Source organism: Myxococcales bacterium (assembly GCA_016706225.1).
In the GTDB taxonomy this organism is placed as follows: domain Bacteria; phylum Myxococcota_A; class Polyangia; order Polyangiales; family Polyangiaceae; genus JADJKB01.
The window spans coordinates 286,842-401,593 of sequence record JADJKB010000024.1 but is presented as its reverse complement, the minus strand read 5'-3'; the positions used below and the strand labels follow the sequence as shown (position 1 = coordinate 401,593).

Annotated in this window: 108 protein-coding genes and 4 pseudogenes (2 of these 112 cut by a window edge); 55 read left to right on the top strand and 57 right to left on the bottom strand. The window is 66.5% G+C overall.

Features of this window, described 5'->3' with window-relative positions:
- The 7 genes in view from hypF to hypB are tightly spaced (at most 9 nt apart) and all read left to right on the top strand, a layout consistent with a single transcriptional unit that may run on beyond the window.
- Positions 1-883, top strand: the 3' portion of a protein-coding gene (gene hypF / locus IPI67_37670; GenBank protein MBK7585903.1) for a carbamoyltransferase HypF. Its footprint begins 1,403 nt before the window's first position; the window shows 883 of its 2,286 coding nt (coding positions 1,404-2,286); its start codon lies beyond the left edge, outside the window; it ends in the stop codon at positions 881-883.
- 1 nt (position 884) lies between these two features.
- Positions 885-1,172, top strand: coding sequence for a HypC/HybG/HupF family hydrogenase formation chaperone (locus tag IPI67_37665; protein MBK7585902.1), 288 nt, complete (start codon positions 885-887; stop codon positions 1,170-1,172).
- Positions 1,147-2,295: a hydrogenase formation protein HypD gene (gene hypD, locus IPI67_37660; protein MBK7585901.1), complete on the top strand. Its 1,149-nt coding sequence runs from the start codon at positions 1,147-1,149 to the stop codon at positions 2,293-2,295. The genes IPI67_37665 and hypD overlap by 26 nt, the downstream gene beginning before the upstream one ends.
- A complete protein-coding gene (gene hypE, locus IPI67_37655; protein ID MBK7585900.1) occupies positions 2,292-3,326 on the top strand; it encodes a hydrogenase expression/formation protein HypE in 1,035 nt (344 codons plus the stop codon). The genes hypD and hypE overlap by 4 nt, the downstream gene beginning before the upstream one ends.
- A gap of 9 nt (positions 3,327-3,335) precedes the next feature.
- The gene (locus IPI67_37650; protein MBK7585899.1) at positions 3,336-4,163 is read left to right on the top strand and encodes an enoyl-CoA hydratase/isomerase family protein; all 828 of its coding nucleotides are present in this window, start codon (positions 3,336-3,338) and stop codon (positions 4,161-4,163) included.
- A gap of 3 nt (positions 4,164-4,166) precedes the next feature.
- On the top strand, positions 4,167-4,514 hold the full coding sequence (gene hypA, locus IPI67_37645; GenBank protein MBK7585898.1) for a hydrogenase maturation nickel metallochaperone HypA: 348 nt from the start codon (positions 4,167-4,169) through the stop codon (positions 4,512-4,514).
- On the top strand, positions 4,507-5,259 hold the full coding sequence (hypB, locus tag IPI67_37640) for a hydrogenase nickel incorporation protein HypB (protein MBK7585897.1): 753 nt from the start codon (positions 4,507-4,509) through the stop codon (positions 5,257-5,259). Before hypA ends, hypB begins: the two co-directional genes overlap by 8 nt.
- Here hypB and IPI67_37635 read toward each other — a convergent pair.
- The 6 genes from IPI67_37635 to IPI67_37610 form a co-directional block, all read right to left on the bottom strand.
- Positions 5,201-6,820: a TIM44-like domain-containing protein gene (locus tag IPI67_37635; protein MBK7585896.1), complete on the bottom strand. Its 1,620-nt coding sequence runs from the start codon at positions 6,818-6,820 to the stop codon at positions 5,201-5,203. The genes hypB and IPI67_37635 overlap by 59 nt on opposite strands.
- Positions 6,817-7,434 (bottom strand): hypothetical protein, encoded by a 618-nt coding sequence (locus tag IPI67_37630; GenBank protein ID MBK7585895.1) that lies wholly within the window; start codon positions 7,432-7,434, stop codon positions 6,817-6,819. The genes IPI67_37635 and IPI67_37630 overlap by 4 nt, the downstream gene beginning before the upstream one ends.
- 76 nt (positions 7,435-7,510) lie before the next feature.
- Complete coding sequence (locus IPI67_37625; protein MBK7585894.1) at positions 7,511-8,599, bottom strand: alpha/beta hydrolase; 1,089 nt, start codon at positions 8,597-8,599, stop codon at positions 7,511-7,513.
- A 65-nt stretch (positions 8,600-8,664) separates the two neighbouring features.
- Complete coding sequence (locus tag IPI67_37620) at positions 8,665-9,384, bottom strand: hypothetical protein (protein MBK7585893.1); 720 nt, start codon at positions 9,382-9,384, stop codon at positions 8,665-8,667.
- Complete coding sequence (locus IPI67_37615) at positions 9,384-10,727, bottom strand: hypothetical protein (GenBank protein MBK7585892.1); 1,344 nt, start codon at positions 10,725-10,727, stop codon at positions 9,384-9,386. Before IPI67_37615 ends, IPI67_37620 begins: the two co-directional genes overlap by 1 nt.
- Positions 10,727-11,863 (bottom strand): hypothetical protein, encoded by a 1,137-nt coding sequence (locus tag IPI67_37610; GenBank protein ID MBK7585891.1) that lies wholly within the window; start codon positions 11,861-11,863, stop codon positions 10,727-10,729. Before IPI67_37610 ends, IPI67_37615 begins: the two co-directional genes overlap by 1 nt.
- Positions 11,864-11,964: 101 nt before the next feature.
- Here IPI67_37610 and IPI67_37605 point away from each other — a divergent pair, with 101 nt between their 5' ends.
- The 3 genes from IPI67_37605 to IPI67_37595 all read left to right on the top strand — a co-directional run bounded on the left by IPI67_37605 (position 11,965) and on the right by IPI67_37595 (position 14,601).
- Positions 11,965-12,585, top strand: a complete 621-nt coding sequence (locus IPI67_37605) for a hypothetical protein (GenBank protein ID MBK7585890.1) — start codon at positions 11,965-11,967, stop codon at positions 12,583-12,585.
- A 505-nt stretch (positions 12,586-13,090) separates the two neighbouring features.
- Positions 13,091-13,960 (top strand): putative metal-binding motif-containing protein, encoded by an 870-nt coding sequence (locus tag IPI67_37600; protein ID MBK7585889.1) that lies wholly within the window; start codon positions 13,091-13,093, stop codon positions 13,958-13,960.
- Between the two features lie 350 nt (positions 13,961-14,310).
- Positions 14,311-14,601 carry a hypothetical protein gene (locus IPI67_37595; GenBank protein ID MBK7585888.1) on the top strand — a complete coding sequence of 97 codons (291 nt, stop codon included), beginning with the start codon at positions 14,311-14,313 and terminating at the stop codon, positions 14,599-14,601.
- 62 nt (positions 14,602-14,663) lie between these two features.
- Here the strand turns inward: IPI67_37595 and IPI67_37590 are convergent, their stop codons facing one another.
- Positions 14,664-15,623 (bottom strand): GGDEF domain-containing protein, encoded by a 960-nt coding sequence (locus tag IPI67_37590; GenBank protein ID MBK7585887.1) that lies wholly within the window; start codon positions 15,621-15,623, stop codon positions 14,664-14,666.
- A 256-nt stretch (positions 15,624-15,879) separates the two neighbouring features.
- Positions 15,880-18,063 (bottom strand): hypothetical protein, encoded by a 2,184-nt coding sequence (locus IPI67_37585; GenBank protein ID MBK7585886.1) that lies wholly within the window; start codon positions 18,061-18,063, stop codon positions 15,880-15,882.
- Positions 18,064-18,438: 375 nt separating this feature from the next.
- Between IPI67_37585 and IPI67_37580 the strand changes: the two genes are divergently transcribed.
- The 5 genes from IPI67_37580 (at position 18,439) to arsH (ending at position 22,316) form a co-directional block, all read left to right on the top strand.
- Positions 18,439-19,641 carry a hypothetical protein gene (locus IPI67_37580; protein ID MBK7585885.1) on the top strand — a complete coding sequence of 401 codons (1,203 nt, stop codon included), beginning with the start codon at positions 18,439-18,441 and terminating at the stop codon, positions 19,639-19,641.
- A 102-nt stretch (positions 19,642-19,743) separates the two neighbouring features.
- Positions 19,744-20,334: a hypothetical protein gene (locus tag IPI67_37575; protein MBK7585884.1), complete on the top strand. Its 591-nt coding sequence runs from the start codon at positions 19,744-19,746 to the stop codon at positions 20,332-20,334.
- 71 nt (positions 20,335-20,405) lie between these two features.
- Positions 20,406-20,840, top strand: a complete 435-nt coding sequence (locus IPI67_37570) for a hypothetical protein (protein ID MBK7585883.1) — start codon at positions 20,406-20,408, stop codon at positions 20,838-20,840.
- A 2-nt stretch (positions 20,841-20,842) separates the two neighbouring features.
- The gene (locus IPI67_37565) at positions 20,843-21,568 is read left to right on the top strand and encodes a hypothetical protein (GenBank protein MBK7585882.1); all 726 of its coding nucleotides are present in this window, start codon (positions 20,843-20,845) and stop codon (positions 21,566-21,568) included.
- A gap of 55 nt (positions 21,569-21,623) precedes the next feature.
- Positions 21,624-22,316, top strand: a complete 693-nt coding sequence (gene arsH / locus IPI67_37560) for an arsenical resistance protein ArsH (protein ID MBK7585881.1) — start codon at positions 21,624-21,626, stop codon at positions 22,314-22,316.
- Here the strand turns inward: arsH and IPI67_37555 are convergent.
- Positions 22,297-23,061, bottom strand: a complete 765-nt coding sequence (locus IPI67_37555; protein ID MBK7585880.1) for a hypothetical protein — start codon at positions 23,059-23,061, stop codon at positions 22,297-22,299. The two genes, arsH and IPI67_37555, sit on opposite strands and share 20 nt — an antisense overlap.
- Between IPI67_37555 and IPI67_37550 the strand changes: the two genes are divergently transcribed.
- A complete protein-coding gene (locus IPI67_37550) occupies positions 23,060-23,791 on the top strand; it encodes a transcriptional regulator (GenBank protein ID MBK7585879.1) in 732 nt (243 codons plus the stop codon). The genes IPI67_37555 and IPI67_37550 overlap by 2 nt on opposite strands.
- Before the next feature lie 9 nt (positions 23,792-23,800).
- Here IPI67_37550 and IPI67_37545 read toward each other — a convergent pair whose 3' ends face one another.
- On the bottom strand, positions 23,801-24,166 hold the full coding sequence (locus tag IPI67_37545) for an antibiotic biosynthesis monooxygenase (protein MBK7585878.1): 366 nt from the start codon (positions 24,164-24,166) through the stop codon (positions 23,801-23,803).
- Between the two features lie 332 nt (positions 24,167-24,498).
- Here IPI67_37545 and IPI67_37540 point away from each other — a divergent pair, with 332 nt between their 5' ends.
- The gene (locus IPI67_37540) at positions 24,499-26,595 is read left to right on the top strand and encodes a right-handed parallel beta-helix repeat-containing protein (protein MBK7585877.1); all 2,097 of its coding nucleotides are present in this window, start codon (positions 24,499-24,501) and stop codon (positions 26,593-26,595) included.
- A 27-nt stretch (positions 26,596-26,622) separates the two neighbouring features.
- Entirely contained in the window at positions 26,623-27,315 is a 693-nt protein-coding gene (locus tag IPI67_37535; protein MBK7585876.1) for a hypothetical protein, read from the top strand.
- A gap of 168 nt (positions 27,316-27,483) precedes the next feature.
- Here IPI67_37535 and IPI67_37530 read toward each other — a convergent pair whose 3' ends face one another.
- From IPI67_37530 to IPI67_37515, 4 genes are read right to left on the bottom strand one after another with little or no spacing between them, the layout of a single operon-like run.
- Complete coding sequence (locus tag IPI67_37530; GenBank protein MBK7585875.1) at positions 27,484-28,893, bottom strand: hypothetical protein; 1,410 nt, start codon at positions 28,891-28,893, stop codon at positions 27,484-27,486.
- A 60-nt stretch (positions 28,894-28,953) separates the two neighbouring features.
- Positions 28,954-30,363: an amidase gene (locus IPI67_37525; GenBank protein ID MBK7585874.1), complete on the bottom strand. Its 1,410-nt coding sequence runs from the start codon at positions 30,361-30,363 to the stop codon at positions 28,954-28,956.
- A gap of 4 nt (positions 30,364-30,367) precedes the next feature.
- A complete protein-coding gene (locus IPI67_37520; protein ID MBK7585873.1) occupies positions 30,368-30,859 on the bottom strand; it encodes a hypothetical protein in 492 nt (163 codons plus the stop codon).
- Positions 30,860-30,899: 40 nt separating this feature from the next.
- Positions 30,900-35,279, bottom strand: a complete 4,380-nt coding sequence (locus tag IPI67_37515) for a CoA activase (GenBank protein ID MBK7585872.1) — start codon at positions 35,277-35,279, stop codon at positions 30,900-30,902.
- Positions 35,280-35,661: 382 nt separating this feature from the next.
- Between IPI67_37515 and IPI67_37510 the strand changes: the two genes are divergently transcribed.
- Entirely contained in the window at positions 35,662-36,114 is a 453-nt protein-coding gene (locus IPI67_37510; GenBank protein ID MBK7585871.1) for a VOC family protein, read from the top strand.
- A 26-nt stretch (positions 36,115-36,140) separates the two neighbouring features.
- Entirely contained in the window at positions 36,141-37,292 is a 1,152-nt protein-coding gene (locus tag IPI67_37505; GenBank protein MBK7585870.1) for a hypothetical protein, read from the top strand.
- 16 nt (positions 37,293-37,308) lie between these two features.
- Here the strand turns inward: IPI67_37505 and IPI67_37500 are convergent, their stop codons facing one another.
- Entirely contained in the window at positions 37,309-37,839 is a 531-nt protein-coding gene (locus tag IPI67_37500) for a hypothetical protein (GenBank protein ID MBK7585869.1), read from the bottom strand.
- A 333-nt stretch (positions 37,840-38,172) separates the two neighbouring features.
- Here IPI67_37500 and IPI67_37495 point away from each other — a divergent pair, with 333 nt between their 5' ends.
- From IPI67_37495 to IPI67_37475, 5 genes are all read left to right on the top strand, one after another.
- On the top strand, positions 38,173-40,215 hold the full coding sequence (locus IPI67_37495) for a beta-propeller domain-containing protein (GenBank protein MBK7585868.1): 2,043 nt from the start codon (positions 38,173-38,175) through the stop codon (positions 40,213-40,215).
- Between the two features lie 112 nt (positions 40,216-40,327).
- Entirely contained in the window at positions 40,328-41,017 is a 690-nt protein-coding gene (locus IPI67_37490) for a hypothetical protein (GenBank protein ID MBK7585867.1), read from the top strand.
- A gap of 49 nt (positions 41,018-41,066) precedes the next feature.
- Complete coding sequence (locus IPI67_37485; protein MBK7585866.1) at positions 41,067-42,011, top strand: SUMF1/EgtB/PvdO family nonheme iron enzyme; 945 nt, start codon at positions 41,067-41,069, stop codon at positions 42,009-42,011.
- A 220-nt stretch (positions 42,012-42,231) separates the two neighbouring features.
- Positions 42,232-42,825 carry a DedA family protein gene (locus tag IPI67_37480; protein ID MBK7585865.1) on the top strand — a complete coding sequence of 198 codons (594 nt, stop codon included), beginning with the start codon at positions 42,232-42,234 and terminating at the stop codon, positions 42,823-42,825.
- Positions 42,826-42,869: 44 nt separating this feature from the next.
- Positions 42,870-47,855: a hypothetical protein gene (locus tag IPI67_37475; protein ID MBK7585864.1), complete on the top strand. Its 4,986-nt coding sequence runs from the start codon at positions 42,870-42,872 to the stop codon at positions 47,853-47,855.
- A 19-nt stretch (positions 47,856-47,874) separates the two neighbouring features.
- Here IPI67_37475 and IPI67_37470 read toward each other — a convergent pair whose 3' ends face one another.
- A complete protein-coding gene (locus IPI67_37470; protein MBK7585863.1) occupies positions 47,875-48,588 on the bottom strand; it encodes a hypothetical protein in 714 nt (237 codons plus the stop codon).
- 113 nt (positions 48,589-48,701) lie between these two features.
- Between IPI67_37470 and IPI67_37465 the strand changes: the two genes are divergently transcribed.
- Positions 48,702-50,018, top strand: a complete 1,317-nt coding sequence (locus IPI67_37465; GenBank protein MBK7585862.1) for a hypothetical protein — start codon at positions 48,702-48,704, stop codon at positions 50,016-50,018.
- An 18-nt stretch (positions 50,019-50,036) separates the two neighbouring features.
- On the opposite strand, the gene IPI67_37460 is transcribed toward IPI67_37465, so the two are convergent.
- The 5 genes from IPI67_37460 to IPI67_37440 all read right to left on the bottom strand — a co-directional run bounded on the left by IPI67_37460 (position 50,037) and on the right by IPI67_37440 (position 53,921).
- Positions 50,037-50,873 carry a hypothetical protein gene (locus IPI67_37460; GenBank protein ID MBK7585861.1) on the bottom strand — a complete coding sequence of 279 codons (837 nt, stop codon included), beginning with the start codon at positions 50,871-50,873 and terminating at the stop codon, positions 50,037-50,039.
- A gap of 76 nt (positions 50,874-50,949) precedes the next feature.
- On the bottom strand, positions 50,950-51,672 hold the full coding sequence (locus IPI67_37455) for an ATP-binding cassette domain-containing protein (GenBank protein ID MBK7585860.1): 723 nt from the start codon (positions 51,670-51,672) through the stop codon (positions 50,950-50,952).
- A 22-nt stretch (positions 51,673-51,694) separates the two neighbouring features.
- Entirely contained in the window at positions 51,695-52,546 is an 852-nt protein-coding gene (locus tag IPI67_37450; protein ID MBK7585859.1) for an ABC transporter permease, read from the bottom strand.
- A gap of 104 nt (positions 52,547-52,650) precedes the next feature.
- Positions 52,651-52,941, bottom strand: coding sequence for a hypothetical protein (locus tag IPI67_37445; GenBank protein ID MBK7585858.1), 291 nt, complete (start codon positions 52,939-52,941; stop codon positions 52,651-52,653).
- 53 nt (positions 52,942-52,994) lie between these two features.
- Entirely contained in the window at positions 52,995-53,921 is a 927-nt protein-coding gene (locus IPI67_37440) for an autotransporter domain-containing protein (protein ID MBK7585857.1), read from the bottom strand.
- A 161-nt stretch (positions 53,922-54,082) separates the two neighbouring features.
- Between IPI67_37440 and IPI67_37435 the strand changes: the two genes are divergently transcribed.
- The 4 genes from IPI67_37435 to IPI67_37420 all read left to right on the top strand — a co-directional run bounded on the left by IPI67_37435 (position 54,083) and on the right by IPI67_37420 (position 57,811).
- Complete coding sequence (locus IPI67_37435) at positions 54,083-56,302, top strand: hypothetical protein (protein ID MBK7585856.1); 2,220 nt, start codon at positions 54,083-54,085, stop codon at positions 56,300-56,302.
- 66 nt (positions 56,303-56,368) lie between these two features.
- On the top strand, positions 56,369-56,704 hold the full coding sequence (locus IPI67_37430; GenBank protein MBK7585855.1) for a hypothetical protein: 336 nt from the start codon (positions 56,369-56,371) through the stop codon (positions 56,702-56,704).
- 33 nt (positions 56,705-56,737) lie between these two features.
- Positions 56,738-57,193, top strand: a complete 456-nt coding sequence (locus IPI67_37425; GenBank protein MBK7585854.1) for a hypothetical protein — start codon at positions 56,738-56,740, stop codon at positions 57,191-57,193.
- 258 nt (positions 57,194-57,451) lie between these two features.
- A complete protein-coding gene (locus IPI67_37420; GenBank protein MBK7585853.1) occupies positions 57,452-57,811 on the top strand; it encodes a hypothetical protein in 360 nt (119 codons plus the stop codon).
- A 58-nt stretch (positions 57,812-57,869) separates the two neighbouring features.
- On the opposite strand, the gene IPI67_37415 is transcribed toward IPI67_37420, so the two are convergent.
- The 4 genes from IPI67_37415 to IPI67_37400 all read right to left on the bottom strand — a co-directional run bounded on the left by IPI67_37415 (position 57,870) and on the right by IPI67_37400 (position 63,585).
- The gene (locus IPI67_37415; GenBank protein ID MBK7585852.1) at positions 57,870-58,616 is read right to left on the bottom strand and encodes an ABC transporter permease subunit; all 747 of its coding nucleotides are present in this window, start codon (positions 58,614-58,616) and stop codon (positions 57,870-57,872) included.
- Positions 58,613-60,334, bottom strand: a complete 1,722-nt coding sequence (locus tag IPI67_37410) for a YhfC family intramembrane metalloprotease (protein MBK7585851.1) — start codon at positions 60,332-60,334, stop codon at positions 58,613-58,615. The genes IPI67_37415 and IPI67_37410 overlap by 4 nt, the downstream gene beginning before the upstream one ends.
- 241 nt (positions 60,335-60,575) lie before the next feature.
- Positions 60,576-61,436 carry a dioxygenase gene (locus IPI67_37405; protein MBK7585850.1) on the bottom strand — a complete coding sequence of 287 codons (861 nt, stop codon included), beginning with the start codon at positions 61,434-61,436 and terminating at the stop codon, positions 60,576-60,578.
- Positions 61,437-61,707: 271 nt separating this feature from the next.
- On the bottom strand, positions 61,708-63,585 hold the full coding sequence (locus IPI67_37400; GenBank protein MBK7585849.1) for a proprotein convertase P-domain-containing protein: 1,878 nt from the start codon (positions 63,583-63,585) through the stop codon (positions 61,708-61,710).
- A gap of 188 nt (positions 63,586-63,773) precedes the next feature.
- Between IPI67_37400 and IPI67_37395 the strand changes: the two genes are divergently transcribed.
- The 3 genes from IPI67_37395 to IPI67_37385 all read left to right on the top strand — a co-directional run bounded on the left by IPI67_37395 (position 63,774) and on the right by IPI67_37385 (position 65,497).
- Positions 63,774-64,040 (top strand): ribbon-helix-helix protein, CopG family, encoded by a 267-nt coding sequence (locus IPI67_37395; protein MBK7585848.1) that lies wholly within the window; start codon positions 63,774-63,776, stop codon positions 64,038-64,040.
- Positions 64,037-64,345, top strand: coding sequence for a type II toxin-antitoxin system PemK/MazF family toxin (locus IPI67_37390; protein MBK7585847.1), 309 nt, complete (start codon positions 64,037-64,039; stop codon positions 64,343-64,345). The genes IPI67_37395 and IPI67_37390 overlap by 4 nt, the downstream gene beginning before the upstream one ends.
- 129 nt (positions 64,346-64,474) lie before the next feature.
- Positions 64,475-65,497: a transposase gene (locus IPI67_37385; protein MBK7585846.1), complete on the top strand. Its 1,023-nt coding sequence runs from the start codon at positions 64,475-64,477 to the stop codon at positions 65,495-65,497.
- Between the two features lie 173 nt (positions 65,498-65,670).
- Here the strand turns inward: IPI67_37385 and IPI67_37380 are convergent, their stop codons facing one another.
- Positions 65,671-66,183, bottom strand: coding sequence for a hypothetical protein (locus tag IPI67_37380; GenBank protein ID MBK7585845.1), 513 nt, complete (start codon positions 66,181-66,183; stop codon positions 65,671-65,673).
- A 526-nt stretch (positions 66,184-66,709) separates the two neighbouring features.
- Positions 66,710-66,928: a hypothetical protein gene (locus IPI67_37375; GenBank protein MBK7585844.1), complete on the bottom strand. Its 219-nt coding sequence runs from the start codon at positions 66,926-66,928 to the stop codon at positions 66,710-66,712.
- Between the two features lie 229 nt (positions 66,929-67,157).
- Between IPI67_37375 and IPI67_37370 the strand changes: the two genes are divergently transcribed.
- Positions 67,158-67,523 (top strand): hypothetical protein, encoded by a 366-nt coding sequence (locus IPI67_37370; protein MBK7585843.1) that lies wholly within the window; start codon positions 67,158-67,160, stop codon positions 67,521-67,523.
- A gap of 42 nt (positions 67,524-67,565) precedes the next feature.
- Complete coding sequence (locus IPI67_37365) at positions 67,566-68,012, top strand: hypothetical protein (GenBank protein ID MBK7585842.1); 447 nt, start codon at positions 67,566-67,568, stop codon at positions 68,010-68,012.
- A 46-nt stretch (positions 68,013-68,058) separates the two neighbouring features.
- Here IPI67_37365 and IPI67_37360 read toward each other — a convergent pair whose 3' ends face one another.
- The 9 genes from IPI67_37360 to IPI67_37320 all read right to left on the bottom strand — a co-directional run bounded on the left by IPI67_37360 (position 68,059) and on the right by IPI67_37320 (position 77,712).
- On the bottom strand, positions 68,059-68,208 hold the full coding sequence (locus tag IPI67_37360) for a hypothetical protein (GenBank protein MBK7585841.1): 150 nt from the start codon (positions 68,206-68,208) through the stop codon (positions 68,059-68,061).
- Between the two features lie 321 nt (positions 68,209-68,529).
- Positions 68,530-68,886 (bottom strand): DUF559 domain-containing protein, encoded by a 357-nt coding sequence (locus IPI67_37355; GenBank protein MBK7585840.1) that lies wholly within the window; start codon positions 68,884-68,886, stop codon positions 68,530-68,532.
- A gap of 394 nt (positions 68,887-69,280) precedes the next feature.
- Positions 69,281-69,628, bottom strand: coding sequence for a hypothetical protein (locus tag IPI67_37350; protein ID MBK7585839.1), 348 nt, complete (start codon positions 69,626-69,628; stop codon positions 69,281-69,283).
- A 29-nt stretch (positions 69,629-69,657) separates the two neighbouring features.
- Positions 69,658-69,921 carry a hypothetical protein gene (locus IPI67_37345; GenBank protein MBK7585838.1) on the bottom strand — a complete coding sequence of 88 codons (264 nt, stop codon included), beginning with the start codon at positions 69,919-69,921 and terminating at the stop codon, positions 69,658-69,660.
- Between the two features lie 188 nt (positions 69,922-70,109).
- Positions 70,110-71,186: a DDE-type integrase/transposase/recombinase gene (locus IPI67_37340; protein MBK7585837.1), complete on the bottom strand. Its 1,077-nt coding sequence runs from the start codon at positions 71,184-71,186 to the stop codon at positions 70,110-70,112.
- A 453-nt stretch (positions 71,187-71,639) separates the two neighbouring features.
- Entirely contained in the window at positions 71,640-72,899 is a 1,260-nt protein-coding gene (locus IPI67_37335; protein MBK7585836.1) for a hypothetical protein, read from the bottom strand.
- Positions 72,896-76,894 (bottom strand): hypothetical protein, encoded by a 3,999-nt coding sequence (locus IPI67_37330; protein MBK7585835.1) that lies wholly within the window; start codon positions 76,892-76,894, stop codon positions 72,896-72,898. The genes IPI67_37335 and IPI67_37330 overlap by 4 nt, the downstream gene beginning before the upstream one ends.
- Positions 76,895-77,164: 270 nt before the next feature.
- Entirely contained in the window at positions 77,165-77,512 is a 348-nt protein-coding gene (locus tag IPI67_37325) for a hypothetical protein (protein MBK7585834.1), read from the bottom strand.
- Positions 77,458-77,712 carry a sulfatase-like hydrolase/transferase gene (locus IPI67_37320; protein MBK7585833.1) on the bottom strand — a complete coding sequence of 85 codons (255 nt, stop codon included), beginning with the start codon at positions 77,710-77,712 and terminating at the stop codon, positions 77,458-77,460. Before IPI67_37320 ends, IPI67_37325 begins: the two co-directional genes overlap by 55 nt.
- 326 nt (positions 77,713-78,038) lie before the next feature.
- Between IPI67_37320 and IPI67_37315 the strand changes: the two are divergent.
- A pseudogene (locus IPI67_37315) lies at positions 78,039-78,304 on the top strand (YdeI/OmpD-associated family protein).
- A 65-nt stretch (positions 78,305-78,369) separates the two neighbouring features.
- Here the strand turns inward: IPI67_37315 and IPI67_37310 are convergent.
- A complete protein-coding gene (locus IPI67_37310) occupies positions 78,370-79,077 on the bottom strand; it encodes a TetR/AcrR family transcriptional regulator (GenBank protein MBK7585832.1) in 708 nt (235 codons plus the stop codon).
- Between the two features lie 134 nt (positions 79,078-79,211).
- Here IPI67_37310 and IPI67_37305 point away from each other — a divergent pair, with 134 nt between their 5' ends.
- Positions 79,212-79,556 (top strand): hypothetical protein, encoded by a 345-nt coding sequence (locus IPI67_37305; protein MBK7585831.1) that lies wholly within the window; start codon positions 79,212-79,214, stop codon positions 79,554-79,556.
- 320 nt (positions 79,557-79,876) lie between these two features.
- Positions 79,877-80,233, top strand: coding sequence for a hypothetical protein (locus IPI67_37300; protein MBK7585830.1), 357 nt, complete (start codon positions 79,877-79,879; stop codon positions 80,231-80,233).
- Positions 80,234-80,906: 673 nt separating this feature from the next.
- On the opposite strand, the gene IPI67_37295 is transcribed toward IPI67_37300, so the two are convergent.
- The 6 genes from IPI67_37295 to IPI67_37270 all read right to left on the bottom strand — a co-directional run bounded on the left by IPI67_37295 (position 80,907) and on the right by IPI67_37270 (position 85,396).
- Complete coding sequence (locus IPI67_37295) at positions 80,907-81,317, bottom strand: hypothetical protein (GenBank protein MBK7585829.1); 411 nt, start codon at positions 81,315-81,317, stop codon at positions 80,907-80,909.
- Positions 81,314-81,841, bottom strand: coding sequence for a toll/interleukin-1 receptor domain-containing protein (locus IPI67_37290; GenBank protein MBK7585828.1), 528 nt, complete (start codon positions 81,839-81,841; stop codon positions 81,314-81,316). The genes IPI67_37295 and IPI67_37290 overlap by 4 nt, the downstream gene beginning before the upstream one ends.
- 69 nt (positions 81,842-81,910) lie before the next feature.
- Positions 81,911-82,453, bottom strand: coding sequence for a TIR domain-containing protein (locus IPI67_37285; protein MBK7585827.1), 543 nt, complete (start codon positions 82,451-82,453; stop codon positions 81,911-81,913).
- 2 nt (positions 82,454-82,455) lie between these two features.
- Positions 82,456-84,096, bottom strand: a complete 1,641-nt coding sequence (locus IPI67_37280; protein MBK7585826.1) for a TIR domain-containing protein — start codon at positions 84,094-84,096, stop codon at positions 82,456-82,458.
- Positions 83,985-84,551, bottom strand: coding sequence for a hypothetical protein (locus tag IPI67_37275; GenBank protein MBK7585825.1), 567 nt, complete (start codon positions 84,549-84,551; stop codon positions 83,985-83,987). The genes IPI67_37280 and IPI67_37275 overlap by 112 nt, the downstream gene beginning before the upstream one ends.
- Entirely contained in the window at positions 84,548-85,396 is an 849-nt protein-coding gene (locus tag IPI67_37270) for a TIR domain-containing protein (protein ID MBK7585824.1), read from the bottom strand. The genes IPI67_37275 and IPI67_37270 overlap by 4 nt, the downstream gene beginning before the upstream one ends.
- 130 nt (positions 85,397-85,526) lie before the next feature.
- On the opposite strand from IPI67_37270, the gene IPI67_37265 reads away from it, so the two are divergent.
- The 6 genes and pseudogenes from IPI67_37265 to IPI67_37240 all read left to right on the top strand — a co-directional run bounded on the left by IPI67_37265 (position 85,527) and on the right by IPI67_37240 (position 92,528).
- A complete protein-coding gene (locus IPI67_37265) occupies positions 85,527-85,907 on the top strand; it encodes a hypothetical protein (GenBank protein MBK7585823.1) in 381 nt (126 codons plus the stop codon).
- A 72-nt stretch (positions 85,908-85,979) separates the two neighbouring features.
- A pseudogene (locus IPI67_37260) lies at positions 85,980-87,495 on the top strand (SAM-dependent DNA methyltransferase).
- Between the two features lie 85 nt (positions 87,496-87,580).
- Complete coding sequence (locus tag IPI67_37255; GenBank protein MBK7585822.1) at positions 87,581-88,504, top strand: restriction endonuclease subunit S; 924 nt, start codon at positions 87,581-87,583, stop codon at positions 88,502-88,504.
- A gap of 305 nt (positions 88,505-88,809) precedes the next feature.
- Positions 88,810-91,798: pseudogene (locus IPI67_37250) on the top strand (type I restriction endonuclease subunit R).
- A complete protein-coding gene (locus IPI67_37245; GenBank protein ID MBK7585821.1) occupies positions 91,795-92,361 on the top strand; it encodes a DUF45 domain-containing protein in 567 nt (188 codons plus the stop codon). Before IPI67_37250 ends, IPI67_37245 begins: the two are co-directional and overlap by 4 nt.
- Positions 92,313-92,528 (top strand): M48 family metallopeptidase, encoded by a 216-nt coding sequence (locus IPI67_37240; protein ID MBK7585820.1) that lies wholly within the window; start codon positions 92,313-92,315, stop codon positions 92,526-92,528. Before IPI67_37245 ends, IPI67_37240 begins: the two co-directional genes overlap by 49 nt.
- Before the next feature lie 53 nt (positions 92,529-92,581).
- On the opposite strand, the gene IPI67_37235 is transcribed toward IPI67_37240, so the two are convergent.
- Complete coding sequence (locus IPI67_37235; protein MBK7585819.1) at positions 92,582-92,848, bottom strand: hypothetical protein; 267 nt, start codon at positions 92,846-92,848, stop codon at positions 92,582-92,584.
- 1,116 nt (positions 92,849-93,964) lie between these two features.
- Between IPI67_37235 and IPI67_37230 the strand changes: the two genes are divergently transcribed.
- Together IPI67_37230 and IPI67_37225 are read left to right on the top strand one after the other, a co-directional pair.
- Complete coding sequence (locus IPI67_37230) at positions 93,965-94,174, top strand: hypothetical protein (protein ID MBK7585818.1); 210 nt, start codon at positions 93,965-93,967, stop codon at positions 94,172-94,174.
- 338 nt (positions 94,175-94,512) lie between these two features.
- Complete coding sequence (locus tag IPI67_37225) at positions 94,513-94,767, top strand: hypothetical protein (protein ID MBK7585817.1); 255 nt, start codon at positions 94,513-94,515, stop codon at positions 94,765-94,767.
- 257 nt (positions 94,768-95,024) lie between these two features.
- Here IPI67_37225 and IPI67_37220 read toward each other — a convergent pair whose 3' ends face one another.
- Positions 95,025-95,606: a sel1 repeat family protein gene (locus IPI67_37220; protein MBK7585816.1), complete on the bottom strand. Its 582-nt coding sequence runs from the start codon at positions 95,604-95,606 to the stop codon at positions 95,025-95,027.
- A gap of 359 nt (positions 95,607-95,965) precedes the next feature.
- Here IPI67_37220 and IPI67_37215 point away from each other — a divergent pair, with 359 nt between their 5' ends.
- The 5 genes from IPI67_37215 (at position 95,966) to IPI67_37195 (ending at position 99,581) form a co-directional block, all read left to right on the top strand.
- Positions 95,966-97,054: a hypothetical protein gene (locus IPI67_37215; protein ID MBK7585815.1), complete on the top strand. Its 1,089-nt coding sequence runs from the start codon at positions 95,966-95,968 to the stop codon at positions 97,052-97,054.
- On the top strand, positions 97,051-97,413 hold the full coding sequence (locus IPI67_37210) for a hypothetical protein (protein ID MBK7585814.1): 363 nt from the start codon (positions 97,051-97,053) through the stop codon (positions 97,411-97,413). The genes IPI67_37215 and IPI67_37210 overlap by 4 nt, the downstream gene beginning before the upstream one ends.
- Before the next feature lie 557 nt (positions 97,414-97,970).
- Entirely contained in the window at positions 97,971-98,363 is a 393-nt protein-coding gene (locus IPI67_37205) for a hypothetical protein (protein MBK7585813.1), read from the top strand.
- Positions 98,364-98,527: 164 nt separating this feature from the next.
- Positions 98,528-99,049 (top strand): SUMF1/EgtB/PvdO family nonheme iron enzyme, encoded by a 522-nt coding sequence (locus IPI67_37200; protein ID MBK7585812.1) that lies wholly within the window; start codon positions 98,528-98,530, stop codon positions 99,047-99,049.
- Between the two features lie 217 nt (positions 99,050-99,266).
- Positions 99,267-99,581 carry a hypothetical protein gene (locus IPI67_37195; GenBank protein MBK7585811.1) on the top strand — a complete coding sequence of 105 codons (315 nt, stop codon included), beginning with the start codon at positions 99,267-99,269 and terminating at the stop codon, positions 99,579-99,581.
- Positions 99,582-100,214: 633 nt separating this feature from the next.
- Here the strand turns inward: IPI67_37195 and IPI67_37190 are convergent.
- The 9 genes from IPI67_37190 to IPI67_37150 form a co-directional block, all read right to left on the bottom strand.
- The gene (locus IPI67_37190) at positions 100,215-100,841 is read right to left on the bottom strand and encodes a tyrosine-type recombinase/integrase (protein MBK7585810.1); all 627 of its coding nucleotides are present in this window, start codon (positions 100,839-100,841) and stop codon (positions 100,215-100,217) included.
- A 30-nt stretch (positions 100,842-100,871) separates the two neighbouring features.
- The gene (locus IPI67_37185) at positions 100,872-101,060 is read right to left on the bottom strand and encodes a hypothetical protein (protein ID MBK7585809.1); all 189 of its coding nucleotides are present in this window, start codon (positions 101,058-101,060) and stop codon (positions 100,872-100,874) included.
- A 1,281-nt stretch (positions 101,061-102,341) separates the two neighbouring features.
- Positions 102,342-102,521 (bottom strand): hypothetical protein, encoded by a 180-nt coding sequence (locus IPI67_37180; GenBank protein ID MBK7585808.1) that lies wholly within the window; start codon positions 102,519-102,521, stop codon positions 102,342-102,344.
- A complete protein-coding gene (locus IPI67_37175; GenBank protein ID MBK7585807.1) occupies positions 102,518-102,703 on the bottom strand; it encodes a hypothetical protein in 186 nt (61 codons plus the stop codon). The genes IPI67_37180 and IPI67_37175 overlap by 4 nt, the downstream gene beginning before the upstream one ends.
- A 144-nt stretch (positions 102,704-102,847) precedes the next feature.
- Positions 102,848-103,906 carry a transposase zinc-binding domain-containing protein gene (locus IPI67_37170; GenBank protein MBK7585806.1) on the bottom strand — a complete coding sequence of 353 codons (1,059 nt, stop codon included), beginning with the start codon at positions 103,904-103,906 and terminating at the stop codon, positions 102,848-102,850.
- 357 nt (positions 103,907-104,263) lie between these two features.
- Positions 104,264-104,620, bottom strand: coding sequence for a DUF559 domain-containing protein (locus IPI67_37165; GenBank protein MBK7585805.1), 357 nt, complete (start codon positions 104,618-104,620; stop codon positions 104,264-104,266).
- A gap of 370 nt (positions 104,621-104,990) precedes the next feature.
- Positions 104,991-105,239, bottom strand: coding sequence for a hypothetical protein (locus tag IPI67_37160; protein ID MBK7585804.1), 249 nt, complete (start codon positions 105,237-105,239; stop codon positions 104,991-104,993).
- Entirely contained in the window at positions 105,229-105,504 is a 276-nt protein-coding gene (locus IPI67_37155) for a hypothetical protein (GenBank protein ID MBK7585803.1), read from the bottom strand. The genes IPI67_37160 and IPI67_37155 overlap by 11 nt, the downstream gene beginning before the upstream one ends.
- A 556-nt stretch (positions 105,505-106,060) precedes the next feature.
- Positions 106,061-106,438 carry a hypothetical protein gene (locus IPI67_37150; GenBank protein ID MBK7585802.1) on the bottom strand — a complete coding sequence of 126 codons (378 nt, stop codon included), beginning with the start codon at positions 106,436-106,438 and terminating at the stop codon, positions 106,061-106,063.
- Between the two features lie 145 nt (positions 106,439-106,583).
- Here IPI67_37150 and IPI67_37145 point away from each other — a divergent pair, with 145 nt between their 5' ends.
- On the top strand, positions 106,584-107,081 hold the full coding sequence (locus tag IPI67_37145; GenBank protein MBK7585801.1) for a hypothetical protein: 498 nt from the start codon (positions 106,584-106,586) through the stop codon (positions 107,079-107,081).
- Between the two features lie 121 nt (positions 107,082-107,202).
- On the opposite strand, the gene IPI67_37140 is transcribed toward IPI67_37145, so the two are convergent.
- On the bottom strand, positions 107,203-107,913 hold the full coding sequence (locus IPI67_37140; GenBank protein MBK7585800.1) for a transposase: 711 nt from the start codon (positions 107,911-107,913) through the stop codon (positions 107,203-107,205).
- Positions 107,914-108,149: 236 nt separating this feature from the next.
- On the opposite strand from IPI67_37140, the gene IPI67_37135 reads away from it, so the two are divergent.
- Positions 108,150-108,965: a hypothetical protein gene (locus tag IPI67_37135; protein MBK7585799.1), complete on the top strand. Its 816-nt coding sequence runs from the start codon at positions 108,150-108,152 to the stop codon at positions 108,963-108,965.
- A 350-nt stretch (positions 108,966-109,315) separates the two neighbouring features.
- Here IPI67_37135 and IPI67_37130 read toward each other — a convergent pair.
- Positions 109,316-109,564 (bottom strand): annotated as a pseudogene (locus IPI67_37130) (DUF559 domain-containing protein).
- A 383-nt stretch (positions 109,565-109,947) separates the two neighbouring features.
- A complete protein-coding gene (locus IPI67_37125) occupies positions 109,948-111,720 on the bottom strand; it encodes an IgGFc-binding protein (protein ID MBK7585798.1) in 1,773 nt (590 codons plus the stop codon).
- Positions 111,721-112,013: 293 nt separating this feature from the next.
- Here IPI67_37125 and IPI67_37120 point away from each other — a divergent pair, with 293 nt between their 5' ends.
- Together IPI67_37120 and IPI67_37115 are read left to right on the top strand one after the other, a co-directional pair.
- Positions 112,014-114,209 (top strand): hypothetical protein, encoded by a 2,196-nt coding sequence (locus IPI67_37120; GenBank protein ID MBK7585797.1) that lies wholly within the window; start codon positions 112,014-112,016, stop codon positions 114,207-114,209.
- A gap of 7 nt (positions 114,210-114,216) precedes the next feature.
- Positions 114,217-114,752: the 5' end (the start) of a cystathionine gamma-synthase family protein gene (locus tag IPI67_37115; GenBank protein MBK7585796.1), read on the top strand. It continues 745 nt past the right edge of the window; 536 of the gene's 1,281 nt are visible here — the first part of the coding sequence; the start codon lies at positions 114,217-114,219; the stop codon falls past the right edge of the window.

Genomic DNA, 114,752 nt, shown 5'->3' with positions numbered 1-114,752 from the left:
TTCGACACGCTACGCGCTGGCGCGCCCGGCAGCAGCGAAGGTGGGCGTGCAACACCACCACGCCCATGTGGTGAGTGCGATGGCGGAGCATGGACTCTCGGGTCCGGTGCTGGGCGTGGCCTACGACGGAACGGGTTGGGGAACCGACGGCACTGCCTGGGGCGGAGAGCTTTTGTTCACCCGCCTCGACGGGTTCGAGCGCCTGGCGACGTTCCGCCCGATCCGCCTGGCCGGCGGAGAGCGCGCTATCCGTGACGTCTGGCGCATCGCCCTCGCGGTGTTGCTCGATGCCTACGCGGACGACGCCCCCATCGGAGAGCTCGCGCTATTTTCCGCGGTAGCTCCCCAGGAGCTCCGCGTCGTGCGCCAGATGCTCTCGCGGGACCTGAATGCACCCCAAGCCCGCGGCGTGGGTCGTTTGTTCGACGCCGTCGGCTCCTTGCTGCTCAGCCGCCCGACCGCGAGCTACGAGGGTCAGGTCGCGGTCCTCTGCGACGAGCTTGCTGTCGGCCCGAGAGCGGTGAGCTACCCGTTCTCGCTGTCGAACGAGATGCCCCGGGAGCTCGATACACGACCCATCGTCCGCGGCGTGGTGGCTGATCTGCTCGCCGGTCGTTCCAGAGAGCTGATCGCAACCCGCTTCGTCGACACGCTCGTCTCGGCGACCGTCGCGATGGTGCGAGCCGCGCTCCGTGAAGTCGGTCGCATGCCCATCGTGCTCACCGGCGGCGTCTTCCAGAACGCCCGTTTGGCTGAGGGTGTGCTAGCCGAGCTGAGCCCCGAGTTCGACGTCCTTCTGCACAGCGAAGTGCCCTGCGGTGACGGCGGCGTCGCTCTGGGACAGGTGCTCGTGGCGGACGCAGTCTTGCGAGGGAGGAGCTGAGATGTGCCTCGGAGTCCCCGGTCGTGTCGTCAGCATCGATGGCCTCGTTGCCAGGGTGGATTTTTGGGGCGTGCAGAAGGACATCCGGCTGGACGTCGTCGATCAGAGTGTCTCCCCGGGAGACTACGTGCTCAACCACGTCGGCTACGCGATCCGGCGCATTCCGGCCGAAGAAGCCGAGCAGACCCTGGCGCTCTACGACGAGCTGCTCCGCGCCGAGGACCAGGACTTGATGAGCGCGGACGTGAAGAGCGAGCTCGAAGCTGCAGGAGGTCGCCGTGGACGCTGAGCTCACGTTCCGCGATCCGGCGCGCGCGCGCGCACTCTCGGCGCGCCTCGAAGAGGAGGTGCACGCCTTGGGGCGGGACCCCGTGACGGTGATGCACGTCTGCGGCAGCCACGAGCAGGCCATCGCTCGCTTCGGTCTGCGCGCGGCATTTCCCGAGGGGCTGGACGTGATCATGGGCCCCGGCTGTCCCGTGTGTGTGACGGACGTGCCAGAGGTGGACGAAGCCGTGGCCCTGGCGCGCTCGGGCATCCGAGTCTCGACCTACGGCGACATGCTGCGGGTGCGCGGCACGGTGCAGTCTCTCGGGGACGCGCGCGCCGACGGAGCCAAGGTGGACGTCGTGTACGGCGTGAGCCAAGCGGTCGCGCTCGCGCGGGAGATCCGGGAGCCCGTCGTCTTCTTCGCGTCGGGGTTCGAGACCACCGCCGTCGCAACCGCGGCGGCGCTGCTCGACGACCCTCCGGCGAACTTCAGCGTGCTCTCCGCGCACAAATACATCCCGCCCGTGATGGAGATCGTGGCGGAGATGCCCGGGGCAAAGGTCGAAGGATTCCTGGCCGCGGGACACGCCGCGACCATCACCGGTTACGGGGTGTTCGAGCCCTTCGTGGAGCGGCACCGAATGCCGGTGGTCGTAGCGGGGTTCGAACCGCTCGACGTGCTCGCCGGGCTGCTCGAGCTCGTGCGGGCGATTCGCTCGGGAGTGCCGAAGGTCGTGAACACCTATCCCCGCTGTGTGACGCGCGAGGGAAACCGGCGAGCGCAGGAGCTCTTGTGGCGAGTCTTTCGGCCCATCGGCGGCCGCTGGCGCGGGATCGCTCATGTGCCGAACGGCAACCTCCGGCTCAGGGACGACTTCGCAGACTTCGACGCCCGGCGACGCTTCGACATCGATGTTTCGTCGCTCTGGGACTACGCACCGCCCAAGCTGGTGCAGAAGTGTCAGTGCGGTGACATCATGGCGGGCATCGCCTCGCCGACGGACTGTGAGCTGTTCGGCAAGGAGTGCACTTCGGACGCGCCGGTGGGGGCGTGCATGGTGAGCTCCGAGGGCACCTGCAAGATCTGGCTCACCTACGGCGGACACCCGGATCTGCGAAACATCCGGCGGAGGGCGTCATGACCCGCAATCAGGGTCTCGTCGAAGAGCGCATCACACTCAGCTACGGCGCGGGCGGCAACGCCATGCGCAGCCTGATCGAACAAATCTTCGTCCCCGGGTTCGCTCGCATCGACGGCATCGGCCTCGAGGCCATGGATGACGGCGCGGCGCTCCGCCTCGGTGATCAGTGGCTCGTCATCACCACCGACTCCCACGTCGTGCACCCGATCGAGTTCCCCGGCGGGGACATCGGCCGGCTGGCCATCGCCGGCACCGTCAACGATCTGGCCATGATGGGCGTGACGACACCGCTCGCGCTGACCTCGGCCGTGGTGATCGAAGAGGGGTTTCAGCGGGTCGTGCTCGAGCGCATCTGGGCCTCGATGCGGGCGGCATGCGAGAGCGCGGGCACCACCATCGTCACGGGTGACACCAAGGTGATGGGCAAGGGTGAAATCGACGGCATCGTGATCAACACCACGGGGGTGGGGCTCACACGGCGGGTCGTCCCAGACTCCGGGCTCTCAGCCGGCGACCGCATCTTGGTCACGGGCAGCATGGGGGACCACGGACTCGCGATCATGGCTGCGCGCAACCAGCTGGACCTCGAAGCCCCGATCTTCTCCGACGTGGCGCCGCTGAACGATCTCGTCCGGCGCGTGCTCGAGGTTGGTGGGGAGGGAGTCGTCGCGCTCAAGGATCCCACCCGCGGCGGGCTCTCGAGCGCGCTCCACGAAATGGCCGAAAAGAGCGGGGTCGGCATGCTGATCGACGAGCCGGCGATCCCGGTGCGACGCGAGGTCCGCGCGGTCGCCGAGCTCTTGGGCATCGACCCGCTCTTGGTCGCCAACGAAGGCAAGGCGGTCATCGGCCTCTCTGCAAACGTGGCCGATGCCGTGCTCGACGCGGTGCGCTCCCATCCCCTCGGGCGTGACGCCGCGCTGATCGGCGAGTGTGTGAGCGAGAAACCCGGCCGTGTCGTGCTCGACACCGGTTTTGGACGACGCCTGCTCTCGGAGCCCGACGGCGTGCTCCTGCCCCGCATCTGTTGAGGTTCACGCATGAGTCACATCCACATCGAGCGAGACGGCAGCTTGGCGGTGCTGACCATTGCCCGCCGCGAGCGCATGAACTCCCTCGACGTGGAGACGGCGCGGGACTTTCGCAAGGCCGGCCTGGAGCTCGCACGCGACAAGGCCGTGCGCGCCGTGATCCTGACCGGTGAAGGCGGCATGTTCTCGAGCGGTGCAGACCTGAAGTACATCTTCGCTGGCGGCGCCGAAGCCGATCTCGACTACCTCGCTCCCGGCGCACACGGCGGCGGCTACGGCCCGATCTTCAAACAAATCCTCGAGTACATCCACAGCACCATCTCCGAGATCCGCCGCGCGCCCAAACCCTTCATCGCGGCCGTCGACGGCGCAGCGGCCGCCGGGGGGCTCGGCATCGCGCTTTCATGCGACCTGGTCATCGCGTCGGAGCGGGCGTGGTTCGAGTGGGCCTACTTCAAGACCGGCCTGTCCGGCGCCGAGAGCTCGACGTTCTTCCTGCCGCGCCTGGTAGGTTTTCACAAGGCGATGGAGCTCGCGCTCACGAGCCCACGGCTGTCGGCCCGCGAGGCGCTCGCGCTCGGCTTGATCAACGACGTCGTACCGGACGCCGAGCTCGACACAAAAGTACGCGAGCTCGGTCAACGCCTGGCCGCAGCGCCCACGGCGGCGATCGCCTCCGCCAAGGCACTGATCAACCGCGCCTCCGGTATGGACCGTCTGGATCAACACCTGGATGCGGAGCTCGCAGAGCTGGAGCGCAGCGCCAACGGGGCAAACTTCGCCGAGGGCATCAGTGCGTTCTTCGAAAAACGCCCACCCCAATTCGAGAGCGAGTGAGCGATGCACGAATACTCGATCGTCTCCGCGCTGATTCGACAGGTAGAGCTGGAAGCAGCCAACCACCGGGCGAATCGCGTCGGCCGCGTGCACCTCGGCATCGGCGAGCTGTCCGGCGTCGACCCGGAGTTGCTCGCGCTCGCCTTCGAGACTTTTCGCGCGCAGACTGTCTGCGCCGACGCCGAGCTCAGCATCCGCGCGGTGCCGGCGCTCTGGCGCTGCCCCAACTGCACCCAAGATCTGGTCGCTGGGAGCCGGCTGCAGTGTGAGGGCTGCGGGCACCCAGCGGAGCTGCGCCAGGGTGACGAGATCATGCTCGAACGACTCGAGATGGAGGTACCCGATGTGTGAGACCTGCGGCTGTGGAGATCCCGAGTTGGTTCCGGTGGAGCTGAGTCGGCAACTCTTGGCGGAAAATGATCGGACCGCACGCCACAACCGCGAGCACTTCGAAGAAGCGGGCGTGCTCGCCATCAACCTGATGGGCTCCCCGGGCTCGGGCAAGACCGCGCTGCTCGAGGCGTTGGCGCGGGCGGTGGGCACGTCGGTCAGGCTCGGCGCGGTGAGTGGAGACCTCGCCACGGACCGCGACGCGGAGCGCCTGCGGGCGGCCGGCATCCCGTCGGTTGGCATCACGACGGGCTCCGCCTGTCATCTCGACGCGCGGCTCGTGCACCGCGCGCTGCACGATTTTCCCTGGCGGGACACCGATCTGTTCTTCATCGAGAACGTCGGCAATCTGGTGTGTCCGGCCATTTACGACCTGGGGCAAGCCGCCAACGTGGTGGTGCTCTCGGTCACCGAGGGCGAGGACAAACCGTTGAAGTACCCGGTCATGTTCCTGAAGGCGGACCTGGTGGTCCTCACCAAGGTGGACTTGTTGCCCCACCTCGAGTTCGACCTGACCGCGCTCCAGGACGCCCTCGAGAAGGTCATGCCTGCACCGATGATGATCGCGGTCTCGGCTCGGAATGGCATGGGCATCGTCGAGCTCTTGTCCTGGCTCCGCGACCGACGCGGCGCGACCTCGGCCCCGCTCAGTACGATTCGTCCTGCTCGACCCGTGAAAGCACCCAGTCGAAGTCACCGCTCGTGACCTTGACCCGGCAGTGACTGCAGTGGCCCGTCATCTCGATCGCGAGCGGGGCGCCGCAGCTCGGGCACTCCGGATCGGTGCGCGGCGCGCCGCGCTTGCCGGCGCCGCGGATCAGAGTCCAGTACTCGCTGTATTGCCGCTCCCGATCACGACTGCCGCCGACCACGTTGCCCTCGCCGTCCAGGGTGAAGTCGAAGCCGGTCGCGAACACTCGCACCGTCACGGCGTCGTAGACTGCGTCGCCGGTCACTCGCGCCATCTGCACCGAGACGATGCGCGCATCCTCGGTGTAGTTCCGCAGGTGCTGCGCCTGGTACGCCTCGATCCAGTACGAGAAGCTCGCGTGGAGCCCGTCACTCAGGTAGGCCCGCGCCGCGGCGAGATCTTGCCGGTTCCAGCCCCGTGACAGCTCGTTGAACACCAGCTCGAGCCGCGCCTGGAATTTTGGCCAGCTCATCTCGGGATCCCGAAGTACGAGCTTGGCCCAGCGAGCCTTCGCCTTCGGATCGAGCACGGTCGGCAGATCGGTTCCCCGCTCCTCGGCGTGACCCGCAAGACCGGGTGCGCGGGGCTCGCGTGTCACGCTCTTGAGCTCGCGCACCTCCCAGTCGAAGTCCCCGCCGGCAACGACCTGCTTGCAATAAGAGCAGCTACGGCCGCGCAGGGCCTCGAGCGGCGCTCCGCAGCTGGGACACTCTAGCGTCCGGGCCTTGTCTTTGGGTTTGGAGAGAACGCCCTTCTTTCGCGAGAGCGTCCAGCGCTCGACGGCGTACCAGCGTCGTTCCTTCTTCTCGCCGCGCTCGGAGTAGTTGCTCTCGAACTCCAGCGTGACGCTGACGCTCTCGGCGTCACTCTTCACGCCGTTGATGGAGAGGTAGCGGAGGGCACCGATCACGATGCCGTTCACTTCCGTCCCAGAGCCGAGCTCGGCCAGAGACCGATGTGCATCCCCCGAGATCCACGGACCCAGCTCCGCCAGGGTTCCGTTGCCACGAGCGGTGTGCGCCTGGGCGTAGAGCGCGTACACGAAGTCCTCGAACAGCACGATGGAGAAGTTCGGGTCCAGCTTGGTGATGCCTTCCATCGCAACGCGCATCTCGCTCTGGCGCTGCCCCTTGACCCGGCTCGTCTCGAGCTCGGCCGCCGCCGCCTCCATCTTTTCCCGAAGGGCATCCGCCCCGGTGCCAAACTCCCGGGCCGGAGTGCCCCAGTCGCGAGCCTGCCCCGAACCTTCTCGGCTTCGGACGAGCAGCGTGTAACCCACGACGCCCCCAATCACGAGCAGGCCCAGCAGCGGATTCTCGAACAAGAGCACGACCAACCCGCCGATGTCCCCGCCTCCCCCGCTCGATGAGGAACCGCTCGACGACCAGCCGGTCGATGAGCCACTGCGTGACGTGCCGCTGCTGCTGCTGCTCCTGCTGCTGGAGCTTTGGCTCGACGAGCTACCGCTGTAGGTCTGCCCCCCGCCGGGTCGTGCAATCAGCGGCAGCGCCAGCAGCCCAATCCAGAGAACCAGCGACAGAGCGAGGATCCGTCGTTGGTTGGTGCGGCTCATCATGTCAGCCTCACAGCGTCGGACAGCTCGTTCTCGTCATCCGCTGCGCGTGGGCAGAGCTCGGAGAGGGGTGCAGCGAGCCCGTCGAGCGCCGCGACGAAGGCGGGCAGCTCGGCCCGCCCGTCGAGCACGGTCTCCAGTCGTACGAGCGCGTCGCCGAGGCCTGGTCGGTCGATCCCGAGGTCGGTCACGACGACCACCTGGCGCTCGAACATCGAAACGAACACGAGTAGCCCGGTCCGGGCACGAGTTCGACCCACGCCGAGCTCGACGAAGGCCGCACGAGCGGCCGTGCTCGCGTTGCCCTCGAGGCGCTCGCGGGAGGTGAGCAGACGTCGGACCGGTGGCACCCACATCGAGAGCGCCATGCCGATGCCAAACAGCAACGGAAACTCGAGCACAAAGCCCTCGATGCGAATGGGCGCCGGGTGAAATAGAAACAACATCAGCCCCGCGTAGGCAAAGAGGAAACCGAGGATGGAGTCTTCGCCAGCGTAGTGGCCGGAGATGGCGCGCACCGCCACCACGACCTCCGCTCCGCTCCGTCGCTCGATGCGCTCGACGGCGCGAGCGACCTCACTCTCCGCACTCTCGTCGTAGAACGCGCGCGCGGTCATCTGGAGCTACTCTCGCCCAGGTGAGTGCCCGGAGTCCAGCGGGCCATGCGCACGCAGGCGGCACGCGCCGCATCGGTCACGCCCGCAGTGCGTCGCCGATGTCGCGAGCGATGCGCTCGGTGAGCTCCCGCGCCGTAGGTGACGCCCGTGTCATCAGGAGGAATCCATGGATCATCGTTGGCACGACGCTCAGCTTCACGACCACGCCGGCCTGCTTCAGCCGCTCGGCATACAGGACCGCCTCGTCCCGCAGCGGGTCGAAGTGACAGGCGTAGATCCAGGTTGAACAGATCCCCGTCAGATCCTCGGCGAGCACCGGCGAGGCGTCGGGATGCCGGCGCACCTCCTCGGAGTCACCGAAGTAGTGCCGGTGATACCAGGCGATGGATTCACTCGTGAGCATCCAGCGGTCGCCGAGCGTTCGATGCGACGGCTGGCTGAGGGTGGCATCCAGCCCGGGGTACAGAAGCACGGCCAGCGCCGGTTTCAGCGCGTGAGACGCGGAGTGTCGCGCCACGACGGCGCTCAAATTTCCTCCGGCGCTGTCGCCCGCCACCGCAACCCGCGCCGGATCGATCTCGAGCGCCACCGCGTGCTCCACGCACCAACGAAACGCTGCCACCGCATCTTCCGCGGCCGCGGGAAACGGCTGCTCCGGCGCGAGGCGGTACTCGATGGCCACCACCCGCAGGTTCCCGCTGTCGGCGAGGCGCCGGCACAGGCTGTCGTGGGTCTCGAGATCACCTACGACCCAGCCGCCGCCGTGAAAATACACGATCGCCGGGGAAGGCTTGGCGAGGCCGGGCGGCGCGTACAGCCGCGCGCGCTGCCTGCCGCCGGGGCCGTCCCACCAGAGCTCGCGGGTGTCGATGTTTCTACTCGGAGGCGAGTCGACGGAAGCAACACTGACCCGGAGCGCACGACGCGCCGCCTCCGGCTCATTTCGCTCGACCGCGGAGTCGTTGATGAGGTCGTCGATGCGGAGCATCGCGGCCAGGTGTTCATCGACGAGCTGCCCTTCCACCGGCGCGCTGCGGCTCCGCGCCAAGCGCCGCCGCACGCCGTCTTGCGAGAGCAACAACTCCAGCGCGCGACCGCCCGCACTGACTCTGAGCCGCAGCCACGCTCGCAAGAGGTTCCTCGAGAACGCAGAGCCAGCGTGCACGGCCATGATCGTAAAGTCGCCAAGCGCCTCGGCGAAGTCAACTCGCGCCTCGACCCCGAGCGCAGTTAGTCCGTGGTCAGCTGAATGGCACCACCCAACCGGACTGCGGCGCGGTCCGGCGCGCTGAATTGCCAGCGATAACTGGCGCGCGCGTCGACCAGGAACCGCACTCCTTCGAGATCCAGGCCGACGTTGGCCGCGGCCTCGGGCGCGAAGAAACCAACACCCGTTTCCTGTTCGATGCGATCCACGAGCGCCACGTCGAACCCAAGTCCGAGCACACCAAACGCCGCGTCGGACTGGAGCCCCCCGTAGAAGATCACGGGCAGGCCCCCTCCCCAATTCAGCCGGTCACCGGACGCGGGCGCGGCCCAACCCTCGACGCCCATCAACATGCCGGCGATCAGGCCGCCGCGCCGCCGCTGGATGTCGTAGCCGCCGGCCTCGACACGCCCGTAGTAACCGCGGTCGATGCCCCGCACCCAGATCGCACCGAACGCGACGCCAACGGCGACTCCATCATGCCAGGCGTCGAAGGGCGGCGGGACATACGGCGGTACGTCGGCAGGGGGAGTGACTTCCCCGCTGGCGATCACGAGTGGTTGAGGCTGTGACAGTTCAACGACACCCGGGACCTCGGTCGCCACGTCCCCGCGAGCCGGCGGAGGCTCGGGGTGGACCGCGGGCTGGGCCATCGCGTTCGAGCCCAACGCGAACATCACGACGCCCGCGCCCAACATCGAGCTCGGGCCGGCAGCCGACGGTCCTCGGCGAGCGATCGCCATCACTTCGCCGCGGGGCGCAGCCCCGGGATCTCCGGCATCGGCGCGGTCAAGAGCTCCGTGGCGGCAATCTTCTCACGCACCTGGGACAGCTCTGTCTGGTCGGCAAAAAACGCAAGCTGCTTCCCGACGCGCGCCCGCCCAAACTCGGTCGAAGTGTTGAGCAGCGCGCGGGCCTCGCCCAACACCTCCGCCTGGATGCGCTCGCGCGAGCCCGCCGCGCGGACCTTGCGCACGACACCGCGGACCCGCCGTGTCGTCTCGATACCCTGGGTGACCGTCTTCGACAGCTCCCCGCCGCCGGGCACGATGTTGGCGAGGGCCTCGAGGTAAGTGAGGTAGTCCCCCTCGCCTCGCCAGATGTCGATCACGGCGTGGAACAGCGCTGACGTCGGGAGGTGCGTGACCGCGTCGATGGCAGTGAAGAGGACCCCTATCTGCTCGAGCGCAGCGGTCTCCTCGTGTTTTTTCCAGGCCAGGTACTCGGGGCTCGCCTCGATGCCAGCCGCCAGCTGTTTGCCGAGCGCGAGACGCTCGCGTCGGGTCGTGTCGACTTGCGGAAACTTCGGCGAGACCGGCGTCGTTGCGTCCGCGTCGTGAATCACCGACAACATCACCTGATGGATGTTCGCCGACAGGCTGCCCGAACCCGCATCCGTCGACCGCGCGCACAGGCCCACCGCCGCAATCGAGGCCTCGATGACCCCCAACCGACGGCGATCGCCCTCCAACCGGGCGAGCAACAAGAGCAGCACGCTGTCGTAGTCGTCGCGGGTCACGCGCTCTGGCAGCTGATACGGCGTCGGCGCACCCCCGCGTAGCTCGCCGAGCTCGCGGACGATCTTGAACTCTTCGATCTCCGCCTGCTCCATGGCCGAGTGAATGCGAACGAGCTGCTGCAGCAGGGTCGTCAAGGACCAGTTCAAGCGGTGGATCTCGAAGTAGTCGGTATGGATGTGCTCCCGCGCCTTGTTCCACGCCGCGGTGGCAGTCAGGCGGTCCTGCTCCGTCATCTCCGCGCTGAACGTGAGGCGGTCAGGGATCGTTCGGTCGATCTCGAATGCATTCGTCGCGGGGCTGACCCGCACGAAGAATGGGACCTCGCGAGCCTGCAACCCTCCAAGCGCGGACACTCCTTTTTGCGCGAGCACCCGATACACCCCGTGGCTGGAGGTCTCTGCGCCCATCTGCACGTCGAGGTACCGTTGAGCATGCAGCTCGTACACACCGGCAACCCACTGCTCACCCCGGAGGTGTGAGAGCGGCGTCTTCGCCGGCCGAGTGCACGCGGCCGCGGATACCGAGACCACACTCAGTGCTTGCACGAAGGCGCGGCGCGTGAGCATCAGAGCACCGTCACTCCATCGAGCGCCGCGAAGCGCTCGTGAACGTCCGCGGGGGTGCGAGTCACCCGACCTCGTGCGCCTGGCGAGCCCATCGCTCCGCCCCCCGCGCCGCCCGGGCCGCCCCGCCCGGCGTTGGCCTGCGCGTTGATGGCAGTGGAGAGCTCCTCCTCGAACCTGCCGTCGAAGAAGATGTCGATGCTGCCGCCCGGTCCTCCCCTGCCACCGCTTCCACCCGGGCCATCTGTCCCGCGCTGTCCTTGAGCCCCCGGCGGACTTCCGCTGCCGCCGGGCCCGCCCGCTCCTCCCTGACCTCCGGGCCCACCGCTGCCACCCGGGCCTCCGTTCGCGTGCAAGAGCAGGGCGCGCTCGGGCGGAAATAACAAAAAGTCGTCGATGTCGCCGACGATGCGCGCGGCCACGAGCTTGTCGTAAAACGGCGTCTTCACCAGCGTCAGGTACACTGCGAAGCGAGCCCCCGGCCCGCCGGGGGTTCCATTGCCACCCGGCCCACCGGGTGAGCCATTGCCGCCCGCGCCGCCCGGGCCCTGTTCCGTCCTCGTGGTCGAGAAGCCACCCGGCGAGGTAGCCGGCACGGTCTTCGTCGTGGTGAGCCCAGCACTACCGGGGCTACCGCTCGAGCCCTGCGCTCCCAGGGAGCCCGAACTTCCCGGTGCACCGTCGCGTCCCGCTTGTTTGATGCAGTCGTAGTCGGGTTTGTAGTTCGTGATGAAAGTGAACTTGTCCGGACGCCGACGGAACACCGTCTTGATGTGAAACTCGCGGGCGACCGTCGCGAGCAGATTTCTGTTGGGCGACAGCCACCCGTTTTCATCGAACCGGCCGGCGTCACTCTGAAATGTGAACTCTGCGAAGTCGAGATTCCTCTGCCTTGGGCTGCCAGCTCGCCAAGTCTCGAGCTTCTCGAGCTTCTGCTCACCCTCGAGCACCACATCGGCAAACACCGCCACCTGCACCGGCTCGCGCGGACAGATCGTCTTCTGATCGCGGCGGATGTCGACCCCCATGCTGCGAACCTCCGCCTTCTCCAAGGTCACCAAGCCATTGCGACCCAAGAGGAATCCGCAGGCAGCCAGCGAGGTGCACGATGCTGCGAAGAAGAGCTTGGCGGCGCGCATGAAGGAGCCGCCGCAGCATAAGCGATACGGGTCCCGCCGCCGAGCCCCGCGCGCCACTCTGTGCCAGACTCGCAGGAATGCGCCTTGCTTCCGGAGACTGCATGCAATCGCTCCTAAGAACCTCGACTCGATGGCTCGGCTGTGTGCTTGCGCTCGGCCTGGCGGTCAGTGCCTGTGGCTCGTCCTCGTCCGACGACCAACCGTCGAGCTATGCATGCAAGAACCCCACTCCCGCGAACAACGCCTACGACAGCGGCATGGTGACCTGCGAGGGTCACTGGTCGCATCGAACTGCAGCCGTCGAATGCCAGACCGCCGTGCCGAGGGCCGACTACTCCTGCAACAACAGCGGCGGGCCCTCCGGCTGCACCACGGACGCGGACTGCGCCGGCACACCCAACAGCTACTGCAATTTCGTGCCCCCCGGCGCATGTGAGTGTGTCACGGGCTGCACGAAGGACTCTGATTGCGGCGCAGGCAACCTCTGCGCATGTGATGGCGTGATGGGCTCTTGCTACGAAGCGAGGTGCGCGACGGACGCCGACTGCGGCGCAGGCAACCTCTGCGGGTCCGTCGACACGATGCCAGCCTGTGGGTTCATCGTGTTCACCTGTCAGAAGGGCAGCGACGAGTGTGCGTCCTCCACCGATTGCCCGAACAACGAGGCATGCACTGTCCAGGACGGGCACCGAGTCTGCGCGAAGGTCGGCTGCTACACCTAAACCACAGCGGAAATCCGCTGGAGGTGCACACGCCCGACAGGTTGTGTCATGGTATGTCCTGCTTTTCGAGAAGGGACGGCTCATGCTTCGTAATATCGCCCGTAGTGCTCTAGCTCTCGGTGTCTTCGCAATGTTCCCCATCGCCTGCGGGGGCGGAGACGATCGAACCTTCTCGAACTCGACGGGCGGTACCGGCGGATCCGCGGCGGGGAGCGGCGGGGCAAACACCGGTGGCAGCAGCGCGACGGGCGGTAGCAGCGGCAGCGGCGGTGCGGCCGGCAGCGACGCGAGCGCCGGCACCGGCGGCACGGCCGGCACGGGTGGCTCGAGCGACGGCGGCAAGACCTGCTCGGGAGCGGCCGAGTGCGACGACGGGCTCGCCTGCAACGGCAGCGAGACCTGTGCAGGCAACGTGTGCAAGGCCGGAACCAACCTGGCCGACGGCACGCCCTGTGCGCTCGTCGCGGACGGCGGCGTGGCCGACTCCGGCGTCAGTTACAACTGCATGGGCGGCGAGTGTCGTGCAACGTGCAAGGACGACGCCGACTGCGACGACAACGATGTCTGCACAGGCAAGGAGACGTGCAACCCGACGACCAAGACCTGCCAGTCCGGCACGCCACTCAGCTGCGACGACAAGAACGACTGCACCAAGAACGAGTGCGACAAGACCAGCGGCTGCCAGTACTCGCTGATCGACCAGGACGGCGACGGTCACGCCGCCACGAGCCTCGGTAGTTGTGGTGATGACTGCAACGACAACGACAAGACCATCTACACGGGCGCGGCTGAGCTGTGTGACAGCAAGGACAACAACTGCGACGGCAAGACGGACGAGATCGCGCCCCTCTGGTACCCGGATTGCGACAAAGACACCTTCCCCCCCGGAGGCGCGACGGGCGTCCAGGGCTGCACCGCCCCGGCGACCGCACCGCCGACCTGCCCCGGAGGCGGCTGGACGGCCAAGGCCCCCGGCCCCGGCGCCACGGACTGTTTCGACACCAACGCTGCGGTGCATCCCATGACGACGGCGGAGAGCAACGCGGCCTGGAGCACGAAACCCATTCCCGGTGCAACCACTGCGGTCGACTACGACTACAACTGCGACGGGAACGAGGAGAAACGCTACACCGTGGGGTACGTCTCCACGAGCGCGACCTGCACCTATCAGTGCAGTGGGGTGTTCTGCTACTGCTCGGGAACCGCCGGCTATACCGGCGCCGTTCCCGCGTGCGGAGCAGCCTCCACCTACACGAGTTGTAGCCTCGGGGTTAAGTTTTGCACGCGCTCGACGCCGGCCAACAAGACTCCAAGCGGGCGCTGCGCCCGGCATCGGCGGGCTCCCCCCGGCAGGACCGCACGGCGACACGGTTGACCCGTCCTTGCGCGCACGCCGCCGGGCTGAGTCCACGTCGCACGCGCGCGCGAGGGGGGGCTGCCCGTTTGGCGGCGCTCCGCACGCGCGCCGTCACGGGATTGCGGAGGAAGCCGCCCGACAGGCTGCCCAACTTCCGTGCTCGCAGGCCGCGATACGCAGCGCCGACGCGCGGCGATAGAGCCGCCGTTGTTCATCCCAGCTACGGAGAACGCTTGCTCCCCACCGGTCGGATCGACGAGCGCCCCAGCGCGACCGCGGTTCGGTATGCTGCCGGCGTGGGCGCACGCGGTGAAACGGACAGGGTTGTACGAGCTGTCGTCGGGGCAGTGCTGGCGGTGTGCATCGTGATGACCGTCGTCTGGTGGCGCAAGCGGGCCGAAGATCGCGCGGCCGTGCGGGGAGCGATGCCCGGCTGCATCGCCCGGCTCGGGTCGGAGGCCGAATGTGACGCACGCTTCGACAAACACCATCGCGAGTGTTTCACCTACAACAACAAACCGGCTGGGAAATTCTCACCGAGAGCGTTCGACGAAAATGGGTACCTCGAGTGTGTCATCGCGAGCCCGGAGCCCTGGGCAGCGGCGCGCCGCGCCGCGCGAGCCGAACGCGAGAAAGCCGAGCGCAGGCAGCTGCGCTGAGCGCTGTCGACACGCACGCATCGAGCCGTGACACACGGCAAGGCTGCCGCACGACGGGCCCTTCACCCAGCGCGAGAAACCAGGTTGCGGCCCGCGTGTTTCGCGGCGTACAGGGCGTGGTCGGCGGACTCGAGCAAGGAGTCCCAGGCAGCATCGTCGTTTCCTGCCGCCGCAACACCCACGCTAACCGTGACATGCACGTCGTTCCCGCGCACGGAGAGCGGGAGCCGGTCGACGCTCATCCGGATGCGCTCGGCGAGGATCAGACCGTTCCGCAGGGTCATGTCGCGACAGAACACGACGAACTCATCGCCACCGAAGCGCACCAGAGTGTCCTCCGGTCTGAGCAGGCGCTGTACGTTGGAGGTCACGATTCGCAACACCACGTCGCCGAACACGTGCCCGTGGGCGTCGTTCATCGCCTTGAATTCGTCGATGTCCAGCAATAAGAGCACGAAGGGATACCCGCGCCGCTGCGCCAGCGCGCGCTCCGCTTCAAACCGATGCTCGAAGTGGCGACGATTGTAGGCTCCGCTGGTCGGATCTCGAACCGCGGACTCGTAGAGCTGTTCCGCTGCCTCTTCTTCGGCTGCCGACTTGAGATTGAACATGAGCTCGCTGTCCGACCCGATTCTGACGTGATCGCCGTCCTGCAGCCGAAGCGGGGACTCGATTCGCTTGCCGCCGACCCAGGTGCCATTCCGGCTCTGAAGGTCCTGGACATAGACTTGCTCATCGATGCGGAAGAACCTCGCATGCCGCAGCGAAACCGACTCTTCGGTCAGCCGGAGGTCCGCGTCGGCGCCACGGCCAACGCTCAGCTCCCCGTCGCCGATACGGACCAGCTTACCTGTGTCGTCTCCGCTCATGAGGGTGAGCGACGGGTGGTCCCGTGCCGGACGATCCGCGTCGGCGTTGCCAAGGGCTTCGGTCAGCGTGGGAACTTCATCCGGATCACCTCTGTGCACCCGCGATGGCTCGCGCCGGCCACCGGCCGAAGTCTTGCGTGTGTCGTCCCTCATCTGAACACCTGCCCGCGCCGAAGCGCGTCGTTGCTGCGACTGAGTAGTTGCGGGATCGCTTCCCCCCGCCGGGTCACGAGCCGCATTAGAATGGGGCGCGTCGGCGTAGGCCGCAAGGGCACTTTACGCTTCGCGAACGGTGCAACTTCGTGCGACACGTCCTGTCGCAGTTGGCAACGGCCGCTCGAATGCACCGCGTCCGGACAGACCCTGCGAAGAGTGCAAGTTCTGCGGTCAGCGCGCGCTCATTCGCGCGTCACTCGAGCGTCTGACCCGGATTCGGTTGTCCCGGACTTGCCATGGCGGTCGCGTTCCAGCTGAACGCAACGAACTCGTGTCCCGGACCGGTGAGCGAGAGCGATGTGCCGACCGCCGACGTCGACGGTTGCGAGACACCAATGTCCGTCGAGGCAAGGCCAACGGCGGGGCCGTTCGTCGGCGTGAACGCCCCCTCGTAGGACAGGAACTGTACGACCTTGCCCTGGGCATCGACCAGCGCGACACCGTCCGGCTCGCCGACGCCATCGGCGCCGCCGTTTTGCAGACCCGCGATCGGCAGCCAGACGACACCAAAACCACCTTGCTGGCTCGGCAGTTTGCCCTCGAGTGAGACACTCTTGTACGTGCGGAGCTGTCCGGCCTTGCCGTTGTAGAGCGCCAGGCTGAAACCGGTGAGGTCGGCACCGGCCGTGCCCGCGATCTCGACGCCTTCACCCACATCCGTGCCCGCGTTGTCGTAGTGGATTTCGTTGATCCAGACGACGGGCGCTGCGGGCGGCTGCGCACCGCAGGCCAGCGTCTTCGGCGCGCACGCCTTCGTAGTGATGGTGTCGCTGAAGCGGATGTCGAAGCAGTTGTAGCCCGTCGGGCAGTCGTTATTGCTCTCGCACTTGGTGGCGCAGTGCTTGCTGCCGCCGCCGTAGTCCACACACTGGGTGTCGAAGCCGCCGCACTCACTCGCCGCCGCGCAGGGCTCACACAGCTTCGAGAAGTCCGCGAACGGGTTTACCCGCGGGTTGTCGTCGATTCCGTGTACGCCGTAGAGGGGCGTCATCCAGTACTCGTTGTTCAGGTTGCGCAGGATCTCGCCGAACATCTTCGGCTTCAGCTGACCTGCGTTGTCCTGGTTCATCACCGCGTCGAGCAGGACCTTGCTGGTGCGTCCCTTACCGGCGGCGTTCGAGAAGCTGGTGGTCGTGATCACGTCCAGATCCATGCGCCCTTGTTTGACCGGGTTCTGGTACAGCGAATCGGCCACCATGTAAGTGTCGCAGCCGCTCGCGAGCACGACCTGGTAGAAATTCTCCGGAATGCTGAGACCCGGCAGCTCGGTATCGTCGAGCTCACCCGTGACGGTCTTGTTCCAGTCCGAGAGCGAGAACCCGTACAGCGGCCCAGCGTGGCCCTCGTAGATCACGATCTGCCGCTCACCAAAGGCCTTGATCATCGAAGCCTTCAGCTGACCTGCAAATGTCTCGTTGGTGGGGTCGCCCTGGCCCGGGTGAACCAAGAGCACGGCAACGGGCAGCTCTTTCCCGTTCACCTTGATGGTCTTCGTGAACTCCCCGGAATCGAGCTTCAGCTCGTCGTAGCTGCCGACCGGGCTCTTGAACCCCTCGTCCTGGGTGAGCCAACGGTAGAGCTCTTTGGCAGTCTGCAGATCGAAACGCCCGTCGTTGTAGTCCCAGCCGACGTAGATGCCGACGCGGAGCGCGCCGCCCGCCTTGGCCAGCTGATCGGGAGCAAACAGCTTCGCGTACTCGAGGTAGGCGTCGTTCGAGCGTGGGTAGGGTTTGATGGTGAGCTCGAGCGTTTCTTTCTCGCCGGTGTAGGTCTCGGGTTTGTAGGCGTTGAACGGTGCCTTGCGGTACCACTCACTGCCGGTCGTCAGCTGGCCCAGCGTCGAATTCGGCAACACCGGCACGTCGAGGGTGAAACACTTGTCCTCGCCACAAGCCTGGGTCGGGATCTGTTTCAAGAGGTCGAGCGGGCCCGAGAGCTCACTCGTGAAACGATAGCTGAACTTCCCGTCCTGATCTGGCGCAGACACCTCGAGAGCTTCGTAACTCTCGGGACGAGTCATGGCGGTGAAACCACCCCAGTCTTCGTTGGCCGCGTCGTGCTTGGCGATCACGTACTGATTCAAGAACCAGGCGATGGAGAAGTTCTTGAGGGTGATCGACTCGAGCGAGCACACCTTCTGGGCGTCCGGCTCACCGGCGTGGCGGGCGAGGCAGTCGGGCTCGATGCTGGCGATGGTCGTACCGGTGACCGTGTACTCCTGCGCGTTGGTGCTGAAGTAGTTGTCGGCTTTGCCCGGCGGAACAAGCGTGCCCGTTTTGTCGCTGCCGCCCCCTTCACCGCTATCTCCTCCTGAAGAACAACCTGCGACTGCAGCCAGCAGGGCAGCGGCGGAGACACGAGCAAACGACACTTTCATGACAACCTCCAGAACAGCACGGGCACGCCGTGATACGGCCCGCCAGGCTCGATACTTCCATGATGTGCGCGAGGTCGCCACCCGCCGTGGCGCTGGCGAGTGCGGGCCCACGTGCGCTTCGCAGCGCGTCGCTGCCCGACGGCGGTGAAGTCAGCCAGCTTGCTGCGCGTGCGTGGCAGGCTGCACCGGATGCGCGCGCTCCCGAAGCAAAGGCCACCTGGTGGGCCGGCAACGACGGACGACGCAAAACCGGCGCAGAGCCGCGAGAATTTGCGGACCACGAGCCCGCGCGCCACCGGACCCGATTTGCCCGGGCCCGCGGAAAGTCGCAAGCTCTCCCTGGGCGGGGCGTCTAGACAGGCAGAGGGGATGCAGATGCAACTTCGGTCGAGGTTCCTCACAGCGATCGCATTCGGTTTCGGCTGCAGTGTCTTGCTCGGCTCCTGCTCTGCGAGCTCGGGCGGCGACTCGGCGGCGGGCGCGGGCGGGGGCGGGGCCGGCGGAGCCGGCGGTTCGGGCACGGGCGCCGGTGGCAACGGTGGCAACTCCGGGACCGGCGGGGGCATCAACCTGGACAGCGGCCTCGGCGGCGGCGGCGGCGGACTCACCGACGGGCAGGTCTGCAACTCGGTGTCGCAGACCGCCGACAACAAGCTGCGCCCGGTCGACATCATCTGGGCGCTCGACACCTCCGACAGCATGGTGGGCGAACTGCAGCAAGTCGAAGCGAACATGAACACGTTCGCCAACGCCATTGTCCAGAGCGGCATCGACGTGCACATCGTGCTGATCGCGAAACCCGGCAACCCGACTGATGGTTCGATCTTCAACCCGGACCCGGGCGTATGCATGGATCCGCCGCTTGGCACCGGAGCCTGTCCAGGCGGCTCGAAACCGCCGCTCTATCAGCACGTCGAGGTCAGCGTCGGCAGCAACAACGCGCTGAACAAGCTCATCGAGACGTACCCGACCTACAAGAAGACTCTGCGCCAGAACTCGGTGAAGTACTTCGTCGTGCTCAGCGATGACGAGGCCAAGGATGGCCCGAACAACTCTGCCGCGGCGTTCACCCAGTCGGTCAATGGCCTCGACCCCGGGTGGTTCGACGAGTGGAAGGTCTTCGGCATCTACTGCACGGGGAGCTGCGGCGTGTTCCTGGCCTGCGCGGCGACAGGCAACGTCTACAAAGATCTCGTCAACCAGACCAAGGGTGTCACTGGCGATCTGTGCGGCAACAACCAGAACTTCAGCCCCGTCTTTACCGCCATGTCGCAGGCCGTGGTGTCGAACAAGACCGTCGACTGCGCCTGGGACATCCCGCCCGCGCCGGCTGGCCAGACCTTCAACCCGAACATGGTCAACGTGAACTACACGGCCGGCGGCACGGGGACCGCACAGCCCATTTTTCACGTGGACAAGGCCGCGGACTGCACCGCCGCCGGCGGCTGGTACTACGACGACAACGTGAGCCCGAAGAAGGTGCTGGTGTGCCCGGCAACCTGCTCGGCCATCCAGGCCGATTCGAGCGCACTGATTGACGTTTTGTTCGGCTGTGCGACGGTCAACGTTCCGAAGTGACGAAGCGAACGGCGACTCACACGTGGAGAATCAGGCGCGCGGCGCGCTGCCTGGGGATCCGACGCATCATGTGGGCAGCCGCGCACGCGTTCGAGGCAGCCCATGTACGATGAAGATGTCTTCGCAGCGCTCCGCGGCTCGCGCCCCGCAGACCCGGTCGGTATCTCCGACATCTTGCGGGCCGTCGACGCGCGGCAGCGTCTGGTGCTCACGCTGGATGAGCTAAACGAGAGCCTGGCGTCGTTGATCCACGAGGGCCGAGCGCAGCAGGTTCGGCCCGGGTTCTTCGCCGCCGGACGCGGGTCGCAGACCCTCACGCCGGTCGTGAAGAGCCAGTTCGACGCGGCGCTCGCGGAGTATCAGGGTCGCTTCGACGGAGTGTCGGCCGGCGACGACGACGACGATTCCGGAACCATACTCAAGCTCTGTTTCACGACCACGACCAAGAAGCCGAGCACTCGCGCGCTCGATGACTTCACGGAGGCGCTCGAGCGAAACATCGGGAGCGTGGCGGACGTGCTGGGCTTCGAGATGGGAAGCGACGTAGTGGAGCTTCACATCCTGGTGGACGAGGGTGAGCCCGTCGAGACGGTCGCCGCTGCCTGCGCCCTGGCCGCGAGCGCGTGGGATCAGGTCGACGGCTACCGCATCGTCATCGCCGACGCGGAAGGTAACGAGCGCGAGTACCCGTAGAGCCGAGACCGAGCCCAGAATTGACAGCCCTCCGCGGACGCTAGAAGCTCCGATCGAAAGGCGCTCGAAGGTTGAACAATTTCACGAGACTCCCCCTGCTCCTGCTCTTGACCGTCCCGCTCGGCTGCAAGGACAAAGCGCCGCCACCGCAAGAGACGGCTCCGCGCCACAAGAACCGTGAAGAGGCGCTGCAGGTGTTCGAAAAACATCGCGAAGAGTTCGTGCGCTGCGAGAAGCTCCGCAAGATGCTCATTTCCGCTCCGTCTGTTTCGGCGAGCCCCCCGTCCGCTTCGGCTAGCAGCCGCCCCGCCCCGGCAGCCGCCGCGTCTGTTTCGTCGTCGCCATCCGCCTCCGGGAACCCGGCGCCGGTCTCGAGCGCAGCCGTCATGTCCCAGCGCTGCGACCTACAGTTCTGGAAGGACGTGAAAGAAGACATGGGGCCCTACGACCAGGCCGAGGTCGACGTGTGGTGGGCCGAGTGGCGGAAGGGAGTGAAGATCGAGTGAGCATGCGTGAAATGCCGTGTCGCTCCGCTCGGGAGCTCGTCGCCACTGCGGCGCTGGTCCTCCTGCCGCTCCTGGCGTGCAAGAAGAAACCGCCGCCCGACACCAGCCCCAGCCCGCCCACGGTGTCGACCACTGCGGCCCGGGCGAGCGAGCTCAAACCCAAGATGAAAGCGCGCATCGACAAACTCGCTGCCATGGCGCTGAAGGCCAAGTCCGAGCCCAAGGTGCGCAAAGAGCGGCCTTTGAAGACCAAGCTCGACAAGGAAAAGTTCATCGTGATCGGGGAGAAGTGGCTGGACAACGTCCACTACGAACCCGCTACCGGAGAGATCGATCTCGACAACACCACACTCTCGCTGTGTGGCTACGCCCTGGACAAGGCGGAACCAAAGGACGATGACCTGAAATACTTCGACGAGTGCCTGAATTGGGAGCACGTCGCGGTGGTGCGCTCGCGCCGGATCATCTTGCCGGTCGTCAAGATGGCGACCAAGACCTTCGAGCCGGGGCAGCTGGATGGCGATCTGCTGCTCTTCGACCTCGCGAGCGGCGAAATCGTCGGGCGTTACCTCTTGGGCATCACCAACTCCGACGAGCTCAAGTGGTTCGAGGGCAAGCCAGAGTCGGACTGGAAAGACGAGTCGAAGCGCGACCTGGTCAAGAACGTCCAGAGTGTGGTCGAAGAGCGGCTGCTGCTGGAGCGGGACTCGAGCGGGACTCCGGACTAGAGCAGGCCCAGCAACGGAGAGCCACGTGCCCCACCCGAGTGATACCTGGCCGAACCTGGCCGAAGACTCCTTTCAGCCCATCGACGACAACAAGCTGTTCGGCGGCGCGCCGAGCACACACCCGCCGCGCATATTGCTGCTCTCTGGGTCACTGCGAAAGCGCTCCTACAGTCGTCTGGCAGGCGAAGAAGCGGTGCGCATTCTCCGCCGGCTCGGCGCCGAAACGCGCACGTTCGATCCGAGCGGTCTACCGCTGCCGGACGACGCGGACGCAAGCCACCCGAAGGTCGCCGAGCTCAGGCAGCTCGCGACCTGGTCAGAAGGGATGGTCTGGTCCACGCCCGAGCGGCACGGCGCCATGACCGGCGTGATGAAAGCGCAGATCGACTGGATCCCTCTGGCCCTGGGAGCGGTGCGCCCCACACAAGGCAAGACCCTCGCGCTCATGCAAGTGTGCGGCGGCTCGCAGAGCTTCAACGCGGTCAATCAGCTCCGAATTCTCGGACGCTGGATGCGCATGTTCACCATCCCCAACCAGTCGTCGGTGCCCAAGGCGTTTCTGGAGTTCGAGGACGACGGTCGCATGAAACCCTCGGCGTATTATGACCGAATCGTCGACGTCATGGAGGAGCTGATGAAATTTACGCTGCTGCTGCGAGACCGAAGCGGGTACCTCACGGACCGCTACAGCGAGCGCAAAGAGAGCGCCGAAGAGCTGTCGAAACGCGTCAACCAGCGAAGTCTTTGAGCGCGGGGGCCGGCGCCGAACGCCGCTGGGCCAGGTGGCGAAACACCACCACGTGCCCCGCAACGGCAGCGGTCACCATGACGGCGGGGAGCCACACGTACGGGAAGAACAACACCCAGGTATTCAGCGACCCATCGCCGAAGGCGCGCAGCATGGGCGACGTTGCCAGGGCAACCACGGCGATCACGCTGAGCGCGCACAGGCCGAGTACGTTCCAGAAGACGACCACTGCGCGCGGGACGTCTCCGCGCTTCAGGAACGCCGCCAAGAAGAGCGCGCCGGCTCCCGTCACGATGTCGAAGTTGTACCCCGAAAAGGACATCTGCACCGGCATGACGCCGCTGCGCGCGGCTTCGTGCATCACGAGCTCGAGCGGGAACCGCAGGCCCTGCGCTCCGACCAGCAGCCAGAGCGGCAACGTGGCGAAGAGCTTGCCGACGCGCGACAGGCCAAGGGCTACGCCACCGCCCAGGATGAGCAGCAACATGACGACCATCGGCGGAGGGCGCAGATCGAAGCGCTGGAGCTGGCCAGAGAGAGCCGCCGCCGCCGTCAGCGCCATCCACGTAGCAACGCCAAGCGAGGCCAGGCCCACCTGCCGACGGGTAACCGCTGGCGTGGCTCCACCCAACTGGGCCGCGTGACGGACCCCGAGCACGAACAACACCGCCATCGCCACCGCCAGGGCCGGAATGCCGAACAACACCAGCGCAGGGGCCGGGGCGAGGGCGAATTGACTCGACATGCCAAGAGCTATACTTTATTTTTTAATAGTGGCAAGTGCCAAAACTAAAGCCTCGACGCCGCGGCGCTCTTATCACCAGTTCTGCGGGCTAGCGCGGGCGCTGGACGTGCTGGGCGAGCGCTGGACGTTGCTCATCGTCCGGAACCTGCTGCTCGGGCCACGTCGCTATTCCGATTTGCTCGATGAGCTGCCGGGCATCACCACCAACCTGCTCGCGCAGCGCCTGAAGAGCCTGGAGCACGAAGGCCTGATCGCAAAACGCAAGCTGGGCAAACCGAGCGGAGCAACGGTGTACGGTTTGTCCGAAACTGGAGCGGCGCTCGAGCCCGCTCTGATGGAGCTGGCACGCTTTGGCGGTCGATATCTCGACCAGCCGCGACCCGACGACCGCGTGGACATTGGCTGGGCGCTACTGTCGATGAAACGCCGCTACATCGGGAACATGCAGCTTCGGGTCGCGCTCTGGGCCGGGGAGCGTGGTTTCGACATCGAAGTGAGCCCGGACCGCGTGCGCATCACCGAAGGTGACCCCGCTGGCGCGCAGGTCACGCTTCGCGGCAGCGTCGACACGATCTTCGCTCTCTTGTTCTTGCAGCGCTCCCCCGCCGCGCTCGAAGCCTCGGGACACCTCCAGGTCGAGGGCTCACGCCGCGCTTTTCGCGAGTTACTGCGGGCGTTCCCGCCGTCGAAGAACCCCGCCACGCTGGGGGCGCGCGCGACACTGCGTTGAGCGGGCCGCTCAGCCGTCGAGCTCCGCGAGATCCGTGCTGAGGAAGACCTCGTGCACCTCGAGCACACTCGGCCCCGCGAACATCTCCTTCGGGGCGCGGTTCTTGTGCGCTTCGCCGAAGGCGGGGCTCTTGGTCCAGGCTTCGAAGTCCTCGAAGCGGCGCCACCAGGTCTTGACCTCGTAGTGGCCCTGTTTCTCGGGGTCGGGCACGAAGCCACCCGCCTCGTGGTCGAATTTCATCGGCTTCGGCCGGTGGACTTCGTTGCGCACGAAGCCCGGCGCTTGGTCGACGAGATGCACGCGCTTGCGAAAGCGATCCTCGAAATCGATTTCATGTCCTTCGGCGACAGGGATGCGATTGGTGACGACGATCAAGAGCGGCCTCCGGGCGCAGCCGAGCATGACGGAGAGGGCGCGTCCATTGCGGCTGCCCATCGGTCGTGATCTTCGACCGAGCAGGCGCTTCGGCTCCCCTCGCCCGCTCGCGAAACTGGCCCCCCGCGCCAGGCTGCGCCAGCACGGCACACGGGCCGCGCCACCGCCGCGGAGCTTTGGGCGCCGGCTGAGACCAGCGGTGCCCGCACGGAGTGCCGTTTCCAAAAACACTTCCGCAGGATTTTCAGCGCTGCGCCGCCGCCTGGCCCGCTAAGCGGTCAGAATCATTTGAAGGCATACTAATTGCGTGCGCGTGGCACGGGAGGTGCTCAATGCGTTCGCTCTCGATTGGACCGCTGACCCTGGTGGTCGCACTCAGTGCACTGGGCTGTAGTGGTGGCGACGATGACAGCGCGGGAACCGGCGGAACCGGAGGGGTCGGCGGCACCGGCGGCACGGGTGGCACGCCCACTTGCAGCATGGACGACAGCTTCGATCCCGCAAAGTGTGAGGCCACCTACCCCGAAGGTCAGTGTGTTCAGTACGTCGACGGCGAGGCAACGGCGTCCGGCGACGGCTGGTCGTGGAAGAGCGCGGTTCGCAGCTTGAACGAAGGCATCGAGCGCGCGCGTTGTGGCGCGCTCACGAACTCGAGTTGTGATCGCTGGCAGGTCTGGGTGAAACGCGGCAGCCACTACCTCCATCAGAACTGCCGCCTGAACACCGTGCGTCTGCGAGCGGGAGTGGATGTCTACGGGGGATTCGTCGGCAACGAGTCTTCACTCGACGCGCGCGATTTCTCGGCTAACGAGACGGTCCTCGACGGGCGGGACGGTCCGGACGGCGCAAATCACGTCTTTCACGTGGTCACGGGCGCTGACGACGCCCTGCTCGACGGGTTCACGATCACCGGCGGCCGCGCCGATGACGACCTCGAGCAGCTCAATCGTAACGGCGCGGGGATGGGCAACCTGAACAGCTCCCCGACCGTGAAGAACTGCTCCTTCCGCTCGAACTACGCGAGCGAGCACGGCGCCGGGATGATGAACTTCGGGAGCTCTCCGACCGTGACGGCTTGTTCGTTCGTCGACAACGAGGCGGGTGCCAGCGGAGCGGGCATGGCGAACTTCGCAGGCAGCAACCCGACCATCTCCGACTGCACGTTCGACGGAAACGCCGCGTCCAAGTTCGGCGGTGGCATGAGCAGCTCAGGGAGCGCGCCCGAGGTGGAGAGCTCCCACTTCGAGAACAACACGGCGGTGAGCAGCGGTGGTGGCATCGGGACTACCTCGAGCGAGCTCGTCGTGGTCGACTCGACATTCACGAAGAACGTGGCCCACGCGGGCGGCGGGATTCACGTGTCGGGCGGCTCCGCCAAGGTCACCGGCTCGAGCTTCGAGGAGAACCAAGCGGTGGTCTCGGACGAGGACAAATGGGCGGAGGGGGGCGCGCTTGCTGCAGAGGGTGTTGTCACGCTGCTGAACGACACGTTCACCAAGAACGTCGCTGCCGAGTCCGGCGGGGCGTTGAAGCTGGGCGGTACGCTCCCCAGCTCCGTGAAGGGGGCCACGTTCACCGGCAACCAGGCCGACTACGGTGGGGCTCTGAGCGCCTGGAAAGCCACGGTCAGCGTCGAAGCGAGCACGTTCACCGGCAACGAGGCCATCGCCCAGGCCGGAGGCGCGATCTGGTTCGGTCAGAGCGAGCTTCAGATCGACGATTCGGTCTTCGAGAACGGCAAGGCCGGAACCAGCGGCGGTGCCATCCACGGAGACGACGGAAAGCTGAGCGTCAAAACCAGCAAGTTCACCGAGAATTCGTCGGGAACCCAGGGCGGCGCCGTGACCAAGCTCGCAGGCAGTGCGGAGTTCTCGGGCTGCTGGCTCGGCGGCAACAAGACCGGGACCTTCGGGGGTGCTCTGGCGATGGGAATGGGCGCGAGCGTCTCGCTGCAGACGAGCGCATTCTTCTCCAACTCCGCGCCCAACGGCGGCGCGATCGAAGCGGGCAGCGCAGGGCTGCTCTCGCTTCTCAACTGCACTCTTGCGGGGAACACGGCAGAAAACGCCGGCGGCGCGGTCGTGAACGCCGAGGAGCTCAGCATCGTCAACAGCATCCTCTGGGCCAACCTGCCGAACGAGATCGACAACAGCGGCGGGAAATCCCTGGCCGTCACCTATACCGCCATCAGCGGCGGGCACGCCGGCACGGGCAACCTCGACAAGAACCCCACGTTCGTGGATCTCGCCGCAGGCAATCTTCACCTGAGCGCCGGCTCGATCTGCATCGACGTGGCCGACGGGAAGCTGGCCCCGGCCACGGACCTGGATGGGAAACCCCGAGTCGACGATCCGTCGACGCCAAACGGGCCTGCGTGCGGTGCCGCGTGTGCAGATCTGGGAGCCTACGAGTTCCAGCCCGGCGCTTGAATTGTTTCGAACTTCCAGGAGGTCCACATGCGAACCATTTCCATACTGACCTTGGTTCTACTGCTCGGCGTGACGGCTTGTGGAAGTGACGACGACCCGGCTTCGAACGGCACCGGCGGCACTGGAGGCGCAACGGGAGGCGCGAGCGGCGCAGGTGGCAGCAGCGGCACGGGCACCGGAGGTGCTACGGGTGGCAGCGCCGGAACCACCAGCGAGACGCTCTCTCATCATGGTGCAACCCAGGTGGGCAGCTTCAGTCCGTGGGTGATGGATCTGAACGACAGGTCCGAAATCGCGGTGCGGTTCACCCCAACGACCTACCCGTCCACGCTGACCAAGGTTCGGCTGTGGGTCTACAACCCCACCGCCGGTGAAGATCTCCCGTTCGACGTGCGTGGCTACGGGGACGACGGAACCCTGCCAACGGACACCATCCTCTTCACGGCGGCGCCGCAACCCGTCGCGAAGGACCAGGTGGACGGCTTCCTGGAGATCGACGTGCCGGACACGGAGATCAAGTCCGGTGCGGTGTGGGTCGCGGTGGAGTGGAAACCACCCCCGCTCGCCTTGGATCAGGGAGCCGGTTCGTTCTACACGACGACGGACGACACGCTCGATCACCCGGACGATCACGTCGGGTGGACGACCAAGTGGACCACCTTCACGGAGGCGAAGCTTCCCGTCGGCGACGTCTTCATCGAGGCAATCGTCGAGCACTGAGCTCGCGCGCGCCTAGAACACCGATCGGCTTGCGCTGCTCGTGTTCTAGGACACTTACGTTGGGGCTGCGCCCCAAACCCCCGGCCTTCGGCCGTGCGCGCTCCGCGCGCGAGCGCCGAACACATTGCAAGTCGCTGAAAACAAACGACGTTCAACCTGTTCGGCGCTCTAGCTCGAGGCTTCGCGACGCGACCGCCGATCGGCGGCATCTTCGCGCTCGGCGTCCACGCTGGCTTCCGCTTCCTCGTCGGCGGCGCCAGTATCGGTTTCGGCGACACGCAGCCTTGGGAGGACGGCGGCTTGCTCGCTCGCGCACTTTCTGAGCGTACCGCCCAGGCCCGCGCGGAGCAGCGCCGCTAGATCCTTGTCCGCGCAGGCTTCGAGGCTCGCCTCCGCTGCCTTGATGTCGGCGCCGCGCTTCGCGATCAAGAACATCGCGGCCAGGCGCTGCTCCTGGCTGCGGGCCGCGTCCCGCGCAATCTCGAGCAGCTCGTCGTTCGTGATCCCTGGACGCCGATAGTCCCCAGTGCGCTCACCCAGCACCTCGAGCGCGTGCCGCCACTCTTCCAGGCTGCGCCCACCACTCTCGAGCCACGCGGCCTTCTGTTCGAGCAGTCCGCTCCCGCCAGCCGCGCCCATCGCCTCGTTCGCGCGCTCGATCAGCCGCTGCGCCCGCTTGAGCTCCTCTTCCCCTTGCGGGGTGGGGTAGAGCGGATCACTGCGTCCCGTGGGCAAGCGCACCCGTGTGCCGTTCTTGCGCTCGATCTCGGCACCCGTTGCGTTCAGGGTCACCGATTCGACCTCGGAGAACGGGATCACCGTTCGCCACGCACCCTCGATCACGATCCCGTCCGTCCCGATCACGGCACGGCGGCTCCGGAGCGCGGCCAGGAGCAGCCACGCCGGGAGTGTGGTGACTGCGATCAGCAAGAGCATGCCCGCCAAGGTGATCAAGCCCGCACCCAGCGCGAGCTGACCAGTGAGGGCCTCCCACATCGCGAAGCTGGCGCCGCTCCAGCCCAAGGCCGCCAGCGGCAGCAGGATCACACCTGCAACTGCCGCCATGAGCTCCCCACCCGGGACGCTCCCGATGCGGCTGTAGATCGGGACGCTCAGCACGCGATCGGCGGCACTCACTCCCAGGGCGGAGAGCACCGCGAGCCGCGCTTTTCGACTGGACACGCGCGCCGACACACTGCGGCCATCGTGCAGCACCAGCACGACGTAGTCCGGCTCCTCGACCCAACCACAATCGACCTCTTTAGCCCCGATGGACTCGGTTCTCTCGCCGGACTGGATGACCAGTGTGTGGCCGTCGAGCACGAGCGTGCCAGGCTCGGACTCGCCTTCGGTGAACTGGCCCGGCTTCGCGGCTTGCAGCAGCCAGGCGACCCCCGCGACCACGGCTGCCAGGGCCGCCGCCCAGCCGAGCAGCGGAATCGTGCCCACGCCTCCCAGACTCAGGAGGTAGGCAGCGACCGCGCCCCACTTCACGTTGCGGGCTCTGCGTCTGATTCGCTCGTGAGCGAACCAACGGACCGCGTCCGACTCGAGCCGAGTGCCGGCCGCTTCCTGCATCGTCGCGATGATCCCGCGAGACCTCGTCGCGGACAAGCTCACAATCCCCGGGCGCGCGGTTCAGACGGCAGAGCGCCAGCGATCAGACGGCGCTGTCGGCTGCCAGGGCGCCGCGCTCTCCAGCTCTCGCGCCAATTCGAGCAACAGGCGATCCTCGCCGCGCGCCGTCGCAAACTGAACTCCGATCGGGAGCCCTTCGGTGCTCTGCCCGAGCGGGAGAGAAATCGCGGGCGCGCCGGCGACGTTCTGGATGCAGGTGAACCCGGCGAACGCCTCGACGCGACCGAACACCAACTCGAAGGGCAGATCGGTAGCGAGATGCCCGATGACGGGCGCGGGCGCGGCGACGGTGGGGCACACGAGCACTGGGTAGTCTTGCAGAACCGCGTCGTACACTTCGCCGAAGCGGCGAAGTCTTCGGATGGCGCCAAACGCCGCCCAGCGGGCCCCGGTGAAAGCCGCGGCCATCGCAGCGGTCCATGGCTCGACGCGGCGGGCGTCGAACCCGCGATGCGTCGCGATTTTGCCAAATCGGACCTGCGCCCACGCCACGTAGGCCCAGTACCTCTGAAAGTCTTCGACCACCGACGCGGCGAACGGAACGTCGATCTCCTCGACGTGGTGCCCAAGGGCCGCGCAGGTGGCCGCCGCCGCCCGAACGGCCGCCTGGACCTCTGGATGCACCGGGAGACCGAGGGGAGCGTTCACGAACACGCCGACCCGAATGCGACGCGCTGGCTTTGCGCGGACCGCGCCGATCGCATCGATCTTCCTCGGCGGCCGCCCGGACTCGACGGCATCGAAGAACGCGATGGTGTCACGCACGCTACGCGTGAGCACTCCGTCGCAGGCGATGTTCACGGGCAACAAGTTGGAGCCCAGCATGTCGGAGCGGAGGCGCGACGGTTTGAAGCCCACGAGCCCGCAGCACGCCGCGGGAATGCGGATGGAGCCCCCGCCGTCACTGGCGCTCGCAATGGGGATCACCCCGGCGGCCACGAGCGCCGCCGAGCCACCGGACGAGCCGCCGGTGATTCGCCGCGGATCCCACGGATTACGGCACGGATCGCGGCCGAGTGGTTCAGTTGTCGCAGTGAGGCCGAACTCGGGCGTCGCGGTCTTGCCAAGACTGACGAGCCCCGCGTCCTCGAAACGACGCACGAACGGGTCCGACTTCTTGGACACATAGTCGCCGATGGCCTGGGAGCCCCAGGTGGTGCGAACGCCCGCGACCTGGAGCAGATCTTTCAATGCGCTCGGGACTCCTGCAAGCGCTCCGCTCCCCAGCGTTTCTGCAGCTTCGAGCGCCCGTTCGAAGGTCGGCGTGACCAGTGCCCCGAGGGGGCTAGCACTCTCTGCTCTCGCGATGGCACCCCGCAGTATTTCGCGCGCGCTGACCTCGCCGCTGCGGATGCGCGCCGCCGTCTCCACGGCGTCCCAGTTGGCGGGTTCGGAGCCTGCTCGTGACATCGCTTCACTCCCGAGCGGGAACGTCGAAGACCCGGCTCCACCAGCCGAAATCCGGCGGCTCGTAGCGGAGCAGGACGATCTTGCGCCCCTGATCGGTGTCGACGAGCGCGGCTTGGTACGGCTCGGGCTCGGAGCCAATGACCACGCTGCGCGTAGAGATGACCTCGTGGGTCTTCACCTTGCCCGGGTTGAAGCTCACGATCAAAAGCACCTGCGCTACGACCTCCGCCACGGGTGTGGTCTTGGGTAGCTTCAACTGCGGAGAGACGCCGTTCGTCCACAGCGGTTGTGCGGCGAGCCGGCGCACGAGTCGATCAATCGCGTCGGCACCGGCCTCCTCGCCAGCGGGGGCCACCGAAGCGGACGGCTTCGGCGCGTCGACGGGGGCCGACGCGGTCGGCTCGAGCGGGGCTGTGCTCGGTTGCGTGCTCGGGGTTCGACTGTTGCACGCGACCAGCAACAAACCCATGGCCCAGGGTTTCATCCACACCAGCATTGTCACGGCAAGTGCGGGGAGGAAAGCCTCGCCCGTTTCGTCACTCGGCGGGCAAGGAGCACCCGCGAGGTACGTCCTGGGCGCGACCCTCGCCGGTGAGCACGCGCAGCCGGCGTTTGTGGCGAATGGGCTCGGGCGCGAGCCCGTCGCGGCGGCGGCGCGCGGTCTCGTGCACCTCGAACGCAAAACCGTCGAGCACCGCGGGGTCCACCGGATCGCCGTTCAGGGCGAGCGTGAGCGACGGTAGGCCCTCGCGCTCCGCCACGTGGAAGAACTGTGCCTCCGAGATCTTGTTCGGCATGCACTCGAGCGGCCCGACACTCACGACCCCATCGATGAGGCCTTCGTGCCACTCGTGCACGGGTCCGCCGACGGTCAGCACGGCCTCGCCGGCAAGGTCGTCGCGCACGTAGGGTTTCGCGGCGTTGATGGTCTGACGCACGTCGATGCGCGCTGGCCAACCGAGGATTTCGCCGGCCACGGAGTAAGTGTGTTCGAGGATGCGCTGCTGCACCATCGACGACAGCTTGGCCGCCACGCCGGACTTGGTGCCGTGCAGCGTGTGAATGTAGTCCGTGTACTCGAGCCACTCCGAGAAAGGCGCGAAGCGCGCGCGAACGCCGCGTTGCTCCAGCTTCTCGATCACGAAGTCGTTGGAGAAGGGGTCGCAGCGCACGTAGATCTCGCCCACGACGAGCACCGTCGGCATCTCGCGCTCCGTCCGCACACCCGCGAGCTCGGCGGCGGCGCGCCGGAGAATGTCGGTGCAGCCGAAGAGGCGTCCCGACGCCACCTGAAAGAGCGCTCGCGGCACACTCAGATCCTCGCCGCCAGCCTGCTCCAGCCGGTCCAAGAGCTCACGCTGGTAACGCCGAAAGATCGCGTCGGCCAGACCGCGTTCGGCCTCGCGCGGCCGCACGTCGAGGAGCGCGGCTTCCAGCATGTCGTGCGCCGCAAAACCGACCATCACCAGCGCGGAGAATCCCGCAGCCACGCCGGCAAAGTAGTCCTTGTCGGCCGGCGACCAGATCCGCACTCGATCGGCGGAGCCGAGCCGCTCGAGCACCAGGCGATGCAGCATGTTGTACACGCCAAAGCGACAGGGCCCCTCCGCAGTCGGCATGAAAAACGCGAAGCGCTGCTCCGGATTCGGCTCACGCTCCACACGCTGGAGCAGGCTGCCCAGCGTGATCGTCATCGGCACACACTCTTTGCCCGAGGTCTGGCGGCGTCCGAGGCGGAGCGCCTCCCGATCGGGCCGCGGCAAGACCTCCGCCTCGACGCCGACCCCCCGCAGACACGCAACCATTGCCTCCGAGCCTTCGCCCATGCGGGGCACCAGGAGGCGCTCACCGGAGGCGCGAATGTCCGCGAGTGTGTGACTTTGCCGCGCAACTCGGGTCAGGTCATTCTCGACCTCGTATGTCGGTTCGCGCGCGAGGTCCTCGCGCACGCAGTGCAAGAACGCCTCGATGCGTGTCTTGGTGCCGGCGTCCCCGGAGTGGCCGTCGGTCTCGATCACCGCAAACGGCCTGCCCGCCATGGCGTAGGCGAAGAAGTGCAGATTGAAGCTGTCGGGACCACACGAGTAGTTGCTGCACCAGATGGCATACAACCCCGGCGTGCGGCGGATCTGGTGGGCGGCGCGCAAGTTGCGCTGTCCGTGACCCCAGTACACTCCGTTGAAGGTCGGCACGTCCGCAGCGACCTCGTAGCAGTCGATGGGGATGGCAATCGCGCCTTGCTCGCGCATGAGCGGGGGCACGTTGGAGTTCAGCACCGAGTTGTAGATGGTGTACGGCCTCCCGAGCACGACCACGGGCAAGACGTCGTTCTCCCGGCAGAACCGCAGCGCTTGGCGTCCGAGCTCGAGACACTCGCGTTCGAAGCTCGCCTGCTCGCGTTTTGCGCGCTGGTACGCCCGCAGCCAAGTCAGACCGCCAACCCCCAGGGACTCCGCGACCCTCTGGCAACTGCGCAGGAATTCCTTGGATTCGTAGCCTTCCGGACCAAAATCCACGACTGGCGAGAGCAGGCGCGCACCACGCTTTTCCCCGAGGTCGAGGCGCAGCACGTCAGGGCTGGCCTGCACCACGGGACACGCAACGGCGTGTGGCTCTTGGGCAACGTGCTGCATCTCTCGCAGCATGGGCGCGAAGATGAAGCTCACTTCGCGGTCGGCCATCGCGCTGACGATGCCGTGATAGAGCTGCATCGGCGCGCACCAGGGTACATTGGCTTCCTCGATGCCGCGCTTGAGGGTCTTCGAACCGGCGCTCCGCTCGTACACGACGTCGAAACCGAGCTCGAACAAGAACGTCGAGAAGAACGGGAACAGGCCCTTGAGCTGGAACTCGTCGGTGACCGCGATCTTGGTCCCGCCCCGGTCGACGCTCACCCGTTCGACGATGCGAGCAATCAGCGCCTCGCGATCGCGGAAGGGATCCGGCGCGAGATCCGGCAGCTTCTTCTTGCCGGTGCCCCGATCCCAGAGTGAGCAGCTCCCGCCCCAGGTGAAGCGGCCGGGTTTTTCCTCGACGACCGTCCCCACGCGATCGATGCGGCACTTGTTGCCTGGCTCGCCGCAGCCCTTCTTGCTCTGACAGACGAAGGTGTCACGACGAACGACCTTGGCGGAGAGCAGGCGCTCGGGGTCGACGCCGCCGGCCACCTCCGCTCCAACCGCCTTCCGGGTGAGCAACGCAATGCCGAGCGCCCCGACGGTGCCAGGGTTCGGCGGTACGATGACTCGACTGCCAGTCTCACGAGCGACGGCCGCGGCCAGGGCGTTCGACGCGAAGGGCATGCCCTGACAAAAGACCACCTGCCCCACCGAGCGCGCGCCCTTCACGCGGTTCAGGTAGTTCTGGATCACCGAGGCGTAGATGCCGGCGACGACGGAACTGGTGTCCACGCCTGCGGCCACGGCCTCATCGATGATCTCGGCCATGAACACCGAGCAGTGCTGCCCGAGCGAGACGCCACCCTCGGCGCGCAGCGCTTCTTCACCGAGCTGAACCACACTGTCGATGCCGCCGATCTTCCTGCCTTGCTCCTCGATGAAGGAGCCGGTGCCGGCGCTACACGCCTCGTTCATCGCCGCGTCGACCACGCGACCCTCCGAGAGGCGAATGTACTTGGCGTCTTGCCCACCAATTTCGAAGATGGTGTCGACACTGCCGTCGTAGTGGAGAGCGCCCTCGGCGTGGGCCGCGATCTCGTTCAACACGTAGACGCGTGAGGCGCCATAGCAGCTCGAGAGCAGCGAGCCGACGATCTCGCGCCCGCTGCCGGTTGCGCCGAATGCCACGAGGTCCTGCTCACGGACCGGGGACTCGCTGAGCATTCGCATCAGCGCCTGGGCGGCCCCAACGGGATCCCCGTTGGTGTTGATGTAGCCCTCCCACAAGATCTCCTTCGAGCCTCGGTCCAGCGCGACGACCTTCGACCCCGTCGACCCGATGTCGAAGCCGGCGATGACCTCTCGCTTTCCCTCGATGAGGGTCGGGAGCGGCGGCCGCTCCATGCGTGTGATGCGCGAGAGCTGACTCCCCAGCGCGGGCACACGATCGAGGTGAGCGTGCAAGGTGGGTGCGAGCAGTCGATCGAAGGTCGGGAGCCGCGCGGGGCGCTCCGCCGACACGAGCGCGGCGCCGAGGGCATCGACATACACGGCGTCGTCCCCGGTCGTTGGCAAGAGATGCATGGCGTTCCGCTCGAGAAACCGGCTGAAATGCTCCTGAACTCGCCGCGACCGGGACACCCCACCGATCAAGAGCACGGGTTTGGGAGACACCGCCGGCTTGAGCAGCACCTGCACGTTCTCACACACGGCGTCGTAGAGGCCGGCGACGATGCGCTCACGACCTTCGCCCTTGTTGGCGAGGTGGGTCATGTCGGTCTTGAGGATCACCGGACAGCGACCGGACAGGAGCGCTGGTTCCTTCACACCCTCCGCCATCTCACTCGCGGCCTCGATGTCGAGGCCAAAACGCTCGACGAGCTGCCGCAGGAAATTCCCCGTGCCCTGGGAGCAGCGCGAGTTCTCCCGGAACACCTCGACGCCACTCGGTCGCAGCTCGAGCACCGAGAAGCCGTGCGCTCCGATGCTCACCACTGTCGCCTCGGCGGCACCGGTCAAGAAGCGCGCGCCCGCGGCCTGCGCCTGTTTGGTCGGCACGGCGGGCAGCGCGAGGATCCGGCTCGCGCGCCCCACGACGCTCGCCCCCGTTAGATCGTCCCAGCCGAAGTCGGCGAGCGCCGCGAGCACTGCCCGCCCGGGCTCCTTGTGATGCTCGACACTGCGACGTCGCGTCCAGACGAGCGCGTCGTCTTCACGAACGAGCTCCACGACTTTCACCGTCTCGGCGCCCACGTCGATACCGACGAAGCGCGCACCGCCCAGTCTGCGCTCTGCCATGGCGAGCCAGCGTAGCGCCATCTACTGACACTGACGTCAGTGGGAGTCGGGATCCCGCGGTGTGTCATGACCGATGTCATTTCGAGCGCTGTGACTGCGGCGTTTGTGCCTCGCTAGTCAGCCGCAGTCTCACGCCTTTCGGCAGCCGCGCGCTCAAATCTAGAACGTCGATGTCAGGGCTTGGTGAAGCGCTGCACCCGCGGCTGACCACTCGCGCTGACGGGCCCGGGGTGGCGGAGACGCCCCCCCCCGAGGCGAGACCAACCCACCCTGCCGCCGGTTCGCTTCGAGCATTTCGCGACAAGAGCGGTCCGCCTTCCCTTCCCGACGAGTCTGCCTTACGCGAGCTGAGTTCGGGTCCAGCCCGAGCGGGGAGAAGAACATGTCGAACAACAGCTTCACGCGTCCCGGTTACCCCACTGTCACCACGGGGCTGAACGTCAAGGATCCGGAGGCCTACATCGATTGGGCCAGGCTCACGCTCGGCGCGGAGCCGGGCATGCGGTTCGAGGGCCCGGACGGTAAGGTGGTGCACGCGGAGATCTGCATCGGCGACACGCGCGTCGCGGTCGACCGAGCCGCGCGGGATCCCGAGACGACGAACGCTCTCTTCCACGTCTACGTGCCGGACGTGAATGCGGCCTACGAGCGCGCCACGGCCGCCGGCGCGAAATCGAAGATGCCACCGACCGACATGTTCTTCGGCGAGCGCGTTGGGATCGTCGCGGACGCGAACGACAACTCCTGGGCATTCGCGACGTTCTTGGAGGCCCTCTCACCAGAGGTCATCCAGCAGCGCGGCGCTGAGTTCTTCGCCAAACAGCAGAAACGCTGAGCTCGACCAGGTCGCGGAGCCCGAGCATGGCTGAGTGGACGTCGGCGACGTGGACGAAGGGCGCCGGCGGGGTCACGCAGTCCGTGTCGGCGGACGGCGGAGGAGTGGTGTGTCGCGAGACGGCCGCTCATGATCCGGGCGCCGGCAGCGAGAGCCGTTGCTCGGTGATTGCGTGGCTCGAACGCGACCCCGACGGCTCCAGCTGCCGTTCGCTCATTCTCTCGACTTTCGGCGGCGAGGTGGTGACACACATCGACGTCGTCCAGCTGATTGCCGTGACGGCGCACGCGCCGTTTTCGCAGCAGACACTGGACGCCCTCGTCGCCGCGCTCGATGATCGCAGGTACGCCACTGAGCATCGGGAGCTCGTGGATCCATACTCCGACGCGGCGGAGGGGCTCGAGCGTCGATACGTCTCGGACTTGGCGGCCGCGGCGCTCGCTCTGCACGGCGCCACCGCCACGCTTCCGATGTGCTTCGCAGCGCGGAGCGTGGGCAGCGTTACCCTGGATCGTTTCCTCGACGAGGTCGGCGTCAGCGCCCTGGCCGCGCTCCCCGTCGCGACTCTCGAGGCCGCCACCGAGGCGCTCACAACGGCGTTTCCGGAGCCAGCCTCCGCCCCGCGCGGACTCGCTGCCCTGCGCTGGCTCGTTGCACGACGCGGCGCCGCGCTCGACGACGAGATGTTGCTCGAGCACCCCTCGCCCAGCGAGCGGGCGCGCGCGTGCGAACGGATCGCAGCAGCAATGGGGACACCCGCCCGCGCGTTGCTCCTCCGGTTCGCCGTGCAGGAGGAACATGCGGCGCCGGCGTGCGCCGCCGTGTCCGCTGCGATGCGTCTGATCGCGCCCGACAGCGTGCTCGGGGACGCCGAGAGCGCTGACCTGGTCCGTCTGCTCGATGACAGCAACATCGCGGCAGCCTGGACTGACCTCTGCCACGCCCTGCGCAGCATGCAGGCGCAGGTTCGGGCGGCGGCTCCGGCACTGGCGCGGCACGCGGTGCGACCCTGTCGGGACATCCACGACGCCGAGACCCGCGACCGCGGTTTCGCCGCGGCGCGGGCGCTGGCAAGGATCACTCCGTTACCCGACGAGGCGCGGGCGATCCTGGACGCAGCAACGAGCGACGGCGATGCAACGGTTCCCTACCGAGTGAAAGCCGCGCGCGGAGCCTGACTCCGCGTCACCAAGCTCAGGGCAGTGCGCAGTTGTACGAGAGCCCGCCGCCCACGTCGTCGCAGAAACACGCTCCATAACCAGGCATCGGCGAGGGCAGACAACCACAAGCGGGCACGCCCGCGCACGCCGACGGCAGCGGATGACAACCCTCCTTGCCGGGGTCGGTCACGTCCTGACATTCTCCCGTGCCGAAGGGTTTGACCCCCTGCGCACCCGCCGCAATGTTCACGCAGTAGTGCGTGGTGCCATCGCACCCGCAGCCGCGACAATCGAACATGCCGGCGTCTTGGACGAAGGGACCGCCATCACTCGCGTCGCTCCCTGCGTCCACACCGCCCCCGCCCGTGCCACCGAGCGTGGAGCCCGCGGCTCCGCCAGCAGCAGTGCCCGCAGCGCCGCCGGTGCTTGCGCCGCCGCTCGAACTCCCCCCGGTGCTGGCGCCGCCGCTGCTCGAGCCGCCGGTACCGTCGCTACTGGAGGAGGAGCCGCAGGAGGCCAGCACGCCCAACGTGAGCAGCATGGTCAGCGATACCCTTCGATCCATCAGCGGAGAGTATCACAGGCCCATTGTCGTCGAGCGCAGCGGGGTCGGGCGCGAGGACAAGACTGCCGCTGATGAGCCCCGCAATTTCTTCGAGGAACCTTCTCGCCTCGCAGTGGTCAGACGGCAGTGACTCGCACTCCCTTGCTTTCAGTCCTGACAAAATCCTGCTTCGTCCTGGCGCTCGGGGCGAGCTGCGCGCCCACGGCGTCGGTGCCGCAAAAGCCACTGAACACGCCCTCGCCGGCAACGGCACCCCTGCTCCTGGCCGTATCGCCCACGGCATCCGCCAAGGCCCCGGCGCCGCGTCCGCCCCCGCAAAAGGTCACCGCCGCCATGCCGGGAGAGCCGGCCGCCGCAGCGTTGAGCGAGGCGCGTCTGGCCACTGCGACCTGCGAAGACATGGACCGCCTCGAGCAGACGCTGGCTGCAGCGCGGATCAAAGAAATGAAGGCACAGCTCCGAGCCTCGCTCGCAGACTGGGCCCGCTCCCAACCCGGATGCTGGGAGCAGTATCGCTGGCAAGCCCGCGAAGCCAGGGACGCCATGGGCAGGATGTGGGGCTCCGGCATCGGCTCGTCCTTCGGTTATGGCGGGCTCGGCCTGAGCGGTGTTGGTCAGGGCGGCGGCGGCATCGGTTCGGGCAGTGTCTCGGGTCGGGGTGTGGCAAGAGCAGCCAGCGCTTCCGGCACCAACAACCAGGTCAAGGGCGTGGATGAGGCCGACATCGTCAAGACCGACGGCCGTTTCGTCTACCTTGCCCTGAACGGAGCGCTGCGCATCGTCGAAGCGCTGAAACCCCACGTTGTATCGACGACGCCGCTCGGCGGAAAGGCCCGGGAGCTGTTCGTGTTGGGCGACCGCGCCGTGGTCTACACGTCGGATCGCGGAAGCGCGAAGCGCTGCACCTACGGTTACGACTGCCAGTTCGCCGGGGATGGCAGCTCGACCCGCGTCCTCGTGTTCGACGTCTCGGATCGCGCTCACCCCGTCAAGAAGCGCGAGCTCCAGCTGTCCGGTTCGCTGGTTGCAGCCCGGCGCATCGGCGACGCGGTGCACACGGTCGTGGCCGACGGCGACAGTCCCGCACCCATGTATCAGACGTGGCCGGACGAGCTCGAGACGTGCGGAACCCCGGAGTCGGTCGTGCGCGCGAAGTTCGCTCGCCTCGAGCGGGACAACGAAAAGAAGATCCGAGCCCTGCGCGCCACGCTGCCGACCATCCGCGAGCAAGGGACCACGCAGTCGCTGTGCGGCGGCCTCCTGCGTACCGCGTTCGGCGACGGGCGGTCGTTCACGACGCTGGTCTCGTTCAACTTGAAGGACGACCAGACTCGACCGACGACCGCCACCCTTCAGAGCCGCCCCGGCGCGGTGTTCGCGTCGGCGGACGCGCTGTATCTGTCGGTGATTCAGCGGCGGCACGGGCGCAACGGCAGCTGGTACTCGTTCTATCCGCAGGTGGACGAGGTCAGCGAAATACACAAGTTCCGCATCGGCGCGAGCCCGACCGAGACCCGCTACGTCGGCAGCGGAGTGGTTCCAGGCCACGTGCTGAACCAGTTCTCGATGGACGAGTGGTACGGCTACCTGCGCATCGCAACGACGCGGGGCAAGGTCCCGGACCCGAAGGTCGAGAGCGCGGTGTCGGTGCTGGCGGAGGGGGAAGGCGGCAACCTGGTGCGGGTCGGCGCCGTTGCGAAGATCGCGCCCGGCGAGGACATCCGCGCGGTGCGCTTCGACGACGACCGTGGCTATGTCGTGACGTTCAAGAAGACCGATCCGCTGTTCGTGCTCGACCTCTACGATCCCGCGCGGCCGAAGGTCCTGGGTGAGCTGAAGATCCCCGGATTTTCTACGTACATGCACCGCATTGACCGCGATCACCTGCTCTCCATCGGCTTCGACGCCGACGACCACGGGAGTTTTGCGTTCTTCGACGGCATCATCTTGCAGCTCTTCGATGTGAAGAATCCCGTGGAGCCCAAGCTGCTCCACAAGGAGAAGATCGGGACTCGGGGCTCGAGCTCCGAGGCCGCAACGGATCACCTCGCCTTCAACTACTTCAGCGAGCGCGGGCTCCTGGCGATCCCGATGACGCTGTGTGCGGGGGGCGGCGACGGCCGGAGCGGAGAGCTCGCGTTCAGCGGTCTCATGGTCTACGACGTATCCGTGGAGCGCGGTTTCAAGAAGCTCGGCGCCATCGACCACGGCAAGAAGGGCGTCGACTGCAACACCTGGTGGTCGAACGCGACGTCGGCAGTGAAGCGCAGCGTGTTCCTCGACGAGCTGGTGTACTCCATCGCCACCGATCGCCTGAAGGTGCAGCGCATGAAACACTTCGGCACCGATCTGGCCGACATTGCCATGACGCCGTGAGGGCGTCGGCGGAGTGACAGGGCCGCGCGGTTCGAGTAGGTTCGCCGTGGCAAGTGGGGGGCTGAATCAGGGCGTGGCAACTCATTCCAGTCCCCCGGCGGCCGGTTGAGTCATGCACGCCGAGCCCGTCGCACCTCACCGGCAGCTCGACACCAGGTCGCTGCCACCGGAGTACGTCGATCGAATTCTCGCCCGCGTCGCCGTGACGGGAGCAACGAAGTCGGGGCTCAAGAGCGAACAGCTCGGGTGCATCGCGGTGCTGGGCATCGCGGGGGCCATCGCGGTCATTGCTGGAGTCTCTCGCTTCGCGAACGCCGGCTTCGACTGGCTCGTGGTTGCACTGCCCGCACTGGGCGTACTCTTCCTGCTTGGCGCGGGTGCGATGCTCCAAGCTCGAAAGACGGCTCCCATCCCGGAGTTCACCCTCACGACCCACGCCTACCACCTGGTGTCGCCGGGCGACGGTAGCCTCGAGGCGTTCTGCATGCCCCTGTGCTCGGAGGTGCACTTCACCACCGTGCTCCTCAACGGCCTCTACAACATGACCGAGCTCACGGCCCGATTTGGGATGGCGAAGGTCGTGCTCACGGATGTCTTGCAACCCGACGCGCGGGAGCGACCGTGGGCGGGGTCGGAACGCTTCAGCGCATTTCTGGGAATGATGGAAGCGGCGAGTCGTGACCTGACGAACGGTCGTTGGGCGAAGGTCTCCGGAGCAGACTTGCTGCCCGGGATCCCGCCCGCATCCACTGTTCCGAGCGCGGAAACCCTGCGGCAGCCGCCGGGGTCTCGGACCGGGTGAAGCCGCTCTCCGCTGCATTTCACGGCGCGAGCAGTGCTATCGTGGGCGCATGCTACGGCTTCGACTGGCGGGTCTCTTGTGCGGTGCGCTCGGCGTCACGGGCTGTTTTCCCGAGTACAAGGTGGAGGAGGGCGGCCCGGGCGGCACGAGCGCGCTGATCCCGGCAGCGAACGCGACCTTCGGCTACAACTACAACGGCGTCGACGCCTTCAGCGTCGAGTTCACCCACGACTTTCGCCTCGATCAGTACGAGGTCTCGGTGCGGCGTTATCGCGACTGGGTGGAGTCGGGCCTGCAGATGCCGTGTGACAAGTGCAGTCTGGATCCAGGCGGCCCCTACGAGCAGCAGATGATCTGGGACTCGGCGTGGAACACGCTGGCGGCAGAACCGCATTACAACCGGACGAACGGAGCACACCCCGACTGCTTCACGCCGGAACCGTTCGGCCTGGAAAAAACCACCTGGGACCTGGGCCAGGCGCACGACTCACAAGACCTGCCGATGACGTGTGTGTCGTGGTTCCAGGCGGCGGCCTTCTGCGCGTGGGACGGCAAGCGCCTGCCGACGGAGGCCGAGTGGGTGTTCGCCGCGAACAACCACGGCACCACGAAGACGGCATTCCCGTGGGGCGATGCGGAACCAAACTGCGAGCAAGCGATCGTCAAGGACTGTGGAACCTTGATCCCACTCCAGGTCGGCGCCGCCTGGAATGGCGTAACGGTGGACGGCGTCGTCGATCTCGTCGGGAACGTGTTCGAGTGGGTGTGGGATCAGCCGTGGGTGGCGCCGTTTCCGAACAAGACCGCCAACTACGCGGGGCCACCTGGAGTGCTCGGCAGCGCTGCGGAAAACGTGAAGCGGGCCCGCCACGGCGGAGCCTTCATCGATCCAAAAGGTGAGTGGCGACTCCGAAACGAAACCACCGAGACCGAGTTCTCGGCGGGCGACTTCTACGGTGACGCCGGCTTCCGCTGTGCAGAGACCGCGAAGTGACTGAGTCGTCAAACGCCGGCAATCATTAATTTTTGTTTCCCGAGCTGCGCCCGGCTCGTTTGCTGTTTCCGTGGGTTCATTCACGGAATGGGGCAGCACACGCGGAACTGAGCTAGGAGGCGTCCACCAGGGTGCTCCCGTGACCGAAATATTGATCCAATACATCCAGACCATCGCCACGCACGCCTCGACCTGGGGCTTCTTCTTGATCCTCCTGTTCATGACGATCGAGAGCTCCTTCATCCCGTTCCCCAGCGAGGTCGTGATGATCCCCGCCGGGTTCTTGGCTGCCCGGGGTGAGCTGTCGTTCGGCTCTCCGATGCTCGACGCGACGGTCGCGGTCGTCGCAGGCATCGGCGGCTCTCTGGCAGGCGCCTACGTGAACTACTTCCTGTTCGCGCGATTGGGCACGCCGTTCCTGGAGAAGTACGGCAAGTACTTCTTCCTGCCGAAGCCAAAGCTGGATCGCGCCGAAGAGATATTTCGACGTTACGGCGCCGGCGCGACGTTCGTGTGTCGCCTGCTGCCGGCGATCCGGCAGTTGATTTCGATCCCGGCGGGCCTCTCGCGCATGAACCTAAAGAGTTTCACGCTCTGGACCGGGCTCGGCGCAGGGATCTGGGTGACCATCCTGACCGGGATCGGCTACTACTTCGGCTCGACCACTGCGGCGATGAGCTACGTCGACCTCGTCCATAATGGCACGGCAATGGTCAAGAAGAACCTGCCCTTCCTGATCCCAGCTTGCCTCATCTTCTTTGGCGCCTACGTGCTGCTCTCGAACCGCATCATGCGCAAGAGCGAAGCCAGCTGAGTGTCGAGCGCGGGGGCTCGAAGGCAGACCCTCTGAGGTAGTCCATGGTCGAGCCAGTCGAGAGAGACCCGACCTGGCTCGGGGGCAAGTGGTTCTGGACCCTGGTCGCCCTCGGGGCGTTTGCCTTCGCGTGTTTTGTCGGCTGGCAATGGCAGCTCCACGGGAACGGCGAACCGGGAGAGTTTCGGGTGCTGTCACTGGAGGCCCCGGAGCGGGTGACCCCAGGCGGCAGCGAGCGCTTCCGGATCCTGGTTCACGATCTCCGAACCGGCCGTCCCATTGCAGGCGAAAGCGTCCAGCTGCTGGCGTTCATCGACCGCGAGGAAGAGCAAGCGCTCGCCGCAGGGGTCACCGACGCGGGCGGTGAGTGGATCGCCGAGGCTCGCCTGCCGGAGAAGAGATGGAGCTCACTCACCTTTGCGGCGTTCCTGCCTCGGGACAGCGAGGCGAGCGGACGCGCTGTCGACGTGTGGGGCAAACGTTCCCCGACCACGGCGCTCAGCACGGACAAGCCGCTGTACCAGCCGGGGCAGACCGTGCACGTGCGCGCGCTGGCGTTCGATCCAGAGGAGCGGCCCTTCGCGGACAAGGAGGTGCTCTTCACAGTGCTCGATCCGAACGGGACCAAGGTCTTCAAGGAGACCCGCAAGACCTCTCCGTTCGGCATTGCTCACGCGGACTTCACGCTCGCGAGCGAGATCTTGCTCGGTGAGTACACGGTCGAAGTGTCGGGCCGGTTCGCTCTGGCGCGACAGAAGATCTTGATCAAGCGCTACGCGCTCCCGAAGGGCAAACTCACGCTGAACGTCCAACACGAGCGCTACCAGCGGGCTGAGATCGTTCACGGCTCGCTCTCGGCGGTGTGGAGTTTTGGCAAGCCCGTGGTCGGTGCCCGAGCGCGGGTGTTTCGCGGGGCAGTCGGGCCGACTGCAGTCGCCGAGGGCAAGACCGACGAGAAGGGCGAGTATCGATTCGAGCTCGCACCACCCCAAAAAACCGGGCCGCTGGTGGGCGTCGTCGAGCTCGAGGGCGGGACCACTCTCGAAGGCAAGGGCGAGCTGCGCGTCGCTGGCTCTTCATTGGAGGTCGAGGCCATCCCGGAGAGCGGCGTCTTGATTCCCGGAGTGGAGAACCAGCTCTTCGTCGTGGTCAGCGACGGGGGCCGACCGGCAAGCGCCGAGGTCAGCGTGGATCCGAAGCTCCCGAGCGCCGCCACCGATGTCGACGGCATCGCCGTCGTCAACGTCATCCCTGGAGCTGGCGAGTCGCTGGTCGTGCGGGCGATCGACCAGAAGGGGCGCACGGGCGTCAGCGAAGCCAGGATCTTCAGAGGAGCGCAGCAGTATCGGATGCGGGGCCGCTACGAGGAAACCATCCCCACGCGGCCACCGTTGTTGCTTCGGGCCGCGAAGCCCACCCTGCCAGCCGGTGGCACGGCTCCGATCCGGGTGTTCGTCCCGGGCGGTAATCCGGGCACGCTGCAGCTGGCGTTGTGGAAGGGGGATCGACTGATCGGCACGGGCCACGCGGCTTCAACCGGTGAGGCGACCGAGGTCGCGCTGAAGATCCCGGCGTCGGCCCGGGGCCTGGTGCGACTGCACGCCCAATCGTTCGGGGAGAAGGGGCTGTTCGAAGGCCAACGCTTCTTCCTGACGGACGCGGCCGGCGAGCTGGTCCTCACCGCCGAGCTGAACAAGAAGCAGTACTCGCCGGGCGAGACCGCCTCCCTCGACGTGTTCGCGCGCGGTCCGGGGGGACCGGCGAAGGTCGCGCTGGGTTTGTCTGCGGTTGACGAGGCGTTCTTCGCGCTCGCGGACGTGCGCCCCGACCTCGAGAAACGCCTGCTCACGCTTGGGCGCGAGTTGGAACCCTATCAGCGCCGCCGCTACGATGAAGACGGACAGCGCATTTCGTACGGACCCTCCGATCGAATCGCGCCTGATCTTCCGGGGGTGCTCGATGGAACCGGCTCGGACAACGTACGCTTTGCAGCTCTGGGGGTTCTGTCCGAGGGTCTGCAGGGGCCAAGCCGCGCGGGCACCTGGTTCGACCGCAGCGTGCTGCCCATGGTCGCAGTAGAGCGAAAGGAACGCTCCGGGGGCATCGGCATCCTCGGGCTGGCGGCGCTCGGGCTGCTAGCAGTCGTGGCATTCATCGGCTTCGGGCTCCGGCGCGTGCAACACACGCCGCCATTCCCTGACGTGAACCTCCACGATCGCATCGAGTTCAGCGTGGGCATGCGTCGCTCGATGACCTACTGGTTCCTGGGCACCGTGCTGCCGCTGGTGTTCGCGATTCTTGCGACGGCGATGACGCAAAACGGCCAGTTTTTCGGCCTGGGTTACGGCAAACAGCTGCTCGTCGCAGGCATCGCGTGGGCCACCACGACAGTCGTGTGTTTTGTGCTCCAGGTCCGCGCGCTCCAGGGGCTCGGCCACACCGACGTCGCGCGCGCGTTGCCCGCCCTCAGACGCGCGTTGTGGCTTGGACCAGCCGGTATGCTGGCGTGTCAGCTCGCCATCGCCGCGGGCACGGCCGGGAGATTCAACTGGGTTCGAGCCGTGATCACCCGCACCGAGACGTTCCTGCTGGTGCCGTGTGTGCTGGTGCTCGCTGCGCAGCTGGCGTTCGGCATGCTCTCGATGCTGCGAAGTGCAGCGACGGAGCTGACCAGCGCACGGCGCCGGCTCTGGCTCTTCCTGAGCCGTGCGAGCTTCGTCGGGTTGCCGCTGACGCTCGTGGCCTTCGGGTTGCTCGTTCACCAGGCGAGGAACAGCAAGCACAAGGTCTATGACTTCGAAGGCTACGAGAGCAGCTACGCCTCGGCGGAGGACTCCGACAACAAGGAAGGCGGGATGGGCACGCGGGCCAAGGGGGAGGAAGGCTCGATGGGGAACAAGCGCTACGCGGTGGCGGGACCGGCAGACAACCCGAGCGGGGCGCCGATCCGCGTGCGCAGCTTCTTCCCGGAGACACTCTTGTGGTTGCCCGAGGTCGTAACGGACCAGAGCGGGCACGCGCGCATCGAGATCCCTCTCGCGGACTCCATCACGACCTACCGCGCGATGTTGTCGGCGGTGTCCGAGCAGGGTGAGCTCGGCAGTCTGTCGCTCCCCCTGGTTGCGTTTCAGGACTTCTTCGTCGACGTGACCACCCCGGCAACATTGACCCAGGGTGACCAGGTGGCCATCCCGGTCACGGTCTTCAACTACCTGGCCGAACCCCAGAAGGTTCGCTTGCAGCTCGAGGCTGAAGGATTCGAGGTGCGCGGCAAACCCGAGCTCGAGCTCGCGCTCGCCCCCAACGAGACACGGGGCGCCAGCTTCAGCGTGCGAGCTGCCTCGGCAGGGACAAAGCTCGTTCGAGTGAAGGCCTCCGGCACCGCGCTGTCCGATGCGGTCGAGCGTAAGATCAGCATCGAACCCGACGGGCTGCCCGTGGTCAGCGTCGTCAACGGTGCGCTCGCGGGCACCACACGAGCAAAGATCGACATTCCGACCGACGCCATCGAGGGCGGCAGCTCGCTGGCGTTGAAACTCTACGGAGGCACGTTCAGCCAGCTGGTCGAGGTGCTTGACGGCGCGCTGCGGCGGCCATCCGGCTGTTTCGAGCAAACCTCGTCGACGACCTATCCGAACGTGCTCGTGCTCGACTTCCTCCGGCGCACGAAGAGCTCCAGCCCCGCCGTCGAACAGAAAGCGACGGGCTACATCGACGACGGGTATCAGCGCCTGCTGTCCTTCGAGGTCTCGGGGGGCGGCTTCGATTGGTTCGGGCGTGGGCCGGCCAACACGGTGCTCACCGCCTACGGGCTCGCCGAGTTCCACGACATGTCGAAGGTTCGCCCGGTGGACGACGAGCTGATGCAACGCACTCGTGCGTTCCTGTACTCCGCGCAGCGCACCGATGGCTCGTGGGAAGCTCCCTCCCACGGCGTCGGCTCGGCGGGTGCGCTCGGAAAACACGATCTGCTCGCCACCGCCTACATTGCCTGGTCGATCGCGCAGACGGGCGATCGGGACGCACGCCTGCTTCGAGCGCTCGACTGGCTAGAGCGCTCGAACGAGGAAGACCCGTACGTGCTCGCTCTTGTCGGCAACGCTCTCTCGTCCGGCGGCAGGAAGGAGGCAGCGGCCTCGCGCATCCGAGCGCTCGCCGGTCAGGTGAAACGCGACGGCGGGCTCGCACACTGGGATTCAGTGGGCCGAGGCATCACCGAGAGCTACGGGGAGAGCCTGAGCATCGAGACCACCGGGCTCGCGGCGCAGTTGTTCGCCAGGGCGGACAGCGAGAAGTCGCTCCACAAGGAGGCGCTCGGCTGGCTCGTCTCCAAGCGCGATGCAAACGGCCTTTGGCTCTCGACCGCCGCGACCATTGCTGCGCTGCGCGCCCTACTCGACGATGCGCGACCTTCCGGTGCCGGACAACAGACGGTCCGTGTGCGCGCCCATGGTCAGCTGGTGAAAGAGGTCAAGCTCAAGCCAGGTACGTTCGACGTGCATCAGCTGGTGTCGCTCTCGGCCAGCGTGCGCCCGGGCGAGAACACCATCGAGCTCGAGGCCTCGAAGGGCGCGGACATCGCGTACCAGCTCGTGGGGACGCACTACTTGCCATGGTCGAGCGCCGCGGCCGCGGCCGCAGCGGCGCCCATCGTGCTCAGGATGGACTACGGCTCGCGCAACGCGGCGCCCGGCAAGACCCTCGACGTGCGTGCCGACGTGCGCTGGAACGCCGAGCGTCCTTCGGGCATGGTGCTGATCGAGGTCGGCGTCCCTCCGGGCTTCGAGGTGATGTCCGAGGACCTGGACCGCCTGGTGAACGAGAAGAAGATCGCGCGGCACGCCGGCGGCGGCCGGCGCGTGCTGCTCTATCTCGACGCGATCCAAAGGAGCACTCCGGTCCAGCTCGGCTTCCGCATGCGGGCGGTCTTTCCGGTCCGCGCGCTCGCGCCGGCGTCCGTCGCGTACGCTTACTACGAGCCCGAAGCCCGCTTCGAGACACGCCCAGTGATGATGACCGTCGGTCCGTGACCGTGTGGCCGCGCCGAGCTCAGCCGACGATCTTGCGGCGAGCGGCGCGCTGGATCGGTGTGCGTGCGTTCGGATCTTTGGCCAGCTGACGCAACTCCGTGGCGCTGACGTGGTCGAGCAACTTCACGGCCGCCCCGACCGGGCACTTCGGATTTCTGATCAGTGCGATGGCGATCTCCGAGCGCTGCGACCACTCGCGTTTGTCGGCGATCTGCTGGAGGATCTGCGGTGAGACGGCACGCGACTTTGCGATGGCGAGCACCTCGTCGACCTGGAGGCCGGGGTTGCGCAAGACGTGACCGTGCAGAGCCGGCACATTCTCACGCATGATCGCCGCCCGTTCGTCGCGACCGCCGCGCAACGCTGCGCCGATCCGCGAGGCGGTCGTCAGCTGTTTTGTGCCGACGGGCTCGGACTCGAGCTCGGCTGCGGTGAGGAAAGCGTGCTCGGCCTCGCGGTCGCGACCGGGCACCGAGCGCGCCGCCTCGACGAAGGCAGCGAGGGCGGGCGTGGCACCGAAGACGACCGCCACACCCACGCCGGGGAAGGCCTGCACGACCTGCGCGTCCAGGATTAGGGTTTCGCCGCTGGGTGCGATCAGCTCCAGGGTGACGGTCGAGAACTGCGAGACCTCGCCGGGCTCCGCGCGTACGACCATGCCGCCCCGCACCAGCTGTGAGTCGTAGTCGAGGCCGAGCTCCTCCGCGCGATGCCAGGTGACGCGAAACCGCACGTGCACAGAGTAGCGCAGCGACTCGGTTCATTTCCAGGACTGCCAGGGCGGGCTGCGCGGGAAGGCGCTCTGCGGGGGCCGAGGCTTGACGGCGCCCTCACGACCGACTTGTGATGCGCGCCCTCGACATGGCTCACTCCCGCATCGTCTGGGTTCGCTCGCTCACTGTCACGCTGGCGCTGGGCGCCGTTTCCCTCGCGGTCGCGTGCGGCGACGACGGCGGTGGTGGTGGCCCGAGCACGAGCGGCGGCACGGGCGGCACGGGCAGCTCGAGCGGCGGCGCGGCCAACGACTCGGGCAGCGGCGGGAACGCCGGGAGTACCGGCGGTACCTCCGACGGCGGCGCGTGTGTGCGCGTGCCGCGCTCGGCAGATGCGCCGCGCAAGGTGGTGATCTCCCACCCCTACGACGCGAATCAGCAGAAGTCGGATCTCTACGAGGTGTTGGCTCTGGATGCGAAGGGCAAGCTAGAAAAGACCGGGAAGACCTTCCAGCTCGGCCGCAGCACCTACGGCGAGATCGTGTTCACGCCGGACGGCGAGCTCGGCTTCGTCGCAACGGAGGAGGGCAAGATCGGCAGCTTCCGCGTCGAACCAAGCGGCGACATCAGTGTGCTAAATCCCGGGTTCGCGGGCGGGTTCTACGCATCGAAGCTGATCGTCGATCCAAACGGCGACCACCTGTATGTGATTGACGACGAGTGGCGCGACATCGGCGGCGGGGTCTACTCCATGAGGATCGGCTGTGATGGAAAGCTCACGGAGGAGAGCCTGGTCGCTCCCGCCAAGCTACCGGCGGGGCTGTGGTTCTCTGCGAAGACGCCGGGGCGCGCGCTGGTTGCGGCAGACGACGTCCTGGACAGCCCGTCGAGCCAGCATCTGCACGTCTTGGATTGGTCCTCGTCGCCCAAGGTCGTCGCGAGCCAGGCGATCTTCGCCGGCGACTCGCCGATCATCTCCAGCCTCGCCGTGACCGCGGACGAGAAGCACGCGCTGCTGGGTGACAACAGCGCCTTCTCGTCGGTGCCGAATCGCGTGGCAGTGGTCGCCATCGACGGGACGACGTTGAGCTTGTTGCAGGAGCTCTCACCGATCGAGGACCCCGCCGACATCGAGACCTCCCCGTTCGACTCGACCGCGCTGGTGTCGAGCGGCTTCGGCGACGCGTTGATCGTGCTCGGCTTCGACGCCTCGAAGCCAAGCGCGCCGTATTCGGCCAAGCCGCTGAGTTATCAGGGCGCGGCGCCGCAGCTCCCCATCGACATGGTGCAAATTCGTCGCGGAGGGCTGACCGGGCACGTGCTGGTCTCGGAGGTCGGCGGTGTGAGGCAGGTGGCCTTTGCGGCGGGCAAGACCCCGGTGGATCTCGGGGTGTTCGCGCTGGGCTCCGGAACCGAGAACGTGCCCGGCGCGCTCGGCGTCCAGCCTTGAGCGATCAGCCTCGCGCGTTCAGCACTCGCAGCCGCCAAACACGCACAGCAGCTGCAACGTCAACGTGAAATCGCCACTGTCGTCGCCCGCGCCGGGAGCCTTCTGCCCGTCCACGACGATGACGTACCAGCCGTCGTCCGGAGCCACGAAGGTCGTGCCCCAGGTTCCGGCGCCCGTGTTGCCGCAGAGGTGCTTCTTGTCACAAGCCTGGTCGGTGCAGTTGCTCCCGGAGTAGATCTTGAACACGCGCTCCCAGCTTTGAGCGCTGGCGCATTTGGCTCCCTGCGTCAGCTTCACGTCGAGCTTCTCGAACTTCTTGAGATACATCCGGTAGGAGCGATCGCGTCCAAGATCCTTGCAGCTCGTGGCGTCGTAACCGCTGACGTCGTTGGCGGAGCTGCAGGTGTTCGTCGTGACCTGAAAACCGCCAGCCTTGGCCGCGGTCAGCCTACCCACGACGCGCGCACCGGCGCAGCCCGCGCCACTCTCGTTGCCGTCGGCGCAGCCGAGCACTGCACACGCAGGTCCGCCCCCGCCGCCGCCGCTCGTGCCCCCTCCGCCTGCCACGCTACCGCCGCTACCGCCCGTACCGCCGGCTCCGCCTGCCGACGTTCCACCCGTACCCGCAGCACCACCACCAGGAGTGCCACCGATGCCACCGGTCGCGCCCAGCCCGGCGGTCGCGCCGGAGCCTCCACCGCCCGAGGGTGTGCCCCCCGCGCCCCCGCCACCAGAAGGAGTCCCGCCGAATCCCCCGCCACCGCCGCCCTTGTCGTCGCCAACGTCTTCGCTGGTCGCGCAAGCCGCGACCATGCAGAACCACCAAGGCGCGAGGATGCGGAGGTAACCGAGCATGAAGGCGCACAGAATACGCCGTCGGCCGCGCGGCGTGGCCGGCGTTTTTTTCGCCGACGCGGGTTCGGGGCCCAGCTCAGAAATGCCCGGGCTGAACGCGCTCCGAAGGCAGCGGCAACTCGAGCAGCGCTCCGTTCACAATCTCGTGGGGTCGCACGCCGACCCGCTCCACCAGGGCGTCGTGGTTCGTCGCAATCACCACGGTGATCTCCGGGTCGGCGCAGCAGCGTTCGATGACCAGGTGTACGAGCCCGAGGGTGCGCGGATCGAGCCCGGTGTCCGGGTCGTCGAAAAACACGAAGTTCGGTCCCAGGGCCAGCGCGCGCGCCATCGCGATGCGTTTTTTCACACCGAACGACAGGTGGGCGGGCAGGGCGTGGAAGTCGGGTTGGTCCACACCCACCTCGATCAGCGCCGCGCGAGCGCGGGCGTCGAGGCTCTTCTCGTCCATGCCCAGCACGTCCGCGTGAAACCGAAGCGCGACGGAGACGTTGGCGAGCGCGGTCAGGTTGTGAATCAAGGCTCCGTCCTGAAACACGAACCCGCAACGCACTCCCGCGCGCACGAGGGCGCTCGGGCGCTCGGGATCGGGGCGATGGCCGTCCAGGCGCACCTCGCCCTCCATCACCGGGAGCAGGCCCGCGCAGAGATACAAGAACGTGGACTTGCCCACGCCATTTTCACCGGTGACGACCAGCACCTGGCCGCGGTCGAGATGGAAGCTCTCGTCCCGAAGTACGACCAGGTCGCCGTAGCGAAACGCGACGTTCTCCAGGGTGAGCCCGCGCTGTCCCTTCATGCCCCCGCCCGCTGAACCCGCATCACCTTAACGGTGGTCCCACCAGCCAGTAGAACCCGGCCGTCAGGAGCAGGTTGTAGGCGACACAACCGAAGAGACTGCGCACGACGGCCTGGCTTGCCATACGCGGAACTTCAGTGGGGGAGCTCTTCACTTGCAGGCCATAGTGACAACAGAGCAGGCCCACGATCAAGCCGAGACCGGCGCCCTTCAGCAGGAAGAAGGGGAGATCCGCCAGTCGCAGCGCACCCGCGAATCCCGAGCGGATGGCGTCCAGGCTCGGCGCGGTGATGAGCAGGCTCACCAGGTAACCGCCGCCGATGGCCGCCACCGCGAAGTAGACCGTCAGCACCAAGACACAGAGCACACACGCGACCAGTCGCGGCAAGACCACGAAGCGCATCGGATCGATCCCCAGCGAAGCAAGCGCGAGGATCTCGGAGTTGGCCTTCATGTTCCCCAGCTCCGTCGCGATCGCCGTGCCCGAGCGGCTCGCGACGATGATGGCCGTGACCAGCGGCGCGAGCTCTCGAAGCACGACCGCCACCAAGATCGTGCCCAGAATTTCACCGCTCGCCGCGGGTGCCATCAAGTTGGTCTCGATGATGATGGTCCCACCGATCAGCAGACCGATCAGGCTCACCAGCGCGACGGGTTGGGCCCCGGTGAACAGGATCTGCATGAGGGTGATGCGCCGGACCTCGGCGTGAGCGGCGTGCCCGGGCGTGGAGTACGCGCGAAATGCGGCGGTCGCTGTGTGCAGCGGAGCGGAAAACTCCAGCCACAGGTCCAGCACGCGCCGACCCAGCCGCGCGGTGAAGCTCCGCGGAGCAAGCGGCTGATCTCTAGGGTCGTAGGGCAGCGTCGCGCGCATTCGTGAGCCGGGCAGTCTACCGCGGCGGACGCCTACCCGCGACGCTGTCTCCGCCGCGCGTTTCCAAGCTGATAGCGTGCTTGGAGCCCGCGAGCGCGCTCCGTTCAGGGTTCGCCGTTACCGTCGGCGCCGTCCGCACCCCCGCCGTCGCGGGGCGCAGGAGCCGGAGCTGGCGCCGGAGCTGCGCCTGCATCGACGACGGCGATCGACAGACAAACCGAGGGCACACACCCCACGGCACGGGCGACCGAACGCGGCAAATTTCGCCTGGCCGAGTGACACGCGGCGCCGCCTTGATCACAGCCGGAGAGCAGCATACCCGCTGTCGCTCCGACCGCAGCGCTGAGAAAGCGCTGCCGCCGTTCCAGGATGCGTCGGCGGTCGTCGTCGGACACACCGCAGCATACGCAATTTTCGTGCGTGGCACACAGGCCGCGTGCGAAGGGCGTCAGTGATACGTCACGCCGAAGAGCAGCGTCGGCGCGGTGACGCTGTACTCATCGGTGTAACTGTTCCCGTTTCTGGTCTCATCGTAGGTGAGCTTGGCGTAAGAGAAGCGGAAGGCTGGGCCCAGGCTCCACTGGTCGGCGACCCAGAAGTCGTAGCCAACCGCAGCCGCAAGCATGAATCCCGTACCGGTCTCGCTCTCGGTCTTCACGCCTGAAATGGTGTACTCGTAGCTGCCCTGAGCGTAGCCGAGGAACGCTTGTAGAAAGAGCCCACCCTTCGGGTCGGTGTAGTACTGGCCGAACACACCGATGCCGCTGAGCTGGGCTTGGCCGTCATCGGTGGGCGCCGTGCCCAGACCGTCGGCTTCGAAGGTCGGGTCGGAGATCACATAGGTGACTACGCCGCCACCGACGACGAGCCCTTGTGCCGGCGTGCCGCCGATCAGCAGCTCCGCACTAGCAGCGCCACCCGATATCTCGGTGTCGGTCGGTGTCCCGAAGCTCTCCGTCGTGCCCTTGGCACTGACCGGCGCATAACCGAGTCCGAAGCGGAGAAAGAAACCGTCGTGTTCGCGCACTCCGACGGGTAGTGGCGGCGGCCCGTATCCGGGCTGCCCGGGCGGCGGCGCCCCGTAGCCGTAGCCAGGTTGTGCGGGCGGCGGTGCCCCATATCCGGGCTGGCCTTGGGGCTGTCCATACGCAGCTTGTCCTGGCGGTGGCGCTCCGTAGCCCGGCTGCGCCGCAGGCGGTGGTGCCGGCTGAGCGGGCGGTGGTGGCGCGGGCGGTGGTGGCGCGGGAGGCGGCGCCGGATCGCCAGCGGGCGGCGGCGCCGGTGGAGCGTCACCCTGTGCCGCTGCGTTGTTTGCAGTACCCAAGCTGACCGCGAGGGTGGAGCTGACGATGAATTGGCGCAGAGTGGACTGCATCGGTACCTCCTCGGCGCCATGCTCACACGCTCGCGCGAGCAGTCAATCGGGAGCGGCTGCATCGCTTGCGCGGCGAAGGCCTTGACGCGCGCCCGCATGGTGCCCGGGGGCTCGGGCCTTTTTGAGAGCCGCGGCGCTGCGCGGCCGGATATGATTGAGGCATGTTGGCGCTTCCTCTCCCTCACCGCTTCGCAACGCGCTCGTCGGTCGCCATCTTGGCCGTGGTGCTGCCACTCGCCTGGGCTTCGGCGTGCGGAGGTTCGGACGGCGGAGGAGGCCCGGGTGGAGCTGGCGGCGCGGGCGGTGCGGGTGGCGCAGGCGCAGGCGCAGGTGGAGGTGGTGGCGACGCAGGTCCCGACGCGCCACAAGGCAAGACCCTCGCCGTCATCGAGCTCTACCCGCTCGATATCTGGGCGCAGTTCCTGCCAGAAAGCGAGCGGCAGCTCTCGGTGCAGCTGGACGGCGCGCCCGCTTACACGACCGGGTCGCCGGTGATCAGCGTTCCGCTCGTCAAAGCTGGAACGCTCCAGATCGATCTGACGGCGCCCGAGCATCAATCGCTGAGCATCAGTCTCACCTACGACGGCACGAGCGCACTCACGAGCGCGGTGCTCGCGAATGGCGGCGGCACCCAGGGAAGCGGACTCTCGTTTTCGCACGAACTGCGCAACGTGGACGGCGCGGGCATCCCGGTCCACAGCGTCTATCTCGGGCTTCGGCACCTGTGGTTCTCGGCGGAAGGTCGACCGGCGCGGCGGGGCAACGCGATCGAGCTGATGATGGACGGCGAGCAGGCCTGGGGTTCGGTCGCTCAAGACCTGGGCGGGGCATCGAAGAGCATCGTCGCCGCAACCTGGTGGTGGCAGTCCGATTTCGAGCTGGTGCGGGACCCGACGCTGAGCTTGACCCAGAGCACGACGGAGCGCTGGAAGAACACGATCCTGGGAATTCTCGACCTCTCGCCTGCCGAGAAGCGCGTGCTCGTCGGCCAGTTCTGGGGGCAGGACAGCCTGCTCTCGTTCCTGACCACGGACTCGAAGCTCAAGGACCACGCCGACGTCCTCAACGATGGCTTCGAGTTCATGGGCATGGGGAACGCAACCGAGGGCAAGTTCCAGTTCGAGGCGAAGGCGGTCGACTTCGGCGGCCGTGTGCACGCGACCCACTCCGCGGCCAGCTCTCAACAGTTCGATGCCGAGTCGCCCATCCCATCCAGCATTCCTCCGCGCTTCGTCGACCTCACCCAGTGGCCAGTGGGTGTGCAGGTGGAGCATGCCTCGTATCACCAGAAGTTCATGGTGATCGATCACGAGCTTGCCTACATCGGCGGCATGAACCTGAAAGAGGTTGACTGGGACACGTCGAAGCACCTGGTCTTCGAGCCCCGGCGCATGAAGTTCGCGGCCACGAGCGCCGATCGCCTGGCCGTCAAGAACAAGACCAAGCTACCCGACACCGGGCCGCGCAAGGACTACATCATGCGCATCGAGGGTCCCGCGGCGCAGGACGCGGCCGACGTGTTCCAGGTGCGCTGGCAACACCAGCTCGACACCGGGGTCGAATACGCGAACAAGAGCACACCCTTCACGGTGGAGCGCAACATTCCCGAACGACCGAATGGCAAGCAGGTTCAGGTCACCGCCACGCTCCCGCAGCCGTTCTGGGAACACGCCATTGCGGAGTCGTGGCTCAACGCAGTGTCCCAGGCCAACGACTACATCTTCATCGAGGATCAGTATTTTCGCGCTCCCATCCTCAACGACGCCATCGTCGCGCGCATGAAACAGGTACCGGGGCTGCGCCTGATCGTGATCACCAAGCCAATCTCCGAGTGGGCCGACCCCGGCTGCCCCTGGACTTACAAGTCACACGCCCTCTTCAAGTCCCAGTTCCCGAGCCGCTACATGCTGCTGCAGCTTCGTGCGTTCGACACCGTGGTGAGCTTCGGCATCGACGAGACCGAGTCCCGCTACGCCGACATGGATGTCCACGCCAAGATGCTGATCGTGGACGACAAGTTCATGAGTGTGGGCTCGTGCAACAAGAACAACCGAGGCATGACCTACGAGGGTGAGTTGAACGTTGCGGTGCTCGACCCGGCCTGGGTGCGGGCTGAGCGCCGGAAGATCTTGGCCAACATGCTGCCTTCGGGCACCAAGGCCAGCGACGACGTCGGCGCGTGGTGGACGGATCTGGCGCAAGCCGCGGCCTGGAATGACGCCGTCCACTCGGCCTGGGAGACCGAGGGCTTCGACATCAACCTGAACGGTGCGCCCTTGCCGGCGCAGTACACCCCCAAGGGTCTCGTTCACGGCATGGATTTCCCCGACGTCTCGAAGTGCCTGTTCGAGAGCGTGGGTCCCGACATGACGTTCTGGTGACGTCATTCGTCACCGGACGGCGAGTTTGCGTTACCGCTCGGAGCGTCGAGGTCCTAAGCTCTACGCATGCGTTGGATCAGCGTGGGAGTCCTCGTCTTCGTATCGTGTGGGGGCGGTGCCAAGTTCAAGATGGTCGAGACCCCGTGGTCCGCGGGTGACGACGCGACGGCGCGCCTCACGCGCGGTGCGGCGAAGTTGGGCTGCTCCGCCTCGCCGCCGGACTCCACGGGGGAGATCGAGATCAGCTGCCCCGAGGGCAAACCCAAGGCAGAGAGCGAGAAAGGCACGCTCCGAATTGGGCCGTCGGCGGAAGACAAGAAGCTGTTCGCCATGTGCAACGACGGCCTCGCCGAAGGCTGCTCGGACACGCTGAAATCCATCTGGGACGCAGGCGCGCGCTGAAGCGTTACGGTTAGGAGCGCGAGGAGTCCACAAGTGACCCGGCGGCTCTGGTTCGTGCTCTTGCCGCTGAGCTGTGCAGCGCAGCGCGCGGTGCGGGCGGACTCCGAGCCCGGGGCAGATCGCTCATTGGATGCGGCGATCACAGAGATCGTGTCCCGCGAGCAAACACCCGAGGCCGAGTCGCGGCGTCTTTCCCAGCTCGGCGCCCGCTGGCAGCCCAAGACGATCGGCGACCCCCCGCCGCGCGAGCGCCCGGTCGGCCGCCGCGCCCTGATCGACGTGCGTTTCGCTGATGCCGAGCTCGAGGAAGCGCTGCGCTTGCTGGCCGACGCCGGAGGGTTTGCGTTGATCGCCGACGGTGAGCTTGCTGGCCGGGTCACTGCCGACCTGCGACGTGTGCGTCCTTACGAAGCGCTGGTGTCACTGGCCGAAGCGCACGGCGCCAGAGTCGAGCGGCGTGGCGCAATCGTCGTGGTCACGCCGCGCTGAGCGGAGAACGCGTCATCGGGCTCGAGCAGTTTCCTGCCCGAGCCCGACCCGGTCAGCTTCCGTTCACTTGCAGTTCGTGCTCGTGCAGCTGGCGAACTCGGCGGCGCTCGTCGCGGCGCCCTCGCAGCACGCCAGGCACATGTTCTTGCTGGGGAGACCAGCGCACTGGACGAACGGCTGGCACTGGCATTGGTAACACTCCTCCGATCACGTTGCACTGCGCCATGCCCACGCCGTCTTCCTCCCACGAGGTCTGCCATGCGTGAACGCCGCATCACCGCCGAACCCCGAAGCTACGAACCGCGAAGCCAGAAGCTCGGAGAACCGACCCGGCGCATCAACATCACGATGTTGGAATCGCAACACGACGAGCTCGTGCGTCAGGGTGTCAACGTCTCCGGGTTGATCCGCGAGCTGCTCGACCAGCACTTCTCACAGCGCGCCATCACGCTGGAGGTCGACCCCGAGACTCGCGCACTCTACGAAGAAGCGGTGGTCAGGAGCGGAGCAACATCCGAGGACGTCGCGGCGCTGCTGCGCCGCGCAATGACCGAGCTGCTCGACGATCGCATGAAGCGCCTCGAAGTGCTGCGGCGCGAGCTCGCCAAGAAGAAGTGACCGCCGCCGCCCGGGCTGAGCGGCGCCGCGCGGCCGTCGCCAGGAGGCCAGGCGCCCGTCAGCTGATCAGCCGCTCGAAACTCGCAGACTTCAGCGCGCTTCGCGCTATGAGCAGGCTGCCGAGGGCAAACAGGAGCCCGAGCACCACCGGACGCACCCAGCCACCTGGGAGCACCGCTGTTCCAGCCATGCTGAGGAACAACGCAGGGACCATGAAGAGCCCGGCGATGTTGTTCGCCGCTCTGAAGTCGCGCGACAAGAGCGCGACGAGCAACGAGGCGCTGGTCGAGTACGCGAGCACACACACGAGCATGAACGGCAAACCCAGCACGTCGCTCACGGGAGCCAGTCCTTTCGAGGCGGCAACGACACAGTCGATGACAACGAGCGGCACGGTTCCGCCCGCCGTGGCGACCACGACAGCCAGCAGCTTTGCGCGCAAGATCTGGTCAATCCGGACCGGGAGAGCGACGAGCAGCTCCAGCGTACGACTCTCGCGCTCGCTGATCACCAGAAAGGTCATGAGCATGGTGGGCACGATCACGCCGACCATCGCGATCATGAGCGGAAGCAGGGCAACCGACAGCTTTCGCGGATCGTTGCCGACCTCCGCGAACAGCCCGAAGTCCGGCGCCGGGCCGCCCTTGCCGGGTCCAGCCTCGCCGATGGTGAACATCATCAGCATCGGGGTGATGAGCAGGCCGACGATGGGCAAGATCAGGGCGCCGGCCATGGCCCCGCGGCTCGAGGTCAGCATGCGCCACTCCTTCCGGAAGAGGATCTTGACCTCCCGATCGAGAATCACGCTCGGCTCCCCACCGGCTGTGACACCGGCGATTGGTGGACGATGTCGAGAAACAAGTCCTCGAGCGACGGTCGCACGATCCGACACTCGCAGATCGAGAGCCCGGCCTGGAGGAGGTCGCGCAGCAAGCCTGGGACCGCGCGCTCTGCGTCGGGGAGCGACACCTCCACCGAGTCCTGTTCCTGGATGGGGGCGTGACCCCGCGCCCGCAGCGCCGCGAGAAGCTCGTCCACCACACCCGTCACCCGCAGGCTAACCCGGGGTGTCGTGCGCGCGCGCAAGTCGTCGATCGCCTCGTGGACGGCGACCTTGCCATTTCTCAGGATGATCACCGTGTCGCAGAGCTCTTCGGCCTCTGCGAGGTTGTGCGTGCAGAGGAGGGTCGTCGTGGTCTTGGTGATCTCGCGCAAGAGATCGATGACCTCGCGTGCGGCGACCGGATCCAGCCCGGCGGAAGGTTCATCGAGAATCAAGAGCTCCGGCTTGGGGATCAGCGCTGCGGCCAGGCAGAGGCGCCGCTGCCAGCCGCCGGACAAGGTTGCCATCGTTCGGTCCAGCATCGGGCCGAACTCGAGGCGATTCACTACTTCGTCGGACGAGTGAACACCGTACAGTTCTTCGACGAAGGCGAGGTACTGCCGACAGGTCATCTCCTTGTACATCCCCGGCTGCTGAGGAACGATGCCGACTCGGCGCTTGGCGGCCAGGAAGCCGGGCTCATCGGCCGCCGAACCGTACAAAAAGGCGAACCCCGTGCTCGGGGCCAGCGCGCCGGTCAAGAGACGGATGGTTGTGGTCTTTCCGGCTCCATTGGGGCCGAGCAGACAAGCGCGCTCGCCGGGTCTGAGCGTGAACGAGCTACCTCGCAGCGCATGGACGGTTTCTCCGAAGCGTTTCTCGGCGGCAATCAGCTGGATGGGATCGCCGCTCGACTCGGGGCGCAAGCGAGGCGGGACCACTTCGTCGTGGGAAGGCAGCGCGCGAAACGCCCAGGCGATCACCAGGTACTCCGCCGGCAGGAGCGCCACGAGCGAGAGGTTCATGGCGACGATTCCGAACCGCCCCATCGAATAGACGACGACGGCGTCGGCCACTGCGTGCGACACGATCGCGACCACGAGGAGCAGCGGTCGCCGACGCACGACCGCGACGAGGACGACCAGTGTGGCAGCCAGGTGGAACGCCATGGAGCAGACCCGCTCCAGCACGGTCAGGGCCGGCACCCACAGCGGCGTCGACTCGAAAGTCCGAAGTTGCCGAGCGAGGGTCGCACTTTGTTCGGGCAGCAAGCCGAGATTCTCGACGCCGTTCCGGTCGACTATCGCGATCTGAAACAGGGCAATCGCACCCGCCAAGCCGACCAGCCCGATCGCCTCGATGCCCGCGTGGCCGACCCCGAAGGTGAGCCCCTGCGGACCCGAGCGAGCGTCGCGTCGCCAGAAGCGCAACACGACGTAGCGCGCGACTTCCTCGCACAGCCCTGCCGTCATCCCGAGCACGAGCGAGTTCGTGAGCAGGCGAGCTGGCCCACCGCCCAACCAGCCGACCTTCCCGAGCAACGAGTTCAGTGGCAGGTGAACGAGCTGCGAGCCCAGAAAGGTGAGTGCTCCCGCACCCACCAGCCCAAGAGTCAGGCGAAAGCGCCGCCGCAAGAGCGCCAGCACCACGAACGGCAAGGCCGTGACGAAGACCGTCTGGAGCAGGATCGCAAACCGCACGCACTCTCCCCGGGCCGCGGTGGTTGCGCGGCATCCGGATCGTGCCACAGGCCCCCGTGGCGAGGCGTCCTGTTTTTCCATCGGGCCTGCCCGACCCCGCAGCGGGGTCGAGCGCGTTTGAGCAATGGACGTCCTGCTTTCTCACCACGGAACTCGTCTTGATACCGGGCCACATGTCCCGCCGCCCGGCGCCGCCTTCCGGACGTTTTGCGCCGCTCGTGGAGGACGCCCCGGCGCACCGTCACGCGCGCGCCAGACCGAACTCGAACGCCGACACCTGCGCGCCCAGCACCGCGTCAGTGAACACCCGCCGCCCGCGCTCGGCCTGAGCCGCACCAGCCACGACCATCAGCGGGAGCAAATGTTCTTCCCGCGGGTGGCAGTAGCGCCCGGACGGCGCCCGGCTCCAGCCCTCGAGGTGCGCGTCGCGTTCGGCGGGAGGTCCCGCGCACACTTCGGCGAGCCAGCCGTCGAACTCCTGCGATGGCCCCAACGAAGCCGACGAACCTGCACCTCCCAGCATCGTGCGGAGGTTGTGGAAACTCATCCCACTGCCAACGATCAACACACCCTCATCGCGCAGAGGCGCCAGGGCTCTACCAAGCGCGAGGTGGCTGCGCGGATCGAGCGTGCGATTCAGCGAGAGTTGTAGGGTCGGGATGTCGGCCGCCGGGTACGCGAGCTTGAGCGGGATGAACACTCCGTGATCGAAGCCGCGGGCAGCATCTTCGGTGTTGGGGATCCCCGCGGTGTCGAGCAGCGCGCGCACGCGCGCGGCTACGGCAGGCGCGCCTTGGGCTGGCCAGGTCAGCTGGTAGGTTTCGGGGGGAAAGCCGTAGTAGTCGAAGAGCAGCGGCGGGGCCGCGCCACTCTGCACGGTCACGACGGGCTCCTCCCAGTGAGCGGAAACGACCAGCAGAGCCTTCGGTCGCGTGTAGCGTTGTCCGACCTCTCTCAGATACGCAGCCATCCGATCCCAGGTGTCCGGCGGACCCATGGTCCACTCCATGAAGAAGCAGGGACCTCCGCCATGGGGGATGTACAGCGTCGGCAGGCGGCCGGACGGATCGGGTGACGGGGAAGGTTCGCTCTTGCCATCCATGACTTGCTCCGGTGTCCACAGCGAGCGCGCCGCGAGCCCCGCCGCGCCGAGGGCAGCAAGGCCGACAATGACGCGGCGGGAAGGCGAGGGTTTCGGTTTCAATGGGCCGGGCTCGAGTGTAATGCGAGGCTCGCCGATTCAAAGGGCCTTCGCGGCGGCGTGGGCAAGTGCGCCAAGCGAAGTCCACCACCGCCCGCCTCCAACCGACCGAGCGCAGTGAACCGTACCCCCGGACGGCGCCGAACACCGTCGGCGCGGTGCAGTTCGGGCCTCAGCGCTTGATCTCGAGGCTCCAGCCGTTGAGCGAGCCGCTGTCGCCCAGGGCAACGTCCGCGACGACCAGACGCCAGGTGCCCTTGCCCTCGTCGCCGATGAACTCGCTGACGCTGAACGTCTGCTTGCCGAAGGCGCCGCTCGAAGCGTCGGCCTCGAACAGCACGGCCTCGCCCACGCCGATGCGCTGGAGTTTCACGTTCAGGTCGCCCTTGGCCGGGTGAGTCACGTCGACCGTGACCGACAGCGCCTTGATCTCGCCGGCGTCCGCCACGACGATGTCGGTGGAGACGCCCGCCGCGTCGTTGTCCTTGATGGGCTTCGACTCGGTGCTGGCGTAACTCTGACTCGACGGAGCGGCACCGCCCCGGGTGATGGAAAGCTTCCAGGAATTCAGCTTGCCGACGTCGCTCTTGGCCTTGTCGAGCACCACCAAAGACCAGGTGCCGGCGGAGTCTTGGCCGTCGAACGCGGTCACGGCGAAGGTCTTCTTCAGGTCGTCCGCGCTACCGCCGGCGCGATCGGAGAGCAGGACCTCGCCGCCACCCTGGCGCACGAGCTTGACGATCAGATCCCCGCGGTACGGGTGGGTGATGTCCACGGTCACGCTGACCGCGCTGATGCTGCCGCCCTCGGCGACCACAATGTCGCTCTTCACGCCGGTCGCGTCGTTGTCGGGGATCGTCGCGCCGGTAGTGTTCTGGTAGTCCGTCCCGGCGCCGGTGCAGGCGCTGTCCGCCGCGCAGTCGCTGTCGGTGCAGTCACTCTTGCCGTCGCCGTCGTTGTCCTGCTGGTCGTTGCAGATTTCTTTCGTCGGCTCGGGTTTCGGGACGTCGGCGCCGTAGACGGTGCCGTACTCCGCGACGTACTTGAACGACAGGTAACCGTAGCCTGCGCCGTAGGGATTCTCGGTGCCGAAGCGGTCGGTGCCCCAGCTGTTCTTGAAGATGAAGAAGCCCTTCTCTTTGATCGGGGTGCCGCCCGCGTCCACGGCCGGCTTGCCGCTCTCGTCCAGAGGCTGGATCTCCTTGTCGTCGTCCCAGCCCACCAGCACGATGGCGTGCCCGGCGCGCTTCTTCAGGCTCTCGGACTTGTCCTTGGCGTTCGGATAGAACACGACGCCGTCTTTCCAGTAGGTCGCCGAGTCCACCGGGATGGCCGAGAGGCGGTGATTCCACGACTGGTAGAAGAAGGTCATGCCCACGACCACCGCCTGCTTCTTGGTGGTCATGAAGGCCTTGATGCTGTCGGTCTTGGAGTTGACCCAGCGGCCCGCTGGCAGTTTGAAGCGCGGAGCGGCGAGGGCGCTCGCTGGAGGCTCGCCGTTCGTGTAGCACTTGGTCGGCATGCTCTCGCCGGTGCACTCGGGGTCGTTGGCGGTCGTCCACTTGTCTTGCTCGTAGGGCCAGTCCGCTTCTTTCACGATGCCGAACTGGCTGATGGCCTCGAGGTTCGAGTTAGCGTTCGAGCCTTCGGTGTTGGTGAAGTCACCGACCTCTTTTTTCACCGACCACTGCAGGAACTGCTCGGAGAAGTCGGGGTTCGGCAGGTTGCCGGCCTTGAGGTAGAGGTGCTCCATCAGGCCGTTGGTGGCGAAGATCGAGCACACGCCGCGGCGTGCTTGGTTTCGCACGGGCGACTGCTGGGTCAGAAGCTCCGTGTAGAGCTTCGGGTAGACCGCGTCGGCCTTGCCCAGCTCGTCGAGCTTCGCGTTGTCGGGAGCGTCTTTCAGCAAGGAGTCGAGGTCCGAGAGCGGCGTGTCGTTGTCGATGCCGCCGCTGTCGCTGCCTTCGCCGCCCGGCGAGGAGCAACCCACGGACAGGAGCGCGAGCACGGGCAAGGCGAACAGGGACCGACGAGTGGAGCGCTGGTTCATGTGGCTGTTCCTCCTACAATCTACGACATAGGACTACCTCAGCTTCCCACGGCGTGCGAGTGAAAACCGGGGTTCGGCTCTTGGTCGGCGTGTTTGGCGCCCCGGCCGCCCGCTGAAGGGCGCGCGGAGCGGACTGCTCCGCGACCGACGATGTTGACGCTACGTGGACGGTATGACAATTTCATACCATGGCCAGGAGCGCAGAGAAGCTCGCGATCAGTCTGGACCGCGACCTGTTGCGACGCGCCGAGCGCCTGCGTGAGGCGACCGGCGAGTCGCGCAGCGCGCTCGTTGCGCGTGCGCTGAGGCAGTTCCTTCGAGCGGAGGAGTTGGATCGCCAGGTCCGCGAGTACTCGGAAGCGTACCGAACCGTTCCCGAAACCGCCTCGGACACCCGCCAGGCGAGGGCCCTTGCGCGGCGGTCCTTGGCGCAGGTCGACTGGGACGACTCGTGAGGCGCGGCGAGATCTGGTGGGCGCGGCTGGACAAGAGGCGTCCGGTGGTTCTGGTGTCGCGCGAGGAAGCGTACGCTGTGCGTGCGCTCGTGATCGCGGCGCCGGTGTCCACGACGATTCGCGGCTTCGCCGTGGAAGTGAAGGTCGGACCGGGAGAAGGCCTGCCCCGAACCGGAGTGGTCAACTGCGACTGGCTCGTGACCGTGCCCAAGGCCGATCTGGTAGAACGGGCGGGCAAGCTGTCAGCTGCGAAGGTCCGCCAGCTCGACGATGCTCTGCGTTTCGCACTCGGCCTCGAGGCTTGAGCCCTCTCTCAATCCACGACCTGGCCAACGACTTCCCCTCGAGGATGCCAGGCGCTGGCACAGGCGCGCTGGGTCGCGGCGCGCGCCGGGCGCCTGTCGCCGACGGCGAACTTCCACGTCGTCTTCACGTTGCCCGCCGAGCTGCGCGCCGTCGCCAAGCTCAACCGTCGGCGAGTGTTCGAGCTGTTGTTGCGCACCGCCAGCGCGACGCTGCTCGAGCTCGGCCTCGATGAGCGCCGCCTCGGTGCACTGCTCGGCGTGACCAGCGTGCTGCACACCTGGACGCGCGAGCTCGCCTTTCATCCGCACGTGCACTGCATCGTCACCGGCGGTGGCTGGTCGCTCGCCGAGCGCCGCTGGACCGACGGCAACCCGCGCTTCCTCTTCCCCGTGCATGTCCTCGGCGCGCTCTTCCGCGGCAAGTTCCTCGCCGGGCTCTCTCTGCTGCACCGCCGCGGCGAGCTGCGCCTGCCCGACGACGGGCCGGGCCCTTGCGATCCCGAAGCGTTCGACCGGCTTTGCCGCTCGCTCCCCAAGCACTGGCACGTGTACGCCAAGCCGCCCTTCGGCGGCCCCGGGCAAGTGATGCGCTACCTCGGCGGCTACACGCACCGCGTCGGCCTGTCCAACCGACGCCTGGTCTCGCTCGACGCGCGCGGTGTGACCTTCCGCACCAAGCACGGCAAGACCAAAACGCTCGACCCCGTCGAGCGCCGCGGCGCGCCGCCGGCCGGAGTGTGCGCCCGATGCCGATGGCCGCGCAGGGCGTGGGCCTGTCGCGGGCGAGCCGCACCTGCTCGACGTCCGCAGGCACTGGCGCGAGCAACTCCTCGCGCTCACCGGGATCGACGTCCGCCGCTGTCGCGCGTGTGGCGCTCCAACCGTCGAACGCCGGCCGCTTCCCGCCGCGCGCGCACCACCCGCGGAGGCAGCGTGACGCCGGCACTCCCGCTCGCTCGACTCCTCCGTTGCCCGCGTCGGCGACAGTGCGCTCGTGTGCTCGCGCTGGTCGTCGAGCAGCTTCTCGCGGGACAACTCGCAGCCACGCGTCGCTCCGCGCAGTCGCACGCGACGGCGCGGCTCTCGCTCGCGACCCCCGGAGTCATCTCGCAGTCGCATCGCAGTCGCTCGCCACAGCCTCTTTGTGCATAGCGACTCGACGACTCACGCTGCTGCCGCGCACCGGCTCCACCCAACTGGTCGATTCCAAAACTGCGCGGGCTCGCCCGTCGCGCAGCGCGACCTCACGCGCGCAGTCTCGTAATCGCCTATCCTTTATGCGACGTTTGGGTTCCGTTGCGGGCGGAACGAGGGCTCTGTGAGACTCAGGGCGGCGGACAGCTAGCGACCTTCTTGGCGCCGAGGGCCGCTCGGTCGCTGATCGCCTTGTTGCACTCGTCCGTCGTGTACTTGGTGCAGTCGCAACTGTCCAAGTTACCGACCTTGTACGAGATGCAGCAAGTGTAACCGCTGGAGCACGGCGCCTCTTTTCCGTTGGGTATCGGACTGGTCTTGCAGGAACAGGCGGCTCCGACGAGCGGCTCGGCGCAGTACCACTTGGCGGCCGCGCCGCCCGCGCCAGCAGCTCCGCCCGTCGCGCCGCCCGCGCCAGCAGCTCCGCCCGTCGCGCCGCCCGCGCCAGCAGCTCCGCCCGTCGCGCCGCCCGCGCCCCCGGGCGAGCCGCCCGCGCCGCCCGAGCCGCCCGCGCCGCCTGTCGCCCCTCCGCCCGAGCCCCCGGAGGTGGAACCCCCGCTCCCGCCGCCGTCGTCGTCCCCTCCACACCCGGCGAGAATGGCGATCGTCCCCGCACAAACGACCGAGAGCATCTTCACGCGCATCGGGCACCTCTTTCCACCGAAACGCTATTTCAGGCAGGTGGCAACGTCAAGCGCCAGGCCTCGGGGCACACGAGCGTTCTCACAGAGTCCTGCGTTCCGCTCGCAACGGACCGCAAACGTCGCATAAGTTCCAGCTCATGTCGCCTTTCCGCCAGCCGTCCAGGCCAGGCTTCGCTCGAGCGCTTTGGTCGAGCTAGCCTCCCGTGTGCATCGCTGGGAGGGCGAGATCTGGCTTAAGTCGCGGTCCTACTCACCGATTCGATTCGACGCCAGCAGGTACTCTCGCGCGGCGGCGGTGGCGCATCGGTGGCGCCGCCAAGGCAGGGTCCGCTCCGCTCGCCCCTCTTGGGCACCAGCCTGACCCGCTGGAGACGACAACCACCCCGGTCGACCCTTTCACGGCCCCAGGCCCGCGCGCTTCGCGACCACGCCGGGCTCGCTGGGCCGCTTGTATGACTTACGGGCAATCGAGCGCTTCGCGCCGCCGTTTTTGCATTCCTGGGCACCCACTCATCCTGATGATCGGTCAGTAATACAGGGCGGAGAACAGGATCGAGAAACCAAAGCTGGTGGCTCTCTCTTCGACCGTAGTGCCGAGCAAGTCGGTCTCGCGTTTGCCGCTCGCGCCGATGAAACGGACGTAGCCGCCCAGGGACCAAGCGGGTGAAATCCAGGCGTCGTAGCCGCTGAACAGCACGAGTCCGCCACCGTTGTACGGCTCCTCGTCGGCGGCTAGCCCAAGCAAACCGATCGTGCGAAGCTAGCGGAAGAATGGGGCTCGCGGAAGTTGACGGATCGTTCGTTGTCAACTTCCCACGAACCGCTTGGCGGCGCGGAGGCCGTTGGTCTTCTTGGCACCGCGGGCTCACTGCTTGCTGCTGGGCTTCGGGGCGCCGGCCGGTGGCAAGGCCGCGCTCGTCGGGTACACCAGCGACTTGGATAGCGGTCTGGCCCAGCCATGCTAGAGAGAAGGAGTGCGGCGTGTCGGCGCGTTGATGGCGGTGCTCGCAACAGTTGCAGCATGTTCGGGGGAAGAGAGTGACGCCACCTGCCCGGGCAACGGCGGTACCGAGTGCGCCAAACACTGTGGGTCGGACGTCGTCGCAGAGCTCGAGTGCGTGAACGGGGAGTGGAAATGTCCGAGCGGGTACGTTCACGGCTACAAGGACTGTCCGGCCGGAACGTGTTTCGGCCCCCCGGCGCAGTGCTGCTCGTCGACGGGGGAGAGCGTGCCCCAGGTTTGCAGTCCATCCGCGGGCGGCCTGCCGTCGGGTGGGACCTGTCCTGCCGGTTACAAGAACACGCTGGTGGGCCCGTGCCTCGACGGCGGAGCTGGGTGAGTCCCAGTTAGACAGCGCCGCTCCGGCTGGTACGCTTCGGGTGTGACGCTCGGCATGCTGCTACCGGTGGCGGTGATGGTCGCTGACCTGACGCGGGAGCACGCGAACCCAGCGAGCGCTCCGATCCCAGAAGCCGGGCAGGTCTCGGCGGAAGCGCGGTCGGAACCGGAATGGCGCGCCATCCGTGCGGGTGGGCTTCTGTTTGGGGCGAGCTACGGCGTGTGCGTGGGAGGCGCTGCCGCCCGGGGCTTCGGCAATGACACCGGACGGCTTGCGATTCCACTTGCGGGGCCGTGGCTCGCGCTGGACTCCGGTAACGCGTGGGCGCTGGTCATGGCCGGGACCGCGCAGCTTGCAGGGGTGACCTTCGTCGTGTGGGGATTCGCCAGCCCGAGGCGGGTGCTCGGCCCTGCGGAGGCCACCGTGTCGTTGACCACTGCGCCCGACAGAGTCCACGCGCCCACGGTGAGGCTGGACGTCAGATTTTGAGAAGCGCCGGCCGGCGCGGAAGGGACGCTGAATTCGGCAAGGTGGCTCAGGCGCGCTCGCGTCGTTCGCGAATAGCGTCAATTCCAACCACCACCAGGCGCGGGAACAGATACCAGAAGACGGCGTTCGCGATGCCGGCAACAGGAGTTTGCATTCCAACGTAGTCGCGCCCGCGTTCGTCGAAGTAGGCGGCCATGAAGGGGATACCTGCCACGCGACCCGGGCCATACGAGTACGACATGAAGCCGGTCAGCGGCCATGATGCGACGGCGAGCCCGAGCCCTAACCATCGCGCGAACCTCCACGACCTGGCGAATTTACCCGAGGGGTCCACGAGGCTGCGTGACCAGCGAGGCCGGCCCCCTCCGCCCCGCGCCCGGCGCTCTAGGCAGTAGATCGTTGAAGGTTGGAGAACCGAAGACCTGAAAGCTTACGCTTTTGCCCCGTCGTGGCGTCCATTGCTACGCCGTGGCCCGGCCGGCAGGAGATGTCTCACGACGTCTCACGAGCGAGCGCATCAACCGCAGACGAGCGCCGCGCGCACGCGCGCGACGGCTTCCCCAAGGTCTTGCGCCACGAGCTCCGCCGGCAGCCGCAGCACCCGCCACCCGCGGCGACCGAGCTCGCGGTCCCGGCGCGCGTCCGCCGCACGCCGGCTGGCGTGGTACGCGCCATCGACCTCAATCACGACGCGCACGGAGGGCACGGCGAAGTCCGCGATGTACCGGCCAACGACGTATTGACGGCGGACGACCACGCCCAGCTTGGCGCCGCGAAGCTCGCGCCACAGCGCCTCTTCGGTGTGCGTCTGCGCGAAGCGCATGGTGCGAGCCCGAGCTTCGATGACTTGCGAGTGAGTGGTCTTCCAAGACATGGCGCCTCCTGTCCGGCACCGCGGCCGGGCTTTGCCCACTCACGGCGCAGGAGGCGTGACAGCCGCCTCATTCCTCACGACGACTCGGCGGCTCGACCCTACGAGCAGCGGACGGAGACGCACAGCGGCTGGCGCGCCTCGTGCGCCACCTGGGCAGAGCCCGGCCGCGGTGCCGGCAGGAACCAGCGTCTCGGAAGCTCACGACGCCGTCATCGAAGCGAGCGGACACGAGTGCGGAGCGTCGCCGGCCGTCGGGTCACGATGTCGCCTCGAGCTCGGAGCGACGCGTCCCCTCCGCCCGCGCGCGCGCGAGCATAGGCAGGGCGCCGGTGGTCTTCCGCAGGCGCCACCGCGCGCGCGCCCGGCCCCCGCTGTGCGCGTCAACTTTTCGGGCTCACACCGCGAGGAGCCGCACTGACGGGAAGTAGCTTCGAAGCCGTTCGAGATCGCGCAGATCCGAGGTGAGCACGACGTCGCCGCGCGAAGCTGCCGAGGCCATGACGATTGCATCGATGGCTGTCGCGCTGCGCACGGCAGCGAGTGCCTCGCCGGCGATGCACGCAAGCTCGTGCGAGAGCGGCTCGACGTTCACCAGCGCGAGAATCGCTTCACGGCGGTCCGTGCGCCCTCGCCACCATTCGACGACGACGTCGGCGGGTACGACGGGGACGATGCGTTGCTCTCGAGCCCTGAGCAGGAACTCCTCGGCCCGCCGGCGCCGTCGTTCCAGGGCAATCAGCATTCCGGTGTCAAACGTCAATCCGGTCGCCACTACGACGTTCGCTTCCGCCGCTTGACTGATTGTGGCTCGGCGCCGAACAGCTCCGCGTCCACGCGCGCGCGCGCCTGGTCTGTCAGCGGAGCAACGTGGTATTTTTCGAAGTAGCGGTCCATCGCATCCAGACGTTTCACGTCTTCGCCAATCTCGGCAATGACGGCAGAGATGTTGCCGCCATAGAGCCGCTTGGCGCGCCTGGTGATCGCCGCCAACAGGTCCGGTTGAATGGAGATACTCACCTTCGTCGCGCGTTTCATGGTTGCTACCACGGTAGCAACCTTGCCAGCGCTCGGCAACGGGCGTCGCGGCGAGAACCCCGCTCGACGATCCCGTTGCCATTTCACCCACCGCCGCCGAGCGCCGCGCAGCTGCGGCGCCAAACATTCCGGAGCTGGCACCGTGCAATTGCATTCGGCGGAATTTCTGCTCGAAAGCGGCGTACGCTTCATGCGGCAACGTCCTCCCCGGGTTGCCGAGAGCACCGGTCGCACGCCTGCTGACGAATGTGCTCCAGCCGCCGCTTGCGCGCCTCCTGTCGCCGGGCAGCAAGTTCGTCAGGCACTCGCGCCCCGCGCCCGAAGTACATCTCGTCCGGCGTCTGGCCGTCGAACGCACTGTGGGGCATCCGCTCGTTGTGCTCGGTCACGTAGAACTCCACGAGCCTGTTCACGGTCGCCATGTTGTCCAGGGGGTGAAGGTACAGCCACTGGTGTTTCAGGGAACGCCACCACGACTCGATCAACGAATTCGAGAAGCTCACGTCGATCTGCGCGATGACGCGGCGAAGAACCCCGTCGAGGAAGAGCTCGTCGACGCTGGCGTTCAGGTTCTCCGCGCCGGAGTCCATGTAGACCTCGGCTTTCGTCGAGCGCTCCAGGTTGCGCGCCGCCCTCACGAGCACGTCACGGGTGTTCATCGGATCGAGTCGATCGGCCGCGGTCCACGCCAAGATCCGTCGGGAGTAGTTGTCGATGACGGCGTGCAAGTAGGCCTTCGTCCCGTCGAGCAGCTTGATGACGGTGACGTCGATGTGCCATGCAAGGTTTGGCGCATCAACACGCACGCCAACTTTCGGCTTGTCCGGGTAAACTCGCAGGCGAGGCCGTCCCCAGCCGTAGCGCCGGACGAGTTTGCCCCAGGTTGCCGGGTGCGCGAGCACCTCGCCCACCCGCTGAGCGTGCAAAGCCAGCGCGCGGATGGACATGTGGCGATGCTCCTTCGACTGTACCATGGCGCTGATCGCCTGAACCTCGGGGTACGTCAGCCGCTGGGGCATGGTGCGCGGACAGCTCGGGCGGTCGTCGAGGGTGCAGGCCTGCGCGCCCCGAACCCACGCGTGGTAGCGGGCTGGCGAGAGACGGAGGACTCGGAGCGCGGCGGACAACGGCAAGATCTTCCGCGCGCCTTCGACCGCTCCGAGCAGCAATCGCTTCCCTCTCTCGTTCGCCACGCGGCCGTGCTCGAGCGTGAACCCCGAGACGCGGAGCAAGGCAAGGACGAGCCGGAGGACCGCGATGAGCATGGCGGTCCGGTGCTCCAGCCCGAGGACACGAGCGCGAAGTGCCGCCTCGACTTCGTGCTCGGCCTCCAGAGACACGACGTCCCCTACGCCCCGTCGGATCCAGCTCTGCGCCGTGGAGCGCGGAATCTCGAGCTCGGAAACAGTTCCGGATTCCCCGCATGGAGGATCTGCTCCTTTATGCGATGGTCGTAGGTCCGGCGCGAGCGGCTGGCCATGTCGTCAGCAGAGCACGCGCGGGCGCGGAAGTATGGGCGCGCGGGAAGAAGGTGAAAAGCGAATGGTTTCGCGGTGTGCAACTGCACCACGCTGGCTCTAGAATGTTCGGCGCCGCAGCTGGGCGGCGCAGCTGCGCAGCCCCTTCACGAACGCGCGATAGCGACCCATGACCGTCTTTGCCAGCGCGTCACTGGGCCACCGAATCCGCTGGTGCCGATCCCGTGCGCGCTGCCTGCCTCACTGCACCCAGCCGGGCGTGTCCTGGCACTGCCACTTGAAGCCCGCGTAGTCGAGGTCGATGTCGACGAGGTAAGTCTTCACCGTCTTCTTGTCGAACCACCCTGCGTACACGTGCCTTCCATGCACGGACTTGTTGAACAGGATTCCGAAGTTCACGTCTGGCAACTGGCACCGCTTCCCGGTGGCCAGGTCGAGCGTCGCGAGCGCTGTGCTTCCTCCATAGTACGAGTCGAAGTTTTCGGGATTCGGATTCGCCGCGCCGAGGGGAGGCTCGTTCCACACTGCGAGCCCGTCACCGATGCCCGGGTAGACCTTCGCTCGGGGCTTGTCCGGCGAGTCGAACGTCGCGCGGCGGGTTTTCCCCGTCGTGAAGTCATGGAAGTACACCTCGCCGCCCTTGCGGGTCGAGAACGCGTGGGACCCCGGCCCCGGCGGGTCGCGGTAGTCGACCCAGGCGTACTGCTTGCGATCGGCTGAGCCGCTCCCGTCGAACTGGAGCTCGGTGCCGTCGTCGATCCTCTTCATGTTCATCTCCGAGCTCTCGGGATCGATGACGTAGATCTTGCCCGAGTCGCAGATGAGGGCAGTCTCGGTGGCGAGCAGCGAATAGCACGAGCCGAACGCCAGCCACTTCTGCTCCCCCGTCTGACGATTGCGCGAGTGGATGCCCTTGAAGATGTAGAACACGTACTTGTCGTTGAGCGCGGTCCACTGGCTGCCGTCTGCGCCGTCCGCGGGTGTCCAACGGAAGACCGTCTTCTTCTCACCAGTGACCAAACTCATGAGCTCGATTTGTCCGTCGCCCGGACCTGCCGCCTTTACGTACGCAGCGAAGTCGCCCCACATGCTCACTTGCAGATGTTTGCCAGACGGATCCCAAGCGGTCGTCGACGCACCCACCCCAGAAAATGCAAGCCCGAGAGGAGATTGCGAGGCGACGCGACTGGTGGTGTATCGGTGCCCGGCGCCGCTCGGGTTGGTCACGGGGAGATTCAATGCCACACGACACCCTGGCCCGCAGTCGGGGTTCTTCTCGGGGCCCACCGTGGGCCAGTCCTTCGGCTTCGTCTCGTGCCAGACCGGATCCCATGGCTCGGCCCCGTCACCATCGGCCACGTCGCCGGCGGCGTCACCCGCCGCGCCTCCGGTCCCGCCAGTGCCGGAGCCGCCGTTTTCACCGCCCGGACAGCCGCCGAGCATCCGGAACGGCGCCACCACCACCAGCGCGCCACCGAGCCAGCGCGACGCGCCGTTCACGGTACGACCTTCGCGATCTCGACCTGAGCGGGCAAGACCCGCACCACCAGCTCGCCCCGATCGCGTCGCCGCACCCAGCTCTCCACGCCGTGGCTACCCGCGAGGGCGAGCCCGCCCCCGCGCAGATCGATCACCGGCCGGTGCTGCCCGTGCTTGCTCACCCCGTAGGCCCGGCCGCCAGCGGGATCGACCCGCAGCGCCTCGAGCGGATGCACGATCACCTTCTGCCCGCCGAGGGTCGGATGCGCGAGATCCCGCACGCCCACGTCGAACAGCATCGGCCCGGATGCCACCAGTAGGCGCTGTTCGCCCGCGGCAACCGCGACCAGCTTCGCGAGCGCGTCAACCATCGCTCCCGGCAAGATAGCATCGGCCTTCTTGCAGAGCGCGGTCGACGCCGGATCCGTGCCGAGCGCGATGGGCTTCGGCGACAAGGGAACGAGCAGCGACATCGACTGAAGCGCGAGCGGCTCCCCGGCGGGCGCGCCGACGATCGCGAGCCCGACCGTGGTGACGACGGCCCAGCTCGCTTCGCCAAGGGCCGTCATTTCCAGCGGGCGCCCGCACAGTGCGAGGGGCGCGTCCAGGCTGAGCGCGGCGCCGATCGCGCGCACCATCGTCACGCCCGCGTCGGTGGCCACCACCGCACCCTCCGGGTTGATCGAAAGGGCGCGTGCCTTCGCCGGGAGCACCGCGCTCGCGATCAGCGCCGGCGTGGAGCCCGCAACCGACCAGCGCTCGATGCTCTTGTCGCGAAGCAGCCAGACCGAGCGGCCATCCGTGTCTGCCGCGACCGCCGAGCCGGGTAGGGACAGAGAGGCTGCGAGGCTGCCCCGCGAGCCCTCGCACGCGTTTCCCGTCGCGCCGCACGGGACAGCGCCGGGGCTCGACCACCACTCCGTGCCGAGAGGGCACAGCCGTCCGCCCAGCGCGTCGGTCGGTGCGCAGGCGAGCCCTTCATCGGCCACGCGCGCTTCTTGCCAGCCGCGTGCAGCCCGCAGCCGCGTCGCCACCAGCTCCGGCCGCGTCAGATCCAGGGTCAGCGCGCGCAGCGCGCCCTCGAACACCGAGTCGACCACGGCGGTGATGCCCAGCTCGAGCGTGCTCGCGCGGGTCGTGTCCCCGAACAGGCGCGCGGTCGCGGCGGCCCCAGGTCCGACGTGCCACACGTCGTCGTGCCTCGCGCCGCTGGCATCGCTGCCGCCGACGTAGATGATGCGCTCGCCGCCAGGGCTCACGCTGAGGGCAGGACCGCGCCGCGCCGGCAGATCCGACCGCACCAGCGACACCGGTCCACCGAACAGCCCAAGGTCCCACAGCTCCGCGCCGAGCGCGCCGTCGCGAGCGCCGCCCGCGACGAGCAGGTGCGAGCCCCAGAGCGCGAGGGCCGCGCCGTCGAGGCCCGCGATCTCGGACGGCAGCGCGCTGTCGGTCCAGAGCCGCGAGCCCGTCGAGAACCAATCCACCCGGCCGCCTGCGGTGTCGACCAGCGCGACGGTCATGCCGGTGGGATCCGCGATCAGCACCGCGCTCGGGCTCACCGCGCCCGGGAGCGTGCCCTCGCCCGCGATCTCGTAGGTGATCGACTGATCGGCCGAAGCCACGGGCGCAAGCAGCGCCCAGCGCGCGACCCCAGACGAGCGCTCGACCACGATCAGCGCGGGCTCTTCAGCGCGGCTCCGGGTCGACGCCAGCGGCGCGGCGAGGGCCGCCAGCACCGGCGTGCTCTGCGCGGAGCCGCCCATCGGCGCGACCTGCACCGCCGCGGTGGCGAGCCAGCCCTGGGCCGCGGCAGTGCCGAGCGCCAACGTGGCGTAGCTGCCCTCTGCGGGCCGAACCACCACCGCGCGGGTCACCACCCCGCCGTCGTGCGCCAGCAAGCGAAGCCCCGAGAACCCGGTGACCTCGGGCTTGACCGGATCCGGCCCGAACCAGAGCTTCACCAGAGCCAGCTGCTGGTCGATGGTCAGCACCGCGCAGGGCGGCTTCAGCGAGAATGTCGAGTGGTTCGAGACCAGATCCGCCACCGGCTGCTCGGAGAAGCTGGCTCGCATGCGAATGCTGTGGTCGCTCTGGAGGTCCCACAGCTGGTCGGCGCGGTGCTGCGGGTCGTACTCGGGATCGTAGTGGAACGAGAACTGGCTCTGCTTGATCGACGTCGCCGGCGGCGCGCTGATCTCGGGCAACGTCCAGACGGCGTACTGGTGCTTCAGGCCCTGGCGCGCGCCGGAAAACGGCGAAGCGGGCTCGGTGCTCACGTCTTCCGCAGCGAAGTGCGGGGTCGGGCTGGCCGGCCCGAAGGCCTTCAGCTCGTCGAGCCAGCGCCACGACACGCCCGACGGCTCCGACCCAAAGCGCGGCACCGCCAGCGGGAAGCTGTCGCACCAGGTCTCGGGGTTGCGCGTGCAGCTCGGGCGATCGATCGGACGAAAGCCTCGGCCATCGTAAACACTCGGCACCGCCCGCCGCGCGCTCCCGCGGTAGCAGTCGCTGTTCGGATCGGTGATGCAGCTCGCTCCGGACAGCGGAGCGCCAGTGTTCTCGTCCCGACACGCGCACCGGTAGCTCTGCACCGGGAACGTCGCCGGCAGCTCGGTCTTCGGGGCGAGCCAGAACGGGTCGTTGGCGCTGACCCCACGCGAAACGCGTGTCGTGACACCGATGACGTCCTGGCCCGTCGAGACCCAGCCGGGGCTTCCGCAGGTCTTGTTGTACGAGATCTTCGGGTTCCAGGTCGAGTGCGCCGCCGGGTATGGATCGCACGTCTCACCACGTTGCAACGCCCCGAGCTCGTTGTTGCTGATCGGGTGCGGCGGCCAATTCAGGTCTTCGCCCCAACGGTTGCTGACCGTGACACCGCCTCCGGGGGTGAGCGCGAGCGGCAGCTTGGGGCACGAGTCGACGCCGTCCGGTGGCCCGTCCTGATCCGTGTCCAGGAAACCACCAAAGGCGCCAGTCGGGATCGGGGACCAGCTGTTGAACGCCTGCGGTACCGGCGGCTTCCCCGGCGTCCCGATCCCGACCCACGTCTGGCGGAAGTTCGGGTCGAAGTCGCAGGCGCCGTAGAGGTGATCGCCGTCGGCGTCTTGCTCCGGGCCGCTGTCGAGTGGGCAGAGGTCGGCGGCGATCGTCACGGCGTCATCTGGCGCCACCCGGTCGGAGTCAGGCCGCCCGTCGCCGTCTGCGTCCAGGGTGAACGCGCCGCCGGGCGCGAGCAAGAAGCCAGGCCCCGTCACGCCGCCGGTGTAGAAGTCACCCCAGAGCGTCTGCCCGGCGAAGCCGAGGTTGCCCAGCCGAGTCGGCTGCAGCCGGCTCGCCACGACCTTCTGCCCGGTCCGCACGAAGGTGCAGACATTGCCCCAGTGCATGTTGCCGTCGGATGTGGGGATCGGAAGCCAGCTCGTCGAGATGCGGAACAGGCTGGATGGGACTCGCAGCTCACCATTTCCCCGATGTGGATCCGTGCAGGTGCCCGGGCCCGCGACATCGAACTCCGAGACACCCGACGAGCAATAGGCGTGGTGCTTGCCGGCGGATCCGTAGACAACGGGGTGCGTGCCATGCATTTCCGCGGGCCAGCACGTCGAGAATTCGGCAAGTTCCGCGCGCCACGCTTGGTCCTTCGACACGCGGACGTCGATCCGGGTTCCCCAGGTGTCGCCCTCGTGGGCCTGATCCTCGAAGACCGGGGAGGAGTCCGCACACTGCAGCTCGTCGTCGTTCGGGAACCCCCCGTCGCGCCTCCACATCGCCACCATCTCGAAGCGAATCAAGATCTCGCCCGGGGTCGAACCCTGAATGCGGTAGGCCGAGAAACCAGCCACCGGCTCGTTCGGGAGCAAACTCGAGCTCGGCTCGTCGGCGTCGAAGCGGAACGCGGGTACGAAGCAGGCGGCGAGCTGCTGCTCGATCTCGTCGTCGAGCCCGTTGCCGTCTTCGTCCATCTGGCAGCGGGCCTCGGCGTCACGGTCGAGGAAGACCGGCGACCGTTCCAAGAAGCGACAGTCGAGCGGCGCGGCCCCCGCCCGCGAGCTCAGCGCAAACCAGGCGAGCGCGATCAGACCTGCAACAAGCGTGCGTGCGCGCGAACCCCATGCCAGCCATGTGCACCTCCCGGTCGCCGTCGACCCAGGGGATTATCTGGCTGCTTTGCGCGCGACGCAAGGCGCGTCCGCGCACGCTGCGCACGCTGCGCACGCGCGCGAGCAGCTGCCCCCGAGAACCCCTCAGCTGGCACGGCTGCCGCGCCGGCCGGGGGAACCCCGTCACTGCGGCTTCACCTTGACCTCGCGCAGCCCCTTCACGAACGCACGATACCGACCCATGACCTTCTCCTTGAGCGCCGCGTCGTCGAGCAGGTCCTTCTTCTCGGCAGGGTCTTGCTCCAGATCGCACAGGCCCAGGGGACGACCGTCGCTGGTGATCAGCTTGTGCGGCCCGTCGATGAAGGCCTGGCGATCGGCGTTGTTCGGCCCGGCGGTCATGTGCGCAAACACGATCCGCGGTTTGGGTTCGTAGCCTGCGGGCTGGATCAGATCGAGCAGCAGCGACGTCCCGCTCACGAAGTCGGTCCCCTCGCCGCTCGGCGGCGGCAGGCGGTAGGGGTCGAGCACCGTCGGGACCAGCCGACCTTTCGCGGCGGCAGGCCCGGCAGGTACACGATCAGCGGCACCCAGATCAGCTCTTCCCAGAGCTCGAAGCCGTGCCGCAGCATGCCGTGCTCGCCGAAGGCTTCGCCGTGATCGCTGGTGATCACGATGGCGGTGCGGTCTTTGGCCGGGCTCCTGTCGATGGCGTCGATTGGTCGGCCCATTCACGAAGCGCGTCGCTCGATGCCAGCGCTGGTCATGACGAGCGCGCGCATCTTCATACGCGCCCCGCACTTGGCGCACTTCTCGATGTCGATTTTGAACGCGCGTTTCAGGAACTCACGCCAGGGGCGATACCTCGATCGATGAGTCGCCGGCCGCGCGTCGGTGGTAACTTTGTTGTGTCAGGTCGCGATGTCGCACCGAGCGCAGAGCGACGCGTCTCCCCCACGCGCGCGGCGCGCGCCATCGGCAAGGCGCCGGTGGTCTTGGCACAACGTCAACCGGCGTCGCTTGACCGCCGCTGGCGGCTTGCGCTCCTATTCTCTCCGTGACCGGCAAGCGCGTGCCCGGTGGGGTGGTGCACAAGCTCCCCGTGGACCTGCGTGAGGCGCTGCTCGGGAACTCCACGGCACTCGCTGCCTGGAGGGACATCACGCCCTTGGCCCGCAACGAGTTCATCTGCTGGGTCGAGGATGCGAAGCAGAGATGACGCGAAAGCGCCGCATTCGCCGGACCCAGGAGGAGCTGGAAGAAGGCCAGCGCCGGCCCTGCTGCTGGCCTGGGTGCAAGCATCGCGAGCGCACGGGTCGGTGAGCTCGAGGCCCGCGTCGCCCCTTCGCTCGGCTTCGAAGAGGACGTGCGCGCGGCACGGCCGATCGTTACACGCGCTCGCGAGACGACGAGCCAGCCGCCCGTCCACCCCGCCCCTTGCGCGCCGGTCGCGGCAGCGTGCGCGCGGTCCCGCGTTGCCTGGCCCGAACCAGTGAGCCCGAGCGCGCGCCGGTGACGACAGTGCGCACGGCGGCCTCGAGCAGCGCGGCCTTCAGCCGGCCCGGCGAGCTCGTGTTCCACGCGTCCACGATCGCCCCGAGCATTCCGAGCAGCAGCCGCGGGTCGGTGCCCTCGGGGAGCTCGCCGCGCTCGACCGCCCGCGTGACCATCGCGTACCAGGCGCCGCTGCGTTCCTTGACGGCCTCGCCGATGATGGCTCGGACCTCGGGGTCGTGCTTCTCCGCGAGGAGCCGCGCCCACGCGCGCCCCTCGACGCGGCGTTTGAAGCTCACTCTGCGCCGGAAGGCCTCGGTCAAATCCCGCTCGAGCGAGCCCGTGTCGGGCAATGGCACGTCGTGCACGAGCCTGCGCATCCACTCGACGGCGGCCCCCACCAACACCGCCTTGCCAGGCCAGCGCCGGTAGATCGTGGTCTTGTTGACCCCGGCCGCCGCGCTCACCCGGTCCATGCGGAACCCCCGGTAGCCGGACTCGGCGAGCTCCGCGACGGCGGCTTCGAGCACTTGCCGCACGACGCGCTCGCTGCGCCCGCGGAGCACCCCCTTGGTTCGACGCGTCTTCGTCCGCTCGGTCACGGTCCGCCGGGAGGCTCCTCCGCCTGCGACGGTAGGCCCGCGCGCTGCAAGAAGGCAAGTGCAAGTTGCCATCGCTCCGGGGCTCGCGGTACCCTCGTGGCTTGGCAACCCACAGTTGCCTTCTGGGAGGACCCATGCCCTGGTATCACCTTCCCGCGTATTTCTTCGGCGGCGCCTTCTTCGCAAACTTCGTCCCGCACTTCGTCTCGGGGGTGCTCGGGCGCACGTTTCCGACGCCGTTTGCCTCGCCCCCGTTCCGCGGGCTCTCGTCGCCGCGGGTGAACGTCCTATGGGGGCTGTTCAACCTTGCCGTCGCCTACGCGCTGCTCTCGTGCGTCGGGGACTTCGAGCCGCGGCGCGCGCTGCACGCGGGTGCCTTCGGTCTCGGCCTCGCCGCGATGTCGCTGCTGATTACGCGCTCGCTGGCGCGCCTCCAAGGAGGTCCGCGAAGCGACGAGTCGTCGGAGCCGCTCGGGTAGCGCCACACTCGGGGCCACAAACGCGAAACCCCCAGCCGGGGGGCCAGGGGTCGTCGCGTGGTACGTCGGTCGGTTGCGCGGGGGCGCTACGCACGCTGTACCACGATACGCGGGTTTCGATTCCCGGCGCTTCACCACGGGACCGCGGTTTTCCGTTGTCTTTGTCCGGAAGCGTCACACGCCCGTTAGCGGGCCCGACCTCGCCGCGGCCTCCAGCGGCGCTCTCCGAACCACACGTCGTCAGCCGTCGCAGTTTGCTGTCGAGTGCCACGGTCGCCTGTTGGAGGACGACGGAGATCTCTCCGGATAGACTCGCACCCATGCCGACGTACTTCCACGATAAGAAGGGATCCGCCGTGTACGAGGTCAGCGGCATCTTCGCGAGCGAGCAGTTCAGCAACCACAAGCCGCCTAGATTCCTGCACACCGACGTTCGGGGCCATGTGAAGGTCACCAAGCCCACGTGGTGGAAGGTTGGCGATCGGTGGACCAACACCGAGGGCTCGGCTCACCACAACACATACGAGAAGGATCGAGAAGCGCAGGCCAAGGACTACTTCGTCAGAGTGCACTGTCACATGGGCGGGCTTACCGAGATTGATCGAACGACGTACGACGCCCTCGTCACCCAGTTCGACGCCCAGGCAAAGGCGAACCCTCCGGCCGACGACGCTTAGCCTTGAAGCTTCTCGAGGCCGACACCACCTACCCGAACCTGGAGCACGCGCCTTCGCGTCGAACGCCGCCTTCAGCCCAGAGCTCGCACTTCAACGCGAACGAGCGGCGCGGAAGGGGCGCGGCGGAATTTGGGTTGTGAACCAAAGCCAAGTCCTTCTCCGCCGCCATCCGCAGGTTCCAGACGACCTGCGAGGCGAAGAGCACTCCCGTGTCGCCAGCGACGAGACCGGGGCCCAGTTCCACCGATGTCACCGGTGCCCAGGGCACCACATCACGGCGCGGCGACGGACGACCCCCTGCGGGCTCTCACCAAACGTCCCGTGGACGGCGGCCGGAGCTCTTCAACAAGCCGAGCTGTCATCCCCTCTCGGGTGGGGTTGGGTTTCTGAGTTTCGGCGTTCCGTTCGGAATCCTCCCTGTCGGCTGCGAGACTCCGACTCTCGCCCGCTACTTCGGGCCTAGGGCGCCCCCGACGCGGCACGGACTGCCTCCGGGCGTCGGAGCTGACGAGCGACCGCCTCGGAGGCAGCGACCGCGAGCTGGCGGTACCTGGCGGGCGTGTGCTCCGGGTCGGCCTCCCTTCGGGCCTGCGAGTTCATCCAGTCCGACACGCAGGCGGGACTCTGATGGGCCTCCCGCACCCGGCTACCGTGCCGACGGCCATCGAATGAATCAATGCTGAACGTGCGCCCGGATCACACGCCTGCTTGCCACCGACGTCGCCGGACCCGGGCCCCGGTGATCTCGGTGGGATTGGTGCTCAGTCAGGCCGCTGCTGACACTCCCGAGATCGCGGCCGAGCGCGGCTCCAGGAAGAGCGTCGTCGACACCTCGGCCCCCCTTCTTCTTGACGACGGCGAACCGCGGCGGGACCTCCACGCGCGGAGGCTCCGTGCCGTACGGGGTCACGACCATGACGGGCTCGCCGATGGGGAAGACGGTCTTCACGATCGCAGGGACCTCGACGTCGTGTAGGCCGCTGTCCAAGATGCCGCCCTGGTTGACGGCGATGAGCACGACGTCGGACGCAGCTACGACGCCCTTCGTGATTCGATCCTGCACTCGTCGGCCCGACCCCGTCACCGACCGGGAGGAAGATAGCCTTCGAGATTTCCCAGCCGCGCGGTCTTCACCATGGCTCGTTCGGTCAGCGTCAGAGTCTTCAGTCCGGCGACCCACGCGCGGAAGTCCGCTTGTGTTTCGATCACGTCCGCCAAACGAACGTAGGAAGGAGATCCTCGACGGAAGTGAACAACGTGCGCAACGTCATGGCCGCGTCCTTGCGCACCGCCCATCTCGTATGGAACCCACCACGACTTGAACGTGGCCGGACTGAGGATGCCGAGGAGATGCGTCGAGGCATCTAGCCCGGCCTCGATGCAGCTGGCGATCGCGGCGTCGTTTCCCATCGCCACGGCAGCGACCAGATCCTGATCCAGCTCGTCGAAGTACACGTCGACGTCGAGCCCCATCAGCGCGGCCGCGACGGAACGTGCGAAGTCCTTGTCCGTATTTCGATGCGAAATGAACACGCACGGCCGAAGACGAGCGTCGGCAAGCTTTTCATGGATCGGCCGCCCTCGCGGATAGAGATTACGACCCGCCATGGCCAACGACTCGTCGCGCGCTACGCGCGACCTTGGACGATCGAATGAGAGTCGGCTGTAGGGCGGCCATCATGACCATCCCGCCCCCGAGCGGTTGTTCTTGAAGAGTGGAAGCGCGTTATCCGGAAGCAGGCGCTTCTTCCTCAGGTACGCCTCGTGTACCAAGCCACGGACCACGTCCGGGTCGTTGCTCCATTGAGCGATGGCGGCGAACCCGCATTCAATGTTGTCGTGCAGACGCGGGGGAATGGTTCTCGGATTGTACTTACCCGGGGACGGGGCAGGGTACGTCGGCAGCAGCAGGCCAAGCAGTCCCGATCGAGGATTGTTTTTCGTGTCCCTGATGCTCGAGGAGATCTCCCAGTCGACGTGCTTGCGCTGCCAGGTCTCCGCGCCGATCAGAACGACGGTGACCGATGTGTCTCGAAGGTATTCGTCGCGAATGAGTTGGCGAATCGTCTCGGTCTGAAGGCCAGTATCAATGTCGCCAATCTGCACCGCGCCAGGGATCACGACGCCGAACTTGTTCCCGAAACGCAGCTCGAAGATCTTCCTGTAGCTCTCGTCGTTCTTGTGGTGGTAGCTGACGAAGACGTTGTGCCGATCCGACATCGCTATTTCCCTCCTGTGCTGGACGCGCGAAGATGGCCCAGACCGCGAAGAACAAGGGCGACGATCTCCTGGGTGTGCACGCTCCTGAACAGGAGTTGATTCTCCTCGTCGGTCAGTCCGTTCTTCAGGCCGGACACCCCATATCCACGAAGTTCGTCGACGCACCGAGTCCAGTCGATTCGATCTGAACGCAGCTCCTTTGCGTCCACCGCACGATTGAACTCGGCCATGAGCTCCACGTACGCGGGGTCCTGCTCCTGAAACGACTGCTGGAAGGCGGCGGCCGCGGCGCCGGTGAGCGCCTCGATGATGCTCTGCGTGCATCCGCCGAATCCGCCGACGAGGAAGAGGGGCTTGGACGAACGAAGCGCGAGCAGGGCTTCTTCGAGTAGGCCCGGATAGCGTCCTAGGAAGCCGCGCACCGGACCGCCCAACAACACTCGAGCATCTGTCTCTCTCGTCATCGTCTCACGCATCGTAGTGAGACAGCGTGCCCAGACCGCACGGTGCTTGGCACTGTCAGGAGGAAGGAAAGTCGACGTGTCCACCGTGATGTCGTCAGGAGGGGCGATCTCATGGAACACTGCGAGTTGCTTGTTCATCGCGCGGAAACCCGGGTCCAGCTTCAAGGACAGTGGCCACGCGAGGTAGTTGTGTATGGTGCCAGGCACCTCCGGTAGCTCGTCTCGGTAGGTGCGGAGGAGATCGAGGAGCAGGTCGGTGTAACCCCCTTTTCGAAGATCACCTCCGTACGCGGGACTTCCGCCTGATGCCAACAGGTAGCGCGTCATCTCGACGAATGCGTCCTGGAGGTGCACTTCGCCCAGACCAAGCCTGGCGAGGTCAGGGCTCGACGAGATCGAGATGCCGAGCCGGAGCCCGCTGAGCGGTGTCGAAACCGTCGAGCTCATGGGCGCACCGCGGCGAGAAGAGTGGGCGTCGTCATGGTCATGTCGGGTGCGAGTTGCTGAAGAAGCTGGAGCTCCTCGGCGCCGAGCGGCGGGTCCGGGTAGACGACGAGTCGCGGCGGCAACTTCTCCGAGCGCATGTGCAGCGCCGTGAGGAGCCTCCGGCGGACACGGTGTCACATGGGCGTCTTTGGGAACGTCGTAGAGCGAGCGCAGGGTCTCGAAGTGCTGTCGAAAATACTCAAACCGCAACACCTCGTGCAGAACGTCTCCGACCACGCGCTCGCATTCGTCCGGTCGACTCGGGTCCCAGCGCCGCGTCGGCACGTTGCCGGCGTACGGAAAGCTTCGCTTCTCGCCGCGTGAGATGGCGTGAACGACGACGACAGGGCGACGCCGTCGCTTGGCCCACATGATCTCGTGCTGGCACCACTCGCGCGAGGAGTACGCGTCCGTCTGGATCACCAGCAGCGCGGAGCGCTCGATCCCCGCGTCGATCTCATTCTTGAACGAAAACCCTGGTGCGATATCAAGCGTGTCGAAGAACGTCTTGAGGGGAAGAGTGGTCTGGATGTAATCGCGGAGTGATCTGGCGGTCTCTTCGCCGTCCCGCTTGGCATGGCTCAGGAAGAGCGTGACGGGCTGAGGGCTCGCTTCCGTGATGTCCGTTGCGCTAGCGTCGGCGACCCGCTTCTTCCCGAGGAGCTGTCGGCACAGCTCGTGGGTGAGCCGCACGAGCAGCTCGTCGACCTCGCACCGTCGTCCTTGGCGTTCAGACGGAGGTAGTTGCAGACTTGGATCTCCTTGGAGAGGTTGAAGGCATGTTCCGATAGGCGGACCGGAAAGAGCCGGTGCACGCCCCCAGACGCTTCCGTCGCGCGCCAGATCCTGTCGACGAAGCCATCCCAGCCGGCGCCGTTGATCATGTTGTCGTCCACCAGGACGACGACGGCGGTGTGGTGCGCGGCATCGATCGGGACGTCCATTGGAAGCGAGGACACCTCCGACTCGGCAGCGCTCCGAAAGAACACGGGCGCGCCGATGCCGCGCGACGTCGGCGCGTGGACGTCACGGCAAAGGTGCGAGTAGACCCGTTCGGCGATCGCCTGTCCGAGGGAGAAAGACGGGTGCCAAACCACGAACACCGAGAGACACGGCCGGTACGGAGGGCGGATTGCTGCCGCAGTCATTGGAAGATCCGGTTGTTCGCGAACCGCTCGCGGGGGTTGTCGATGAGATGCGCCTTGGCTGTACGCGCGTCGACCGCCTCTTCAATCCACGTGGACAGGGCGTCCGTGGACTGGGGATAGTGGTACCAGCGCGCGTACTTGGTGCCGTCGTTCGCGACGTTGCGCTGCAGCCTGTCCGGTGCGACGGGGTTCTGCGCCGCTGAGGGAAGAACGATCCCGAGGACGCCGTTCGGAGTGACGGTTTGGCCGCTGCGAAGCGAGGCCTGGAGCTCCCAGTCTACATATCGACGCGCCCACGTGCAGCGACCGACCAAGACCAAAGTGACGGAGGAATCCGCGAGAAAGAGTTCTCGGATTCGGCTCATCACGTAGCCGGTGTCCTGGCTGTCGATGACGTCCTGCGACATCTCGCGCCCAAGACCCCTGGCGATGAACACATCGCGGTTGTGATCGAACGCGCGGATAAACCCGTCGACCTCGTTTTGGTCGGCGTGGTGATACGAGATGAAAACCTTGCGACGGATGGGCACGCGAACCTCCGGTGGACGAGAGAGCGCCCCCCCCGCACGCCTCGAGGTGCGATCTGGCGGCGCAAACCAGAACCTAACCCGACAAGCCCGCAAGTCAAGTCGCGGTACGACGATACTGCGGTCGCAGTATTTCAATACTGCACCAAGTTGCCATTGACGAGGTGTCGAAGCGAACGCATAGTGCACTTCGATGAGTTCCTCCACGCAAGGGCACCCAGTGTGGCCCCGCCGGCCGATCGCGGAGGTCACCGAGCGTATCTTCCTCGGAGTGCCGACTCGGGACCGGGCCGGCACCGTGCAGCCGGGCCCGCTCATCGGCGTCGGCGACATCCGGGACAGGCGTGTTCACGCGCCCCCGTCCGACAAGCACTCCGCCGAAGTCCACGCACTGGGCCGCTACCAGGTCCAGGTCGATGACGTTCTTGTTACCTGCCGAGGGAGCCAGTTGAAGGTCGCGATGGTCGATGGCGACGCCGCCGGTGCGCTCATCACTGCGAACCTCATCGCCATTCGCGCGGCCAAGGCGATCTTGGCGCCCGTCCTTCTCGCATACCTCACCGGATCCGAGGGGCAAGCGGCCCTCCTTGGTCGCGGCCGCTCATCGACGCTCGGCCTTTCGCTTACGCCGAGCTCGTTGGGCGGAATTCAGATTCCGGTGCCACCGATCGCCGTTCAGCAGCAGATCGCCGAGCTCGTTCGGGCGGCCGAGCAAAACTTCGTTGCCGCCACCCGCGCGGCCGAACAACGCCGTGCCGTCGCTCATGCGGTGGCGACCGACCTTCTCGGAGGCCGCGTCCCGCGCCGGCGCGAGGCGTCCACCCCATGAACCGCACAGCCATCACCGTCCTAGGCGTCGTCGCCCAGGTCTTCACCAAATGACGCCACAAGGAGATTCGCCATGGGCAACCTGACGCCAGCCAAACTGAATAGTCATCTTTGGGCCGCTGCCGACATCCTCCGCGGTTCGATCGATTCGTCGGACTACAAGAACTACATCTTTGGGTTCCTGTTCCTCAAGCGGCTCTCCGACCGCTTCGAGGAAGAGGCCGAGCATTTGATCGCGGGTGGAGAGGACGAAGACGTCGCCTGGACCGATCGGGACGAGCACCAGTTTTTCGTTCCCAAGCGCGCGCGCTGGCAGGAGATCGGAAAGCTCACCAAGGACGTGGGCGACGGACTCAACAAGGCGTGCGCCGCCCTCGAGGAAGCCAACGCCACACTCGAGGGGGTCCTCCTCGGGATCGACTTCAACGACAGCCGGAAGCTAGGGCGACGGCAAGCAGCGCGACAGCATCCTGCACCGACTGGTTGGCCATTTCTCCGAGCTGTCGCTGCGGAATTCGGACCTCTCCGAGCCGGACATGCTGGGCCGCGCCTACGAGTATCTGATCGAGAAGTTCGCCGACGACGCGGGCAAGAAGGGCGGCGAGTTCTACACGCCCCAGCGGGTCGTCGAGCTGATCACGCAGCTACTCGATCCAGAAGACGGCATGCGTATCTGCGATCCGACGTGCGGGTCCGGCGGCATGCTCATCCAGGGCGCGGCATACGTGGCAAAAAAGAGCGGACAGCGACTCGGCACGGACCCGATCAACGTCACGCTGCACGGCCAGGAGAAGAACCTCGGCACCTGGGCGATCTGCAAAATGAACATGCTGCTGCACGGTCTGTCCGACGCGCGTATCGAAAAGGGCGACACGATCCGCGAGCCCAAGCTCGTGCACGGCGGCGAACTGATGCTCTATGACCGCGTGATCGCGAATCCGCCCTTCAGCCTCGACAAGTGGGGCGCCGAGATGGCCGCGGAGGATCCGTTCCAACGGTTTCACTACGGGCTGCCGCCTAAGAACATGGGCGACTACGCCTTCGTGGAGCACATGCTGGCCACGCTGAGCGCGAAGGGCATGCTCGGCGTGGTGATGCCGCTCGGCGTGCTCTTCCGCGGCAGCGGCGATGGCGAAATCCGCAAGGGCATGGTCGAAGATGATCTCTTCGAGGCGATCATCGGCCTGCCGGAGAACCTCTTCTACGGCACCGGCATCCCGGCCACGATCCTGATCCTGAATCGTGACAAGCCGAAGAAGCGCAAGGACAAGATCCTCTTCATCCACGCCGCGGAGGGCTACGACGCTCGCAGCAACCAGAACGTGCTGCGTCCCGACGACGTGAAGCGCATCGTGTCCGCCTTCCGCAAGTATACCGACGAGGACCGCTTTTCGCGGATCGTGCCATTCTCGGAGGTCAAAGAGAACGATTACAACCTGAATATTAGTAGGTACGTCGACACCCTCGAGCCGGAGGCGCCGATCGATGTCAAGGCGTCCATGGCCAAACTGCGCAAGCTCGAGTCCGAACGAGATGCCAGCGCCCAGAGGATGGACTCGCTCCTGAAGGACCTTGGCTATGGGCGCTGACTTTCACAGATTCGGCCCCCTCACAGCCGACTGGCCCGTCGTGCGGCTGCGTGCCGTCGCTCGGCATCGATCCGAGTGGGTGTCCGTGATCGACGACCGCGAGTACCTGCGTGTCACGGCTCGAACCCGCAATCAGGGTATCGAACTGCGAGACCGCGTGCCCGGCGACAAGATCAGGACAAAGCGCCAGCAGCTCGTCCGCGCCGGCGACCTGCTCGTCGCCGAGATCGACGCGAAGGTAGGAGGCTTCGGCCTCGTGCCCCATGATCTCGACGGCGCGATTGTAAGCAGCCACTACTTTCTCTTCGAGATCGATCACTCGAGGCTGATTGAGTCGTGGCTCGATCAGTTCGTCAGGGCCGGGAAGCTCCAGCGCCAAGTGGATGCCGTCGGTTCGACGAACTACGCATCCATCCGACCTCAGGACGTCCTCACCTTTCAGATTCCGCTTCCCGAAGTCGCCGAACAACACCTTGCATCGCAGATTCTCGACGCCGTAGACGAGTCCATCGCACGTACTCAGTGCTTCATTGATGCACTGGCGGTGGCCAAGCACGCCGTGATGCGCGAGCTGCTCACCAAAGGGCACCCGGAGCACAAGACGAAGCTCGTGCCTCTGCCGGAGTCGTGGCCCGTGGGGCGCATCGCGTCGACGATCGAAGCGATGCCGTCGCACTGGAAGCTCGTGACGCTGACGAATATCGCGAAGCTTGAGAGTGGGCACACGCCCAGCCGCAAGGAACCAGACTACTGGAGCGGCGATATCCCCTGGCTATCGCTGCCAGATTCGTATCGGCTCGATGAGCTCGAGGTCCAAGATGCCGACGGACGCATTAGTCCTCTCGGCATCGCGAACTCTTCGGCGCGAATGCTACCTGTCGGAGCTGTCCTTCTGATCCGGACCGGCGGCTCGCGTGGCAAGTGCAGTCGCCTGGCGAAGACCATGGCGTGCAGCCAGGACTATGTCGCGTTCGTTCCCGGGCCTGAGCTCGACTTTTGCTACCTTTAGCAGGTGTTTCGGCACATGCAGCGCGAGTGGCAACGTCTCAGCGACGGGAGCACGACGCTCCGGAACATCTTTATGCACGCCTTCAAACGCGTGAAGATCCTCCTGCCCCCGCTGCACGAGCAAGCGGTCCTCGCGGATGTCGGTGAGGCGTTCGACATCCGCATCACCGCCGAGGTCCGATACCTCGAGCAGCTTCGCCAGACCAAGCGCGGCCTCGCGCAGGCGCTGCTGTCTGGCCGCGTGCGGGTCGGGGCGAGCAAAGACCAACGGCCCGCTTGCCAGCGGCGCAGCAAGAAGGCGTTAGCATGGCCTCGGACTTCAAGTGGGATGAGGTTCACCTCTCCGAAGAGCCAGCCGACGCCGTGCTCCGCGAGCTCGGCTACGAATTCGTCGCCGCTGAAGTGCTCGATAGCGAGCGCGAGAGCGTCGCGGAGCCGGTTCTGATCAAGCGCCTCGAGGCGGCGCTACGGCGCCTTAACCCGTGGATCAACGAGGACAACGTCAAGAAGGCGATCCGCGCGATCACGCACGCCACCGCAACCGGTCTTATCGAGGCGAACGAGCACGTCCACACCGCGCTGGTCCACAACATCTCCCTCGAACAAGACCTCGGTACGGGCCAGCGTGGTCAGACGGTCCGGTTTATCGACTTCGACAAGCCCTCAAACAACGATTTTGTGTTCACGCGCCAGTATCGGGTCGTCGGAGCGAAGCAGACCATCGTGCCGGACTTGGTCGTCTTCGTGAACGGCATCCCGCTCGTCGTCATCGAGTGCAAGAGCCCGACGATCAACGATCCGATCGAGAAGGCAATCGAGCAGACGTTCCGCTACCAGGAAGCGGACGAGAAGTTCCGTGGTCTCGGTGCCCCCGGCTCTTCCACGCGACCCAGCTCATCATCGCGACGTGCGGCCAGGCGGCGAGGTACGGGACCGTCGGTACGCCCAGCCGGCACTTCAGCGAGTGGAAGGTTCCGCACCCTCTCACGCTTGACCAGCTCACCGCCAACGTCGGTCACATCCCGACTCCGCAGGACGTCGTGCTCTGGGGCATGGCTAGCAAGCAGAACCTCCTGGACCTCATCCAGAACTTCATCGTCTTCGAGGTCGACGGTGCACGCACGTACAAGAAATTCGCTCGCTATCCGCAGTTCGTCGCCGTGAACCGCGCAATCGAGCGCATCCGCGGGAAGCATCACGCGAAGCGGAGCGGCGTCGTCTGGCACACGCAGGGCTCTGGCAAGTCGCTCACCATGGTTTTCCTCGCCGTAAAACTTCGGCGCCTCGCCGCGGCCGCCAACCCCACCTTGCTGGTGGTGACAGATCGGAAGGACCTCGACAACCAGATTACAGCCACGTTCCAGCGATGTGGATTTCCGAACCCGGACCAGGCCCGCAACGTCAAACATCTGCACGAACTCCTCGCCAAGGGCGGCGGGCAGACGGTGATGACCACGGTGCAGAAGTTCCAGGACGCAGCCACCGGTCAGAACCCAGTCCTCAACGAGGCAGAGAACATCTTCGTCATGGTGGATGAGGCACACCGGACGCAGTACCGGAGTCTCGCCGCCAACATGCGTCGCGCGCTCCCCAACGCCTGCTTCCTCGGCTTCACGGGTACGCCCATCGACAAGAAGGATCGGAGCACGTTCCAGACGTTCGGGGAGTACATCCACACGTACACAATCGAGCAAGCCGTGTTGGACGGCGCGACCGTACCAATCTACTACGAGATCCGGCAGTCCCCAGAGCGGCTTGAGGGCGAGTCGATGGACAGCCTCTTCGACCGTATCTTCCGCGACCTCTCCGATGAGGAGCGCGAGAAGGTCAAGACTCGGTACGGCACTCCGGAGGCCATTGCTGGAGCTCCGCGTCGGATTGAGGCCATCTGCCTCGACCTTATCGAGCACTTCGAGAAGTTCATTCACCCGGACGGTTTCAAGGCTCAGGTCGTCGCGTGCAGTCGCGACGTCGCCGTCTCCTACAAGGAAATGCTCGACCGCCTCGGGGCGCCGGAGTCGGCGATCATCATGTCGTCGACGCACAACGATCCCGAGCGACTCGCGAAGTGGAAAACGTCCAAGGAGGAACAACGAAAGCTCATCGCGCGCTTCAAGGACGCTGACGACCCCCTCGCCATTCTCGTCGTGTGCGACATGCTACTCACCGGCTTCGACGCACCGATCGAACAGGTGATGTACCTAGACGCGCCGCTGCGCGAGCACACGCTGCTCCAGGCTATTGCCCGCGTGAACCGGACCGCGGATGGTAAGGACTACGGACTCGTTGTGGACTACTGGGGCGTCGCCTTGTTCCTGGAGCAGGCGCTGAGCATCTTCTCCGCGTCGGACATCCAGGGCGCGCTCAAGCCGAAGACCGACCTGCTGCCGCGCCTCGAGTCGTACCACCGGACGGCGATGAGGTTTTTCGCGAAGTTGCGTCGGGACGATGTCGAGGCGTGCATCCGCGTCCTCGAGCCCGAGGACGCGCGAGCCGAGTTCGAGCTGGGCTTCCGTCGGTTCGCGCGCGGTTTGGACATGCTGCTCCCCGATCCGGCGGCGCTGCCCTTCCTCGCAGACTTGAAGTGGCTCGGCAAGGTACGGAACGCAGCGCGCGTCCGGTTTCGAGATGAACGCTTCGACCTCTCCGGTTGTCGCGCGAAGGTCCGCGCGCTCATCGAGGAGCATTGCCGGGGGCGGCGTAGACCAGCTACTGCCACCAGTGTCGATCCTATCTCCCGAGTTCGAGGAGGGGATACGCAAGCTCGGCTCGAACGAGGCCCGCGCAAGTGAGATGGAGCACGCCATCCGGCACGAGATCCACGTACGGATGGATACGAACCCCGTCTTCTACCAGAGCCTTCGTGATCGGCTCGCGCAGATCATCGACGATCGGCGGCAGTCGCGCATCGACGCTGCCGAGCAGCTGCGACTACTGGGGACCGTCGTGCAGGAAGTAAAGAACGTCCACCGCACAGCCGAGTCGTTCGGCCTCGACGAGTCCGGCTTCGCCCTCTACGAGCTGCTCGGCACCGCTGGTGAGCGCGGGGATGCCTCGCCTCCGGGCGCAGCCGTTGGGACCGGCGCGGTTGATGGTGTCCGCCGCGAACAGGCTGCGCAGATCCTCGTTGAGCTTCAGGGGCTCGTCATCGTCGACTGGATCCAAGGAGGACGTGCAACGCCGCATGCGACAAGCGGTGAAGAAGAGCCTCCGTAGCTCTCATTACCCCCGCGAACACATCGAGGCGCTCACCTCGAAGGTGATGGACCTCGCACGAGTGAGGCTCGCGCGATGACGCCCGAGCAGCGACACGTGCCGTTCGGCAGGTCGGTCATCGACTACCGAATCGAACGAAGTGTGCGTCGGAGGACGGTGACTATCGCCGTCGATTCCGGCGCCGGTGTGGTCCTCAAGGCCCCGACCGGCGCGTCGATGCACCGGCTTGATCACGTCGTGAAGACGAAGGCGCCATGGATCCTGCAACGGCTCATGGAGTTCCGGGAATTCGGACCGGGGCCTACGCCTAAGGAGTTCGTCGCGGGCGAGAGCTACAGCTATCTCGGCCGAAACTACCGACTGAAAATCGAGAAATCATCGGACAGCGTCAAGCCGTTCGCGTCTCTGCACGGCGCCTTCCTGGCAGTGGCTCTCCCTCGCCGCGTCCCGCCCCGCGACGCACTCGTGAGGCTGGCTGTCGTCTCCTGGTACCGGAAACAGGCTCATCGCCGGCTTCCCGAGCGCGTCGCGCTCTATGCGGGGCGCGCCGGCTTGCATCAGCCCCCGGTTCTAGTGCGCGCGCAGGAGAAGCGTTGGGGAGCTGCAATAGCAAGGGGGAGCTCCGCTTCAACTGGCGCGTAATGATGGCTCCCCTATCCCTTGTCGACTACGTCGTCGCCCACGAGGTTTGCCACCTGGCCGTGCGCGACCACTCGACGCGGTTCTGGAAGCTGCTGGGGACGATTCTTCCGGACTACGAAGAGCGTCGGGCGCGGCTCAGAGTCGATGGCGTGCGGTTCCATGTCTGATCGAACTCCGAACGCCATCACCCAGGGTCAGCAACGCTAGCTCGCTCGAAGATCTATCCCCTCAAGATGTACTCGGCGGCATGTCGAAGCCCGCGCATCCCTCGATGGCGTACCCGTTCGTGACGCGCCGCCAGGTTCTGGAGCGTCTCGACCGCGATTCGACCTTCGTTCGGGAGGCCATCGAGATCCTCCAGGTGGTGCTGCCCAGCGACCTCCGTCATTCTGCGTCGCAGCTGCGCCGAAGACTTCCCCAAGGCCCGGCTCTTCGCCTGCTGTCTAGCCAAGCAGGCGAGTCCGATTCGCGGCGTTCGCTGGGTCATGATTTGCCTCTGCCTCGACTGCCAGTTGACGAATGGTCCGAACCCCACGACCGTAGTTTGGCGCAGACCCGGTCGCGACAGTCCGCCCGGGGGTGGTCGCGGCGAGGGGGTCGAGCCGCGGCAGGGTCGATGAGCTAATCATCACGTAAGGTGGGGGTTGGGCGCGGCCGGCCGCTGTGCGTTCTCGCGCTCGGCGGTACTGCGGTTGCGCTCTCGGTCCCGGACCGCCAGAGGCGAGCGGAGCGACGGGGAGGCGCAAGGAAGCGCCTCGAGAACCGCACCGCCGTGGACGGGCTCGCGGGTCCCGGAGGTCCCGAGAGCCCCGGCTGGCTGCGCGGCACTGTTTGCAGCCGGGTCCCGCGTGGTCCCCGGGACCGCGGCGCCACACTGGACGCGGTGCCCGCCAGCGCCGGCAGAGGCTTGTTGCCGCGCCCGGGGCCGACGGGCCCCGTTGTTTGCGAGAACGCGGGAGCAGGACCGTGCGGGGCACGGTCACACGGTCGCCCACAGTCGGCGATGGCGTCAGCCACAGACTCGGCACGTCGAAGGCGTCGTGCGCTCTCGCGTACTGGCAGGCATGGACCAGCACGACTCGACCAAGACCCTCGTCCGACAGCTCATCATCCGGGCCGGGAAGGGCGCTTCGGACCGCGGCGCGCCGGTGGAGGACCGGCGCGACCACGCCTGGTTGGCGTACGCCGTCGCCAACCACGTCGAGCAGTCCGAGCGGCTCTGCGCCGAGGTCATGGGCGCGGCGCTGAGGTCCGTCGACGACCACCACGTCGTGCGCGCATTGCTGGAGGCCGCCGAGACTCTGGCGCCCGACGCTTCGCGACTCGTCGCGCCTGTGAGCCGGCTTTGCGCCGCCGCCCACGTCGAGGGGCGGCACGAGGCCGTCACCGCCGGGCTCAGCCAGCTCGCGCGGTGGGCGAGTGCCGACGAGGCCCGGGGGGTGCCCGAGGAGTGGTTTGCCAGCGTCTCGAAAGCCGCCGACAAGAAGCTCCCGTACCTCTGCCTCCTGTGGTTCCGGCGCTTCGGCGGCGATCACCCCGGGTTCCGCGGCGTGATCCGGGACCATGAGGAATCTTTGCTCGCCAGGGTCATGCCCCCGCGGTCGTGCGCGGAATCCACGCCGCGCAGCCGACGGTCACGGGCTGGATCGCCCTGGCCCGGCACGCCGAACCCGGCGAGGGTGGGCTCGGGCTCTCGTTCGGCGACCTCGAAGCCGAGGCGATCACCACGCTCCGCGAGGCCCGGGACGGGGCGAGTGACGACGCCGTCCGCGCGACGCTGTCCCGCTGGCTCCTGGAGTTGTCTGGCGCCTGATGGACGGCGGTAGGTCCAGGTACAGGAAGGACACCGCGCTGGAGGCGCTCGGGATCGCCGCCCTCGGATTTCTCCTCATGCTGGCCTCGCCCGGCGCGGTCGCGACGTTCGCGGTCGCTCGGATGTCCGGCCTCTGGCTCGACGTCGGACAGCGCTGGACCTTTGCGATCGCCTCGAGCCTGGTCGCGCTCGTCGCGCTCTGCTTCCTGTCGGGCGCGCGAGGGGCTCGTGCGCTACCTGAAGCTGGCGATGGCCGTCACCTTCGTCGTCCTCGTCGCGCGCTTCGGGATCAAGGCGGACTGGGCGGTCGCCTTCTTCGAGTATTACCGGCCGTGACCGTGGCCGGCGAGATCGGCCCGTGCTCGGTGTGCCGGCGGACGGCGAGGCTCAAGCATTGCGGATGCGCGGGGTGCGTCACGAGGTTCGGCGAGCGCTTCGTCGAGCTGGCCGCACGCGTCCGGAGGGACCGGTGGTTCGCCGCGATGTGCCTTGAGGCCATCCAGGACGAAGACCACCGGCAGATCTTCATCGACTACTTCGGCGCAGACGGGGACCGGCCGCCGCCCGCCGTGCGCCACCCGGTCGAGAAATGAATCATCACCGGCGGAGGAAGTCCCTGCGCGCAGATCCGATTGGCGCCGCCCGTCCGGGGGGACCCGAAGCGACTCCACGCATCCGGCTCCCCGTCAGAAAAGGCCTCCAAGCGATCTTGGATTCCCACCATATGTGGGTACCCCGATACTCCCGATGTCGTGAACGGCCCGTTAAAACAGGGTCGGCCGCGTTCCCGGGCAGCGGCGCTCGACAGCCCGTTGCGCGTCGACGCGCGTGGCTTGCGGTCCCGCGTCGATCAGCCGCAGTCGCCCTTGTTGCCGAGCTTGCACGAGCGGCCGAAGCTTCTCTTCGCCTCCGCGTCGCGCCCTGCCGCGGACTGGTAGTTGCCAGCCGTGTGACACGCTCCAGGAAGTCCGCTTGCGCAGTGCCTCTCGCACTTCTTGATGGTCTCCACGCCGACGCTCTTCGTCACCCGCATGGAGTTGCGGCTGACCTTCTTCCCGACGATGGCCACCTCGCGCCGCTCCACGCAACCGAGGTCATCGGTGCAGGAGAGGCCGCGCCCGAGCTTGCAGGCCTTTGCGGTCAGCCTGATCGCGCGCCCGATATCCGGCTTCGTCCCCCATCCGTTCGCGCTGAACTCCGCCGCGCGGGCGCAGCCCTCGGCGTTTCCGGAGTCGCAGGACGCGGCGAAGTGCCGAAGTGCTTCCGCCTGGTCACGGGAGTCCCTCGCGGACTTCGCGGCACGCTCGCCCGCGGCGAGTTCGTCGACGCCCTTGCTCCCCTCGGCAGCCTTCTTTGAGGCTTGCTCGTGCGTCTCGACCTCCGCCTTGTGCGCCGCTGCGCTCTTCGTGAACCGGTACGAGCACTGCTTCACGCGCGCGTAGGTGATATGAACGGCCCCCTCTTTGCTGCTCCACGTCTTCTCCCGGCCTTGGAGGGTAGCCTACGTCACGATCCGGCTCGACGCGAGGCTCGTCGCCACCGTGTTCAGCGGTCGGCGCGTCGTCATCGCCGGTTGACCGCCGGTTGACCGCTGGCGCGGGGGCTGGCGCGGGGCTGGCGCGGGCGGATCCCGGCCATCTCGAGCGCGCGTCAATGCGTGGCGAACAGCTCCGCCTGCACCGGCTCACCGAGCTTGCGGCGGATGACGACGCTCTTGAAGAACGGCGGGCCCCTGGCGGGGCGAGCGTCGGCGGATCGGTCGGCTCGCCGAGCCAGCGGAGGTATCGGTCGATGCCAGCGCTGGTCATGACGAGCGCCTTGATCTTCATGCGGCCGCCGCATTCACAGAGCTCGACGTCGATTTTGAAACTGCGCCGGAGCAAGGCTTTCCACGGCCGATATCCGCAGCGATGCGTGGGCGGCTTGTCTTTCTTCGCGGTGCATGTCGCGCAGTCGTCGTCCGCCTTCTCGTCGATCGGTGGTGGCGGCGGAACGACGCGCGATCTCCATTTGCTGGCGGCCGCAAGAACTCCACTGTACCTGACGGTATTGAAACGCGGAGGATGCACGGCCGTCGCGAGCGCAAATCCGGAGTTCCCAGGTATCAACGACCCGGCCGGCATCCGAAAGCAGCAGCTGGCCGCATTGAGGGCGTACGCGGTGCAGGCTCGCTCCGACGCCACGGATCGCCCCGCGCTACTGATCGGCGACCTCAACATAGACGGCAATGATGGTGACGCCCCACCAAGCAGCGCAAGCGAGTACAGCGGACTACTTGCTTTGCTAGGATTGGCCGACTTCAGCCCATACGACCAAGTCAACTCTCTTTTCAGCAAACGATACGACCTGGGACTCTATGATCTATTTACCACGGCGCCTGCGGACTTGCAGACTGCATTCAACCTCCACGGCGAGCTAGGACCGGGAACTGCTCTGGGCGCATGTCCCAGCGGGGTTGCGAATCCAGGGAAACGGTATGACTACGCTTTGATCCTTCCGGCGCCTGACGCTTTGCCGACGTATGCGATAGCCAAGTCGCCAACACCAACGGCGAGGACGGAGGACTTCGCGCCTGGTGAATCGCTAGACCCAAAGAAGGGCACAAACCTTTTTGTTCCCGTTGGTGACGAATGTCTCTCCGATCACGCGGCGTTGTTCGCAGAATTCGGACTTGTGAGGATCGTGCAGCCCGGCTTCTGGAATTCCTCTCGCAATCATGTGCTCACGTATTCCGTGAAACAGGTTCACGACTTGGGGAGGATTGTTGGGGGTGCGGCGACGCTGACTTTTTCGGAGATATCCGAGTGGTGCGGAGTGACTCTGGCGGGGCTCAGCTACACAAGAACTTTGGTACGTTTGACGATCAGGCGGCACCGATGATCAATGCTTCGCTGAATCAAAACTTCGCTGGTATCTTCCCGCCGGCGAGCGCTACTGCGCTCAATCTCCGCTGGTCAACGAAGCTGACTTTGATTGAAGCCGACTGGGGTCCAGACGATCCCTACGACACAGATGACTACAACAATAGTCTAAACCCTACGACCGAATTCAAGGTGGTTCTGGGCGAATGGTGGCGAGTTCAAGATTTACAACCGCCGTCAAAGATCGGAAGTCTAGATTTTAGAATCAACAGAACCACCGCATGGGAGAAGCAGACTGTTGGGAACCAAGGGGATGATCGGGCACGAGCGCACCATCTTCTGTCGGCCAAAGAGGTCGAATTCTTCGCGGGGCCGTAAATGAAAGTTAGAATATCTGGATTGCTCGTGGCCATTGCAGCGGTGGCGATAACTTGGACGCTATTCGAGCGAGGCAGCCAAACGGAGCGGCAGCCCTCCGCCCCTCAGACAGAACAACTCCGTAGGAACGCGCTCCCCGTCGCGGTGACCTCCACGCGGTCTGAGGTTGGCGAGCGACCCGCTGCTGCGCCGACCGGGCGGGTCAACTCGTCGCGTGTAGCGGCGATAACGGCCGAACTCACGGAGGTGGACCGCTGGTTCGACACCCTTGCCCCAAACCAAAGCTGGCTCGCTGGAAGTGACGAACGCCTTAGGACAACGGCGAATCGCGGCGAGAAGCTGGGGGTCCTGGTCGACCGTGCCGAGTGCCGAGCCGGGGCGTGTCGGGTAGAGATTACGCACTTGCAAGAGCCGCCACGCGAGCCAGAAGTAGTCCGGCTCGGCCAACGCGGCAGGCTGTTCAGATTTGAGGAAGGCGGAAAATGGAAGAGTGTTGCGTTCTTCCCCGCCGGCGGTGCCGAAGCGCCGATCCCCACGACGTCAACAAGGAGTAGGAAATGATCAGCCGCATCTCTCCGATAACGGTGGCGTTGACTCTGCTCGCCTGTCAGCCGAACGACACTGGTGGCGACACGCGCGACCAGGACGTTCTGCCGGACGACCACCCGATGGTAGTCGCCGTCAACAACTGCTTGCGAGCGTGTGCTCGGATATCGGCTGGTGGTGAAGAAAAGCACTGCCCTGGTGTTCCAACTCTCCTTGATTGCGACAGCGGTTGTAAGTTCGCTGCGAAGATCGATCGATGCGTTCCGGAGTTCATCGACTGGTCCAGCTGTCGCGCAGACAAGACGAACGAGTTGGCCTGCAGCCTGGAGAAACGGAAGCCAGTGTTCGTCGGCTGCGATGCGTCGGAAGAAAACTTCCAGCGCTGTGTCGGGCACGTGTTGTGAGATCTGCTGTCCTGTCCTTGGCTACAGCGTTCGCCTTTGCATCCTGCGCGAACAAGGCGGGCGACCCCACGTGCGGGCGCGTGGAAACGTGTCCCAGCGGCCGTGGTCCTGAGATGGTGTTGATACGTCTAGATTGCGGGTCCTTTTGCATCGACACAACGGAAGTGACCCAGTCTCAGTACAATGATTTTGTTGCTTCCTCGCCCGACATTGGGGAACAGCCAACGGGGTGCGAGGTCAACGCCAATTTCTCTCCGGCGTGCGACGATGGAAGCGATGTTCCAGGCGGTCCGACCTTGCCCGCGGTGTGTGTCGATTGGTGTGATGCCGCCGCGTACTGCAAGTGGGCCGGAAAGCGACTGTGTCCGGCGGCCACGGAAGGGCTGTCGATGTGGGAGACGGCATGCACTGCGAAAGGGTCACCGCCAGACGCAGCTCAATGCAACCTCCAGAGTGGCATTCTTGCTTCGGTCGGCCAGTACGCCTGTCACTCCAATCGGGCGCCCTTTGACCAAGTATTTGACCTTCTCGGGAATGCCGAGGAATGGACTGAAGAGTGCAGCGGCGAAACCTGCTTTGCGCTGGGAGGGGCGGCGTGGTCAAACAACTCCTTCTGCACCGGCGGGACTGGCTACACGCGAAAACGAGCTGACACATTCTTGGGGTTCCGGTGTTGTGCCGTGTGACAGGTGGGTTTGCCTGGCTGCGATGCTCGCCATGCTGACATTCGCGGGCTGCCCCAGCCCAAATCGTTACGGAACGCCTCGAACGATACCCGTCGGGAAAGTTGCACACGTCTTCGCAGCAGAAGCAGCGAGTTACGGAGAGGGTGCTGGGCTCGGACCAACATATGAGATCCGCCTTGGCGCGATGGACCGAGTAGACGCTGGCATTCGCCTGGGCATGCTGACGACGATCGGCGGCGATCTGAAGTTCAACTTCGAACGCAGCAAGCAGTTCGATCTGGCCATAGATTTGAACATCCAATATACGTTCGCTTCTACCGATGCGTCCGACGGGTGCGACACGTTTTGCGGTCCCAGCGGCAGGTGGATGTATGCGTATGCCCCGCTGCTGATTGGATTGAACGTCGACCCCGATTTCGCACTGGTGGGCCAGCTTGGGGGCGCATTCGTGGCTCGTGTCGGGCAGTTCCTACACAGGGGACGAACGGCCACACGATTACATGTGGCTTGGAGGGTTCGGGCTCGCAATTAGGGCATCGCAGCAACTGCTACTGCAGCCCGAGGTAAGTTACTTACGCGAGTTCGAGACGAGCCGCGACCGTGCCACACGGCACGCAATCACCTTTGGTCTCGGGTTTGCCGTGACCGAGTAGCCCATGAGTTGCGTTCCTAACACTCGAAAGTACCGCCCCTCCCTCGCCCAGCCCATCGTGACGCCGACCCCGTCCCTGAACTTTCGCCTGCCTCGCGTATCACGACGCGCGGCTGGTCGCGCTGGGCACGCAGGCAGAGGAGCACTTCGCGACCGACCCGACGGTCACGCTGTTCAAGCTCCGGCAGTTCGCCGAGGTGCTGGCCAAGTGAGCATGAGCGCGCTTTCTGCGGAGGTACTATGAGTTCCTAATCGCCCCCTTGAACCGCTCGCCGAACCCTGTTGATGAGGTCTACTACGGGGCGATCAGGGACAGGGTACACGAACTCGTTGGCATGGCGAGCACGTGGTAGGTCATGTTCATCGTTCAGCTCAACCCGGGTCAGGCCCGCTCGCGTCAGTCTCAGCAGCCCCCGGCCGCATGTCCCTGCTGAGGGACTACCTCGACGGACGGTCAGACTGACGAAGCTACCCCGCCAAATACATCCCGTCCCGGCCTCACTCCCAGAGTGTTCAAGACCCCCCCGTCTTCAAGTACATCCCGCTGCCGACGTCCGGCCGCACCGACAAGTACAGCGCGGTGGAAGCCAAACTGGAATGGCCCAGGGTCGCTTTTACCAAATGGAGAGGGGCTCCAGCGGCGAGGGCGTGGCTTGCATGAGCGTGACGGAGCCAGTGAGGCGAGACCTTCTTGTCGAGCGCTTCGGCGGCAGCCGTGGAAACGATGGACCGAGCCTGCCGCGCGCTGAGCTTCTTACCCCGAGCCGGCTTGAACACCCATCCATCGTCCCGTTCGCCAACCGCACGAAGCCGTCGCAAGTCGTCCAGGATGTCCTTCGGCAGGGCAATGGTCCGGGTCTTCGAGCCCTTGCCGGTCACCGTGACGCACGTCGGGCCGAGATCCCGAAAACGGATCCCGACGGCCTCGCTGATGCGGCAGGCCGACACGTACAGGAACTTCATCAGCGTCCGGTTGCGGCCTGCGTGGGCTTCCTTGATCAGCTCGGCGATTTCCTCCGGGTCGAGGATCCGCTCGTGGAGCCTACTGGCGACTCGGGGGATCTTCAGGACGGAGCCAAGGTCGCTCGCCGTGTAGCCGAGGCGGAAGGCGAACCTGCAAAGACTCTTGAGGGTCGAGATCCGACGAGCGCTGGTAGCCGGTGCCGAGCGTTACAGGTTAGAGAAGTAGGTCACTACGTCCGCCGGGGAAGCGTCTCGAAGCCCACCGGTCAAGGAACTCAGGAAACTCTGGGCCTCGCCCACGTACACCCGTTTGGTCGTCTCGGGGCGGCCGGAGATCCAGAGATCCACGAGGTGCTGGTCATCTCGGATCGCAGCGCCGACAGGTTCTTGGGACATGCCGGAAGTACGTGCCTGACCGGCCAGGATCAACCAAGAAACTGCGGGAGAGGACCGCCGAGAATCACTAGTTCTCGGCGGTCACCTACATCGCCCCACAGGCGTTCCGGTTCCCGCCCTGGTAGCCCACGGGAACGGGCACGACACGATCAATAGGGCAAGCGGAAATCCGGACGGTTGAACTCTATCAGGGCTCGTAGTCGCTCGGATCTCTTCATGGAACTGGCCCTCCCAAGAATTCGACGTCCGAAGGTTGATCGTCAGCACGGAGAAACTTACTGGGTGTGTGACAAGAGTCATCAGCCCCGACACCCTCAGCAAGCTCCTCAGCCCTCCGACTGAGCCAGGCTGCCACCTCACGCTGATCATCCCTCTCGACGGTGTCCTTCGACCCCTGAGCCGAGGCAAGCCCAGTGCGCTCCGGCTGACCATCGCCGAAGCAATCCTGAGTGTCCTCGGAGCCGAGACTCTGAGAGCCAGGGTCATCGTCGAGCGCCTTCGGTCCCGAGGTCTCCTTCCAAGAGGGAAGACTCCCGAGAAGACCGTGGGGACCGTGCTCGGTCAAAGGGAAGACCTCTTCGAGCGGGTTAGGCGAGGTCTGTACAGGGCTCGAAGCAAAAGTCTCAGGACGGGTCAACCCGTCGGTGTAGCCAACAGAAGACCACCAAGAAGGAACCAGGAACATGAAGAACAAGATTGTAATCATCAACAACACCAGGACCGGAGCGGCGTTGTGAACCGGCATCAGCGTCGGGCGTTGATGAGTTCCTCTCGGGGTGCCCTGGAGCGCCGACTCGCACAGCTCACGGTGAACCCCGGGACGAAACGCCGCTGGCACTACACGGTCTGGCACGAGCGCATGGAGTCGATCATCCTCAGCGGCCGGCTCTTGCCTGCGGCCGACTATGTGCCGCTAGGTGAGGCCCCGGCAGCGTGGTTCTCGACCAACCCTCTGTGGGAGCCTACCTCAGACAAAGTCACGGGCATGGCTGGCTCAATGGGTCTGAATGCCAAGAATTACGGCGGACCTTCCGCATCGAAGTTGCGCCGAAGATGGCGCCGTACGGCGCGTAGGTGATATGAACGGCCCCCTCTTTGCTGCTCCACGTCTTCTCCCGGCCTTGGAGGGTAGCCTACGTCACGATCCGGCTCGACGCGAGGCTCGTCGCCACCGTGTTCAGCGGTCGGCGCGTCGTCATCGCCGGTTGACCGCCGGTTGACCGCTGGCGCGGGGCTGGCGCGGGGCTGGCGCGGGCGGATCCCGGCCATCTCGAGCGCGCGTCAATGCGTGGCGAACAGCTCCGCCTGCACCGGCTCACCGAGCTTGCGGCGGATGACGACGCTCTTGAAGAACGGCGGGCCCCTGGCGGGGGCGAGCGTCGGCGGATCGGTCGGCTCGCCGAGCCAGCGGAGGTATCGGTCGATGCCAGCGCTGGTCATGACGAGCGCCTTGATCTTCATGCGGCCGCCGCATTCTCGGCAGGCTCGACGTCGATTTGAAACTGCGCCGGAGCAAGGCTTTCCACGGCCGATATCCGCAGCGATGCGTGGGCGGCTTGTCTTTCTTCGCGGTGCATGTCGCGCAGTCGTCGTCCGCCTTCTCGTCGATCGGTGGTGGCGGCGGAACGACGCGCGATCTCCATTTGCTGGCGGCCGCAAGAACTCCACTGTACCTGACGGTATTGAAACGCGGAGGATGCACGGCCGTCGCGAGCCGCGCCAGAAAGGACAGAGGGTCAGATCGATTGCAAAAGTTCCATCGCTGAACGGTTTCTTCAGGGTCAGCCTCACCAGGTCGTCGGCGACGAGCTGGATGCGATCCTGGGCGATCGGCGGGCGCAGGATGTACTTGCAGAGGGCCTCTCTCCCGCGGTGTCGCCTGCGCTCGCGGTAGTCGCGGCGTGCAACGTGAAGCCGTGCTCGGCGGCGCACAGGGCTTTGGTGTGCATGAGCTCGCTATCGGCTCGTAGCTTGATGGGATCTCGTCGGTGCAACGCGGGACTGGCGGAACGGCGCCCAGGGTGGACGCCACTGCGAGCTCCGGCAAGCGCGGGCTCCGTGTCTGCGAGCGTCGCGTCCGCGGTGACGACGCTCGCGCCGCTCTCGTCGTCGTCCGAGATCACACCCTTGCGTCGCAGGAGCGCAATGATGCGCGTGCGTGCGATCTGGAGCACGTCGGCGACGTCGTCGTTGGTGAGGAAGGGGAGCGCATGGAACGCCAGTTCGCCGGCCTCTTCGGCGAACACACCGTCCAGTCCGAGTGTGTGGAAATGGGGATTCAGTCGGAAGTCCGAGCTGACGCGCTGCACCGCGGTGACGGCGCCGCTCTTGCCGCCCTTGATGCCGCGGTCGCGCATCTTGTGGCGATACCAGCCCAGCACGGAGTCCACGAACGTGCGGCTCACGGCTCCAAGCAGCTTGGCGTCGTACGCGAGCCGCGCGCGCAGCTCGAACGGCAACGTCAGGACGAATTGCCGGAGCGGGGCGTCATTTGGCAGAATGTGATCCACGAGGTCGGCGGCGCCCGCCGCCATGCGCCTGCCCAGGCAAGCCGGGCAAAAGGCGCGCCCCTTGCACGAAAACGCCACGGCCTTCTGCTTCCGGCAATCGCAGCAAGCGAGTACAGAAAATCCTCGCGCCAGGATCCCGCAATCGACATAGCCCTCGAGGCTCCGCGCGTACGAAGCCGGGCAGCGGCGCGGCGAAGCCGTGCTCCGCGGCTTCGTAGAGCGTGCGCAGGTTTTCGCGCACGACCCTGTGCAAGGCGCTCGCCTCCGGCCGGCGCCGCGAATACGTCGGCTTGACGGACACGACGCTCGAGCGCAATCCGCGTGCCGATCGCGCACGCGAAGGATTCCCGCTACATGGCGGCGGCGCGTGGGTGGCGGCGTCGTTTCCGCCGGCGGCAGCCGCCACCCGACGCGCGAAGCCCACGGCCGGCCCGGAGCAGCGGGGATGATTTTCGAGGTCCGCGGCGAACACGTGTGCCAGAAGCCAGGCCCAGCGCTTGCGCGGCACAGGCGCGTCGTCGCCCTCGCCGAGCAGAGCGGGAGCGCTCCGGTTCCGGGAAGGCGTGTGCGGCGTGGCCCACGCCACGTGCGCCTCAGCGAGCCGCATGCCAAGCGGATACGTCGACAAACCCCGGGGAATGCCGCGCCGGACCGGTGGCGAACCGCCGGCGAAAGGGTGGCGGTCGCTACCCTTCACCCGCCACCGAGCGCCGCGCGCACGCGCGCGAGGGCTTCCCCGAGGTCTTGCGCCACCAGCTCCGCCGGCAGCCGCAACACGCGCCACCCGCGGCGACCGAGCTCCCGGTCCCGGCGCGCGTCCGCCGCGCACCGGCTGGCGTGGTACGCGCCATCGACCTCAATCACGACGTGCACGGAGGGCACCGCAAAGTCCGCGATGTACCGGCCGACGACGTACTGACGGCGGACGAGCACACCGACCCGCCCGCCGCGGAGCTGCCGCCACAGCGCTTCCTCCGTGGGCGTTTGCGCGAAGCGCATGGCGCGTGCCCGAGCTTCGGTGACTTGCGAGTGAGTGATCTTCCAAGACATGGCGCCTCCTGTCCGGCACCGCGGCCGGGCTTTGCCCACTCACGGCGCAGGAGTCGTGACAGGCGCCTCATTCCTCGCGACCCGCGCACGCCTTCCGCTTTCGTGAGCGCTGAGCCCTTCCCGTCGCTCCCCTTGCCGTACACCAGCTGGTAGGTCCCTTCGAACGACGCCTGGCGCAGCGCGTCGATGCGGGACGAATGGGATGTCGTCGTGTCGAGGGCATCGACCTCGGCGAGCACTTGCGCGGCTTCGTACATGTCGCGCACGGGATGGAGGCTCTTGTTCAAGGTTGCGCCCGCGTTCGTCTCGTCGAAGTCCCGTCGCGTCACCGAGTGGAACCAGGCGCACGCCTTGCCCTTCCAGTGTGCACTCACTCCCGGCTGCGCAGCCCACCGTCCGCGATGGGGTCGGTGATCACACCGAGCGCAGCGAGTCCGAGCTCACGGAACACGCGCCCGCGCTCGCTGAGCTTGCCCTCCTGTTTCAGGAACAGGCGGTAAATCCGCAGCATGCGCAGCCCGAAGTCGACCTGCGACATGGAGTCGTACGCGATGTACTTTTCGTTCCAGTAGACCAGGCGGTTGAACTTCGAGAGGTCCAGCTTTTCCTTACCATTCACCACGTGTTTCCAGCTTCAGGTAGTCGGTCTTGCCCTGCTTGTAGAAGCGGACATTGGGATTCGACAGCAGGTACAGCGTCTGCTGGTAGAGCAGGTCGGCGGACGCGCTCGCGGGGCCGTCCTTCCCAGCGGCGCCTTGCAGCTGCTCGAGGCACGGGTTGACCTTGTGCCAGGTGTAGTCGCTCCGGACTTCGTGCACCTGATGGGAGCTGCCTGCGAGCTGGAAGTTGACGAGCTTCGTGTCGCAGCCGACTCCGACGGCCAATCCCTCCGTGTCGATTGGTTCGGCGTCGAACGCCTGTTCGTCGAGCGCCTCGACGGCGCAGGCCGGAGTCAGCGCCCAGCACGAGAAGGCCGAAGAGTGCGCCGGCTATCCGACCGGCGAACCACGATGACGAACCACGAGACGGGCAGCGAAGCGGCATGAGCAGACCTCCGAGTGGACGCACTTGCAGCTCTCGTTCCAGGACGTCTTGCTCCCAGATCGCCGCGCTTCGCCGTATGCCACCGACACCCTCGCGCGGAGAGACCAGCCAGTTGCAAGCCGTTTGTGCTCGCCCCGGTGTCTGACATGTCTGCTGACACACGGTCACTCGAGCTTCGCCCTCGACCTCGGCACCCGGCCCGAAACTCACTGGCAGTCGGATGGCGCCAGCGAGAGACGGTCGCTCACTTGCACGCCATCGTCTTCATCTGCAGCACGTCCTTCTCGCAGACCACGCTACCCGCTTTGCAAGTCCCCCATTCGCCCTGCTGGCCACACTCGGGCAGTGACTCTAGAAACCCCTGCGAGACGGAGTCGCACTTGGTCAGCGAGAGTCCTACGCACTCGAGCGGCGTGGTGAACTCACGATCAGCAGAACCGAGCAGTCGAAATCGAAACCGATCTTGGGATTCTTGCTCGGTGTGAGCATGTAGGCCGATTGACCTGGATGCACTTCCGGGTCATCGTCAGCGCAGTCCGTGCCGGCACAAGACTCACTCTTGGCACCGTCGTCGTCGCAGTCGCAGGCGACCTTGCACCCTGCGCTCGTTCCTGCACTTCCGCCCGACGCGGCCCCACCGGACGCGGCCCCGCCCGAGGCAGCACCGCCCGTGTTCACGGAGTCGCTGCCCTCGGGTAGATCGACCAACAGCGCGCACCCTTGGATCCCGAGCAACGCCCCGAGACCGACGCTCACCGAGGTGCGGCCTTTCATGACCTCATGGTAGCCCAAGTGACCGCACAGAAGAGCGCTCTGCTTCGGTCGTTTTTGGTCTCGTCCTGGCCCTGACACTTTTCCCTCGGGCGGCGCACGCGGACGAACCACGGGTAGAGGAGCGGCGGCGGAGTTCGAGCTGGGTTTGAAGCTGTACGAGCGAGCCGACTACGCCAATGCCGCGCAGGCATTCCTGCGAGCCGACAAGCTCGCGCCCAGCGAAGATGCCTTGCGAAACGCCATCGCCGCTGGGCGCAAAGCCAGCGACCATCTCCTGGTCGCGCGTGCCAGCCGTCGAGCCATCGAACGCCAGACGACGGGCGCGGAGTTGCTCGCAGCGGCCAGAGAGGCCCTGTCGCAAGCCGCGCCACACCTGGGGCGGCTGCAGCTGAGTTGTGAGCCCGCGCCGTGTGAGCTGCGAGTGGACGAAGAGCTCGCCCCTGCCGGCGAACACTGGGTGCTGCCCGGCACTCGGCGCATCGTCGCGCGGCACGAGAAGCAGAGGGAAGTGCGCGAGCTGGTTCTGGAGCCCGGGGCGACCTATCGAATCGTGCTTCGAGTCGTGGAGCCGGCCGCAAAACCCCGCGCACGGCCGCCTGCTCCACGTCCTTCGACCTCCGGGGCGCGCGGGATGCGCGCGTAGGTGATATGAACGGCCCCCTCTTTGCTGCTCCACGTCTTCTCCCGGCCTTGGAGGGTAGCCTACGTCACGATCCGGCTCGACGCGAGGCTCGTCGCCACCGTGTTCAGCGGTCGGCGCGTCGTCATCGCCGGTTGACCGCCGGTTGACCGCTGGCGCGGGGCTGGCGCGGGGCTGGCGCGGGCGGATCCTGCCATCTCGAGCGCGCGTCAATGCGTGGCGAACAGCTCCGCCTGCACCGGCTCACCGAGCTTGCGGCGGATGACGACGCTCTTGAAGAACGGCGGGCCCCTGGCGGGGCGAGCGTCGGCGGATCGGTCGGCTCGCCGAGCCAGCGGAGGTATCGGTCGATGCCAGCGCTGGTCATGACGAGCGCCTTGATCTTCATGCGGCCGCCGCATTCACAGAGCTCGACGTCGATTTTGAAACTGCGCCGGAGCAAGGCTTTCCACGGCCGATATCCGCAGCGATGCGTGGGCGGCTTGTCTTTCTTCGCGGTGCATGTCGCGCAGTCGTCGTCCGCCTTCTCGTCGATCGGTGGTGGCGGCGGAACGACGCGCGATCTCCATTTGCTGGCGGCCGCAAGAACTCCACTGTACCTGACGGTATTGAAACGCGGAGGATGCACGGCCGTCGCGAGCCGCGCCAGAAAGGACAGAGGGTCTAGATCGATTGCAAAAGTTCCATCGCTGAACGGTTTCTTCAGGGTCAGCCTCACCAGGTCGTCGGCGACGAGCTGGATGCGATCCTGGGCGATCGGCGGGCGCAGGATGTACTTGCAGAGGGCCTCTCTTCCCGCGGTGTCGCCTGCGCTCGCGGTAGTCGCGGCGTGCAACGTGAAGCCGTGCTCGGCGGCGCACAGGGCTTTGGTGTGCATGAGCTCGCTATCGGCTCGTAGCTTGATGGGATCTCGTCGGTGCAACGCGGGACCGGCGGGAACGGCGCCCAGGGTGGACGCCACTGCGAGCTCGGCAAGCGCGGGCTCCGTGTCTGCGAGCGTCGCGTCCGCGGTGACGACGCTCGCGCCGCTCGTCGTCGTCCGAGATCACACCCTTGCGTCGCAGGAGCGCAATGATGCGCGTGCGTGCGATCTGGAGCACGTCGGCGACGTCGTCGTTGGTGAGGAAGGGGAGCGCATGGAACGCCAGTTCGCCGGCCTTCTTCGGCGAACACACCGTCCAGTCCGAGTGTGTGGAAATGGGGATTCAGTCGGAAGTCCGAGCTGACGCGCTGCACCGCGGTGACGGCGCCGCTCTTGCCGCCCTTGATGCCGCGGTCGCGCATCTTGTGGCGATACCAGCCCAGCACGGAGTCCACGAACGTGCGGCTCACGGCTCCAAGCAGCTTGGCGTCGTACGCGAGCCGCGCGCGCAGCTCGAACGGCAACGTCAGGACGAATTGCCGGAGCGGGGCGTCATTTGGCAGAATGTGATCCACGAGGTCGGCGGCGCCCGCCGCCATGCGCCTGCCCAGGCAAGCCGGGCAAAAGGCGCGCCCCTTGCACGAAAACGCCACGGCCTTCTGCTTCCGGCAATCGCAGCAAGCGAGTACAGAAAATCCTCGCGCCAGGATCCCGCAATCGACATAGCCCTCGAGCTCGGCGCGTACGAAGCCGGGCAGCGGCGCGGCGAAGCCGTGCTCCGCGGCTTCGTAGAGCGTGCGCAGGTTTTCGCGCACGACCCTGTGCAAGGCGCTCGCCTCCGGCCGGCGCCGCGAATACGTCGGCTTGACGGACACGACGCTCGCAAGCGCAATCCGCGTGCCGATCGCGCACGCGAAGGATTCCCGCTACATGGCGGCGGCGCGTGGGTGGCGGCGTCGTTTCCGCCGGCGGCAGCCGCCACCCGACGCGCGAAGCCCATGGCCGGCCCGGAGCAGCGGGGATGATTTTCGAGGTCCGCGGCGAACACGTGTGCCAGAAGCCAGGCCCAGCGCTTGCGCGGCACAGGCGCGTCGTCGCCCTCGCCGAGCAGAGCGGGAGCGCTCCGGTTCCGGGAAGGCGTGTGCGGCGTGGCCCACGCCACGTGCGCCTCAGCGAGCCGCATGCCAAGCGGATACGTCGACAAACCCTGGGGAATGCCGCGCCGGACCGGTGGCGAACCGCCGGCGAAAGGGTGGCGGTCGCTACCCTTCACCCGCCACCGAGCGCCGCGCGCACGCGCGCGAGGGCTTCCCGAGGTCTTGCGCCACCAGCTCCGCCGGCAGCCGCAACACGCGCCACCCGCGGCGACCGAGCCCCGGTCCCGGCGCGCGTCCGCCGCGCACCGGCTGGCGTGGTACGCGCCATCGACCTCAATCACGACGTGCACGGAGGGCACCGCAAAGTCCGCGATGTACCGGCCGACGACGTACTGACGGCGGACGAGCACACCGACCCGCCCGCCGCGGAGCTGCCGCCACAGCGCTTCCTCCGTGGGCGTTTGCGCGAAGCGCATGGCGCGTGCCCGAGCTTCGGTGACTTGCGAGTGAGTGATCTTCCAAGACATGGCGCCTCCTGTCCGGCACCGCGGCCGGGCTTTGCCCACTCACGGCGCAGGAGTCGTGACAGGCGCCTCATTCCTCGCGACCCGCGCACGCCTTCCGCTTTCGTGACGACCACACGAGCGGGCACGGCGCCTGGCGCGAGTCGTGCGCCACATGGGCGGAGCCCGGCCGCGGTGCCGGGCAGGAGCCAGCGGCGCGGAAGCTCAACGACGCCGTCATCGAAGCGAGCAGACACGAGCACGGCGCGTCGCCTGCCCTCGGGTCACGGTGAGTCGCCAAGCCCGAAGCGACCTGTCTCCCCCATCCGCGCGCAGCGCCGGCGTCTTCGCCGGCGCGAGCACGGATTTGGGGGAGACCGCGGCGCGCAGCGCCGCGAGTGGGGCAGCTACTTCACCACCGGGATCTCCACCGTGTTGATCAGCTTCGTGCCCATGCCAGCTGGGTAGGCGTAGGAGACGTACGCCGTGTACACGTCGGTCGGGCCGAAGGTCACGGAGCCCCAACCCCAGACCGTGGCGGTGAAGGGCGCCTTGCTCTTCATCGACTGGCGACCGTTCGAACACTTGCCCTGATCCTGGAACTGGCCGGTGACCAGCGTCACCCGCGTGTACTCGTAGCTGCCGAGGGGCTTCCAGTCGCTGAGCACTCCCATGCACTCGAGCTCGACGTCCTGGAACGCGCCGCCTGTGTCCTTCTGCCGCACCACCACCAGGCTCGTCTCGGGATAGGACGGGTCGGTGAAGAACACGTACGAGTCCAGGTACTGGCCGGTCGGGACGACGTTGACCCACTCGGGATCCCCCTCACCGAGGAACGCGTTGCCACCCGTCATGTAGGCGCCGACGTAGAACGGGTGGCTCGCGTCCTGGCTCTTCACCACGAACGCATCCTTCGTCCAGAACTCGGCGACCTCACCTTGTTTCAGCGTCAGCGGCGCGCCGCTCGGGACGGCAGGCTCGTAGGAGAGGGTCGTGCCGTCCACCGCACCCACGATGCGCCACGGCACACTCTCGTCCACCGGGTCGAACCCGAGACGCCGCGCCTTGTAACGCACCGACACGTACTCGTGGCCGAGCTGTTTGACCGGCAAGAGCTGCTGCTGCGCCGTGTCGCACGCGTCCTTGTCCACGGGCACGTTGATGCAGGTCGCGCCGCCGAAGACCCCGATGGGTTTGTCGGCCTGAATTGCGCTGCCCGTCAGCTCTCCGCCCTGCGTGAACTGCACGTACTCACCGCGCTTCAGCTTGAACTCGGCGACCTGCCCGGCCGCCGTGGCGCCGACGTTGACGCCGGCCTCGATCGCCACCGTGGGTTTGATCTTGACCGTCGTGTCGTCCTCTTGCGCCACGATGTCGAGAGACGGCATCGCGTACTTCGGGCTGACCGTGCTCTGTTTGTAGGCGTTGATGGCCACGTAGTTACCGTCCCAGCCGCTGGTCGGGATCAACAACGACGCGCTCGTCGCCGCCACGGCGCCGCCGCCATACGGGAAGATCTGGTACGCCGAGACCGGCGCGCTGGTCTTGATGTGGAACGCAGTGCCGGTTCCGCTGCCGTGGACTGCCGTGTCGGCCTTCACCGCCGTGGGCACCGGGCAGTTCATGTTCTTCGGCGGGTTGCCCTCGGAGAGAAACAGGATCGCCACGTCGTTCGGCTTCAGGCCGTTGACCGCGTCGTAGGGCGCGTAGTTGATGTTCTTGCCCTGGCCCTCCGGGATGCGAATGAAGTCGGTGTTGGTGAACTGCTGACCGGCGCGGTCCACCTCGATCTTGACCGGGCCGAGTCCGCGGTTCGCCACGAACACCGCGTAACAAGCCCCAGGCAGGCCGTAACCACCGTTGGGGTCGTTGATGGTGTCGACCTGCAGGGCGAAGTATTCACAGCCGTAGGTGCTGCCAGCCTTGGCCGCGGCCTCGCAGGTCTCGGTCACCGGTGCGTCCGACACGTTCACGTCGATGCCCGCGTCGCTGCCGCCGCTGTTGCCGCTACCGCCGCCGGCTCCGGCTGCGCCGCCACCGCCCGCGGCGCCGCCAACACCAGAGTCGAAGTTGGGATCCCCCGTCGCGACGACGTCGTCCGTGGCGGCACAGCCCCAGGCGAGCAAACCCGTGGTGGCGAGAGCGGGAACCAGCGTGCGGAGCGTGTGCAGCGTTTTCATGATGTTTCTCCGGCTTGAGCTCGGCGGCATCACGGCCGACCTCGGCTTGGCTCTGGAAGTGTCGGCTGCTCGGCGTTTCGGGCGGGAAAATTGTGATGATTTCCCGCGCATCACCCGACTAGTGGCGGGCGGCGACCATCCGGGGTGGGAATTTCTCCGCGCCGGCGCAGCTGCGCCCGTGGCCAGGTGCCCCGCAATTTGGCAGAGTCCGCGCGCCTCGCCGACCGCTCGCCAAGAAGCAGCGTCGGCCGAGCCACGGCGCGCACCTCGCGAGCGGACAGGACGAAACTCTCATGCGGCTTCGAACCAGCACCATCTTCGCGGCAACGGCTCTTCTCGTCTCGGCCTGGTCGGTGGCCCTCCCCATGTCGGGCTGTTCCAGCGACGACGGGGGATCGAAATCCAAAACGATCCCCGACGGCGGAACGGATGCCGGGGATGACGGAGCGGGCGGCGAAGCCGCGGTCGATTCGGGACCAACCGGCGCCGCACCCGGGAGCCCTTGCTGGGTCGATGAAGACTGCCTGAACGGTGTGTGCTGGACACCGAAGGAAGAGGGGCTGCCGGGAGGTTACTGTGTGATCGAAGGCTGCACTCAGAACAGCTGCCCGACGGGCTCGAGCTGTCTGAGCTTCAGCGACGGCGTCGATCGCTGCGTCGCGAGCTGCACGACGAACGGGGACTGCCGCGAGACGGAGGGCTACGAGTGCACCGACAAGAACGTGTGCTGGCCCGGTACCGGCAGCGTCCCGCCGGGTGGTTCCTGCGGCGCCGATGAACAGTGCATGGGTGGCGCTGACGCCATTTGTATTCAGCAGGCTGGCTTCCTCGGCGGCTACTGCGTGATCTCGAACTGCACTGCAACCAGCTGCCCGGCGGGCAGTGAGTGCCGCGCGGTCTTCACCAGCGGAGGCTCCGGGTGCATCGCCGTCTACGACAAGGCGGGCAGCTGCCGCCCAGGGTATCAGTGGGTCGAGGACCAGAGCTCGAAGTGGTACCAGGCGTGTTACCCGGGCTGTGACTCGGACCAGGACTGCCCCGGGGACTTCGGTTGCCGCGAGGGCGCCAAGAGCCTCATCTGCCTCGACGTGTCCCACGAGTGCAGTCCGAAGAATCACCAGGGAGACTGCCCCTCGGGTGAGGTCTGCGAAGCCGGCGTGTGTGCACCCTTCGTGTGCAAGGACACTGTGCTCGAGCCCAACGAGACATTGGCGGCAGCAAAACCGCTGCCGGCAAAGGACATGGGCGGACTGCAGATCTGCGCCGGTGATGCCGACTGGTTCGAGATGACCCCGAGCGCGGACGACACCATCTACGTCGTCGGGATCGACTCCAATCATGCTTCGGGCAATCTGGACGTCGACCTCACGGATGCCAAAGAGACCATCACGCACGACGCCACGATGGACCCGGATTTCTACCACTCCCAGGGCTCGGTCGGCCCGACCAACCTCGAGGTCTACTCGCTGCTCGGCAAACCCGGCTCCGCCAAGGCCTACCTCCACGTACGCAGCGTGCTGGCCGCCGAGAACAACTACGGCCTCGTCGCGCGCACGGTCAAGTACCAGGACGGACCGGACTGCGGGCTGCTCTTCAGCCCGGCCGAGTGTGCGGCCGTCAACTCCCAGGGCAGCCACGATCCGTCCAAGCTGATCCCGTTCCCCGAGGCGAACGCAGCGGACAGCTGGGTCGGCGATGGTGTGTTTTTCAAGAACGGGCTGTCAGCATTCGGCAATCCGCCTTTCACCTCGAGCGCGCGCCTGTGGGCCCGACGTGAGCTCATCATGGCAGTGCGCAACGCCATTCACTCCGTGCAGCTGGCGTTCCCGGGGACCAAACCCCTCAGCATCGGCGACATCGGCATGCCCGACGGAACGACGCCGGAAGGTCACCCCAACGGCACCCACTACAACGGGGCCAACATGGACGTGTCTTATTACATTCGTCCCGACGTTCAGGGCACCGACGGCAACCTGGTGTACCGGCAGATCTGCTGCGACAAACCGCTCAAGGACTGGAGCTGTGTGGACACCAGCACTTCGTCGGCGACCTATGGCGTGTGCATCGCAGGCTCCGAGACGACGCACATCGTCGATCTGCCTCGCACCGCGATGTTCATCGCGAAGCTCGGTGCAACCGGGCGCATTCGTGTGATTGGCACCGAAGCCAAGGTCGAACAACCGCTCGAGGCAGCCATGGACGACCTGGAGAAACAGGGGCTGATCACCGGCTCCGAGGCTGCGACGGGCAAGGCCATCATGGTCACGGCCAACGACGACGGCAGCTGGGTCTGGCACTTCAACCACCTGCACGTGTCGTTCAAGACCGCGCCCACCGCGGCCTCGTGGCAGACACCGTCTCAGGGTTTGTGGCCCGACCTCCCGAAGGCCGAGCAGGCCGCGCTCGCACGCGCGTTCCCGCGCAAGGTTCCGGACGCAAAGTCGCCCACCGGCAGCGTGCTCAAGGTCGGCAAACCCCTGACGAAGTGAGACCCACATGACGTCAGCGAAGAAACCCGAGGCGTTCATTCAGGGCAAGGCGCTCCGCCCGGAGAGCCTGATGTCGAGCTACGGCTACGACCCGAAGCTGAGCGAGGGCTCGCTCAAGTGCCCCATCTTTCAGACCAGCACCTTCGTGTTCAAGAGCGCGGAGGAGGGCAAGAGTTTCTTCGAGCTCGCGTATGGCCTGCGGGAGCCGCGGGGCAACGAGAGCCTGGGGCTGATCTACTCGCGGTTGAACAACCCCGATCTCGAGATCCTCGAAGATCGCCTGACCCTCTGGGACGATGCCGAGAGCGCCGCGGTGTTCGAGTCGGGCATGGCGGCGATCAGCACGACGCTGTTCGCCCTGCTCAGCCCCGGCGACGTGATTCTGCACAGCGAGCCGCTGTACGGAGGGACCGACTACTTCCTCAAACACGTGCTCACCCGTTTTGGCATTCAGTGCATCGGTTTTCCGGCGGGCTGCAGCGCGGCTGAAATCGAGGCGCGGCTCAGCGCCGGGGGGCACGCCGACAAACTACGCATGATCTA

Bases quoted from the DNA above. Each gene is read 5' to 3' on its own strand.
- IPI67_37665 (MBK7585902.1), top strand. From the start codon at position 885: ATGTGCCTCGGAGTCCCCGGTCGTGTCGTCAGCATCGATGGCCTCGTT.
- hypE (MBK7585900.1), top strand. From the start codon at position 2,292: ATGACCCGCAATCAGGGTCTCGTCGAAGAGCGCATCACACTCAGCTAC.
- IPI67_37650 (MBK7585899.1), top strand. From the start codon at position 3,336: ATGAGTCACATCCACATCGAGCGAGACGGCAGCTTGGCGGTGCTGACC.
- hypA (MBK7585898.1), top strand. From the start codon at position 4,167: ATGCACGAATACTCGATCGTCTCCGCGCTGATTCGACAGGTAGAGCTG.
- hypB (MBK7585897.1), top strand. From the start codon at position 4,507: ATGTGTGAGACCTGCGGCTGTGGAGATCCCGAGTTGGTTCCGGTGGAG.
- IPI67_37635 (MBK7585896.1), bottom strand. From the start codon at position 6,820: ATGATGAGCCGCACCAACCAACGACGGATCCTCGCTCTGTCGCTGGTT.
- IPI67_37630 (MBK7585895.1), bottom strand. From the start codon at position 7,434: ATGACCGCGCGCGCGTTCTACGACGAGAGTGCGGAGAGTGAGGTCGCT.
- IPI67_37620 (MBK7585893.1), bottom strand. From the start codon at position 9,384: ATGGCGATCGCTCGCCGAGGACCGTCGGCTGCCGGCCCGAGCTCGATG.
- IPI67_37615 (MBK7585892.1), bottom strand. From the start codon at position 10,727: ATGCTCACGCGCCGCGCCTTCGTGCAAGCACTGAGTGTGGTCTCGGTA.
- IPI67_37610 (MBK7585891.1), bottom strand. From the start codon at position 11,863: ATGCGCGCCGCCAAGCTCTTCTTCGCAGCATCGTGCACCTCGCTGGCT.
- IPI67_37605 (MBK7585890.1), top strand. From the start codon at position 11,965: ATGCAATCGCTCCTAAGAACCTCGACTCGATGGCTCGGCTGTGTGCTT.
- IPI67_37600 (MBK7585889.1), top strand. From the start codon at position 13,091: ATGGGCGGCGAGTGTCGTGCAACGTGCAAGGACGACGCCGACTGCGAC.
- IPI67_37595 (MBK7585888.1), top strand. From the start codon at position 14,311: ATGACCGTCGTCTGGTGGCGCAAGCGGGCCGAAGATCGCGCGGCCGTG.
- IPI67_37590 (MBK7585887.1), bottom strand. From the start codon at position 15,623: ATGAGGGACGACACACGCAAGACTTCGGCCGGTGGCCGGCGCGAGCCA.
- IPI67_37585 (MBK7585886.1), bottom strand. From the start codon at position 18,063: ATGAAAGTGTCGTTTGCTCGTGTCTCCGCCGCTGCCCTGCTGGCTGCA.
- IPI67_37580 (MBK7585885.1), top strand. From the start codon at position 18,439: ATGCAACTTCGGTCGAGGTTCCTCACAGCGATCGCATTCGGTTTCGGC.
- IPI67_37575 (MBK7585884.1), top strand. From the start codon at position 19,744: ATGTACGATGAAGATGTCTTCGCAGCGCTCCGCGGCTCGCGCCCCGCA.
- IPI67_37565 (MBK7585882.1), top strand. From the start codon at position 20,843: ATGCGTGAAATGCCGTGTCGCTCCGCTCGGGAGCTCGTCGCCACTGCG.
- IPI67_37550 (MBK7585879.1), top strand. From the start codon at position 23,060: ATGCCAAGAGCTATACTTTATTTTTTAATAGTGGCAAGTGCCAAAACT.
- IPI67_37555 (MBK7585880.1), bottom strand. From the start codon at position 23,061: ATGTCGAGTCAATTCGCCCTCGCCCCGGCCCCTGCGCTGGTGTTGTTC.
- IPI67_37540 (MBK7585877.1), top strand. From the start codon at position 24,499: ATGCGTTCGCTCTCGATTGGACCGCTGACCCTGGTGGTCGCACTCAGT.
- IPI67_37535 (MBK7585876.1), top strand. From the start codon at position 26,623: ATGCGAACCATTTCCATACTGACCTTGGTTCTACTGCTCGGCGTGACG.
- IPI67_37530 (MBK7585875.1), bottom strand. From the start codon at position 28,893: ATGCAGGAAGCGGCCGGCACTCGGCTCGAGTCGGACGCGGTCCGTTGG.
- IPI67_37525 (MBK7585874.1), bottom strand. From the start codon at position 30,363: ATGTCACGAGCAGGCTCCGAACCCGCCAACTGGGACGCCGTGGAGACG.
- IPI67_37520 (MBK7585873.1), bottom strand. From the start codon at position 30,859: ATGCTGGTGTGGATGAAACCCTGGGCCATGGGTTTGTTGCTGGTCGCG.
- IPI67_37515 (MBK7585872.1), bottom strand. From the start codon at position 35,279: ATGGCAGAGCGCAGACTGGGCGGTGCGCGCTTCGTCGGTATCGACGTG.
- IPI67_37510 (MBK7585871.1), top strand. From the start codon at position 35,662: ATGTCGAACAACAGCTTCACGCGTCCCGGTTACCCCACTGTCACCACG.
- IPI67_37505 (MBK7585870.1), top strand. From the start codon at position 36,141: ATGGCTGAGTGGACGTCGGCGACGTGGACGAAGGGCGCCGGCGGGGTC.
- IPI67_37500 (MBK7585869.1), bottom strand. From the start codon at position 37,839: ATGGATCGAAGGGTATCGCTGACCATGCTGCTCACGTTGGGCGTGCTG.
- IPI67_37495 (MBK7585868.1), top strand. From the start codon at position 38,173: ATGCCGGGAGAGCCGGCCGCCGCAGCGTTGAGCGAGGCGCGTCTGGCC.
- IPI67_37490 (MBK7585867.1), top strand. From the start codon at position 40,328: ATGCACGCCGAGCCCGTCGCACCTCACCGGCAGCTCGACACCAGGTCG.
- IPI67_37485 (MBK7585866.1), top strand. From the start codon at position 41,067: ATGCTACGGCTTCGACTGGCGGGTCTCTTGTGCGGTGCGCTCGGCGTC.
- IPI67_37480 (MBK7585865.1), top strand. From the start codon at position 42,232: ATGACGATCGAGAGCTCCTTCATCCCGTTCCCCAGCGAGGTCGTGATG.
- IPI67_37475 (MBK7585864.1), top strand. From the start codon at position 42,870: ATGGTCGAGCCAGTCGAGAGAGACCCGACCTGGCTCGGGGGCAAGTGG.
- IPI67_37465 (MBK7585862.1), top strand. From the start codon at position 48,702: ATGCGCGCCCTCGACATGGCTCACTCCCGCATCGTCTGGGTTCGCTCG.
- IPI67_37460 (MBK7585861.1), bottom strand. From the start codon at position 50,873: ATGCTCGGTTACCTCCGCATCCTCGCGCCTTGGTGGTTCTGCATGGTC.
- IPI67_37455 (MBK7585860.1), bottom strand. From the start codon at position 51,672: ATGAAGGGACAGCGCGGGCTCACCCTGGAGAACGTCGCGTTTCGCTAC.
- IPI67_37450 (MBK7585859.1), bottom strand. From the start codon at position 52,546: ATGCGCGCGACGCTGCCCTACGACCCTAGAGATCAGCCGCTTGCTCCG.
- IPI67_37440 (MBK7585857.1), bottom strand. From the start codon at position 53,921: ATGCAGTCCACTCTGCGCCAATTCATCGTCAGCTCCACCCTCGCGGTC.
- IPI67_37435 (MBK7585856.1), top strand. From the start codon at position 54,083: ATGTTGGCGCTTCCTCTCCCTCACCGCTTCGCAACGCGCTCGTCGGTC.
- IPI67_37430 (MBK7585855.1), top strand. From the start codon at position 56,369: ATGCGTTGGATCAGCGTGGGAGTCCTCGTCTTCGTATCGTGTGGGGGC.
- IPI67_37420 (MBK7585853.1), top strand. From the start codon at position 57,452: ATGCGTGAACGCCGCATCACCGCCGAACCCCGAAGCTACGAACCGCGA.
- IPI67_37405 (MBK7585850.1), bottom strand. From the start codon at position 61,436: ATGGATGGCAAGAGCGAACCTTCCCCGTCACCCGATCCGTCCGGCCGC.
- IPI67_37400 (MBK7585849.1), bottom strand. From the start codon at position 63,585: ATGAACCAGCGCTCCACTCGTCGGTCCCTGTTCGCCTTGCCCGTGCTC.
- IPI67_37395 (MBK7585848.1), top strand. From the start codon at position 63,774: ATGGCCAGGAGCGCAGAGAAGCTCGCGATCAGTCTGGACCGCGACCTG.
- IPI67_37380 (MBK7585845.1), bottom strand. From the start codon at position 66,183: ATGCGCGTGAAGATGCTCTCGGTCGTTTGTGCGGGGACGATCGCCATT.
- IPI67_37360 (MBK7585841.1), bottom strand. From the start codon at position 68,208: ATGGCCGCCTACTTCGACGAACGCGGGCGCGACTACGTTGGAATGCAA.
- IPI67_37355 (MBK7585840.1), bottom strand. From the start codon at position 68,886: ATGTCTTGGAAGACCACTCACTCGCAAGTCATCGAAGCTCGGGCTCGC.
- IPI67_37350 (MBK7585839.1), bottom strand. From the start codon at position 69,628: ATGCTGATTGCCCTGGAACGACGGCGCCGGCGGGCCGAGGAGTTCCTG.
- IPI67_37345 (MBK7585838.1), bottom strand. From the start codon at position 69,921: ATGAAACGCGCGACGAAGGTGAGTATCTCCATTCAACCGGACCTGTTG.
- IPI67_37340 (MBK7585837.1), bottom strand. From the start codon at position 71,186: ATGCTCATCGCGGTCCTCCGGCTCGTCCTTGCCTTGCTCCGCGTCTCG.
- IPI67_37320 (MBK7585833.1), bottom strand. From the start codon at position 77,712: ATGGGCCGACCAATCGACGCCATCGACAGGAGCCCGGCCAAAGACCGC.
- IPI67_37305 (MBK7585831.1), top strand. From the start codon at position 79,212: ATGCCCTGGTATCACCTTCCCGCGTATTTCTTCGGCGGCGCCTTCTTC.
- IPI67_37300 (MBK7585830.1), top strand. From the start codon at position 79,877: ATGCCGACGTACTTCCACGATAAGAAGGGATCCGCCGTGTACGAGGTC.
- IPI67_37290 (MBK7585828.1), bottom strand. From the start codon at position 81,841: ATGGCGGGTCGTAATCTCTATCCGCGAGGGCGGCCGATCCATGAAAAG.
- IPI67_37285 (MBK7585827.1), bottom strand. From the start codon at position 82,453: ATGTCGGATCGGCACAACGTCTTCGTCAGCTACCACCACAAGAACGAC.
- IPI67_37275 (MBK7585825.1), bottom strand. From the start codon at position 84,551: ATGACTGCGGCAGCAATCCGCCCTCCGTACCGGCCGTGTCTCTCGGTG.
- IPI67_37270 (MBK7585824.1), bottom strand. From the start codon at position 85,396: ATGAGCGGGCCCGGCTGCACGGTGCCGGCCCGGTCCCGAGTCGGCACT.
- IPI67_37245 (MBK7585821.1), top strand. From the start codon at position 91,795: ATGACGCCCGAGCAGCGACACGTGCCGTTCGGCAGGTCGGTCATCGAC.
- IPI67_37235 (MBK7585819.1), bottom strand. From the start codon at position 92,848: ATGACCCAGCGAACGCCGCGAATCGGACTCGCCTGCTTGGCTAGACAG.
- IPI67_37215 (MBK7585815.1), top strand. From the start codon at position 95,966: ATGCCAGCGCTGGTCATGACGAGCGCCTTGATCTTCATGCGGCCGCCG.
- IPI67_37210 (MBK7585814.1), top strand. From the start codon at position 97,051: ATGATCAATGCTTCGCTGAATCAAAACTTCGCTGGTATCTTCCCGCCG.
- IPI67_37205 (MBK7585813.1), top strand. From the start codon at position 97,971: ATGATCAGCCGCATCTCTCCGATAACGGTGGCGTTGACTCTGCTCGCC.
- IPI67_37195 (MBK7585811.1), top strand. From the start codon at position 99,267: ATGCTGACGACGATCGGCGGCGATCTGAAGTTCAACTTCGAACGCAGC.
- IPI67_37185 (MBK7585809.1), bottom strand. From the start codon at position 101,060: ATGTCCCAAGAACCTGTCGGCGCTGCGATCCGAGATGACCAGCACCTC.
- IPI67_37180 (MBK7585808.1), bottom strand. From the start codon at position 102,521: ATGAAGATCAAGGCGCTCGTCATGACCAGCGCTGGCATCGACCGATAC.
- IPI67_37175 (MBK7585807.1), bottom strand. From the start codon at position 102,703: ATGGAGATCGCGCGTCGTTCCGCCGCCACCACCGATCGACGAGAAGGC.
- IPI67_37165 (MBK7585805.1), bottom strand. From the start codon at position 104,620: ATGTCTTGGAAGATCACTCACTCGCAAGTCACCGAAGCTCGGGCACGC.
- IPI67_37150 (MBK7585802.1), bottom strand. From the start codon at position 106,438: ATGAAAGGCCGCACCTCGGTGAGCGTCGGTCTCGGGGCGTTGCTCGGG.
- IPI67_37135 (MBK7585799.1), top strand. From the start codon at position 108,150: ATGATGCGCGTGCGTGCGATCTGGAGCACGTCGGCGACGTCGTCGTTG.
- IPI67_37125 (MBK7585798.1), bottom strand. From the start codon at position 111,720: ATGAAAACGCTGCACACGCTCCGCACGCTGGTTCCCGCTCTCGCCACC.
- IPI67_37120 (MBK7585797.1), top strand. From the start codon at position 112,014: ATGCGGCTTCGAACCAGCACCATCTTCGCGGCAACGGCTCTTCTCGTC.